Here is a 113,444-nt window from a genome sequence, read left to right on the forward strand (position 1 = left end):
CGGCGACGGTCATCACGTAGTCGATGAGCAGGGCGGAGGCGGCGGTGAGCGCGGCGGTCTGTCCGAGGTTCTCGGCGGAGACGACATAGGCCCCGCCGCCGCCCGGGTAGGCGTAGCAGGTCTGCCGGTAGGACGCCACGACGACCAGCAGCAGGACGACGATGCCGACCGCCGCGTACCAGGTCAGATGGAGCACGGCGAGGCCGCCGAGGGCGAGGATCAGCAGGATCTCCTCGGTCGCGTAGGCGACGGAGGAGAGCGGGTCGCTGCAGAAGATCGGCAGTGCGAGCTTCTTCGGCAGCAGGGTGTCACCGAGCCGTCCGCTGTCCAACGGACGTCCTACGAGCAGGCGTTTCGCCGCACTTCCAGCTCTCATAAGTGCTGAAGTTAGGACGAATGGTATGTAATGCGCGGAAGACGCGCCCTGCGGGAGCCCCCTACGAGGAAGGACGTCACGCGTGAGCGGAGTACGAAGCGGAGCACGGATGGCCGGCGAACCCATGCAGATCGGCGAGGTCGCCGCACGGACGGAACTGTCCCTGCGCACGATCCGCCAGTACGAGGACAACGGCCTGGTGGTGCCGTCCGCGGCCTCCCCCGGCGGATTCCCGCTCTACACGGACGCGGACGTGTCCCGGCTCATGGTGGTCCGCCGGATGAAGCCGCTCGGCTTCACCCTCGACGAGACCCGGGAGCTGCTCACGGCCGTGGACCGGCTGACCGAGGACCGCCCGGGCACGGAGACGGAGCTCGCCCCGGAGGACCGCGCCGCGCTCGTGACCCGCGTCCGCCGCTACGAGCAGGCGGCCGCGGAGCGGGTCACCGAACTGCGGACCCAGCTCGCCCGCGCGGAGGAGTTCGCCACCTCCCTCCGCACCCGGCTGTCCGCCACCCCGGCCTGATCCGGGCGGGGCCAGGGCCGTCGGCAAGGGTCGGACGACACCGGCAGCACGACAACGGTCGGACCGCACCCGATCGGACGGCACCGGCCGCAGGGCACCTGTCTGACGGCACCTGTCCGACGGCACCGGTCAGGCGGCCAGCGACTCCGCCAGGTCGCGGAAGAAGCGCGCGTAGGCGGCGGGACTGGGCGGGGTCTCGGGGTTCCACGGGGCGAGGCGGGTGCCGGGCGGGGTCTCGTACGGCGGGACGGCGTGGAACCGGTTGTCGAAGAGGATCAGATCGGGGCGGAGCTCGGCGGCGCGGCCCCAGTCGGCGGTGAGCCAGTTGGCGCCGGGCCCCGGGCCGGGGTCCAGCAGCCGGACGCCGAGCGCCGCGAGCCGCGCCAGCTCGGGCCAGGCCTGCGGACGGGCCAGATGGACCTGGTCGGGACCGGCCCCGGAGAGCGCGAGGACGGCGAGCCCGGTCCGGGCGGCGACACTCCGCAGGACGGCCTCGGCCTCCAGGAGCTCGGCCGGGCCGTCCGACTCCGCGGGGCGCCGCGGCCCGGCCGCGGCCGCTGTCGCCGTGGCTGCTGTGGCTACTGTGGCCGCTGTGGCCACTGTGGCCGTCGCGTCCAGGAGTGAGGCGCTCAGCGCGCCGAAGCGGTCGAGGATCGCCGGGAGCGTGAGCTCGTTGCCGACGGAGAGCGCGACGAGCGGCACCCCGAGCCGTTCGGCGACCGCCTCGTCCAGCGCGTACGGGCTCTTCCCGTCGTACGTGACGTCGACGATCACGTCCGGCCGCAGCTCCCGCAGGAGCCCCTCGTCCAGGGCCCGGCCGGAGCCGAGGTACGGCACCCCGGCCGCCTCGACGCCGCCCGCCTTGGCCGGGTCGAGCACCGCGCCGTCGTGCCCGGAGCCGTAGACGGCGACCGGTGTCACCCCCAGGTCCAGCAGCGCCGCCCCGGCCCGCACGTACGCGACGACGCGCTCCGGCACACGGACCGCCCCCAGTTCCGTACCCCTGTCGTCCGTGAATCCCCATGCCTGTGCTCCGGACATGCGGCTGCTCCCTCCCCGGCCGAATCTGCCTCTTCCGCCACCTTGGAGCGGTTCCCCGGCCCGCACAAGAGGGCCTGCGGCGGCTCCCGGCCGGCCGTCGCCGCGCGGCCGGGACTTTGGTCCCGGACCCCCTGCCGAAAGTCCCCCACGTTGGTGTTAACTGAACGGGTCGGGAGGAAGCAGTAGGAATCACCAGCGCCTCCGTTCATGCGCGCCACCTGCCGGGGCGCGGCGCGTACGGACGGCCCTCACGTCCTGGAGTGAGCCATGTCCTTGCCCGGCCAGTTCTCCGATCCCCGTGTGATCACGCTCTTCGGCCTGCTCGCCGTCTCGACGGTGGTGTGGCTGACGCTGGGCATGCGCGCCCGCGCCCGTGACCGCCGTGACCGGGCGGCCACCCCGCTGGAGCGCGTCTGGCATCCGCAGGAGTCGGTGCAGCTGACTCCCGCGGAGGAGCACGCCTTCGGCCAGGTCGTCTCCCGCCTCTCCCTGGGCGGCCCGGGCCGGCTGCGCTGATCCGGCAGCGGCCTCAGACCGTCCAGGCGCGCGGGTCGCGGCCCGTCGTCGCGAGGAGCCGCTCGAACCCCGTCGCGTCCTCGGGCAGGTCGACGGCGTCCCCGAAGACGTTCATCTTCCGGGCCGTCGGCGCCATCCGCTCCACCTCCTCCGCGAGCCCGGCCACCACGGCCGGGTCCGGTTCGAAGCCTCGTCCGGTGGCGCGGGCCAGGTCCCAGACGTGCACGGTCAGATCGAGCAGGACCATCGAGCCGACCGTCCGCGCGGGCATCCCCATGGCACCGGAGGTCCCCTCCTCCGCACCCGGCGCCGACCAGGCGGTGACCAGCTTCCCGGTCTCCGCCACGAACCGCTCGCGCCAGCCGTCCTCCGCGAGCCGGTCCGGGGTATCGGAGAAGTCGGCCGGCTCCTTCGCCGCGAGGGCCTGGAAGTTCACGACGACGGCGAAGAGGTGGTTGAGCAGGGCGCGGACGTCGTACTCGGCGCAGGGCGTGGGCGCGTCGAGCGAGTCGTCGGTGATGGAGCCGACCAGGGGCGCGGCATGGGCGGCGGCGGTGCGGAGCAGATCGCCGATACGGGGCGGGATCTCGTTCGTCATGTGTCGACGCTAGGGGAACCTGCCCGCCGCGGTATTGAAGAAACGCGCCGCCCCTCCCCCGCACCCCTGACCTCTCCCCGAGGGACGATCTCCGGGAGATCCCGGAGCCACCCCTGACAGCACACCCCTAGCATGCGGGTCATGTCCGACCCCGCCTCCGCCTCCGCCCCGCGCCGGGACACCCGGGGCATCGTCGACCCCGCCGAGCTGCTCACCCGCGTCCGCTTCCGCCGCCACACCCCGGCCCCGGAGCTGCGGCCCTACCTGGAGCACTACTGGCTGATCGACTGGGAGCTGACGGAGCCGTACGCGACCCATGTCGTCCCGCACCCCTCGGTGAACGTCGTCTTCCAGCGGTACGGCCCGCTCGGAGGACCGCCGGAAGCGGCCGAGTCGTCGGCCGAGGTCTCCGGGATCGGTCTCGGGCTGTTCACCCGGAAGCTGACCGGCGCGGGCCGGGTCTGCGGGGTGCAGTTCCGACCCGGCGGCTTCCGGCCGTTCGCGCCCGCGTGGCCGGTGTCGAACTGGACGGGCCGCCGGGTCCCCCTCGACGAGGTGTTCACGGGCGCCGACCCGCTGTCCGCGGTCCTCTCCCCGGACGGCGACCACGCGCGCGTGGCGGCGCTCGACGCCTTCCTCCTGGCCCACGGTCCCGCGCCCGATCCGGCCGCCGAGCAGGCCATGGAGCTCGTGGACCTGATCCGCTCGGACCGGGAACTGCGCAGGGTGTCCCGGCTGGCCGCCGCGTCCGGTCTGTCGGCGCGCTCGCTCCAGCGCCTCTTCGCCACCCACGTCGGCGTCGGGCCGAAGTGGGTCGTCCTGCGCTACCGCATCCACGAGGCCCTGGAGCGCGCCGAGTCCGCGGAAGCGGCGGGCGCCCCCGACTGGTCCGGTCTCGCGGCCGAGCTCGGCTACAGCGACCAGGCCCATCTCGTACGGGACTTCACGGCGACGATCGGGGTGCCGCCTTCGGCGTACGCCCGCGGCGTGTCAGTGCCCTGACCTACCGTTCGGAGCATGGACGACGACACCTCTCCCGTACGCCTTGAGCCCTGGTCCGAAGAGGACGCGGGGCTGCTGCGCGCGCTGAACGCACCGGAGTTGATGGAGCACCTCGGCGGCCCGGAGACGGAGGAGCAGCTCGCCGGCCGCCACCGGCGGTACGTGAAGCTGAGCGCCGACAGCACGGGTGCGGGGCGGATGTTCCGGATCCGGCTGCTGCCGGAGGAGGCGGTGGTGGGCAGCATCGGCTTCTGGGCGCAGACGTGGGACGGCGAGGCCGTGTACGAGACGGGGTGGACCGTCCTGCCCGGCTTCCAGGGCAGGGGCGTCGCGACGGCCGCCACGCGCGCGGTGGCGGCGGAGGCCCGGGCCGCGGGCCTCTGCCGGCACCTGCACGCCTTCCCGTCGGCGGACAACGCCGCGTCGAACGCGGTGTGCCGGAAGGCGGGTTTCGAGCTGCTCGGGGAGCGGCACTTCGAGTACCCGCCGGGGCACCCGATCCGCTGCAACGACTGGCGGCTCGACCTGCGGTCCGGCCCGCTGCCCGACACGCTGCCCGACCCGCGCTAGGAGGCGTCCTCGCCCGCGGTGAGCGGCCGGGTGAAGTGGAAGGCGACGATGTCGAAGCGCTCGCGCAGGTAGAAGCGGTGGGCTCCGGTGCGGTGGGTGCCTGAGTCGAGGTTGAGTTCGTGGCAGCCGGCCGCGCGGGCGTGGCCGTCCAGGTGGGCGACGAGCGCGTGGCCGACGCCGGTGGAGCGGTCGGCGGCGGCGGTCACGAGGTCGTCGACGTAGAGCTTGCGCAGGGAGCTGGTGTTGATGACGATCCGCCAGCCGGCCGCGCCGACGCAGCTGCCGGCGTCCGTGTAGGCGGCGCTGAACCGCAGCCCCTGGGCGTGCCCGGCCTCGTACACCTCGCGGAAGAGTTCCGGCGTGAGGTGGGGACGGAGTTCGGAGAGGACCGGCAGGAGGTCGCTCTCCAGCCGGGGGTCGCCCGGCTCGAGGTCGATGATCTTCATGCCCGGACGGTACCCCAGGGTTCTTCAGGGTTGACGGACGAGGCACCTCCACGGATATTTATCTGCGTAACGCAGACTCTTCTCTGTGCAGTTAACAGCCCTCGCGATCCCTCTCCCCGGAAGGACACCCTCATGACCGTTCTCGTCACCGGCAGCCGTGGCCGCGTCGCCTCCACCCTGATCGGCCTGCTCGACGCCGCGGGCGTCAAGGTCACAGCCGGCTCCAAGAACCCCGCGGACCTCTCCCCACCCCCCGGGGTCGACACCGTGCGCTGCGATCTCACCGACCCGACCACCTTCGACACCGCCCTGACCGGCGTCGACTCCGTCTTCCTCTACGCCGAGGCCGCACATGTCGGCGCCTTCGCCGACCGGGCCCGGGCCGCCGGCGTCGAGCACATCGCGCTCCTCTCCTCCAGCTCCGTCCTCGCCCCGGACGCCGCCGGGAACGCGATCGCCGCCGCGCACCTCGCCGCCGAGCGCGCCCTGTCCGCCGCCGCGGACACCGGAGCCTTCGAGGCCACGCACCTCCGGCCGGGCGCCTTCGCCACCAACGCCCTGCAGTGGTCGTGGGCACTCCGGGAAGGACACGCGCCGGCCCTCCCGTATCCGCACGCGTACGGGGACCCGATCCATGAGCGCGACATCGCCGAGGCCGCCCTCGCGGTGCTCACCGAGCCCCGGCTGCGCGGCTCCTCCTACCTCCTGACGGGCCCCGAGTCACTGGACTTCACCGAGCAGCTCGCGATCCTGGCCGAGGTGACGGGCCGCCCCGCGCCCCACACCGTGCCCACCCCCGAGGAATGGAAGGAGTCCGTCAGCGGCTTCATACCGGAGACGTTCGCGGACGCCCTCCTCTCCTACTGGGCCTCGCACGACGGCCGGCCGACGCCACTGACCCGCACCGTCGAGGAGCTGACGGGCCACCCCGCCCGCACCTTCGCCGACTGGGCCACCGACCACGCCGCCGCCTTCCGCCCCTGACCGGCACCGGCTCCACCTCCCCAGGGCGAATTCCCTGGCCCCCCACCCGGCCCCGGTGCCATCCTGTCCCCGTGAACGGACCGGAGATCCAGATCAGATTCGCCCCCGCCCTGCGGCTCTTCGTCTCGACGGAGCGGCGCTCGGGACACACCCCCGTGGCCACCGACGGCGCCTCCTCGCTCGGGCACGTCGTGGAGTCGCTCGGCGTACCGCTCACCGAGGCGGGGCGGCTTCTCGTCGACGGCCGGCCCGTGGACACCTCGCACGTCCCGGTCGCGGGCGAGACGATCGAGGTGGAGGACGTCGCCCGCCCGCAGCCGGTGCCCGGCGCGCCGCTCCGGTTCCTGCTCGACGTGCACCTCGGCACACTGGCCCGCCGGCTGCGTCTGCTCGGCGTGGACGCGGCGTACGAGAGCGAGGACATCGGCGACCCCGCGCTGGCCGCGCTCTCCGCGCGGGAGCGGCGGGTCATGCTCACGCGCGACCGCGGCCTGCTGCGCCGCCGGGAGCTGTGGGCGGGCGCCTATGTGTACAGCGACCGGCCGGAGGACCAGCTCCGCGACGTACTGGAGCGGTTCGCGCCGCCGCTGGCGCCCTGGACCCGCTGCACGGCGTGCAACGGACAGCTGTCCGACGCCGACAAGGACGCGGTCCGCGAGCGGCTGGAGCAGGGCACGGAGAAGTCCTACGACGTCTTCGCGGAGTGCGTGGAGTGCGGCCGGGTCTACTGGCGCGGCGCCCACCACGCCCGCCTGGAGGCGATCGTCTCCGACGCGGTCCGCGAGTTCGGCGGCGCGACGACCCGCTGACGTCTGCCTCCCGGACCGGACCCGTCAGCCGGCCCGGCCAGCCGGACACGGTTAGCCGGACACGGTTAGCCGGACGCGGTCAGCCGAGCTCGCCGCCGCGCAGCCGCTCGACCTGTACGGCACTGACCTCGACGGTGCGCCGCATATGGGCGATGAGCAGGGCGACCTCGGCGTCGCTGTAGACGTCGAACATCGTGCCCCAGGTCCCGTTGAGCTTCCGCCACAGGGTGGCGAGCTCGGCCATCCGCTCGGGCACGAGCGCCACCAGGACCCGGCGCCGGTCCTCGGTGTCCCGCTCGCGCGTCACGTACCCGGCCTTCTCCAGCCGGTCGACGAGCCGGGTCGCGGAGCCCGTGGTGAGCCCCGTCAGCTCGGCCACCCGCCCGGTGGTCACCGGCGCCTCCTCCAGACTGAGCAGGTTCAGGCACTGCACATCGGTCGGGTGGAGCCGCAGATGGTCGGCGACGGCCTGGTTGAACAGGGCGTAGGAGGCCATGTAGCGGCGGGCCTCCCCGTACAGCTCGGTCATCAGCGCCTCGCGCCGGGCGGAACTCTTCTGCGGCATGCAGAAATTGTACGAACCAGGCACCGGGGCCCCGGCTTCGCTGCCCCGCCTCAGGGCGCCTCGGCGGTCAGGTAGCGCTGCACGGTCGGCCCCAGCCAGGCCACGACCTCCTCGCGGGACATCTCGACGGCAGGCGGCAGACGCAGCACATAGCGGACCAGCGCCATGCCGAGGATCTGGGACGCGACGAGCGCGGCCCGGCGCGGAGCGTCCTCCGGGTCGGGGCAGACACCACGGGTGACGGGGCCGAGCTGCTCGGCGAAGATCGCCTGCATCCGTTCGGTCCCGGCGGCGTTGGTGACCCCCACCCGCAACAGTCCGGTCAGGACGTCGTCCCGCTCCCAGCGGTCGAGGAAGTGGCCGACCAGGACGGCCCCGATGTGCCGCGCGGGCAGGGCACCGAGTGAGGGAAGACCCAGCTCGATCTCGGAAGCGGCGGCGAACAGCCCCTCCTTGTTGCCGTAGTAGCGCATGACCATCGACGGGTCGATCCCGGCGTCGCGGGCGATGGCCCGGATGGTGGCGCGCTCGTATCCGTCGGAGGCGAAGCGCTCGCGCGCGGCCTCCAGGATGGCGGCCCGAGTGGCGTCGGAGCGGCGGGCGGTCGTCATACCAACAACTGTAGGCCAACAAGCGTTGACACGCCATCGAGACCCGCCCTACAGTTGCCAACAAGCGTTGACCAACACTCGTTGGCAAACGGTCGTGGGCACCCTGGAGGCAGCCATGAGCACCACGGACACGGACGTACTCGTCATCGGCGCGGGCCCCACCGGCCTCCTGCTCGCGGGCGACCTCGCCACCGCCGGCATCGACGTCACCCTCGTCGAGCGCCGCCCGCACACCCTCGGCAACATGACCCGCGCCTTCGGCGTGCACGCCCGCACCCTGGAGCAGCTCGACGCCCGCGGCCTCGCGGACGAACTCCTCACCAAGGGCACGCTCCTCACCCGCATGCGCCTCTTCGGCCACCTCGAACTGGACCTGACCCGCCTGCCCAGCCGCTTCAACCACCTGCTCATCACCCCGCAGTACGAGGTCGAGGAAGCCCTGGAGCGCCGCGCCGCGGCCGCGGGCGTCACCTTCCGGTACGGGACACGACTCGACGGACTGCACCAGAGCCCCGAAGCGGTCACCGCCGAGTTCACCGACCCCGACGGCACACCCCACACCCTCCGCGCCCGCCACCTCGTCGGCACGGACGGCGTCCGCAGCACCGTGCGCTCCGCCCTCGGCCTGCCCTTCCCCGGCGGCTCCGTCATCCGCTCCCTCGTCCTCGCCGACGTCCGCCTGGCCGAGGAGCCTCCGGAGCCGCTCACCGTCAGCGGCTCCGGAGACGCCTTCGCCTTCCTCGCCCCCTTCGGCGACGGCTGGTACCGCGTCATGGGCTGGAACCGCACCCGCCAGGTCCCCGACAGCGAGCCCGTCGACCTCGACGAGGTCCGCCAGATCGCCCGCACCGCCCTCGGCAGCGACTACGGCATGCACGACGCCCGGTGGATCTCCCGCTTCCACAGCGACGAGCGCCAGGCCCCGGCCTACCGCGTCGGCCGGGTCTTCCTCGCCGGCGACGCCGCCCACGTCCACTCCCCCGCCGGCGGACAAGGCATGAACACCGGCCTCCAGGACGCCGCCAACCTCTCCTGGAAGCTCACCGCCGTCCTGCGCGGCGAAGCACCCGACCCCGAGGCACTCCTCGACAGCTACCAGTCCGAACGACACCCGGTCGGCACCGCCGTGCTCCGCAGCAGCGGCGCGATCGTGCGCCTCGCGATGGCCCGCACCCCACTCGCCCGCGCCGCCCGCGCCACCGCGGCGCGCTTCCTGAACACGGTCGGCCCCGCCTCCGCCCGAGCCATGGGCATGATCAGCGGCCTCGGCATCGCGTACGCGCCGACAGCGGGCACCCGCCGCCCCGCGGGCCGGCGCGCACCCGACCTGCACCTGCGCGAAGGCAGACTCCACGAACTGCTCCGCGAGGGCGAATTCGTCCTGATCGCCCCGGAGGGCGCGACCCCCGCCCTGCCGGCGACGGCCCCGTTCGCACCCGAGCGCCTGATACGGGCCACCTGGCCGGACCGGACCCGACGCGACGCGGTCCTCGTCCGCCCCGACGGCTACGTCTTCTGGACAGACCGCTGATCAACGGCCGCCCGGCATCAGAAGACGTACGGATCGCCGGTGGCCGGCACGAGCACACGATGCCGATCGTTCCTCGGGTTCCCGTCGGCCGCGCCGTCCCGCCAGGCCGTGGTGATCTCCACCGTCAGCTCGTCCGGAAACCCGGCGGTCCGCAGATCGAGCGCCAGCTCACCGACGGCCCCCGCGGCCCGGAGCTCACCCGTCCGACAGGACACCACCCGGTCGCTGCTCCACAGACAGGCCGACGGCAACTCATGCCCCCCCGCCATCGGCTCGGAGAAGGCGAGCCGAACCGTCGCCTGCGAGAGATCGGAGGGACCGTGGTTCTCACTGACCAGCCAGACACCGACCCGCCCGTCCCACAGGGAGACATGACCGTGATGGGCCAGATCCACCTCGACCACGACCTCGGGCCCCGCGGCACCGGCGCTCGCGCCCACGCCCAGCACCACCGAGGCCGCGAGCACGACCCCGAGCACAGACTTCACCATTCCACGCATACGCACAAAATACCCACAGACCATCACATATCCTGACAATCAGTCAGCCAGCGTGTCCCATGGCACCCTGCCCCCATGCTCATCGCCCGCTCCGCCGCCCTCTTCCTCCTCGCCGCCCTCTTCGAGATCGGCGGCGCCTGGCTCGTCTGGCAGGGAGTAAGAGAACACCGCGGCTGGATCTGGATCGGCGCCGGCGTCCTCGCCCTCGGCGTCTACGGCTTCGTCGCCACCCTCCAGCCCGACGCCGAATTCGGCCGCATCCTCGCCGCCTACGGCGGAGTGTTCGTCGCCGGATCGCTCGTCTGGGGCATGGCGGCCGACGGCTACCGACCCGACCGCTGGGACGTGATCGGCGCACTCGTCTGCCTCGCCGGCATGGCCGTGATCATGTACGCCCCCCGCGGCCGCTGACCCACAGCCCCACCTATCCTGACCGGGCGATCCACGGAATCGACCACCTGCGCGAGGAGCACGCCATGACCGCATCCGGTACCCCCATCGCCGTCATCACCGGAGCGAGCAGCGGAATCGGCGCCGCCACCGCCAAGCAGCTGGCCGCCGCCGGCTACCGCGTCGTACTCACCGCCCGCCGCAAGGACCGCATCGAAGCCCTCGCCGCCGAGATCAACGCGGCCGGCCACCAGGCCACCGCCTACGCCCTCGACGTCACCGACCGCGCCGCCGTCGACGACTTCGCCACCGCCTTCCGCACCCTCGCGGTCCTCGTCAACAACGCCGGCGGAGCCCTCGGCGCCGACTCCGTCGCCACCGGCGACCCCGACGACTGGCGCCAGATGTACGAGGTCAACGTCATCGGCACCCTCCACATGACCCAGGCCCTGCTCCCCGCCCTCACCGCGAGCGGCGACGGCACGGTCGTCGTCCTCTCCTCCACCGCGGGCCACTCCACCTACGAGGGCGGCGCCGGCTACGTCGCCGCCAAGAACGGCGCCCGCGTCCTCGCCGAAACCCTCCGCCTGGAGATCGTCGGCACCCCGGTCCGCGTCATCGAGATCGCCCCCGGCATGGTGAAGACGGACGAGTTCGCCACCACCCGCTTCCGCGGCGACACCGACAAGGCGGCCAAGGTCTACGCGGGCGTCGCCGAACCCCTCACCGCGGACGACGTGGCCGACACCATCACCTGGGCCTGCACCCGCCCCCCGCACGTCAACATCGACCTCCTGGTCGTCCGCCCCCGCGCCCAGGCCTCCAACACCAAGGTCCACCGCGAGCTCTGACACGTCCGGGTGAACCCACCCGATCACCCGCACGCCGACCGAAGACCCGACCTACCGTCGAAGACAACTCCATACAGAACGGCCCTCGACCAGGACGGCAATCCCAGCCGAGGGCCTCACCAGAAGGAAGACACACTTCCCATGGCTGAACAGGACCCTAGCGTGCCCGCGCTCTTCGACATGAGCGCCCTCACGCCCACCACGCCGTCCTTCATGGACCTCGAAGACCCCCGCTACGCCTACATGTTCGGCTTCCTCCAGGCGGACGGACACCTGGCCCGTGGCCCGGGCCAGAAAGGCAAGCTGACCGCCGAGATCAACGCGCGGGACATCCACATCCTCCACGAGTTCCAGCGCTTGACCCCGTACTACAGCTCCGTCACGGAGCGGGTCCGCACCACCAACTTCTCCGAGCGGCACCACTCGGCCACGTGGACCCTCTGCGCACTCGAGGCCAGGGCCATCGTCAACGAGCTCGGAATCCCCTACGGCAAGAAGTCGCGGAACATCCGGCCACCCCGCGTCGAGTTCTCCCGACAGGACTACCTCCGCGGCTTCATCGATGCCGACGGATCGCTCGGCTGGACCGCCGAGGGCATCCCGTTCCTCTCCTTCACGTCAGCCAGCACGGCCATGGCCGCGTACTTGTGCCACTACACGAAGAAGATCACAGGCGCCGAGCGCATCGCCCGTCGCAACACCCGTGACCAGGTCTACGTCATCACCTACTACAAGGAGCAGGCGCAGAGGCTCGCCGAGCACCTCTACTACCCCGACTGCATCGCCCTGGACCACAAGAAGGCCAACGCAGCCGCGATCCAGACCTGGGTACGTCCAGCAGACATGAAGTTCGCACCACCCCGTCGACGCTGGACCGAGACAGACGACCGCGAACTGCTGCGGCTCAACGACCCCGCCGCCGCAGCCATCACGCTCGACCGAACCGAGCAGAGCTGCTCCATGCGCCTATGGCGGCTCCGCACCGGCCAGACACCGATGCCAACCCGGTAGCCCAGGAACCACGGAAGGGGGTGCCGCCACCCGGCACCCCCTTCCGGCTTCACCCTCAGCCCTTCACGCAGACGACCTGCTTCAGCTTGGCGACGACCTCCACCAGGTCCCGCTGCTGATCAATCACCTGCTCGATCGGCTTGTATGCGCCCGGGATCTCATCCACGATGCCGGAGTCCTTGCGGCACTCCACACCCCGGGTCTGCTCCTCCAGATCACGCACCGTGAAATGCCGCTTCGCCGCGCTCCGGCTCATCTTCCGCCCCGCGCCGTGCGAGGCGGAGTTGAAGGCCTTCGCGTTGCCGAGACCCTTCACGATGTACGAGCTGGTGCCCATGGATCCCGGGATGATCCCGAGCTCCCCAGATCCGGCCCGGATCGCACCCTTCCGCGTGACCAGCAGGTCCATACCCTCGTACCGCTCCTCCGCCACATAGTTGTGGTGGCAGGAGATCACCGGCTCGAAGGTCACCTTCGCCTTGCGGAACTCCCGACGGAGTACCTCCTGGAAGAGGGCCATCATGACGGCCCGGTTGTACTTGGCGTACTCCTGGGCCCAATGCAGGTCGTTCCGATAGGCAGCCATCTGCGGGGTGTCAGCGACGAACACCGCGAGGTCCCTGTCCACCAAGCCCTGGTTGTGCGCCAACTTCTGCGCCTCGCCGATGTGATACTCGGCAAGCTCCTTGCCGATATTGCGCGACCCGGAGTGGAGGACGAGCCACACCTCGCCTCGCATATCTATGCACACTTCTGCATAGTGATTCCCTCCGCCGAGCGTTCCCATCTGCTGCTCCGCCCGCCCCCGGCGGAACTTCACCGGATCGGCGACCGTGTCGAACCCCGACCAGAAGTCGTCCCACCCCGCCGTCGGGAACTGGTACAGCCGCTTCGGGTCCACCGCCTCGCGGTGCAGTCCGCGCCCGACCGGGATCGCCTGCTCGATCTTCGACCGCAGACGTGACAGATCGCCCGGCAGGTCGTTCGCCGTCAGCGAGGTCTTGACGGCGGACATCCCGCAACCGATGTCCACGCCGACCGCCGCCGGACAGACCGCCCCGTGCATCGCGATCACCGAACCGACCGTCGCACCCTTGCCGAAGTGCACGTCCGGCATCACGGCCAGGCCCTTGATCCAGGGCAGCGTCGCCGTGTTCCGCAGTTGCTGCATGGCGCCGTCGTCCACCGTGGAAGGATCGGTCCACATCCGGATGGGTACATTCGCCCCCGGTACCTCTACGTACGACATACTCCCTCAATTCCCCCGATAAGTCTGATAACGCAAAAACCGGAGCCAAAGCCCGTACAGGTGACAGCGGACCGGCATCAACAGCTGCGTGTGCGATAGACATTGTGTCCACCGGCCGGGTTCGCGCGGCAAACAGTTTTCGGGAAAGACTTCGGGAGAAGGGAGCCTGGGACCGTGCAGCGAAAGAGGTACGCCCCCGGCCGCACCGGGTCCACGGCACGCACCGCCGCAGTCCTCACCAGCGTCCTGGGACTGAGCCTCGGGCTCGGGCTCACCGGATGCTCGGCGGGCACACCGGCAGGCGACGTCGCCGTCGACGCCAAGGCCGGCCCCGTCACCCCCGTCGCACCCCCCGGCCGCTATCGCACCCTCTTCGAACCCTGCGGCGCCGTCCCGCACGCCACGCTCAAGGACCTGCTCCCGGGCGCCGCCGCGCTGCCCGACGCCGAGCGCGGCAAGGCGTACCGCGGTATCGCGGCCGTCACGTACGACACGGACCGGCGCGTCGGCTGCAGCTGGAAGGCCGACTCCCCCGACACCTCCCACCGGCTCGCCCTCGACATCGAGCGGGTGGTGTCGTACGACCCCGCCGTCAGTGACGACGACCGGGCGCAGGAGGTGTACGTCCGCAAGCAGCTCGCGGCGGGCATCCCGGTACCGCCGACGGCCCCGCCCACGACCACCGCACCCACCCCCACCGCGACCGCGACCGCGACGGGCACGGCGTCGGGCCCCGGTGCGGACACCCCCGATCCCACGAGCACCACCGCGGCGGCCAAGACCTCGCCGCCCGCGACGGCCCCGTCGACGGCCCACCCCACCGGTACGGGCCCCACCCCGACGGGTCCGACCCCGACGGGCCCCACCTCCGCCGGCCCGAGCCCCACCGGTCTCGAACCCCGCGTCCTGGACGGCCTCGGCGACATCGCGTACCTCGCCGACGTCCTGAGCACGGTCGGCGCGAAGGGTCACCAGCGTGCCGTCAGCGTGGTGTTCCGCACATCCAACGTGATCGTGACCGTCTCGTACCGGGAGCAGACCACCGGTTCGGCGGAGGCCCCGGACAGCAAGGAACTGCAGGAAAAGGCCCGGAACCTGGCCCGGCTGCTCGCCGAACGCCTGGAGGAGTAGCCGTTCGCCTCCGCTCCGTGAGTGGACGGCGACCACGTAACGTGTCGGCGTACCCGTGGCCGGACCGTACGACAAGCGACTGAAGGAACCATGCAGCGATCAGCCTCGCGACTCCCCCGCATACTCGCCTGCGCAGCCGTCCCGGTGATGCTCGTCGTCGCCGGCTGCTCCTCGGACTCCGGCGGCAGCGGCGACTCCGGCGCGAAGGGGACGCAGGACAAGACCTCCGCGTCGGCCTCCGCCACCCCTGCGCCGAAGCCGACGCCGACGGTGGAGCCGGCGAAGTTCGCGAAGCTGCCCGAGGTGTGCAAGGCGATCTCCGCCAAGACGACGGCGTCGCTCGTGCCGAAGGCGAAGAACAAGAAGGGCACGCCGGCCGCCTCCAGTGACCTGGCGAGCCGCGGTGGCTGCTCGTGGAACGGTCTCGACGACAAGGGCGTCAAGGGCTCGCAGTACCGCTGGCTCGACGTGTCGTTCTACCGGTACGACTCGGACGTCTCGCTCGGCAGCGGCCAGGAGCGCGCGCAGGAGAACCTCACGAAGGAGCTCGCGAAGATCCAGGCGACGCCGGGCGCGAAGAAGCTCCGCACCACCACGGCGACGGGCATCGGCGAGGAGGCGAAGTCCGTCGCGTACCAGGTGCGCAAGACGGACGAGGACTTCGTCTACGCCTCCGTCGTCGCGCGGACGGGCAACGTGCTGGTCCTGCTCTCGTACAACGGGGCCGGTTACGCGGGCGCCGCGGCCCCGACCGAGAAGACCGTCATGGACGGCGCGGTGAAGGCGGCCAAGGAGGCTGTCGCGGCCGTCGCGGCCGCCAACAAGTAGTCACAAACCTGCGCAGACGGACACATCCGCGCGGAGCCCGTCCCTCCCCCGAGGGCCGGGCTTCGTGCACGTGTGCCACTCTGTGCGCGCGAGATGTCGTTTGACGGGAGGGGATCGCGGGTGGCCGCGATGGAGCTGACACGCACACACCGAATACTCATCGGCCTCGTCATCGCCGGTGCGCTGATCATCGCGGGGATCGGTTTCGCGGGTTCGTACTCCGCCGTGCGCGAACTCGCCGTGCTCAAGGGCTTCGGTACCTTCTCCTACTTCTTCCCCATCGGCATCGACGCGGGCATCTGCGTCCTGCTCGCCCTCGACCTGCTGTTGACCTGGCTGCGGATCCCGTTCCCGCTGCTGCGTCAGACCGCCTGGGTCCTGACGGCGGCGACGATCGCGTTCAACGGCGCCGCGGCCTGGCCGGACCCGCTGGGTGTCGGTATGCACGCGGTGATCCCGGTCCTGTTCGTCGTGGCCGTGGAAGCCGCCCGCCACGCGGTGGGCCGGATCGCGGACATCACCGCCGACAAGCACATGGAGGGCGTCCGGCTGACCCGCTGGCTGCTCTCCCCGGTGCCGACGTTCCGGCTGTGGCGCCGGATGAAGCTCTGGGAGCTCCGCTCGTACGAGCAGGTCATCAAGTTGGAGCAGGAGCGTCTGATCTACCAGGCCCGGCTCCAGGCCCGGTACGGCCGCAGCTGGCGGCGCAAGGCCCCGGTGGAGGCGCTGATGCCGCTGCGGCTGGCCCGGTACGGGGTGCCTCTGGCGGAGACGGCGGCGGCGGGTCTCGCGGCGGCCGGCATCGAGCCGGCGGTCCTCCCGCCGCAGCAGCACCAGCAGCTCCTCCATCCCCAGCAGCCCCAGCAGCCCCAGCAGCCCCAGCTTCAGCAGGTGGCCCAGGCACCTCAGCACCCGCAGCTCCCCCACCCGGATCAGCCCCAGCTGCCCCCGCAGTCTCAGCAGCCCCAGGGGCAGCCGGGCACGCCGGGCGCGCAGGGCCAGCCGAGCCAGCCGGGCCAGCCGGGCGAGGCGGAGGCCCCGAACCACGACAGCCCCTGGTTCCAGGCGCCGCAGCTCCCGTCCGAGGCCCACGAGACGGCGTACGACCCGCAGTACGTCGACGGTCTGGCGCCCACCCCGGTCGCCGTGCCGCTCGGCCCGGAGGACGCCCCGATCCCGGATCCGCGGCACGAGCAGGGCGCCGAGGCGTTCGAGCCGTACCCGGAGTACGTGGAGGAGCCGGAGCGGCCGGAGCCGGCGGTCGACGAATTCCGCGAGGTCGTCTTCAAGCTGACCTGGGCGTACGCCGTGGAGAACGAGCGCTTCCCGGAGGACCCGGAGCTCGAGGCCATGGTGGCCGCGCACTACGGCGTCCAGGAGCTCCGCAACCCCGCGCTGCTGCAGCAGGTGATCCCCGGGATCCAGCAGCAGATCCAGCAGGAGATGTCCGAGTACAACGGCGCCTGACGCGCACGGGACCACGCGAAACCGGACCGTGCGACACCGGACCGTGCGACGCAAGGCCACGCGAAACGGAACTACGTGAAAGGGCCGCCTCCCGAATTCCGGGCGGCGGCCCTTTCACGTGGTCACACGGTCACACGGTCACGTCACGGACTCACGCGCCGAGCAGCTTGCGGACCCGGTCCGCCCCCACCGCGAGGAGCAGCGTGGGCAGTCGCGGCCCGGTCTCGCGGCTCACGAGGAGCTTGTAGAGCAGGGCGAAGAAGGCGCGCTGGGCGAGCTTCAGCTCGGGCGTCGGCTTGGCCTCCGGGTCGAGTCCGGCCATGACCTTGGGGACGCCGTAGACGAGCGTGGTGAGCCCGTCGAGCGACCAGTGGCTGTCCAGGCCCTCCAGGAGGAGCCGCAGCGACTCGCGGCCCTCGTCGTCCAGGGAGCCGAGGAGCTCGGCGTCGGGCTCCTCGCGGACGATGGTGCGCTGGTCGGCCGGGACCTGGTTGGTGATCCAGTTCTCGGCGCGGTCGAGTCGCGGCCGGACCTCGTCGAGGGAGGTGACCGGGTTCTCCGGGTCGAGCTCGGTCAGGATCCGCAGGGTCTGCTCGTCGTGGCCGGCGGTGATGTCCATGACGGAGGCCAGCGTCCGGTAGGGCAGCGGGCGGGGCGTCCGGGCCAGCTCGCCGGCGGCGGTGCGTGCCGCGCGGGAGTGGGCCGCGGCGTCGGCGGGCAGCACGGAGCCGTCGGCGACCTTGGCCTCCAGCTTGTCCCACTCGTCGTAGAGCCGCTGGATCTCCTGGTCGAAGGCGATCTTGAAGGACTGGTTCGGCTTGCGGCGCGCGTACAGCCAGCGCAGCAGCGGGGCCTCCATGATCTTCAGCGCGTCGGCCGCGGTCGGCACGCCGCCGCGCGAGGAGGACATCTTGGCCATGCCGCTGATGCCGACGAAGGCGTACATGGGGCCGATGGGCTGTACGCCGTCGAAGACCTCGCGGACGATCTGGCCGCCCACGACGAAGGACGAGCCGGGCGAGGAGTGGTCGACGCCGGAGGGCTCGAAGATGACGCCCTCGTACGCCCAGCGCATCGGCCAGTCGACCTTCCACACCAGCTTGCCGCGGTTGAACTCGCTGAGCTTCACGGTCTCGGCGAAGCCGCAGTTCGTGCAGGTGTAGGCCAGCTCGGTCGTCTCGTCGTCGTACGACGTGACGGTCGTGAGGTCCTTCTCGCACTGCCCGCAGTAGGGCTTGTACGGGAAGTAGCCGGACTCGCCGCCGGAGCCGTCGTCCTCGGCCGCGGCGCCGGAGCCCTCCTCGGCCTCCAGCTCGGCCTCGTCGACGGGCTTCTGGGACTGCTTCTTCGCGGCCTTCTTCGTCCGGTACTGGTCGAGGATGGCGTCGATGTCGCCGCGGTGCTTCATCGCGTGCAGGATCTGCTCGCGGTAGGTGCCGGTGGTGTACTGCTCGGTCTGGCTGATCGGGTCGTACTCGACGCCCAGCTCGGCCAGCGACTCGACCATGGCGGCCTTGAAGTGCTCGGCCCAGTTGGGGTGGGGCGAGCCGGCCGGGGCCGGGACGGAGGTCAGCGGCTTGCCGATGTGCTCGGCCCAGGACGCGTCGATGCCCTCGATGCCGTTCGGCACCTTGCGGTAGCGGTCGTAGTCGTCCCAGGAGATGAGGTGCCTGACCTCGTACCCGCGGCGGCGGATCTCGTCGGCGACCAGGTGCGGGGTCATGACCTCGCGGAGGTTGCCCAGGTGGATCGGGCCGGACGGGGAGAGGCCGGAAGCGACGACGACCGGTTTGCCAGGCGCACGTCGCTCCGACTCGGCGATGACCTCGTCCGCGAAACGGGAGACCCAGTCGGTCTCGGTGCTGCTCTGCGCCACGGTCGGTACGTCCTTCTTCCTGAGGGGTGCTGCCTGACAGCCCTACGCGGACCATTCTCCCAGACGGAACAGTGCTCTCCGAGGTTGTCCACAGGCGGGGAAATCACGTTGCGCTCCCATGGGACACTTGACAAGCGAATTAGACCTGACGAACTCAACAGGAACGGAAGCTCATGGCCTCGGTCCCTTCCCTCGCTTCGACCGTGCAGCAGCGCCTCACGGACGGCCTCTCGGCAGCCCTGCCGGACGCCGCGTCCGCCGACCCGCTGCTGCGACGAAGCGACCGGGCCGACTTCCAGGCGAACGGCATCCTGGCCCTGGCCAAGCAGCTCAAGGGCAACCCGCGTGAGCTGGCGACGAAGGTCGTCGACGCCATTCCGGCGAACGACGTCCTGAAGGAGATCGAGGTCTCGGGCCCCGGTTTCCTGAACATCACCGTGACCGACGCGGCGATCATCGAGACCCTCGCGGCCCGTGCCGCCGACGCGCGCCTCGGCGTGCCGTTCAACGAGTCGGCCGGTACGACGGTGATCGACTACGCCCAGCCGAACGTGGCGAAGGAGATGCACGTCGGCCACCTCCGCTCCGCCGTGATCGGCGCCGCGATGGTCGAGATCCTGGAGTTCACGGGCGAGACGGTGGTCCGTCGCCACCACATCGGCGACTGGGGCACCCAGTTCGGCATGCTCATCCAGTACCTGATCGAGCACCCGCACGAGCTGGACCACAAGGCCGAGGGCGGCGCCGAGGTCTCCGGTGAGGAGGCCATGTCGAACCTGAACCGGCTCTACAAGGCCTCTCGGGTGCTCTTCGACTCCGACGAGGAGTTCAAGACGCGGGCGCGTGCCCGTGTGGTGGACCTCCAGGCCGGCGACGAGGAGACGCTCGCGCTCTGGCAGCGGTTCGTCGACGAGTCGAAGATCTACTTCTACTCGGTCTTCGACAAGCTCGACATGGACATCCGGGACGCCGACGTCGTCGGCGAGTCGGGCTACAACGACATGCTGGTGGAGACCTGCCGCATCCTCGAGGAGTCGGGCGTCGCCGTCCGCTCCGAGGGTGCGCTGTGCGTCTTCTTCGACGACGTGAAGGGTCCGGACGGCAACCCGACCCCGCTGATCGTCCAGAAGTCCGACGGTGGCTTCGGCTACGCGGCGACGGACCTCTCGGCGATCCGTGACCGGGTGGGGAGCCTGAAGGCGTCGACCCTGCTGTACGTGGTCGACGCCCGCCAGTCGCTGCACTTCAAGATGGTCTTCGAGACGGCCCGCCGGGCGGGCTGGCTGAACGGCGACGTGAAGGCCGTCCAGCTGGCGTTCGGCACGGTCCTCGGCAAGGACGGCAAGCCGTTCAAGACCCGTGAGGGCGAGACGGTCCGGCTGGTGGACCTGCTGGACGAGGCGGTGGACCGGGCGACGGCGGTCGTCCGTGAGAAGGCCGAGAAGGTGGGTCTTTCCGAGACGGAGATCGTCGAGAACGGCCAGTACGTCGGCATCGGCGCGGTGAAGTACGCCGACCTGTCCACGTCCGCGGCTCGGGACTACAAGTTCGACCTGGACCAGATGGTGTCGCTGAACGGCGACACGTCGGTGTACCTCCAGTACGCGTACGCGCGTATCAAGTCGATCTTCGGTAAGGCGGGCGACCGTACCCCCGTCGCCCACCCGGAGCTGGAGCTGGCTCCGGCGGAGCGCGCGCTCGGCCTCCACCTGGACCGGTTCGCCGAGACGGTGGCCGAGGCGGCTACCGAGTACGCCCCGCACAAGCTCACCGCGTACCTGTACCAGCTCGCCTCGCTGTACACGACGTTCTACGACCAGTGCCCGGTCATCAAGCCGGAGCCGCCGAAGGAGATCGCGGAGAACCGCCTCTTCCTCTGCGACCTGACCGCCCGCACGCTCCACCAGGGCATGGCTCTCCTGGGCATCCGCACGCCCGAGCGCCTCTGACGCCCTCACCGCACAGGCAGGACGAAGGCCCCGGCACGGAGTTCCGTGCCGGGGCCTTCTGTCAACGAATGGTGCGGGATGTCCTGCCCGAGAGCTCGTCGATCTCCGTGTGGGCCTTCTGGAGCAGTTGCGAGGCGAGATCCATGAGCGCGCGGGCGCCCGCGATCTCCTCGCCCACCCGCAGCTGGTCAGGATCGGAGGGGTGCCGGTTGGCCGTGCCGTGGGCCCGGAACTCGGTGCCGTCGGTGAGCCGGACCATGGCCGCCGCCCGTGTCCGGTCGCCCTCCTCCTGGAACTCCATCTCCACGTGCCATCCGACAAGCGTGTGCATCATGAGGACCACCTCCAGCGAGGTACCTGTCGGGTACCTCTCCAGAGTGCGCCGGACTGCCGCCGCCCACCAGCCCGGGCCCGGAATCAGTCCCCGCGGCCGAACTTCTGCGCGACCTCGGTGGCCCAGTAGGTCAGGATCATCTGCGCGCCGGCCCGGCGGATGCCGGTGAGGGTCTCGAAGATCGCCCGGTCGCGGTCGATCCAGCCCTTCTCGGCGGCCGCCTCGACCATCGCGTACTCGCCGCTGATCTGGTAGGCGGCGACGGGGACGTCCACCGATTCGGCGACCTTGGCGAGCACGTCGAGGTACGGCCCGGCGGGCTTCACCATCACCATGTCCGCGCCTTCCTCCAGGTCGAGGGCGAGCTCCCGCATCGACTCCCGCAGGTTCGCCGGATCCTGCTGGTAGGTCTTGCGGTCGCCCTTGAGGGAGGAGCCGACGGCCTCGCGGAAGGGGCCGTAGAAGGCGGAGGAGTACTTCGCGGTGTACGCGAGGATCGACACGTCCTCCTTGCCGATGGTGTCCAGGGCGTCCCGGACGACCCCGACCTGGCCGTCCATCATCCCGGAGGGGCCGACGACGTGGACGCCGGCGTCGGCCTGGACCTGCGCCATCTCGGCGTAGCGTTCCAGCGTGGCGTCGTTGTCGACGCGGCCGTCCGCGTCGAGGACTCCGCAGTGCCCGTGGTCGGTGTACTCGTCGAGGCACAGGTCCGACATGATCACCAGCTCGTCGCCGACCTCGGCGCGCACGTCGCGGATGGCGACCTGGAGGATGCCGTCCGGGTCCGTGCCGGCGGTGCCGGCGGCGTCCTTCTTCGCGTCCTCGGGCACGCCGAAGAGCATGATCCCGGAGACGCCGGCCTCCAGCGCCTCCACGGCGGCCTTCCGCAGGGTGTCACGCGTGTGCTGCACGACCCCGGGCATCGCGCTGATCGGCGCGGGTTCGGTGATCCCCTCGCGCACGAACGCGGGAAGGATCAGATCGGCCGGATGCAGCCGCGTCTCGGCAACCATCCGCCGCATGGCGGGCGTCGTCCGCAGCCGCCGCGGCCGCGCCCCGGGAAAGGATCCGTACGAGTTCATCCTCCGAGGCTACGCCCGCGGAATCGATGCACTTACCGACCGCTTGTGGGCATAGGTACTGCCGCCGCCCAGGTGTGGGCATCCGTTCCGCAGGGTTGGGGGTCCCCCCTCCGGGGGAGGGTGGGCACACCCCACCAGCACGGCGCCCTTCTCCCGCACCCGCACCCGACGGGCCCGCAACGCACTGGGGTGCGGACCCCGCGAAGGGACCCGCACCCCAAAAAACCCGACTACGTCGTACGCCGACTAAGCCGACCATGCCGACTACGTCGTACGACGCCGCCGCGCGCCCGGCCGCCGCTCACTCGGCCGCGTCACCGGATCGCCGGCCTCAAGCGCCGCTTCCCGGCGTCGCAGCCCGAAGTCCGCCAGCGCCTCCGCCAGCTTGTGCACCGACGGCTCGGGCGACAGCACGTCGACCCGCAGCCCGTGCTCCTCGGCCGTCTTGGCCGTGGCCGGCCCGATGCAGGCGATCACGGTCACGTTGTGCGGCTTGCCCGCGATACCGACCAGGTTCCGCACGGTCGACGACGACGTGAAGAGCACCGCGTCGAAGCCGCCGCCCTTGATCGCCTCCCGCGTGTCCGCCGGCGGCGGCGACGCCCGTACGGTCCGGTAGGCGGTCACGTCGTCGACCTCCCACCCGAGCTCGATGAGCCCGGCGACCAGCGTCTCCGTCGCGATGTCGGCCCGCGGCAGGAAGACGCGGTCGATCGGGTCGAAGACCGGGTCGTAGGGCGGCCAGTCCTCGAGAAGACCCGCCGCCGACTGCTCACCGCTCGGCACCAGGTCCGGCTTCACGCCGAAGTCGACGAGCGCGGCGGCCGTCTGCTCGCCCACGGCCGCGACCTTGATCCCGGCGAAGGCGCGCGCGTCGAGCCCGTACTCCTCGAACTTCTCCCGTACCGCCTTCACCGCGTTGACCGACGTGAAGGCGATCCACTCGTAGCGGCCGGTGACCAGGCCCTTGACCGCTCGCTCCATCTGCTGCGGGGTGCGCGGCGGCTCGACGGCGATCGTCGGGACCTCGTGCGGCACGGCCCCGTAGCTGCGCAGCTGGTCGGAGAGCGAGGCGGCCTGCTCCTTGGTACGCGGCACGAGTACCCGCCACCCGAAGAGGGGCTTGGACTCGAACCACGACAGCTGGTCCCGCTGGGCCGCGGCGCTGCGCTCGCCGACCACGGCTATCACCGGTCGGTGGCCCTCGGGCGAGGGGAGGATCTTGCCCTGCTTGAAGACCTGGGCGATGGTGCCGAGGGTCGCGGTCCAGGTCCGCTGGCGGGTGGTCGTACCGGCGATCGTCACGGTGAGCGGGGTGTCCGGCTTACGGCCCGCCGACACCAGTTCACCGGCGGCCGCCGCCACCGAGTCGAGGGAGGTGGAGACGACGACGGTGCCGTCGGAGGCTCCGACCTCGGCCCAGCACCGCTCGTCGGCGGTCCTGGCGTCCACGAACCGGACGTCCGTGCCCTGCGCGTCGCGCAGCGGGACGCCGGCGTACGCGGGCACGCCGACGGCGGTGGCGACACCGGGGACGACCTCGAAGGGGATGCCCTCGGCGGCGCACGCGAGCATCTCGGCTCCGGCGTTGCCGTCGAGACCGGGGTCGCCGGTCACCGCACGGACGACCCGCCTGCCGCCCCTCGCGGCCTCCATGACAAGATTGGCGGCATCCCTCAACACGGGGACTCCGGCGGCTGTTGACGCCTCGTCAACAACCGTCAGCTCAGGCGTGCTCACCCCCGCGCGCGCATGGTCGCGTACGACCTCGAGCACCTCCGGCTCGGCGATCAGGACGTCCGCGCCCGCGAGGGCCTCGACGGCCCTGAGGGTCAGCAGTCCGGGGTCTCCCGGTCCTGCGCCGAGGAACGTGACGTGTCCGTGGCCGGTGAAGGCCGAGGAAACTGGGCTGGTGGTCGGGCGGGTGGGGTTCAAAGTGCTCGCTCCCCCATAAGACCAGCCGCACCCTTGGCGAGCATCTCGTCCGCGAGTTCGCGTCCGAGCGCCATCGCCTCGTCGTGCGAGGTGGGTACGGGACCGGTGGTGGACAGCTGCACCAGCGTCGAGCCGTCGGTGGTGCCGACGACGCCGCGCAGGCGCATTTCGGTGACAACCTGCCCGTGACCGGGGTCGTCGGCCAGCAGGTCGGCCAGCGCACCCACAGGTGCGGAGCAGCCGGCCTCCAGGGCGGCGAGCAGGGATCGCTCGGCGGTCACGGCGGCCCGCGTGAGCGGGTCGTCGAGAGCGGCGAGCGTGGCGACGAGCTCGGCGTCGGACGCCGGGCACTCGATCGCCAGGGCCCCCTGGCCGGGGGCGGGCAGGACCGAGTCGACCGACAGGTGGTCGAGCGACAGGGAGCCGGTCAGCTCCGCGGTCCCGCCGATGCGGTTGAGACCGGCAGCGGCGAGAACCACCGCGTCCAGCTCTCCGCTGTGTACGTAGCCGACCCGGGTGTCGATGTTCCCCCGGATCGGGACACAGGTGATCTCCAGGCCGTGGCTGCGCGCGTACGCGTGGAGCTGGGCCATGCGCCGCGGCGAACCGGTGCCGACCCGGGCGCCCCGGGGCAGCCGGTCCAGGGTGACGCCCTGCGGTGCGATCAGTACGTCGCGCGGGTCTTCGCGCTTCGGGATCGCGGCCAGCACCAGTTCGGGGTGCTGGGCGGTCGGCAGGTCCTTCAGGGAGTGGACGGCGAAGTCCACCTCACCGGCGAGCAGCGCGTCGCGCAGGGCGGCGACGAAGACGCCGGTGCCGCCGATCTGTGCGAGGTGCTCCCGGGAGGTGTCCCCGTACGTCGTGATCTCCACGAGCTCGACGGGCCGGCCGGTCAGCTGCCGGACGGCGTCGGCCACGTGCCCGGACTGGGCCATGGCGAGCTTGCTGCGCCTGGTCCCGAGCCTCAGTGCCCTCTCGGTCATACTCGCCCTCGGTTCTTGACGTCGGCGTCATTCAGGTCGGCCCGGCTGACGGATGCCACCGTCTCCGGGTCGAGGTCGAAGAGTGTCCGCAGCGCGTCCGCGTACCCGGCACCGCCGGGCTCGCTGGCCAGCTGCTTGACCCGCACGGTCGGCGCGTGCAGGAGCTTGTCGACCACGCGGCGCACGGTCTGCGTGATCTCGGCGCGCTGCTTGTCGTCGAGGCCGGGCAGCCGGCCCTCGAGCCGGGCGACCTCGCTGGCCACGACATCGGCGGCCATCGTGCGCAGGGCGACGACGGTCGGGGTGATGTGCGCGGCGCGCTGGGCGGCGCCGAAGGCGGCCACCTCGTCGGAGACGATGCCCCGGACCTGGTCGACGTCGGCGGCCATGGGGGCGTCTGCGGAGGCCTCGGCGAGCGATTCGATGTCGACGAGCCGGACTCCGGGGATCCGGTGCGCGGCGGCGTCGATGTCGCGGGGCATGGCGAGGTCGAGCAGGGCGAGCGGGGCGCGGCGGCTCTGTACGGCGGTCTCGACGGCTTCGCCGGTGAGGACGAGTCCGGTGGCGCCGGTGCAGGAGACGACGACGTCGGCACGTGTCAGTTCGTCGCCGACGGCAACCATCTCGACCGCGCGTGCGGTCACCCCGGTGCCGCCGGGCTCGCTCAGGATCTGGGCGAGCCGCTCGGCGCGGTTCAGGGTGCGGTTGGCGATCACGATCTCGGAGACGCCGGAGCGTGCGAGCGTGGCCGCGGCGAGCGAGGACATCGAGCCGGCCCCGATGACGAGGGCGCGCTTGCCCTTGGCCCAGGTGTCGACGTCCGCGTCGCCCGTGCCCTCGGCGAGCTGCTCGAGCCCGAAGGTGACGAGCGACTGTCCGGCCCGGTCGATCCCGGTCTCGCTGTGGGCGCGCTTGCCGACCCTCAGGGCCTGCTGGAACAGGTCGTTGAGGAGACGTCCGGCGGTGTGCAGTTCCTGGCCGAGCGCGAGGGCGTCCTTGATCTGGCCGAGGATCTGGCCCTCGCCGACGACCATGGAGTCGAGCCCGCAGGCCACCGAGAAGAGGTGGTGGACGGCCCGGTCCTCGTAGTGCACGTAGAGATAGGGAGTGAGCTCGTCCAGGCCGACGCCGCTGTGCTGCGCGAGCAGCGTGGACAGCTCGGCGACCCCGGCGTGGAACTTGTCCACGTCGGCGTAGAGCTCGATGCGGTTGCAGGTGGCCAGGACGGTGCCCTCGGCGGCCGGTTCGGCGGCGAGGGTGTCCTGCAGCAGCTTGGCCTGGGTGTCCCCGGACAGCGAGGCCCGCTCCAGGATGGAGACCGGGGCGCTGCGGTGGCTCAGCCCGACGACGAGAAGGCTCATGCCGGCATCACGGCGGGGACGTCCCCGTCGGGTCCCTTACGGGTGCTGCCCGCGGTGCGGGCGGCGGGCGGCGCGGCGGGCGCACCGGCCTCCGGGCCCGTCTCGTTGCCGCTCTCCGCGCCCGCCTCCTCGCCGGCCTTCCGCTGCTCGTGGAAGGCGAGGATCTGGAGCTCGATGGAGAGGTCGACCTTGCGCACGTCCACGCCGTCGGGCACGGAGAGCACGGTCGGGGCGAAGTTCAGGATGGAGGTGACTCCGGCGGCCACGAGCCGGTCGCAGACCTGCTGGGCGACGCCGGCCGGGGTCGCGATGACGCCGATGGAGACGCCGTCCTCGTCGATGATCTTCTCGAGGTCGTCGCTGTGCTGGACGGGGATCCCCGCGACCGGCTTGCCGGTCATGGCGGGGTCGGCGTCGATCAGCGCGGCGACGCGGAAGCCGCGGGAGGCGAAGCCGCCGTAGCCGGCGAGCGCGGCACCGAGGTTACCGATGCCGACGATGACGACCGGCCAGTCCTGGGTGAGCCCCAGCTCACGGGAGATCTGGTAGACGAGGTACTCGACGTCGTAACCGACACCACGGGTGCCGTACGAGCCGAGGTAGCTGAAGTCCTTGCGCAGCTTCGCGGAGTTGACGCCCGCGGCGGCCGCGAGCTCCTCGGAGGAGACCGTGGGTACGGAGCGCTCGGACAGCGCGGTGAGTGCGCGCAGATACAGCGGAAGCCGGGCGACGGTGGCCTCGGGAATTCCTCGGCTACGGGTCGCCGGTCGGTGAGTTCGGCCAGTTGCCACGGTGCTCCTGCGGGATGAGCGGGGCTGCAGGCGGCCGTATGTCCCAAGACCGCCCCGTCGAATGCAGGCTATGTCTTTGTGAACGCGTGCACAAAGATGGTGTCCGTTTTGTCCGGCCAAAGTGACCGGGGTCACGCGGCTGGTTCCCGTTGTCACGGAACCGCGGAGCAGGTCAGAGCGTTGAGATCCCGAAGGGGGCAAAACCGCACACACTCCTCACGATGTCGCCCCCGAAACCCAACAAAACGTCCATGATGGTAACCGCCTTTCGGTCACGCACCCAGTTCGCGCCGGAGCCGCTCCGCGTCCACGCGCCAGAACGTGTGCTGTTCGCCATCGATCAGCACCACGGGAATCTGCTCCCAGTACGCCCGGTGAAGCTCCTCGTCGCGAGTGATGTCCTTCTCCTCCCAGAGTGCTCCTGTTTCGGCGCACACGGCCTCGATCACCACCCGGGCGTCGTCGCAGAGGTGACATCCCGGCTTGCCGATCAGCGTCACGGTGCGCGATCCGGCGTCCTTCTTCTTCGTCCGTCCGAACATGACGTCCATTCTGTCCAATTAACAGGGGAGCCCCGCAGTGTTCACGCCCCGGCATCGTCACAAGTCGGGAAGTACCGAACAGACTGGCTATGCTCACGGCATGGCCGCTCTGGGATGGCTCACCCCCCGTAGGCGCTCCGCCACCGCGCGCAGCGTCCTCGCCGGCGAGGCCGCTGCCGAGGCAGCACGGAAGTCCTCGCTCGAGCTGGAACGGGAGCGGGAGGAGGCGGCGGCCGAGACGGAGGCCGCGGAGCCCACCGCCCCGGCCGAGCCCGAGTTCCCGGTCGTCGGCGACGTACGGGCGGCCGCCTTCTTCGACCTCGACAACACCGTGATGCAGGGCGCCGCGATCTTCCACTTCGGCCGCGGCCTGTACAAGAGGAAGTTCTTCCAGCGCCGCGAACTCGCCCGCTTCGCCTGGCAGCAGGCCTGGTTCCGGCTCGCCGGCGTCGAGGACCCCGAGCACATGCAGGACGCCCGCGACAGCGCCCTGTCCATCGTCAAGGGCCACCGCGTCTCCGAACTGATGTCGATCGGCGAGGAGATCTACGACGAGTACATGGCGGACCGGATCTGGCCCGGCACACGCGGCCTCGCCCAGGCCCACCTGGACGCGGGCCAGAAGGTCTGGCTCGTCACCGCCGCCCCGGTCGAGACGGCCACGATCATCGCCCGCCGCCTCGGCCTGACCGGAGCGCTCGGCACGGTCGCCGAGTCCGTCGACGGCGTCTACACGGGCAAGTTGGTCGGCGAGCCCCTGCACGGCCCGGCCAAGGCCGAGGCGGTACGGGCGCTCGCCGCCGCCGAGGGCCTGGACCTGAGCCGCTGCGCCGCCTACAGCGACTCGCACAACGACATCCCGATGCTCTCGCTGGTCGGGCACCCGTACGCGATCAACCCGGACACCAAGCTCCGCAAGCACGCGAGGGCCAGGGAGTGGCGCCTGCGCGACTACCGGACCGGCCGCAAGGCCGCCAAGGTCGGCATCCCCGCCGCCGCGGGCATCGGCGCGCTGGCCGGCGGCACGGCCGCCGCGGTCGCCCTGCACCGCCGCCGCCACTGACGCGACCGCCACCCGGCGAGCGGCCGCTCTGCCGATACGTTTCGGCTGCGATCATCTGCGACAACCCCGGACCAGCCGCCCTCACCCGTCCGTGGTCGAACACCACCGCACAGGTCGACTCGCAGGCATTCCGAGCTCCTTACCCAGCAGCGGCCCCGATCACTCCCCCGTTCTGTACTTGAGCACAACGCATCGCCCGCGCAGTCACACTCGGAAGCAATCCGATCAACAACCGGTCACGAACCACTACTTGTTTCGACTGCAAGCAGTAACGGAAACGACGTAATCGGTGATTTGAGCAACTGGGTGTAGCGCTGCCTGTACGAAGCGTTATTCTCCTCAGACGCACAAAGGACCCCTCCCGTCGTCACGACGAGTGAACGGTCCCGTACTGCACGTGATGGAAGCTCTGCCTCTGGGAGTCCCGTGTACCCACACGTCGGGGTTGACACCTCGGGCCTGGCTACGCTGCGCGCAACGGTCCTCGACCTCTTGCGCGGCTTCGTCCCCACCGCGTACGCCGGCCCTGTCCCCGCCTTCGCCTTCGCCTCACCGGCACCCGCCGGCCCTTGCTATGCCCTGGCCGACGGCAGCGCCGCCGTGGGCAGACGGGGAACCCGCGGCGGCGCCGGAACCTCGACCGCCGCCCGCCGTCCCACCGCCGACAGCGACAGCGCTCGCATGATGGACCTGGTCGAGCGCGCCCAGGCCGGCGAGGCCGAGGCCTTCGGCCGCCTGTACGACCAGTACAGCGACACCGTCTACCGCTACATCTACTACCGCGTCGGCGGGAAGGCGACAGCGGAGGACCTCACAAGCGAGACGTTCCTGCGCGCCCTGCGCCGGATCTCCACCTTCACCTGGCAGGGCCGCGACTTCGGCGCCTGGCTCGTCACCATCGCCCGCAACCTGGTCGCCGACCACTTCAAGTCCAGCCGCTTCCGCCTCGAGGTCACCACCGGCGAGATGCTCGACGCCAACGAGGTCGAGCGCAGCCCCGAGGACTCCGTCCTCGAGTCCCTCTCCAACGCGGCCCTCCTCGACGCGGTCCGCCGCCTCAACCCCCAGCAGCAGGAGTGCGTGACCCTGCGCTTCCTCCAGGGCCTCTCGGTCGCCGAGACCGCCCGCGTCATGGGGAAGAACGAGGGCGCCATCAAGACCCTCCAGTACCGGGCCGTCCGCACCCTGGCCCGCCTTCTCCCGGACGACGCACGCTGAGCGGTACGCGCCCCCCACATGCGCCCCTGCACGCCCGCGCACGCCCCACCCCCCACCATCTCTCCCCTCATGCCCCCACGACCCCCGCACAGCTCACAGTCGGTGATCCCTCGGTGACGCACTGGTCCGATCATCTTTCGCGCGTAACCCAAGTGCCGCGCCGCTCGTTGTGCGGAATGCAGGCTCCCTGTGGTCACGCCATGCCCGCAGCCACTCACTCGTTCGTGTGGATGTGTTCAAGGCGTGCAACCTTCCGGACACCCCGGGGAGTCGACCGTCATGACGAGAGGAGGTGCCGCCAGTGATCGCGAACGTATCGGCGCACCGGCGGGCGAACGCCTTCGCCCAGGCCCTGGAGGACCGGGCGGCCGAGGGCGAGGCGGCCGAACAGCCCGAAGGCCCGGCCGAACCGGCCGAGCAGGGACGGCTGTTGGCCTTGGCGAACGGTCTCGGCGAGCTGCCGAAGCCGCAGCTGGATCCCGAGGTCAAGGTGGTGCAGCGAGCGCAGCTCGTCGCCGCCATGGAAGCGATGCTCATGGAGGGGAGCGCGGCCGCGGGCCCTACGGTGCCCGAACAACGGACATCGGGCGGCCGGGGAACGCATCGGGCCTCCCCGCTCCGCAAGCTCCGCCCCCGATCCCGCTGGTCCAAGGGCCTCGCCGCCGGCGGCCTCACGGTCGGTGTGGCCGCGGGAGCCTTCGGCGGAGTGGCCGCTGCCAGCTCCGACGCGCTCCCGGGTGACTCGCTCTACGGGCTCAAGCGGGGCATGGAGGACATCAAGCTCGGCATGGCGGACGACGACGCGGACCGCGGCGGCATCTACCTCGACCAGGCGTCCACCCGGCTCAGCGAGGCCCGCAGGCTCATGGAGCGCGGCCGCTCCGGCGACCTCGACCACGAGTCACTCACCGAGATCCGTCGCGTCCTGGGCGGAATGAAGCACGACGCCGTCGAAGGTCACCGCCTGCTCCGTCAGGCGTACGAGCGAGACGGCGAGATCGGCCCGATGGCCCGGCTCAACTCCTTCGCCCAGGCCCACCGAGGCACCTGGGACGGCCTCCGCGACCGGCTCCCCGTCCAGCTGGCGGACGTCGGCAGCGAAGTGACCGGGGTCTTCGACGCCATGAACGAAGAGGTCGAGCCCCTCCAGTCGGTGCTTCCCCGCACCCCGGAGAAGGGCGCGATCAGCTCCACGAGCCCCACCACCGGGCCCGGCTCCCCGAAGGACACCCAGGACCCGGGCACCCGAAGTCCGTCGTCCACCCACGAGGCTCCCCCCACGGGCAGCCACTCCGCACCGCCCCGCCCGTCCGGTCCGCCCCCGAGCACCGGCACGAGCACCGAGAGCGGCGGCACCACCTCACCGGAGGACGACGGTCTCCTCGGCGGCAACACGGGCGGGCTGCTCCAGCCCTCCCCGACCGGCCCGCCGACGGCGCCTTCGACCACGACCCCGACACCCCCCGAGGTGCCGGACGTGACCCTTCCGCCACTCCTGCCGGGCCTGCTACCAGGCCTCGGCATCGACAGCGAGGACGCTCGCTAGCAAGAGAAGAGGGGCGCCCCACGGACGGGGGCGCCCCTCTTCTCCGTGCACCGGGTCAGAAGAACACCGACCGCCGCTGCACCAGCAGCTTGTACAGCGTGTGCTGTATCTGCTCCCTCACCTGATCCGTCAGGTTGAACATCAGCATCGGGTCCTCCGCCGCCTCCGGCGCGTACCCGTCCGTCGGAATCGGCTCCCCGAACTGGATGGTCCACTTCGTCGGCAGCGGCACCGCCCCGAGCGGCCCCAGCCACGGGAAGGTCGGAGTGATCGGGACGTACGGGAAACCGAGCACCCGCGCCAGCGTCTTGGCGTTCCCGATCATCGGATAGATCTCCTCCGCCCCCACGATCGAGCAGGGCACGATCGGCACCCCCGCACGCAGGGCCGTCGAGACGAACCCACCCCGCCCGAACCGCTGGAGCTTGTACCGCTCCGAGAACGGCTTCCCGATCCCCTTGAAGCCCTCCGGCATCACGCCCACGATCTCGCCGGACCGCAGCAGCCGCTCCGCGTCCTCCGCACAGGCCAGGGTGTGCCCCGCCTTGCGGGCCAGCTCGTTGATCACCGGCAGGACGAAGACCAGGTCGGCGGCGAGCAGCCGCAGATGTCGCCCCGCCGGGTGCTGGTCGTGGACGGCGACCTGCATCATCAGCCCGTCCAGCGGCAGGGTCCCCGAGTGGTTGGCGACGATCAGGGCGCCGCCCTTGTCGGGGATGTTCTCGATGCCCTTCACCTCGACCCGGAAGTACTTCTCGTACAGCGGCCGCAGCAGCGACATGAGGACCTGGTCGGTGAGCTCCTCGTCGTAGCCGAACTCGTCGACCTCGTACTCGCCGGTGATCCGCCTCCGCAGGAACGCGAGACCTCCCGCGAGCCGCCGCTCCCAGCCCCCGGCACCGGGACCGGGACCGGCACCGCTCTCCCCACCCTGCGCGGCCTTCCCGGACGCCCCGGACGCCCCCGCCCCGGCCGCTGCCCGGGCTTCGACCCCCGGCAGGTCCTCCACGGCCCCCTCCGGCGCCTGAGGGCTCTGCTGCGGCCCCGGCAGGGCCCGTACGGCCGCCGCCTCCCCGTCGGCCCGGCTGGGCCGACGACGGGCCCGCGAGCGGTCGTCGTCGAACGGAATGACCTTGGCGTCCGCCATCGCTGTCCGGTCTCCTCAGGCGCCGTGGTGATGTGAGTGAGCGGTGGTCGGGGCGAGACGGCCGGCGAGCCGGTCCACCGCCCCGGCGAGCATCTCGGGCGGCAACAGCCCCGGCCCCCGACTGCCCGCGAAATCGGCGAAGGTCTCCGCCGTCGTGTAACGCGGCGAGAACCCGAGGACCTCGCGCATCTGCACCGTCGAGACGACCCGGCCGTGGGTGAGCAGCCGGATCTGCTCCGGCGCGAAGTCGGTGATCCCGACCGTACGCAGCGCCGTCCCCACCCAGGTGACCGCGGGCAGCAGCACCGGGACGGTCGGCCGCCCGAGCCGCCGCGCGCACTGGGAGAGCAGCAGCACCCCGTCCCCGGCCACGTTGAACGTGCCGCTGTTCAGGGTGGCCCGGCGGGGCTCGTGCGCCGCCAGGCGCAGCACGTCGATCACATCGTCCTCGTGGACGAACTGGAGCCTCGGGTCGTAACCGAGCACGGTCGGCATCACCGGCAGCGACAGGTACTCGGCCAGCGGCGAGTCGATGCGGGGCCCGAGGATGTTCGCGAACCGCAGCACGCACACGGCCACGTCGGGCCGGCGCCGCGCGAAGCCCCGCACGTACCCCTCGACCTCGACGGCGTCCTTGGCGAAACCCCCGCTCGGCAGCGACTTCGCTGGGGTGGTCTCGGTGAAGACGGCCGGGTCGCGCGGCGCGGAGCCGTAGACGCTCGTACTCGACTTGATCACGAGCCGCTTGATCCGCGGCGACTTCTGGCAGGCCCCGAGCAGCTGCATGGTGCCGATGACGTTGGTCTCCTTGACCGACGTACGGCCGCCGGCGCCGAGCGCGATCCCCGTGACGTCCATATGGACGACCGTGTCGATCTCGTGCTCGGCGAGGACCTTCGCGATGGCCGGCCGGCGGATGTCCGCCCGTACGAACTCGGCGGCGCCGAGCTGGTGCGCCGGGTCGACCGCGTCCACCGCGACCACCCGCTCCACTTCCGGGTCCCGCTGGATCCGCCGTACGAAACGGCCCCCGAGATGCCGGGCGGCACCGGTGACGAGCACGACCCTGCCCAAGATCAGCGCCTTCCGTCCGTCTTCCGTTGGTCGCCACCGTAGCGCCTCAGGATTCCGGCGCAATAAAAACGTGGCCCTCCACCGCGAACGGTGAAGGGCCACGCCTCACGCACGAAACGCTGCGGTGCAGCGATCGCTTACTTCTTGTTGCGACGCTGAACGCGCGTGCGCTTAAGCAGCTTGCGGTGCTTCTTCTTCGCCATCCGCTTGCGCCGCTTCTTGATAACAGAGCCCACGACTACCCTCGCTCACTTCTCGGAACATCCCCGCCTCCCGGCGGGAATCGGTGCGGGGCGTCTGGGCCCACACGACCTACGTCGGCCTAGCCTACCGCCCCGAGCACCGCGCTTGTAATCCGAGGGCCGTACGCGACTTTCCCGGCTTTACGGCCGCGCGCTCGCTACGCGGTCGCCACCCCCACGAAGGACTCCCTCAGGTACTCGTGAACCGCCTGTTCCGGCACCCGGAAGGACCTGCCCACCCGGATAGCCGGCAGATGACCACTGTGCACCAAGCGGTACACGGTCATCTTCGACACGCGCATCACCGAGGCGACTTCCGCCACGGTCAGAAACTTGACCTCGTTGAGAGGTCGATCGCCAGCAGCCATGACCCACCTGTACCTTCCGCCGCGACGCCCACCGGCTTCCCCTCCGGTGACTCTTCGTCGCCGAGCGCTCACTCTCCAGACTAGGGGCGGGTGGTACGAGTGGGGAAGAGGAGCTGCCATCGGCCGTTTACCGTGACAGACACGCTCGATTGAGTACATAGCGCGTGAGCGGCCGGTAGTAGTCGGAGCGCACGCCGTCATCAAGCGGAACGGCCACCGACACCTGCCCCTCGGCCTCACCGACGAACAGCGCCGGATCATCCGTATCGGCAAGACCGATGGCCTCGATACCCAGCTGACCTGCACCGCAGACCCATCCGTGGTCCCCGACCACGAGCTCCGGCAGCGGCCCGCCGCAATCGACCGCGCTTTCGAGCGCGGCCCTAACCGGCAGCGCGGAGTGCGAGTGCGCCCCCGGCTCGCGACCACCCCCCGACAGCCCCGGCTCACGCACCAACGCGACCCCCCGTACGTAGTCGAGAAGGTACGTACGTACGCCGAACCGGGTCGTTATGTCGACACATCGCCCCTGCGCCGGGGTGAGAACAAGACATCCCGCCGCCGACAAAGCGTCTGCGAGCGCGACGTAGAAACCGAGCAGACGGTGGGGATGACCCGTCCCGAACAGCACAGGAACCCGCCGCGCCGCCGCGGCACCCAACCGCGCGGCGAAGGCATCCAGCCCCCTCAACGTACGGTCAGGATCGATCACGTCGGGCCCCGACCGGTGCACCGGATCCCCCGACACCCCGCACTTGTCGGCCATCAGCCGCAACAGATCGGCCTCACCCCACCCCCAGGCGGGATCCAGCCCCAGCAGCACGCGCGGATCACGCGCCGCGAAGAGCCGATAGCTCCGCAGGCTCTCCTCCCGCGACGTCGCCACCGTCCCCGCCAACCCCGCCGCCAACAGATGCGCCCGCAGCGCCCCGGTACTCAACACCCTCCCGATGCTGCCGGAACACGCCGCCGCCGGTGCCGAAACCCCGCGGACACCGCACAGTCGGCGTAACAACGGAAAGAACGTCCCGGCGGAGTTCCGGAGAAAGGAGGGAACGGGCTAGGGAAGCAGCCCCCGCAGCGGAAAAGCCGCCTTCCGGGTCGCCAGCACCGCCTGGTCCAGCCGGTCCGCCGGGTCGTACCCCTCGGCCCACTCCCGGAACCCCACCGGCCACCGCCCGTCCGTCATCCGCACCGGCCCCGGCTGCCGGGTACGCGCGTACACCTCGTCCCGCCACGACGACGGGATCACCGACTCCGGGTCCACCGGCGCATGGGCCGCGATCCCCACCAGATGCGTCCACGACCGCGGTACGACGTCCACCACCGCGTACCCGCCGCCACCGAGCGCGACCCACCTCCCGCCCTCGACGTGCTCGTGCGCCAGGTCATGACAGGCCGACTGCACCGCCCGCTGCGCGTCCAGCGACACCGCCAGATGCGCGAGCGGGTCCTCGAAGTGCGTGTCCGCCCCGTGCTGCGTCACCAGCACCTGCGGCCGGAAGTCCGCGATCAGCTCCGGCACCACCGCGTGGAAGGCCCGCAGCCACCCCGCGTCCCCCGTACCGGCCGGCAGCGCCACGTTCACGGCCCCACCCTCGCCGACCCCCGCCGCACCGGTCTCCTCAGGCCACCCGGTCTGCGGGAACAGCGTCCGCGGATGCTCGTGCAGCGAGATCGTCAGGACGCGCGGATCCTCCCAGAACGCCGCCTGCACCCCGTCACCGTGGTGCACGTCCACATCCACGTACGCGACCCGCTCCGCACCCAGCTCCAACAGGCGGGCGATCGCCAGGGACGCGTCGTTGTAGATACAGAACCCCGACGCCGAACCCGGCATCGCGTGGTGCAGCCCGCCCGCGAAGTTCACCGCGTGCGCGGCCTCCCCGCGCCACACCGCTTCCGCCGCCCCGACCGACTGCCCGGCGATCAGCGCCGACACCTCGTGCATCCCCGCGAACGCCGGGTCGTCGACCGTACCGAGCCCGTACGCCTGGTCGGCGTGGCGCGGGTCCGCCGAGGCCGCCCGTACCGCGGCCACATAGTCCTCACGGTGCACGAGCCTCAGCGTCGAGTCCCCGGCCGGCCTCGCCGCGACCACGTCCACCGCCCGGTCGAGCCCGTACGCCCGCACCAGCGCCATGGTCAGCGCGAGCCGTACCGGATCCATCGGGTGCTCGGACCCGAAGTCGTACTGCGTGACAGCTTCATCCCACATCAACAGTGCGCGGCCGCTCATGCCCGCCACCGTATCGGGCCCCTCCCGGACCGAACGACGTGGCGTACACCACCGTCACCAGCACGAGCACCATCGGCACCAGCATCGCCCCCCGATAGCTCCACGCGTCCCCCAGCGCCCCCACCAGCGGCGACCCGATGAGGAACCCCACGTAGTTGAAGACGTTGAGCCGCGCGACCGCTGCGTCACTGGCACCGGGGAACAACCTGCCGGCCGCGGCGAAGGTCTGCGGCACGATCACGCTCAGCCCGAGCCCCAGCACCGTGAACCCGGCGATCCCCACCCACGCCCCCGGCGCCACCGCCACCACCGCGAACCCCAGCGCCGCGAGCACCGCCCCGTACCGGACGACCGTCACGGCCCCCAGCTTCCGCACCCCGAAGTCCCCCACGGCCCGCCCCAGGAGCGTCGTCACCATGTACGCGTTGTACGGCACGGTGGCCACCTCCTCCGAACTGCCGAGGACGTCCTGGAGGTACTTGGCACTCCAGTTGGAGACGGTGGAGTCCCCTATGTACGCGAAGGTCATGACGAGACAGAGCGGCAGCAGCAGTGTGAAGGCGACACCGCTCCCCTTGCTCTCCCCCTCCGCCTCCACCGCCCGGTCCCCGCCGGCCACGTACCACCGGCTCCCCACCAGCGCGACGGGCAACAGCAGCGCCACGACCGGCAGATACGACACGAACAGCGACAGATGCCAGTGCGCCCCCACCCACGCCAACGAGGCACCCGCGATCCCACCGAGGCTGTACGAGGCGTGGAAGCCGAGCATGATGCTCCGCCCGTACGCCCGCTGGAGGCTCACCCCCAGCATGTTCATGGACGCGTCCAGGGCCCCCACCGCGAGCCCGAAGAGCCCGAGGGCGACCGCCACCTCCCACAGCTCCGTACCGGCCCCCACCGCCAGCAGACCGAGCAGGACGGCGGGCTGCGCCCACCGCAGCACCACCGCCGGCCCCACCCGGGCGACGATCTTCTCGGTCGCCACGCTCGCCACTCCGGCCAGGATCGGCACGGCGGCGAGGAAGGCGGGCAGCAGCGCGTCCGAGATCCCGTAGCGATCCTGGATCGCCGGTATTCGCGTCACGAGCAGGGCGAAGGTGACCCCCTGCACGAAGAAGCTGACCGCCAGGGATCCCCGCCCACGCCGCAACCGCGCATCCGTCATGGCGGCTCAGCGTAGGGCCGGGACCTACCGATGGGTAGATGGATCACAGACCCAATGTCGCCGGGAGCTCGTCCATCCTGCCGAAGAACCCCGTGGCCCCGGCGAGCTTCGCCTCCGGAGACATCGCGGTGAAGCCGTACACGTCCATCCCGGCCGCCACCGCGGCCTGGACCCCGAGCCGGCTGTCCTCGACGACCACGCACCGCTCGGGCGCCACCCCCATCCGCGAGGCCGCGTACAGGAAGAGGTCCGGCTCCGGCTTGCCCCGGCCCACGTCCTCGGCACTGAAGATGTTCTCGTCCCGGAACCAGGCGTCGAGCCCGGTCTTCCGATGCCCCACACGAATACGCTCATGGCTCCCCGAGGAGGCCACACAGTACGGAACCCCGGCCTCGGCAAGCCCCTTGAGCACCTCCGCGGCACCGCTCACGGCCTCCAGCTCCCGCTGGAACGCGGCGAAGACCCGCGCGTGGAACCTCTCGTCGAAGTCCACGGGGAGCCGCTCCCCGGTCCGCTCCTCGACCAGCTCGTGAATGCGATGCATGGCCGACCCCATGTAGTCGCGGACCGACTCCTCGTACGAGGTGGGATGTCCGAGTTCGGTGAGATAGCCGGCCAGGAGCGTATTGGAAATCGGCTCGCTGTCCACGAGCACACCGTCGTTGTCGAAAATGACCAAGTCGTATCGCATGGACCAAGCCTAGAACGCAAAAATGCCTCAACCCCCGGACAGAGTCCAGGGGTTGAGGCTAAAGATTGTTCGGCGGCGTCCTACTCTCCCACAGGGTCCCCCCTGCAGTACCATCGGCGCTGAAAGGCTTAGCTTCCGGGTTCGGAATGTAACCGGGCGTTTCCCTAACGCTATGACCACCGAAACACTATGAAGATATGAACCGCCGCACCACCCGAAGGGGGGCGTGTTCGTTACTTCAGAACTAACACAGTGGACGCGAGCAACTGAGGACAAGCCCTCGGCCTATTAGTACCGGTCAGCTCCACCCATTACTGGGCTTCCACATCCGGCCTATCAACCCAGTCGTCTACTGGGAGCCTTACCCTCTCAAGGAGGTGGGAATACTCATCTCGAAGCAGGCTTCCCGCTTAGATGCTTTCAGCGGTTATCCCTCCCGAACGTAGCCAACCAGCCATGCCCTTGGCAGGACAACTGGCACACCAGAGGTTCGTCCGTCCCGGTCCTCTCGTACTAGGGACAGCCCTTCTCAATATTCCTGCGCGCGCAGCGGATAGGGACCGAACTGTCTCACGACGTTCTAAACCCAGCTCGCGTACCGCTTTAATGGGCGAACAGCCCAACCCTTGGGACCGACTCCAGCCCCAGGATGCGACGAGCCGACATCGAGGTGCCAAACCATCCCGTCGATATGGACTCTTGGGGAAGATCAGCCTGTTATCCCCGGGGTACCTTTTATCCGTTGAGCGACGGCGCTTCCACAAGCCACCGCCGGATCACTAGTCCCGACTTTCGTCCCTGCTCGACCCGTCGGTCTCACAGTCAAGCTCCCTTGTGCACTTACACTCAACACCTGATTGCCAACCAGGCTGAGGGAACCTTTGGGCGCCTCCGTTACCCTTTGGGAGGCAACCGCCCCAGTTAAACTACCCATCAGACACTGTCCCTGATCCGGATCACGGACCGAGGTTAGACATCCAGCACGACCAGAGTGGTATTTCAACGGCGACTCCACCATGACTGGCGTCACGGCTTCAAAGTCTCCCACCTATCCTACACAAGCCGAACCGAACACCAATATCAAACTGTAGTAAAGGTCCCGGGGTCTTTCCGTCCTGCTGCGCGAAACGAGCATCTTTACTCGTAGTGCAATTTCACCGGGCCTATGGTTGAGACAGTCGAGAAGTCGTTACGCCATTCGTGCAGGTCGGAACTTACCCGACAAGGAATTTCGCTACCTTAGGATGGTTATAGTTACCACCGCCGTTTACTGGCGCTTAAGTTCTCAGCTTCGCCACACCGAAATGTGACTAACCGGTCCCCTTAACGTTCCAGCACCGGGCAGGCGTCAGTCCGTATACATCGCCTTACGGCTTCGCACGGACCTGTGTTTTTAGTAAACAGTCGCTTCTCGCTGGTCTCTGCGGCCACCCCCAGCTCACGGAGTAAATCCGATCACCAGTGATGGCCCCCCTTCTCCCGAAGTTACGGGGGCATTTTGCCGAGTTCCTTAACCATAGTTCACCCGAACGCCTCGGTATTCTCTACCTGACCACCTGAGTCGGTTTAGGGTACGGGCCGCCATGAAACTCGCTAGAGGCTTTTCTCGACAGCATAGGATCATCCACTTCACCACAATCGGCTCGGCATCAGGTCTCAGGCTTAATGCGTGACGGATTTGCCTATCACACGCCCTACACCCTTACCCCGGGACTACCACCGCCCGGGCTGGACTACCTTCCTGCGTCACCCCATCGCTTACCTACTACCACCTTGGATCGACGGCTCCACCACTTTCCTTTCCCCGAAGGGTCCGGAACGGCTTCACGGCCTTAGCATTAATGGGCTCGATATTGGGCGTTTCAAAGCGGGTACCGGAATATCAACCGGTTGTCCATCGACTACGCCTGTCGGCCTCGCCTTAGGTCCCGACTTACCCTGGGCAGATCAGCTTGACCCAGGAACCCTTAGTCAATCGGCGCACACGTTTCTCACGTGTGTATCGCTACTCATGCCTGCATTCTCACTCGTGAACCGTCCACAACTCGCTTCCGCGGCTGCTTCACCCGGCACACGACGCTCCCCTACCCATCACAACACCCGTTGGGGCTATACGCTGCAATGACACGACTTCGGCGGTACGCTTGAGCCCCGCTACATTGTCGGCGCGGAATCACTTGACCAGTGAGCTATTACGCACTCTTTCAAGGGTGGCTGCTTCTAAGCCAACCTCCTGGTTGTCTCTGCGACTCCACATCCTTTCCCACTTAGCGTACGCTTAGGGGCCTTAGTCGATGCTCTGGGCTGTTTCCCTCTCGACCATGGAGCTTATCCCCCACAGTCTCACTGCCGTGCTCTCACTTACCGGCATTCGGAGTTTGGCTAAGGTCAGTAACCCGGTAGGGCCCATCGCCTATCCAGTGCTCTACCTCCGGCAAGAAACACACGACGCTGCACCTAAATGCATTTCGGGGAGAACCAGCTATCACGGAGTTTGATTGGCCTTTCACCCCTAACCACAGGTCATCCCCCAGGTTTTCAACCCTGGTGGGTTCGGTCCTCCACGAAGTCTTACCTCCGCTTCAACCTGCCCATGGCTAGATCACTCCGCTTCGGGTCTTGAGCGTGCTACTGAATCGCCCTATTCGGACTCGCTTTCGCTACGGCTTCCCCACACGGGTTAACCTCGCAACACACCGCAAACTCGCAGGCTCATTCTTCAAAAGGCACGCAGTCACGAGATACAGCAAGCTGTATCCGACGCTCCCACGGCTTGTAGGCACACGGTTTCAGGTACTATTTCACTCCGCTCCCGCGGTACTTTTCACCATTCCCTCACGGTACTATCCGCTATCGGTCACCAGGGAATATTTAGGCTTAGCGGGTGGTCCCGCCAGATTCACACGGGATTTCTCGGGCCCCGTGCTACTTGGGTGTCTCTCAAACGAGCCGCATGAATTTCAGCTACGGGGGTCTTACCCTCTACGCCGGACCTTTCGCATGTCCTTCGCCTATCCATACGGTTTCTGACTCGTCTCACAGCCGGCAGACTGTGAAAGAGAGATCCCACAACCCCGCATGCGCAACCCCTGCCGGGTATCACACGCATACGGTTTGGCCTCATCCGGTTTCGCTCGCCACTACTCCCGGAATCACGGTTGTTTTCTCTTCCTGAGGGTACTGAGATGTTTCACTTCCCCTCGTTCCCTCCACATGCCCTATGTGTTCAGGCATGGGTGACAGCCCATGACGACTGCCGGGTTTCCCCATTCGGAAACCCCCGGATCAAAGCCTGGTTGACGGCTCCCCGGGGACTATCGTGGCCTCCCACGTCCTTCATCGGTTCCTGGTGCCAAGGCATCCACCGTGCGCCCTTAAAAACTTGGCCACAGATGCTCGCGTCCACTGTGTAGTTCTCAAACAACGACCAGCCACCCATCACCCCACCGGACAAGCCGATGAGTTCACTGGGGCCGGCATCACGAAGGCAACGACCATACGGCCGCACCCTCAGATACCCAACAACGTGCCAAGCGTGAGCCACCCACCGGACTCTTCTTTCCACGCCGAAGCAGTACTCGAAGAACCATCAGGTTCACTCACGCCAACTAATCAACGTTCCACCCATGAGCTGACCGTGCAGAACATTTGCCTGCAATCGGTACTGTGCTCCTTAGAAAGGAGGTGATCCAGCCGCACCTTCCGGTACGGCTACCTTGTTACGACTTCGTCCCAATCGCCAGTCCCACCTTCGACAGCTCCCTCCCACAAGGGGTTGGGCCACCGGCTTCGGGTGTTACCGACTTTCGTGACGTGACGGGCGGTGTGTACAAGGCCCGGGAACGTATTCACCGCAGCAATGCTGATCTGCGATTACTAGCAACTCCGACTTCATGGGGTCGAGTTGCAGACCCCAATCCGAACTGAGACCGGCTTTTTGAGATTCGCTCCGCCTCACGGCATCGCAGCTCTTTGTACCGGCCATTGTAGCACGTGTGCAGCCCAAGACATAAGGGGCATGATGACTTGACGTCGTCCCCACCTTCCTCCGAGTTGACCCCGGCGGTCTCCTGTGAGTCCCCATCACCCCGAAGGGCATGCTGGCAACACAGGACAAGGGTTGCGCTCGTTGCGGGACTTAACCCAACATCTCACGACACGAGCTGACGACAGCCATGCACCACCTGTATACCGACCACAAGGGGGGCACTATCTCTAATGCTTTCCGGTATATGTCAAGCCTTGGTAAGGTTCTTCGCGTTGCGTCGAATTAAGCCACATGCTCCGCTGCTTGTGCGGGCCCCCGTCAATTCCTTTGAGTTTTAGCCTTGCGGCCGTACTCCCCAGGCGGGGAACTTAATGCGTTAGCTGCGGCACCGACGACGTGGAATGTCGCCAACACCTAGTTCCCAACGTTTACGGCGTGGACTACCAGGGTATCTAATCCTGTTCGCTCCCCACGCTTTCGCTCCTCAGCGTCAGTAATGGCCCAGAGATCCGCCTTCGCCACCGGTGTTCCTCCTGATATCTGCGCATTTCACCGCTACACCAGGAATTCCGATCTCCCCTACCACACTCTAGCCTGCCCGTATCGGATGCAGACCCGGGGTTAAGCCCCGGGCTTTCACACCCGACGTGACAAGCCGCCTACGAGCTCTTTACGCCCAATAATTCCGGACAACGCTTGCGCCCTACGTATTACCGCGGCTGCTGGCACGTAGTTAGCCGGCGCTTCTTCTGCAGGTACCGTCACTTTCGCTTCTTCCCTGCTGAAAGAGGTTTACAACCCGAAGGCCGTCATCCCTCACGCGGCGTCGCTGCATCAGGCTTTCGCCCATTGTGCAATATTCCCCACTGCTGCCTCCCGTAGGAGTCTGGGCCGTGTCTCAGTCCCAGTGTGGCCGGTCGCCCTCTCAGGCCGGCTACCCGTCGTCGCCTTGGTAGGCCATTACCCCACCAACAAGCTGATAGGCCGCGGGCTCATCCTTCACCGCCGGAGCTTTTAACCAGCCTCCATGCAGAGGCCGGTGTTATCCGGTATTAGACCCCGTTTCCAGGGCTTGTCCCAGAGTGAAGGGCAGATTGCCCACGTGTTACTCACCCGTTCGCCACTAATCCACCCCGAAGGGCTTCATCGTTCGACTTGCATGTGTTAAGCACGCCGCCAGCGTTCGTCCTGAGCCAGGATCAAACTCTCCGTGAATGTTTACCCGTAATCGGGTCGACACCACGAGAGCGGAACGATCGAGTCGGAATAAGACCGATCGTTCACAGCGTCCTCGCTGTGTGCCACCCGGCTAGGGGTGGACTTTTTCAAAGGAACCTCGACCATCCGAAGATGGACGGGGTATCAACTAATCTGGCGTTGATTTTTGGCACGCTGTTGAGTTCTCAAGGAACGGACGCTTCCTTTGTACTCACCCTCTCGGGCTTTCCTCCGGGCTTCCCTTCGTTCTTGCGTTTCCGACTCTATCAGATCTTTCCGATCCGATTTCCTCGGTGCTTTCCGGTCCCATTCGCTTTCGCTCCGGGCCCTTCCGGCGGTTCCGACTCTATCAGATGTTTTCCGTCTGATTTTCCTCGGTGCTTTCAGGTTCCTTCGCTTTCGCTCCGGTCCCTTGCTGCGTCTACGACTCTATCAGATGTTTCGGGCTCCGATTCCCACCTCCGCCGCGCCGGCGGGCACCTCCTCCTGGCGGTACTCCCGGTCGGCGAGACCCAGCTCGTCGGGCCGGCCCGATCCGTCCAGCCGGCTCATTGGCCCGTAAACGCAGAAAAGCCCCGCACCATAAGGTGCGGGGCTTTCCCACAATGATTGTTCGGCGGCGTCCTACTCTCCCACAGGGTCCCCCCTGCAGTACCATCGGCGCTGAAAGGCTTAGCTTCCGGGTTCGGAATGTAACCGGGCGTTTCCCTAACGCTATGACCACCGAAACACTATGAAGATATGAACCGCCGCACCACCCGAAGGGGGCGTGTTCGTTACTTCAGAACTAACACAGTGGACGCGAGCAACTGAGGACAAGCCCTCGGCCTATTAGTACCGGTCAGCTCCACCCATTACTGGGCTTCCACATCCGGCCTATCAACCCAGTCGTCTACTGGGAGCCTTACCCTCTCAAGGAGGTGGGAATACTCATCTCGAAGCAGGCTTCCCGCTTAGATGCTTTCAGCGGTTATCCCTCCCGAACGTAGCCAACCAGCCATGCCCTTGGCAGGACAACTGGCACACCAGAGGTTCGTCCGTCCCGGTCCTCTCGTACTAGGGACAGCCCTTCTCAATATTCCTGCGCGCGCAGCGGATAGGGACCGAACTGTCTCACGACGTTCTAAACCCAGCTCGCGTACCGCTTTAATGGGCGAACAGCCCAACCCTTGGGACCGACTCCAGCCCCAGGATGCGACGAGCCGACATCGAGGTGCCAAACCATCCCGTCGATATGGACTCTTGGGGAAGATCAGCCTGTTATCCCCGGGGTACCTTTTATCCGTTGAGCGACGGCGCTTCCACAAGCCACCGCCGGATCACTAGTCCCGACTTTCGTCCCTGCTCGACCCGTCGGTCTCACAGTCAAGCTCCCTTGTGCACTTACACTCAACACCTGATTGCCAACCAGGCTGAGGGAACCTTTGGGCGCCTCCGTTACCCTTTGGGAGGCAACCGCCCCAGTTAAACTACCCATCAGACACTGTCCCTGATCCGGATCACGGACCGAGGTTAGACATCCAGCACGACCAGAGTGGTATTTCAACGGCGACTCCACCATGACTGGCGTCACGGCTTCAAAGTCTCCCACCTATCCTACACAAGCCGAACCGAACACCAATATCAAACTGTAGTAAAGGTCCCGGGGTCTTTCCGTCCTGCTGCGCGAAACGAGCATCTTTACTCGTAGTGCAATTTCACCGGGCCTATGGTTGAGACAGTCGAGAAGTCGTTACGCCATTCGTGCAGGTCGGAACTTACCCGACAAGGAATTTCGCTACCTTAGGATGGTTATAGTTACCACCGCCGTTTACTGGCGCTTAAGTTCTCAGCTTCGCCACACCGAAATGTGACTAACCGGTCCCCTTAACGTTCCAGCACCGGGCAGGCGTCAGTCCGTATACATCGCCTTACGGCTTCGCACGGACCTGTGTTTTTAGTAAACAGTCGCTTCTCGCTGGTCTCTGCGGCCACCCCCAGCTCACGGAGTAAATCCGATCACCAGTGATGGCCCCCTTCTCCCGAAGTTACGGGGGCATTTTGCCGAGTTCCTTAACCATAGTTCACCCGAACGCCTCGGTATTCTCTACCTGACCACCTGAGTCGGTTTAGGGTACGGGCCGCCATGAAACTCGCTAGAGGCTTTTCTCGACAGCATAGGATCATCCACTTCACCACAATCGGCTCGGCATCAGGTCTCAGGCTTAATGCGTGACGGATTTGCCTATCACACGCCCTACACCCTTACCCCGGGACTACCACCGCCCGGGCTGGACTACCTTCCTGCGTCACCCCATCGCTTACCTACTACCACCTTGGATCGACGGCTCCACCACTTTCCTTTCCCCGAAGGGTCCGGAACGGCTTCACGGCCTTAGCATTAATGGGCTCGATATTGGGCGTTTCAAAGCGGGTACCGGAATATCAACCGGTTGTCCATCGACTACGCCTGTCGGCCTCGCCTTAGGTCCCGACTTACCCTGGGCAGATCAGCTTGACCCAGGAACCCTTAGTCAATCGGCGCACACGTTTCTCACGTGTGTATCGCTACTCATGCCTGCATTCTCACTCGTGAACCGTCCACAACTCGCTTCCGCGGCTGCTTCACCCGGCACACGACGCTCCCCTACCCATCACAACACCCGTTGGGGCTATACGCTGCAATGACACGACTTCGGCGGTACGCTTGAGCCCCGCTACATTGTCGGCGCGGAATCACTTGACCAGTGAGCTATTACGCACTCTTTCAAGGGTGGCTGCTTCTAAGCCAACCTCCTGGTTGTCTCTGCGACTCCACATCCTTTCCCACTTAGCGTACGCTTAGGGGCCTTAGTCGATGCTCTGGGCTGTTTCCCTCTCGACCATGGAGCTTATCCCCCACAGTCTCACTGCCGTGCTCTCACTTACCGGCATTCGGAGTTTGGCTAAGGTCAGTAACCCGGTAGGGCCCATCGCCTATCCAGTGCTCTACCTCCGGCAAGAAACACACGACGCTGCACCTAAATGCATTTCGGGGAGAACCAGCTATCACGGAGTTTGATTGGCCTTTCACCCCTAACCACAGGTCATCCCCCAGGTTTTCAACCCTGGTGGGTTCGGTCCTCCACGAAGTCTTACCTCCGCTTCAACCTGCCCATGGCTAGATCACTCCGCTTCGGGTCTTGAGCGTGCTACTGAATCGCCCTATTCGGACTCGCTTTCGCTACGGCTTCCCCACACGGGTTAACCTCGCAACACACCGCAAACTCGCAGGCTCATTCTTCAAAAGGCACGCAGTCACGAGATACAGCAAGCTGTATCCGACGCTCCCACGGCTTGTAGGCACACGGTTTCAGGTACTATTTCACTCCGCTCCCGCGGTACTTTTCACCATTCCCTCACGGTACTATCCGCTATCGGTCACCAGGGAATATTTAGGCTTAGCGGGTGGTCCCGCCAGATTCACACGGGATTTCTCGGGCCCCGTGCTACTTGGGTGTCTCTCAAACGAGCCGCATGAATTTCAGCTACGGGGGTCTTACCCTCTACGCCGGACCTTTCGCATGTCCTTCGCCTATCCATACGGTTTCTGACTCGTCTCACAGCCGGCAGACTGTGAAAGAGAGATCCCACAACCCCGCATGCGCAACCCCTGCCGGGTATCACACGCATACGGTTTGGCCTCATCCGGTTTCGCTCGCCACTACTCCCGGAATCACGGTTGTTTTCTCTTCCTGAGGGTACTGAGATGTTTCACTTCCCCTCGTTCCCTCCACATGCCCTATGTGTTCAGGCATGGGTGACAGCCCATGACGACTGCCGGGTTTCCCCATTCGGAAACCCCCGGATCAAAGCCTGGTTGACGGCTCCCCGGGGACTATCGTGGCCTCCCACGTCCTTCATCGGTTCCTGGTGCCAAGGCATCCACCGTGCGCCCTTAAAAACTTGGCCACAGATGCTCGCGTCCACTGTGTAGTTCTCAAACAACGACCAGCCACCCATCACCCCACCGGACAAGCCGATGAGTTCACTGGGGCCGGCATCACGAAGGCAACGACCATACGGCCGCACCCTCAGATACCCAACAACGTGCCAAGCGTGAGCCACCCACCGGACTCTTCTTTCCACGCCGAAGCAGTACTCGAAGAACCATCAGGTTCACTCACGCCAACTAATCAACGTTCCACCCATGAGCTGACCGTGCAGAACATTTGCCTGCAATCGGTACTGTGCTCCTTAGAAAGGAGGTGATCCAGCCGCACCTTCCGGTACGGCTACCTTGTTACGACTTCGTCCCAATCGCCAGTCCCACCTTCGACAGCTCCCTCCCACAAGGGGTTGGGCCACCGGCTTCGGGTGTTACCGACTTTCGTGACGTGACGGGCGGTGTGTACAAGGCCCGGGAACGTATTCACCGCAGCAATGCTGATCTGCGATTACTAGCAACTCCGACTTCATGGGGTCGAGTTGCAGACCCCAATCCGAACTGAGACCGGCTTTTTGAGATTCGCTCCGCCTCACGGCATCGCAGCTCTTTGTACCGGCCATTGTAGCACGTGTGCAGCCCAAGACATAAGGGGCATGATGACTTGACGTCGTCCCCACCTTCCTCCGAGTTGACCCCGGCGGTCTCCTGTGAGTCCCCATCACCCCGAAGGGCATGCTGGCAACACAGGACAAGGGTTGCGCTCGTTGCGGGACTTAACCCAACATCTCACGACACGAGCTGACGACAGCCATGCACCACCTGTATACCGACCACAAGGGGGGCACTATCTCTAATGCTTTCCGGTATATGTCAAGCCTTGGTAAGGTTCTTCGCGTTGCGTCGAATTAAGCCACATGCTCCGCTGCTTGTGCGGGCCCCCGTCAATTCCTTTGAGTTTTAGCCTTGCGGCCGTACTCCCCAGGCGGGGAACTTAATGCGTTAGCTGCGGCACCGACGACGTGGAATGTCGCCAACACCTAGTTCCCAACGTTTACGGCGTGGACTACCAGGGTATCTAATCCTGTTCGCTCCCCACGCTTTCGCTCCTCAGCGTCAGTAATGGCCCAGAGATCCGCCTTCGCCACCGGTGTTCCTCCTGATATCTGCGCATTTCACCGCTACACCAGGAATTCCGATCTCCCCTACCACACTCTAGCCTGCCCGTATCGGATGCAGACCCGGGGTTAAGCCCCGGGCTTTCACACCCGACGTGACAAGCCGCCTACGAGCTCTTTACGCCCAATAATTCCGGACAACGCTTGCGCCCTACGTATTACCGCGGCTGCTGGCACGTAGTTAGCCGGCGCTTCTTCTGCAGGTACCGTCACTTTCGCTTCTTCCCTGCTGAAAGAGGTTTACAACCCGAAGGCCGTCATCCCTCACGCGGCGTCGCTGCATCAGGCTTTCGCCCATTGTGCAATATTCCCCACTGCTGCCTCCCGTAGGAGTCTGGGCCGTGTCTCAGTCCCAGTGTGGCCGGTCGCCCTCTCAGGCCGGCTACCCGTCGTCGCCTTGGTAGGCCATTACCCCACCAACAAGCTGATAGGCCGCGGGCTCATCCTTCACCGCCGGAGCTTTTAACCAGCCTCCATGCAGAGGCCGGTGTTATCCGGTATTAGACCCCGTTTCCAGGGCTTGTCCCAGAGTGAAGGGCAGATTGCCCACGTGTTACTCACCCGTTCGCCACTAATCCACCCCGAAGGGCTTCATCGTTCGACTTGCATGTGTTAAGCACGCCGCCAGCGTTCGTCCTGAGCCAGGATCAAACTCTCCGTGAATGTTTACCCGTAATCGGGTCGACACCACGAGAGCGGAACGATCGAGTCGGAATAAGACCGATCGTTCACAGCGTCCTCGCTGTGTGCCACCCGGCTAGGGGTGGACTTTTTCAAAGGAACCTCGACCATCCGAAGATGGACGGGGTATCAACTAATCTGGCGTTGATTTTTGGCACGCTGTTGAGTTCTCAAGGAACGGACGCTTCCTTTGTACTCACCCTCTCGGGCTTTCCTCCGGGCTTCCCTTCGTTCTTGCGTTTCCGACTCTATCAGATCCTTTCGGCGTCTGATTCCCAGTCAGCGGGATTTGTCTTTCCGGCTGTTGGGCCGTTCCGACGAGTGAGACTTTAGCGAATTCCTGCCTCCGACGCTAATCGGGCGGCTGCGCTCAGTTCTTCGAACGCGGATTCCTCATTTCGCAAAAACACACGGAGAGCCGGACGGCGCGGCAAAGCGTCGTCAGCTTCTGTGGGTCTTGCGGAATGGCTGTCCGGGGCCGACCGGGGTCGGTGCTCACGTCGGACAACTCGGAGAACACTACGGATCGGGTAATCCCGTGTCAACCCCGCTCCTCGGGGGTAGCCTCGCCGTATGAGTACGCGTGCGCACACCACCCAGTGGTGGGCCGCCTGACCGGCGGCCCGCACTCGCGCATGCATCACGCGGCCGCCGTCCCGGCGGCCGTTCGCGTATCCCCCCTCGGGGAGCCCGGCCCGTCGGCGCCGGCGGCCTGGAGCTGAGGGAGAAGGAACGCGATGACGAGGATCTTCAGCGGGATCAAGCCCACCGGGCATCTGACGCTGGGCAACTACCTCGGGGCCGTACGGCGGTGGGTCGAGGTCGATCAGCATCGGGCCGAGGCGCTGTTCAGCGTCGTGGACCTGCACGCGCTGACCGTGGAGCACGATCCGGGACGGGTGCGGCGGCTCAGCCGGCAGGCGGCGACGCTGCTGCTGGCCGCGGGCCTGGATCCGGAGCTGTGCACGCTGTTCGTGCAGAGCCATGTGGACGAGCACGCCAGGCTCTCGTACCTGCTGGAGTGCACGGCCACGGACGGCGAGCTGCGGCGGATGATCCAGTACAAGGAGAAGAGCGTGTCGGCGCGGGCGGCCGGGGAGGGCGTGCGGCTGTCCCTGCTGACGTATCCGGTGCTGATGGCGGCGGACATCCTGGCGTACGGGACCGACGAGGTGCCGGTGGGTGAGGACCAGACGCAGCACGTGGAGCTGACCCGGGATCTGGCGGTGCGGTTCAACCAGCGGTACGGACACACCTTCACCGTGCCGAGGGCGACGCGGCCGAGGGTGGCCGCGCGGGTCATGGACCTCCAGGACCCCACGTCGAAGATGGGGAAGTCGCACGCGAACGGGGCCGGGATCGTCTATCTGCTGGACGACGCGGAGACCGTGCGGCGGAAGATCATGCGGGCGGTGACCGACAGCGGGCAGGGCGTCGAGTACGACCGGGACGTCAAGCCGGGGATCGCGAATCTGCTCGATCTGATGGCGGCCGCGACGGATGGGAACCCGGAGGAGCTGGCCGGTGTATATCCATCGTACGGAGCGTTGAAGAAGGACACGGCTGATGCGGTCGTCGAGCTGCTGAGGCCCCTGCGGGAGCGGCATGCCGAGCTCGCGGCGGACCAGGGTCATGTGGACCGGGTGCTCAGGGACGGGGCCGAGCGGGCCCGGGGGATGGCGCGGCCGTTGGTGGACCGGGCCTATCGCGCGATCGGGCTGTTGCCCGCGGGGTGACGGAAGGCGTTGCGGTAGTCGCGCGGGCTGGTGGCGAGGTGCGAGGCGAAGTGCTGGCGCATCGTGACCTCGCTGCCGAAGCCCGCGCGGCGGGCCACCTCGGGGAGGGGGTGGTCGGTGAGTTCGAGGAGTTTCTGGGCGGCGGCCACGCGCTGGGTGATGAGCCAGTGCAGAGGGGTGGTTCCGGTGGTGGCCTGGAAGTGGCGGGCGAAGGAGCGGGGTGACATGCCGGCGCGGGCCGCGAGGCTCGCGACGGTGTGGGGCTCGTCGAGGTGGGCGAGCGCGTGGGCGCGGACGGCGGCGAGGGCGTCGGCGTCGCGGTCGGCGCGGGGGGTGGGGTGCTCGATGAACTGGGCCTGGGTGCCCGTACGGAAGGGGGCGGTGACCATGGAGCGGGCGATGGAGGCGGCGGCCTCGGCGCCGTGGGCGGTGCGGACGAGGTGGAGGCAGAGGTCGATACCGGCGGCGGTGCCGGCCGAGGTCCAGATACCGGTGTCCTCGACGAAGAGCGCGTCGGGTTCGACCCGGACCCCGGGGTGGCGGGCGGCGAGGGTCTGAGCCAGGTACCAGTGGGTGACGGCCCGGCGGCCGTCGAGGAGGCCGGCGCGGGCGAGGACGAAGGCGCCGGCGCAGAGGGAGGCGACGGGGGTGCCCGCGGTGTGGGCGCGGCGGAGGGCTTCGAGGACGGGGGCGGGGACGTCCGTGTCCGGGTCCTCGATGCCGGGGACGAGGACCAGGTCGGTCGTGTTGAGCTCGTCGAGCCAGGCGAGGGGGCGGTCCGGGGTGAGGGTGAGGCCGCCGCGGAGGGGGACGGGGGTGTGCGGGTCGGTGGCGACCCGGCGGAGTTCGAAGGGTGGGACTCCGCGCAGGGTGCGGTCGCTGCCCCAGACCTCGGTGATGACGGAGACGTCGAAGGCGCGGACGCCCGGGAAGGAGAGGAGGGCGATGTGCTGGGGGCGGGGTGCGGGGGTCGGCTCCACGCGTGGCAGTAAACCATCGATCGGTGGCATTCACCGCTCTGGGAGTGATGGCCGGGCGGCGGCAGGATCGTCGGTATGGAGATCGCGGAGAACGCAGCGCTGGTGGTCATCGACGTGCAGAAGGGCTTCGAGGAGGAGTTCTGGGGGAAGCGGAACAACCCGGCCGCGGAGGAGAACATCGCGGCGCTGATCGACCTGTGGCAGGAGACGGGGCGTCCGGTCGCCTTCGTGCGGCACGACTCCCTGGAGGGCTCGCGTTCGCCGCTGCGGAGGGGGTACGTGGGGAACGACTTCAAGGACTTCGTCGAGGAGCGGCGTGGCAGGGGCGTCGGACCTGAGCTGCTGGTGACGAAGTCCGTGAACTCGGCCTTCTACGGGGAGCCGTCGCTGGAGGGGTGGCTGACCGGTCTGGGCGTCGCGCAGATCGTGATCGTCGGGATCCAGACGAACATGTGCAACGAGACGACGGCCCGGATGGGCGGGAACCTGGGGTACGACGTGGTGTTCCCGCTGGACGCGATGCACACCTTCGACCTGGAGGGGCCGTTCGGCTGGTCGCGGAGCGCCGACGAGCTCGCGCAGGCCACGGCCGTCTCCCTGCACGGGGGACGGTTCGCGAAGGTCGTGGAGACGCGGGAGGTGGTGGAGGGGGCTTCCGCGGGGGTCCGGTGACCCCGGCGGGGGGAGCGTCAGCCGTTGCCGGAGGCGAGCTCGCGGCTGCGGTCGCGGGCGGCTTCGAGGGCGGCGATGAGGGCGGCCCGTACGCCGTGGTTCTCCAGCTCGCGGATGGCGCTGATGGTGGTGCCGGCCGGGGAGGTGACGGCCTCGCGGAGCTTGACGGGGTGCTCGCCGCTGTCGCGGAGCATCACGGCGGCGCCGATCGCGGCCTGGACGATGAGGTCGTGGGCCTGGGCGCGGGGCAGGCCGAGGAGGATGCCGGCGTCGGTCATGGCCTCGACGAGGAAGTAGAAGTAGGCCGGGCCGGAGCCGGAGAGGGCGGTGGCCGCGTCCTGCTGGGACTCGGGGACGCGGAGGGTCTTGCCGACGCCGCCGAAGATCTCCTCGGTGTGGACGAGGTGCGCGGGGGTGGCGTGGCTGCCGCCGGAGATGACGGACATGCCTTCGTCGACGAGGACGGGGGTGTTGGGCATGACGCGCACGACGGGGGTGCCCGCGGTGAGGCGCTCCTCGATGAAGGAGGTGGGGATGCCGGCGGCGGCGCTGATGACGAGGCGGTCGGCGGCGACGTGGGGGGCGAGCTCGTCGAGGAGACGGCCCATGTCCTGGGGCTTGACGGCCAGGATGAGGGTGTCGGCGCGCTTGGCGGCCTCGGCGTTGGTGACGGCTTCGACGCCGTAGCGGGCGTGGAGTTCCTCGGCGCGCTCGGTGCGGCGGGCGGTGACCAGGAGGTTCGCGGGGCGCCAGCCGGCGCGGATCATGCCGCTGAGGAGCGCTTCACCGATCTTGCCGGTGCCGAGGACTGCGACGGTCTGGGTCATGGGGCTTTCACCTCGCCGGAAGGGGCTTGCGCCTGTTCGGGCGGATGAATGCTTTGTTCATCCGCTTGAACATCCTCGCACCGGGTGATCGGGCTGTGCGTGGCTGTCCGAGGGGCGGTCATGCCGTGCGGCGGCGGAGGGTGGCCGCGCCGAGGGCGAGGACGAGGACGGCGCAGCCGGCGACGACGAGGGCGTCGCGGACGAAGTCGCCGGTGACGTCGGGGTGGCGGAGGACCTGGTTCATGCCGTCGACGGCGTACGACATGGGCAGGACGTCGGAGATCGCTTCGAGGGCGGGGGCCATCCGGTCGCGCGGGGTGAAGAGCCCGCAGAGCAGGAGCTGGGGGAAGATCACGGCCGGCATGAACTGGACGGCCTGGAACTCCGAGGCGGCGAAGGCGGAGACGAAGAGGCCGAGAGCGGTGCCGAGGAGGGCGTCGAGGAGCGCGACCAGGAGGAGGAGCCAGGGGGAGCCGACGACGTCGAGGCCGAGGAACCGGACGGCGAGGCCGGTGGCCAGGACGGACTGGACGACGGCGAGGAGGCCGAAGGCGAGGGCGTAGCCGGCGATGAGGTCGGCCTTGCCGAGGGGCATGGCGAGCAGGCGTTCCAGGGTGCCGGAGGTGCGTTCCCTGAGGGTGGCGATGGAGGTCACCAGGAACATCGTGATGAGCGGGAAGATGCCGAGCAGCGAGGCCCCGATGTTGTCGAAGGTGCCCGGGCTCCCGTCGAACACGTACCGGAGCAGGAAGAGCATGACGCAGGGCACGAGAAGCATCAGCGCGATCGAGCGGGGGTCGTGGCGCAGCTGACGCAGGACACGGGCGGCGGTGGCGAGGGTGCGGGCGCTGCTCATGACCGGGGCTCCTCGTGGGCGGTCCGGGAGGCCTCGGGGTGGGTGGCCTCGGGGTGGGTGGCCTCGGGGTGGGTGGCCTCGCGGTGTGCGGCTCGGGCGGCGGCGGCGTCGACCAGGCGGAGGAAGGCCTCTTCGACGGTGGCGGTGTCGTTGCGGCGGCGGAGGGCTTCGGGGGTGTCCTCGGCGAGGATCTCGCCCTCGCGCATGAGGAGGAGGCGGTGGCACCGCTCGGCCTCGTCCATGACGTGGGAGGAGACGAGGAGCGTCGTCCCGCGGTCGGCGGCGATCTGGTGGAAGAGGTTCCAGAGGTCGCGGCGGAGGACGGGGTCGAGGCCGACGGTGGGTTCGTCGAGGACGAGGAGTTCGGGGGTGCCGAGGAGGGCGACGGCGAGGGAGACCCTGCTGCGCTGGCCGCCGGAGAGCCGGCCGGCGAGGGAGTCGGCGTGCGAGGCGAGGTCGACGTCGGTGATGGCCCGGTCGACGGCGGTGCGGCGGTCGTGGCGCAGGGCGCGGCCGGGGAGCAGGACGGCGGCGAAGTAGTCGAGGTTCTGGCGGACGGTGAGGTCGTCGTAGACGGAGGGCGCCTGGGTGACGTAGCCGATGCGGGAGCGGAGGGCGGGGTCTCCCGCGGGGCGTCCGAGGACCTGGAGGGTGCCGCCGACCTTGGCCTGGGTGCCGACGATCGCGCGCATGAGGGTGGTCTTGCCGCAGCCGGAGGGGCCGAGGAGGCCGGTGATACGGCCGGGCGGGACGGTGAAGTCGAGGCCGCGCAGGACGGTGCGGTCGCCGCGGACGGTGGTGAGGGCCTGTGCGGTGATGGCTGCCGCGTCGGCCGTCGTGCCGGCCGGTTCCGCGGCGTCCGTCACGCCCGCCGGAGAATTCATCATGCGATGAATACTGCGCCTGGGGGTGCCGGCCGTCAAGGATCCGCGCAGGGCGGAGCCGGGCGGGCGGTGTGCGGGCGGGGGTTACTTGCGCTTGGGCTTCTTGCGGGCGGCCGGGTTGCCCGTGCGGGCGCCGCGTCGCTTCTCGTACTGGGCGCGGGACGTCTCGTACTCCGCGCGGCGCAGCTTCTCGCCGGGGGCCTCGGTGAAGCAGCGGAGGAAGTAGGCGATGAGCGAGCCGATGAAGCCGATCGCCTTGAGGCTGCGCAGGGACTCCTCGCGGGCCGGGTCGGCGGGCCGGCGGAGGAAGCCCTCCCAGGTCTTGCGGAAGGCGATGGCACTGCAGACCGCGAACATGACGACCACCAGCATGTTCACGAAGCCGCTGATGTCCGCGATCTCCAGGCCCTCATAGGCGAAGCGCAGCACGAAGCACGCCGCGAAGGCCACGACGAGCGAGCCCGCAGCCACACCGACGCGGCGCAGCGCGTAGTGGCCGCTGTGGTCGACCCAGGTCGTACCGAAGAAACGGATCTCCTCGGGCTGCGGGCCGCCCGCCGCGCCGGGGGTCTGTTCCGTGCCGGGGGTCTGCTCGTCGTCGCTCACGAGGTCGATTATCCCCGGAGCGACGACACGGAGCCTCAGGCGCAGCGCGGTGCGACGTAGCTGTCGCTGCCCGTGTTCACGTACGCGTCGGAGACGTACTCGCCCGGCGCTATGTTGTCCCAGAGGTTGGTGGTGCCGTACGGGCCGCTGATCCATTCGCCGGGCTTCTGGCAGTGGATCGGCACCGTGGCGCCGACCGCCAGCGACCGGACGATCGGGTACTTGGTGCTCGGGCCCGAGCGCACGTTGACCCGGTAGCCAGGGGCGACCGGGTAGCGCTTCACCTCGCTCAGCGTCGCCACGTCCAGTGCCATGTCCACGGCCGCGTCCACCGCCACGCCGGTCGTCGTGTCGATCTTCATGTCGGGCGTCGTGCCGGTCGCCGCGTCGGTCGTCGCGGCACCCGCGGTGACCTGCTCGTCGTGCGTCCCCATCGTGTTCTCCCCCTTGGCGCAAAAGCGCTCCGCCGAGTTTCACTCTCTGCGACGCGCAGGCTAGCAAGCCCCTCCGACATCGTGGGCACCATGGACTAGGCTCCGTCGGGTCGCGCACGCGCGCGATGTGACGGGGAATCACACGGGGGTGGGCGATGCCACCGTTGCGCAGTACCGGGGCCGACCGGGATGCGGAGGGGCCCGAGTACGCGGGCGCCTACCGCCTCCAGGCGTGCCTGGGGTCCGGCGGCATGGGGGTCGTCCACCTCGCCGCCTCGCCTTCCGGCCTGCGGCTGGCGGTCAAGGTCGTACACGCTCGGTATGCGGCGGACCCCGAGTTCAGGGCCCGTTTCCGCCAGGAGGTCGCGGCCGCGCGCCGGGTGAGCGGGGCCTTCACGGCACCGGTCGTCGACGCCGACCCCGATGCCCCGCGTCCCTGGATGGCCACCCTGTACGTGCCCGGGCCGACCCTCGCCGACCAGGTGAAGCGGAACGGCCCCCTGTCCCCCGCCGAACTGCGCCGGCTCACGGCCGGGCTCGCGGAGGCGCTCCGCGACATCCACCGCGCCGGAGTCGTCCACCGGGACCTCAAGCCCAGCAACGTCCTGCTCACCGACACCGGCCCCAAGGTCATCGACTTCGGCATCTCCCGGCCCGTCGACAGCGACCTGCACACCGAGACGGGCAAGCTCATCGGCTCGCCGCCCTTCATGGCGCCCGAGCAGTTCCAGCGGCCGCGCGAGGTCGGGCCGGCGGCGGACGTCTTCGCGCTGGGGTCGGTCCTCGTCCACGCGGCGACCGGACACGGCCCCTTCGACTCCGACAGCCCGTACATCGTGGCCTACCAGGTCGTCCACGACGAGCCGGATCTGACGGGCGTGCCGGAGGAGCTGGCGCCGCTCGTCGCGCGCTGCCTCGCCAAGGAGCCCGCCGAGCGGCCGACCCCCGGCGAGATCATGTCGGCGCTGCTGCCGCCCTCGTACGAGGCGGCGGCGTTCATACCGGCGCAGCGGCGGCGCCCCACCCTGCCGGAGGGCGAGCCCCCCGCCAACCCCGCCTGGGACGCGGACACGCGGGTGCGGACGACCACCGTGGCTCCCGCGCGCCGTCGGCGTCCGCGGATCCGCCCGCGTCTGACGGCCGCCCTCGTCGCCGTGCTCGCGCTCACCGGAGCCGGGTTGTACGGGGCGTTGAACACGTCGGCGGGTGGCGGGCCCGAGGCCCCCGCCCGCCCGGACGAGGTGGCCACGGCCTTCGCCGGCTGGCAGACCCCGCTGCAGGAGAAGGGCCCCACGGCCGCCCCCGCCTGCACGCACGGCGGCGGCGCGCTGTACTGCGTGGCCCGGGGCATCGGCATCGCCCGGCTCGACCCGGTCACGGGGCGGATCCTCTGGTCGCGGACCACACCCATCGAGTCGGAGACCCCGGCCGCTCCCGTCCTCCTGGCCGACGGCCTGGTCGGCGCCGCCGCCCCGACGGGCCCGCTGCGGGCGTACGCGGCCACGGGCGGCGTCCCCGGCTGGAGCGCCGACGCGGAGCTGCCCGAGCTGTACCGGGCGGCCGGCACCGCCGTCGTCCTCTCCGACGGGCGGGGCGGGCTCCGGGCCCTCGACAGCCGCAGCGGGAAAGAGCTCTGGCGGCACGGCCTGACCGGTTTCGGGGTCCCCCGGATCGGAGCGTACGACGCGCCTTCCGGGCTGCTGTCCGTCTCCGAGACCTCGGCCGACGGGACCAGTACGCGGATCGGCACGGTCCGCCCCCGAACCGGCGAGGTGGTCTGGCAGCGGAGCCTGGACGGCAATCTCGAACCGCTGGGCCGTACGGGCGACGGCACGCTCGTCCTCGCCGACCACTACCAGGACCCGCTGATCGACGGAGTGGTGCTGCTGGCCGCCGACGGCTCGGCGGAGTCCGTACGCCGGCTGTCCCTGCCCCACCGGATCGACGTCCGGGGCGTCGCCGTGCGCGGGGCCGTCGTCCACGTGCTCGACGCGAACGGGCACCTCACCGCCTTCGACACCGCGGCGCCGAAGGGGCGGGTGCTGTGGGAGCTGGAGACGGCCGCCGGAAACGTCTCCGTACCGGTCCTCGGTCCCGGTGACCGGCTCTACTTCTCCGTCCAGGACGGGCGGCTGCTCGCCGTCGACACCGCGCGCGGGGCGCTGATCGGCCAGACGCGGCCACGGCTGCGGAACGGGCGGCTCGGTTACGCGTCCCTGGTGCCGGAGCCGCTGGTCGCCGGCGACCGGGTGTTCGGGACGGCCCCCGACGGGTCCGTCTTCGCGGTCGACGCGCGCGAGCCCGAGTCCTGGTGAGCGGCTGAGCACGGCGGCGTGAGCGGCTGAGCAGGACCGCGGCGTGGGGAGACGGGCGACGGCGGGGAGTGGGCTTCGTGCCCGCTCCCCGCCGTCGTCGTACTCCTGGTACTCCTGCCGGGCTCAGCCCAGCTTCGTCACGTCCCGGACCGCGCCCTTGTCCGCGCTCGTCGCCATCGCCGCGTACGCCCGCAGCGCCGCCGACACCTTGCGCTCACGGTTCTTCGGCTCGTACACGCCGTTCAGCGCCTCGCGGCGGGCCGCGAGGGTGGCTTCGTCGACGAGGAGCTCGATCGAGCGGCTCGGGATGTCGATACGGATCCGGTCGCCGTCCTCGACGAGGGCGATCGTGCCGCCCGAGGCCGCCTCCGGCGAGGCGTGGCCGATGGAGAGGCCCGACGTACCGCCCGAGAAACGGCCGTCCGTCACCAGCGCGCAGGTCTTGCCCAGGCCCCGGCCCTTGAGGAAGGAGGTCGGGTAGAGCATCTCCTGCATGCCGGGGCCGCCGCGCGGGCCCTCGTAGCGGATGACGACCACGTCGCCGTCGGTGACCTGCTTGTTGAGGATCTTCTCGACGGCCTCGTCCTGCGACTCGCAGACGACGGCCGGACCCTCGAAGGTCCAGATCGACTCGTCCACGCCGGCCGTCTTCACGACGCAGCCGTCGACGGCCAGGTTGCCGCGCAGGACCGCGAGGCCGCCGTCCTTCGAGTACGCGTGGGCCGCGTCGCGGATGCAGCCGCCGGCCGCGTCCACGTCGAGCGCCTCCCAGCGCTCGGACTGCGAGAAGGCGGTCGCCGAGCGGACGCAGCCGGGGGCCGCGTGGAACAGCTCGACGGCCTCGTCCGTGGCGGAGCCGCCGCGGACGTCCCAGGTGTCCAGCCACTCCTTGATGGAGGCGGAGTGGACGGAGTTGACGTCCTCGTTGAGCAGGCCCGCGCGGTAGAGCTCGCCGAGGATCGCCGGGATACCGCCCGCCCGGTGCACGTCCTCCATGTAGTACGTGCGGTCCTTGGCGACGTTCGGGGCGACCTTGGCCAGGCAGGGCACCCGGCGGGAGACCTCGTCCATGTCGCTGAGGCCGTAGTCGAGCTCGGCCTCCTGGGCGGCGGCGAGCAGGTGCAGGATCGTGTTGGTCGAGCCGCCCATGGCGATGTCGAGCGCCATCGCGTTCTCGAAGGCCGCGCGGGTCGCGATCGAGCGCGGCAGGACGGAGGCGTCGTCCTCGTCGTAGTACCGGCGGGTGATGTCGACGACCGTGCGCGCCGCGTTCTCGTACAGCGCCTTGCGGCCGGTGTGGGTGGCGAGGAGCGAGCCGTTGCCGGGGAGGGAGAGGCCGATCGCCTCGGTCAGGCAGTTCATCGAGTTGGCGGTGAACATGCCGGAACACGAGCCGCAGGTCGGACAGGCGTTCTCCTCGATCCGGGCGATGTCCTCGTCCGAGATCTTGGGGTTCACGGCGTCGGAGATCGCGTCGACCAGGTCGAGCGTGCGGACCGTGCCGTCGACGAGCGTGGCGCGGCCGGACTCCATCGGGCCGCCGGAGACGAAGACCGTCGGGATGTTGAGGCGCAGGGCGGCCATCAGCATGCCCGGGGTGATCTTGTCGCAGTTCGAGATGCAGATCAGGGCGTCGGCGCAGTGCGCCTCGACCATGTACTCCACGCTGTCCGCGATCAGGTCGCGGGACGGGAGGCTGTAGAGCATGCCTCCGTGACCCATCGCGATGCCGTCGTCGACGGCGATCGTGTTGAACTCGCGCGGGATGGCTCCGGCTGCCGTGATGGCCTCGGAGACGATCCGGCCGACCGGCTGGAGGTGGGTGTGGCCGGGGACGAACTCCGTGAAGGAGTTGGCGACCGCGATGATCGGCTTACGGCCGATGTCCGCGCCCGGTACACCGGAGGCGCGCATAAGCGCGCGTGCGCCCGCCATGTTGCGGCCGTGGGTGACTGTGCGGGACCTCAGCTCGGGCATCGTCGCTCGCTCCTCGTGATGGGTGTGCTTGCCTTCGAGCGTACGCCGACGCTCCAAGATCTGGACAGGCCGTCCGCATGGCGGACGACCTGTTCAGCTTTCGGTCAGGTGACTCTCTCAGCTCTCGGTCAGGTACCGCTGGAGCGTCGGGGCCACCTGGGCCACGATGTCCTCGGGGTCGGCCGAGGCCAGCGGCTCGACCTGGATCACGTACCGCAGGATCACGATCCCGATCATGTGGGAGGCGGCCAGCTCCGCCCGGAAGCTCGGGTCCGGTACGTCGAGTTCGGCCGCGATCCGCTCCAGGAGCCGGCGGAGCACGAAGGTCCGCAGCACCTTGGCCGCCGCCTCGTGGGTCAGCGCGGAGCGGACGATCGCGAGGAGCGGGGCGCGGCTGACCGGGTTCTCCCAGACGCCGATGAAGAAGCGCGCGAGCCGTTCGCCGATGGCCTCGCGAGGGCCTCCGAGGATGGCCGGGACGACGAGCGCCGGCTCGAAGGAGACCTCGATCGCGGCGGCGAAGACCTCGTCCTTCGTGCCGAAGTAGTGGTGCACGAGCGCCGGGTCCACCCCGGCGGCCTTGGCGATGCCGCGGACCGATGCCTTGTCGTACCCGCGCTCCGCGAACTGCGTGCGGGCCGCCTCCAGGATCCGTTCGCGGGCGCCCGGTCCGTTCTCCTCCTCGGTACGGGACGGGCGGCCTCGCCGGCGCGGAGCCGGTTCGGTCATGGGCGCGGCACCCGGGAGGAACGGCCGGCGGCGGAGGCGAGGTGGAGCCGGGTGAAGGCCAGGGCCTCCGCGAGATCGGCCTCGCGTTCGGCGGCTGACATCGCGCGGCGGGTGTTGACCTCGATGACGACGTGGCCGTCGAAGCCGGTGAGCGCGAGCCGCTCCAGGAGTTCGGCGCAGGGCTGCGTGCCGCGGCCCGGGACCAGGTGCTCGTCCTTGGCGGAGCCCTTGCCGTCGGCGAGGTGGACGTGGCCGAGGCGGTCGCCCATGCGGTCGATCATCGCGAGGGCGTCGGTGCGGGCGGTCGCGGTGTGCGAGAGGTCGACGGTGAAGTGCCGGTAGTCGTCCTTCGTGACGTCCCACTCGGGGGCGTACGCGAGTACCTCCCGGTCCTTGTACCGCCACGGGTACATGTTCTCGACGGCGAACCGGACGTCGGTCTCGTCCGCCATCCGCCAGATGCCGGTGACGAAGTCCTTCGCGTACTGCCGCTGCCAGCGGAACGGCGGGTGCACGACCACCGTCGACGCGCCGAGCCTCTCGGCCGCCGCCCGCGCGCGCTGGAGCTTGACCCACGGGTCGGTGGACCAGACGCGCTGGGTGATGAGGAGGCAGGGGGCGTGGACGGCCAGGATCGGGACCTGGTGGTAGTCGGAGAGGCGGCGCAGCGCCTCGACGTCCTGGCTGACCGGGTCGGTCCACACCATGACCTCGACGCCGTCGTACCCGAGGCGCGCGGCGATCTCGAAGGCCGTCGCCGTCGACTCCGGGTAGACCGAGGCCGTCGACAGGGCGACCTTCGCATCCGGGATGCGCACCACTGGTTCTGCCACCCCGACAGGGTACGGGGCGGGCCGGGGGCGCGTGAGGTGGTTCCGGTCACCCCCTCCCACCCTCATGCGCACATGGGGTGGGCGCTTGGGGGTGGGCGGGGGCGCGTGAGGGGTGGTGGGGGCTCGTGGGGGATGGGTGGGGCGCGCGGGGGCGGCACGCGCGCGTGGGGGTGGCCGAAGGAGTCGGGGCGGTTGCACGCGCGGGTGGTGGTGGCCCGGGGCGGGGCGGTTGCACGCGCGCGTGGCGGCGGTCCGGGGCCGGGAGGTTCCACGCCCGTGTGTGGCGGTGGTCCGGGCGGGACGGTTCCACGCGCGTGTGCCGGCGGTCCGGGGCGGGACGGTTGCACGCGCGCGTGGGCGGTGGTCGGGGGTGGGACAGCCCCCTCTACTCCTCCGGCAGGTGGTCCAGGCGGCGCAGGATCACGCCCTCGCGCAGGGCCCAGGGGCAGATCTCCAGCTCCTCCACCCCGAGCAGGTCCATCGCGCCCTCCGCGACGAGCGCTCCCGCGAGGAGCTGCGGGGCCCGGCCCTCCGAGACGCCGGGCAGGGCCGCGCGCTCGGGGACGGTCATCGCGGCGAGGCGCGGGACCCACTCCTCCAGGGACGCGCGGGACAGGACGCGCTGGACGTAGAGGCCGTCCCCCGAGCCTGGCGCGCCGGCGATCCTGGCGAGCTGCTTGAAGGTCTTGGAGGTGGCCACGACGTGGTCGGGGCGGCCGAAGCGGCTGAACTCGCCGACCGTACGGGCGATCTGGGCGCGCACGTGTCGGCGCAGCGCCTTGACGTCGGCGGTGTCGGCCGGGTCTCCGGGCAGCCAGCCCGAGGTCAGCCGGCCCGCGCCGAGCGGCAGGGAGACGGCGGTGTCCGGGTCCTCGTCGATGCCGTACGCGACCTCCAGGGAGCCGCCGCCGATGTCGAGGAGGAGGAGCTTCCCCGCGGACCAGCCGAACCAGCGGCGGGCGGCGAGGAAGGTGAGCCGGGCTTCCTCCTCACCGGTGAGGACCTGGAGGTCGACGCCGGTCTCGTCCTTGACCCTGGCGAGGACGGCGTCGGCGTTGGTGGCCTCGCGCACCGCCGAGGTGGCGAAGGGCAGCACTTCCTCGCAGCCCTTGTCCTCGGCGGCCAGGAGGGCGTCCCGGACGGTCGCGATGAGCCGCTCGACGCCGTCGGGCGCGATCGCGCCCCGCTCGTCGAGGAGCTCGGCGAGCCGCAGCTCCGCCTTGTGGGAGTGGGCGGGCAGCGGGCGGGCACCGGGGTGGGCGTCCACCACCAGCAGGTGCACCGTGTTCGAACCGACGTCGAGGACTCCGAGTCTCATGGGCGGAACGCTACTGCTCCGGCCCGCATACGCTTGGCGTTGTGCCAAAGACGAAAAAGGCGAAGCCGGACAAAGACAGCGGCGGCGAGACGGGCGTGAAGGCCGACAAGGCCCGTAAGGCCGGTGCGGCCGTGAAGAGCGCCAAGAAGCGGGGCAAGGACATGGAGCCGGACGAGAAGGGCCTGGACTTCGCACGGGCATGGGTCGAGTTCCCCGATCCCGCCGACGACGAGCAGGTGTTCCGCTGCGACCTGACCTGGCTGACCTCGCGCTGGTCGTGCATCTTCGGCAGCGGGTGCCAGGGCATCCAGGCGGGCCGGGCCGACGACGGCTGCTGCACGCTCGGCGCGCACTTCTCCGACGAGGACGACGAGAAGCGGGTCGCCTCGCACGTGGCCCGGCTCACGCCGGAGCTGTGGCAGTTCCACGACGTCGGTACGGATTCGGGCTGGGTGCAGCTCGACGAGGACGGCGACCGGCAGACCCGCCGCTGGGAGGGTTCCTGCATCTTCCAGAACCGTCCCGGTTTCGCGGGCGGCGCGGGCTGCTCGCTGCACATCCTGGCCCTGAAGGAGGGCAAGGAGCCGCTGGAGACCAAGCCGGACGTGTGCTGGCAGCTGCCGGTGCGGCGGACGTACGACTGGATCGACCGGCCCGACGACACCCGGGTCCTCCAGGTGTCGATCGGTGAGTACGACCGCCGGGGCTGGGGTCCCGGCGGCCACGACCTGCACTGGTGGTGCACCTCCGCCACCTCGGCGCACGGGGCCGGGGAGCCCGTCTACGTCACGTACCGGCCCGAGCTGACCGAGATGATGGGCGAGAAGGCGTACGAGGTCCTGGTGGGGCTGTGCGAGGCCCGGCTGGCCTCGCAGCTGCCGCTGGTGGCCCCGCACCCGGCCGACCCGGTCTAGCCGGTCCAGCCAGCCAGTCCGGTCCAGCCGGGCCGGGCCGGCGCCGGTCCAGCCGGAGCGGTCAGCCCGTACCGGTCCACGACCGGTCCACGGGTTCCGTTCGTCGTCAGGATGAGGACGGCGGGGGTGGTTCCTCGTTCGTCGGCGGGGGCGTGCCCGGATCCGTCGTGCCCGGATCCGTCGTCGACGGGGGCGGTTCCTCCGTGGTCGGCGGGGGCGTGGTCGGCTCGGTGGTCGGCGGCGGGGTCCCCGGATCGGTCGTCGGATCGGTCGTCGGCGGCGGTTCCTCGGTCGTCGGCGGAGGCGTGGTCGGCTCCGTGGTCGGCGGGGACGTCGGCGGACTCGTCGGCGGGTCGGTCGGTGGCGCCGTCGGCGGTGTGGTCGGGGCGGTCGTCGTCGGGGGCGGGGTGATCGGTCCGACGACCCGCGGCGGGGTGGTCTGCCCTTGACCGTGGATCCTCACCACCGCGCCCGAGGGGTTCACGCCGACGCGGGCGCTCCACGCTCCCGCGGGCTCGCGTCCGTGGTCGACGCGGACGACGATCGTGACCGTCTCGCCGGGGCGGAGCGTGCCGGAGGCCCGGCTCACGTACAGCCAGGGCGCGTCCGTCCACAGCGACCAGTCGACCGGGGAGCCGCCGGCGGCGGTGAGCGTGAGCAGCGTCAGGTCGCCCTGGCCGCGCGCGCCGACCGTGAGCCAGCCCGCAGCGGGCTCGCCGGGACGGGTGGGACCCGCGGGACCGGTGGGGCCGCCGGGGCTGAGGACCTCGACCGAGACGTCGGGGGCGCGGCTGCCCCGGGTGAAGCGGGGTTCGGGGGTGGTGCGGGCGTTGCCCGCGTTCTCGTAGCGGTCGTACGGGCGGCCGTCCGCGTCCGTCGGTTCGTCGGCCTCGCTCGCGCTGACCCGGGTCCCGTCCCGGGCGCCCTCGTCCGCGACCGGTGCGCCGCGGTACGAGGTCCACAGGGCGAGGACCGGGGCGGCCACGACGGCCGCGACGACGGTGGTCGTCACCGCGCGGGCCCGCATCCGGTCGCGGCGGGCCGTGTGGTCCTTCGGGTCCATGGGGAAGCCGGTCGGGGTGAACCTCGGGGCACCGGCACGCGCGCGTGGGACGTGCAGCATCGCCATGTACGCGGCGGCCCGGGGCGCCTCGACGAGCGGCAGCCGGGCCGGGGGGAGGGACGCGGCCCCGGGCCAGGCGGCGGTGGCGCCCACCCGCTCGGCGGCCCGGCGGCAGCGGGGGCAGTCGTCGACGTGCCGTACGAGCTCGGCGCGCAGGGCGGCCGAGAGGAGCACCCGGTGGTCGCCGGTGAGCCGGGCGACGGTGGGACAGCTGCCGGTCTCGACGACGGCGAGGGCGGCGCGTGTCCGCTCGACCTCGCAGGCGGCGGTGGCGAGGAGCTCGCGGGCGGCGAGCGTGTCGAGGGAGAGCACGGCGGCGACCTGGCGGTGGCTCAGGCCGTGCCGGACGGCGAGCTCCAGGGCCTCGCGCTGCTCGGGGGTGGTGCCGGCGGCCTCGGGCCAGGCGAGCCGGGCGAGTTCGGCACGGCGCCGCTCGGCGGTCTCCTCGGAGACCGGGGGCGGCTCGGGCGCGGTGACGGCGGGGCGTCCGGTGTGGGCGCCCTGACGCTTGCGGCGCTGCTCGCCGAGGCTGCGCAGGCAGGCCCAGCGGGCGAGGGCGTACAGCCAGGCCGTACGGCCGTCCTCGTCGGAGGGACAGCGGCCGTGGTGGCGCTCGGCGACGGCGAGGACGTCGCCGAGGACGGCGGTGGCCGTGTCGTGCTCGCAGAGGACGGAGAGGCAGTACGTGTAGAGGCCGTCGAGGGCGGCCTCGTACCGGGCGGGGGGCCGCTGGCCGAGCGTGCGCGGTCCCTGGTCCGCGGCGCCGCTGTGCGCCCGGTGTGCGCCGGTGGTGCGTGGGGATTCCAGCCTGCTGCTCGTCACTGGGCGACCGTAGGCAGGGAGGGGACGCTCCTCGTGCCGGTTGAGCACTTCTCATTCTTACGGGTGAAGGTATCGCTCGAAGGGGGACAGGAATCTGACGTTCCGCCACTCGATCGTGGCGGGGCCGGGGTCTGTGCCCGGCTGTGAGCGAGGGGGCGGGTGCGGGTCGGGTGCGGGTCGGGCGGGGGTCGGGTGGGGGGGAAGGCTCGGCCCCGCGCCGCGCTGTCGGTGGGGGCCGCTACGGTGTGGGAATGGCTGCCCGTACGAAAACCGCCAAGGACCGGCCGTCCTACCGCTGCACCGAGTGCGGCTGGCAGACGGCCAAGTGGCTCGGCCGCTGCCCCGAGTGCCAGGCCTGGGGGACGGTCGAGGAGTACGGCGCGCCCGCCGTCCGGACGACCGCGGCCGGCCGCGTCTCCACCGCCGCCGTCCCCATCGGCCAGGTCGACGGCCGGCAGGCGACCGCCCGCTCGACCGGCGTCGACGAGCTGGACCGGGTCCTCGGCGGGGGCCTGGTGCCCGGCGCCGTCGTGCTGCTCGCGGGCGAGCCGGGCGTCGGCAAGTCCACGCTCCTGCTCGACGTGGCGGCGAAGGCGGCGAGCGACGAGCACCGCACGCTGTACGTGACGGGCGAGGAGTCCGCGAGCCAGGTCCGGCTGCGCGCCGACCGGATCAACGCCCTCAGCGACCATCTGTACCTGGCGGCCGAGACCGACCTCTCGGCCGTCCTCGGCCACCTCGACGCCGTGAAGCCCTCGCTGCTGATCATGGACTCGGTGCAGACCGTCGCCTCTCCCGAGATCGACGGCGCGCCGGGCGGCATGGCCCAGGTCCGCGAGGTCGCCGGCGCCCTGATCCGGGCCTCCAAGGAGCGGGGCATGTCCACGCTCCTCGTCGGCCACGTCACCAAGGACGGCGCCATCGCCGGGCCCCGGCTCCTGGAGCACCTGGTCGACGTCGTCCTGAGCTTCGAGGGCGACCGGCACGCGCGGCTGCGCCTGGTCCGGGGCGTGAAGAACCGGTACGGGGCGACCGACGAGGTCGGCTGCTTCGAGCTGCACGACGAGGGCATCACCGGTCTCGCCGACCCGTCCGGGCTCTTCCTGACCCGGCGCGACGTGGCCGTGCCGGGCACCTGCCTGACGGTGACCCTGGAGGGCCGCAGGCCGCTCGTCGCCGAGGTCCAGTCGCTGACCGTGGACTCCCAGATCCCCTCTCCGCGCCGGACCGTCTCCGGTCTGGAGACCTCCCGGGTCTCGATGATGCTGGCGGTCCTGGAGCAGCGGGGCCGGATCAGCGCGCTGGGCAAGCGCGACATCTACAGCGCGACCGTGGGCGGGGTGAAGCTCTCCGAGCCCGCCGCCGACCTGGCGATCGCCCTCGCCCTCGCCTCCGCGGCGAGCGACACCCCGCTGCCGAAGAACCTGGTCGCGATCGGCGAGGTCGGGCTCGCCGGCGAGGTCCGGCGGGTGACGGGCGTCCAGCGCCGGCTCTCCGAGGCGCACCGGCTGGGCTTCACGCACGCGCTGGTCCCGCCGGACCCGGGCAAGGTGCCGGCCGGCATGAAGGTGACGGAGGTCGCGGACATGGGGGACGCGCTGCGGGTGCTGCCTCGGAGCCGCCGCGCGGCGCGCCCGGAGGGCGCGGAGGGGTAGCGGAAGGACGCGCGACCACGGCCCCGGGATGGTCCCGACACGGCCGCGGACGTGGTCGGGGGACCCCCGGAGGGGTGGTGGGGCGGACCCGGAGGGATGGTCGGGGGACCACCCGGAGGGGTGGACGAGGGGACCCGGAAGGGTGGACGAGTGGGCACGACGGGGGCCCTTCGGTCCCTTCCGCCGCACCCTTGATCGGCGCGCGGCGGAGGGTGGCGGGGCGGTGTCGCTAGACTTTGCCCTGGTCTCGCCCATCCGTACGAGCCGGAGGAGTGCAGTGGCAGCCAAGGACGGGGCAGCAGCTCCTGGAAAATCCGGCGCGGGCTCCGGCAATGAAGCGCTGATGCGTGCCGCCCTGAGCGCGGTCGCACCGGGCACCGCCCTGCGCGACGGCCTGGAGCGGATCCTCCGGGGAAGCACCGGCGGTCTCATCGTGCTCGGCCTGGACAAGACGGTCGACTCGATGTGCACCGGCGGTTTCGTGCTGGACGTCGAGTTCGCCGCGACCCGCCTGCGCGAGCTGTGCAAGCTCGACGGCGCGCTCGTCCTCGACAAGGACATCACCAAGATCCACCGAGCCGGTGTGCAGCTGGTCCCGGACGCCTCCATCCCCACCGACGAGACCGGCACCCGCCACCGCACCGCGGACCGGGTCTCCAAGCAGTGCAACTTCCCGGTCGTCTCCGTCTCCCAGTCGATGCGGCTGATCGCGCTGTACGTGAACGGCGAGCGCCGGGTCCTGGAGGAGTCGGCCGCGATCCTCTCCCGCGCGAACCAGGCGCTCGCGACGCTGGAGCGGTACAAGCTCCGGCTCGACGAGGTGGCCGGCACGCTCTCCGCGCTGGAGATCGAGGACCTGGTCACGGTCCGGGACGTCACCGCCGTCGCCCAGCGCCTGGAGATGGTGCGCCGGATCGCCACCGAGATCGCCGAGTACGTGGTCGAGCTCGGCACCGACGGACGGCTCCTGTCGCTCCAGCTCGACGAGCTCATCGCGGGCGTGGAGCCGGAGCGCGAGCTGGTGGTCCGGGACTACGTGCCCGAGCCCACGGCCAAGCGCTCGCGGACGGTCGCCGAGGCGCTCACCGAGCTGGACGCGCTCACCCACACCGAGCTGCTCGAACTTCCCGTGGTGGCCAGGGCACTCGGCTACAGCGGTTCGCCCGAGACCCTCGACTCGGCCGTCTCGCCGCGCGGCTACCGGCTCCTCGCCAAGGTGCCGCGACTGCCGGGCGCGATCATCGAGCGGCTCGTGGAGCACTTCGGCGGGCTGCAGAAGCTCCTCGCGGCGAGCGTGGACGACCTGCAGACCGTCGACGGGGTCGGCGAGGCCCGCGCCCGCAGCGTCCGCGAGGGCCTGTCGCGGCTGGCGGAGTCCTCGATCCTGGAGCGGTACGTCTGATCATCCCCATGCCCCCCAGCCCCCTGCCCCGGAAGGCGGGGGGGCCTGGGGGCTGGGGCTGGGGGCGGGACTCAGCGCTCGGCGCTCGGCCGGGACGCTCAGTCCTCGGCCTGGACGTTCAGTCATCGGCCAGGACGCTCAGTCATCGGCCAGGACGCTCAGTCATCGGCCGGGACGCTCAGTCCTCGGTGAGGAGACTCAGTCCTCGGCCGGGACGGTCACGCCTCGGCCTGGACGTTCAGTCCTTCAGTCCTTGGCCAGCGTGAAGGAGGCCGGGAGCACCTTCACGCCCGGCATCGTCGCCTCCACCAGATACGTGCCGGGGCCGGCCTGGCCCGCCGGGGCGGTGGCGCACTGCGGCGCGCTGCGCCCGCGGTCCCACTCCACGGTGTGGGTGACCGTGGACCGCGCGGGGACGCGCAGCAGGAGCGGGTTGCCGGGGCGCGGGCAGTCGTCCGAGGCCCAGACCTCGTCGTCCTGCTTGTCACTGATCGTCAGAACCGCGCTGCGCGGGCCGAAGTCGGCCTTGCAGTCGGCGTTCGAGGTGTTCTTGGCGACCAGGTGGAAGCGGGGCTTCTCGCCCGCCTCGTAGGAGACCTTGGTGCTGCGCAGCGTCAATTGCAGCGCTCCGGCAGGGCAGTTCGGCAGCGGAGAATTGGCCGGAACCTGCTGTCCCGCGCCGGTGCCCGCGCCGCCGTCGCCGCCCGCGCCGTCGGTGTCGCCGTTCTTCCCGGCGCCACCGGCACCGGAGTCCGTACCCGCGTCCGTACCGGAGTCGACGCCCGTGCCGGAGCCCGGTCCCGTACCGGAGCCTGCGGAGCCGCCGCCGTCGCCCGATGTCTCGCCGGACTCGCCCGACTCGTCGCGGCCGCCGGGCTGTTGGCTGATCGCCGGGCCGGTGCCGGAGGGGCCGGGAGTGATCGAGGGGGGTGTGGGCGACGAGCCGTTGGCCGCGTCGTTCGCCTTCTTCCCACCGCCGTCACCCGAGGCGAGGGCCCATACGGCGAGCAGGGCGAGAACCGCCGTCAGGCACAGCGCGACCGCCCTCCGTCGCCAGTAGATGGTGGAGGGAAGCGGCCCGACCGGATTGCGCAAAGATCCCACGCCCCGAACCTTACGAGAGATCCGGCCCAACTCCCGCCCCACCCGCCGCCCAAGGCATCAAGTTTTGCCGATGATCACATCCATCCCGGAGGGGAACCATTCCGGAACCGTCCCGGAAACACGGGGGAATCACCACGATCCGACGGGCCCCCCACTTTCGTCGGGGGTCGCTCTGGCCGTTGGCCCGGGGCGAGGGGCCCCGAATTCCGGTTAGCGTCGTCCACCATGGACTCCATCCTCGACCTCTCCGATCGGCTCTACCTCGATGTCGCCGACTTCGCCCACTCCACCCCGCACTGGTTCCAGTGGCTCGCCGAGGTGTGGACCGAAGCCGGGCTGCTGCTCTTCGGCGTGCTGTTCCTGGCCGGCTGGTGGCGCTCCCGTGACGGATCGAGCCGGATGATGGCGCTCGCGCTGCTCGCCCCGCTCGCCACCGCCTTCGGTTACGTCGTGAGCGAGTCGCTGAAGTCGCTGGTCGACGAGGAACGCCCATGCCGAGCTGTCGTCGGGGCGCCCACCGCCCTCGTGGAATGCCCGCCGTACGGCGACTGGTCCTTCCCCAGCAACCACTCCGCCATCGCGGGCGCCGCCGCGATCGCGCTCGCCCTGTCCTGGCGCGGCCTCGTCTGGCTGACCGTGCCGATGGCGCTGCTCATGGCGTTCTCCCGGGTCTTCGTCGGCGTGCACTACCCGCACGACGTGACCGTCGGTCTGCTGCTCGGCGCGCTGGTCGCCTTCCTCGTCATGCGGGCGGCGGAGCGGCCGGTGCGGTCCCTGGTGGAGACGGCGAGGTCGAGCCGGAACTCGGCCGTCGTGTGGTGCGCGGGGCGCGGGCCGCGGGCGCACGCCGCCGGGCACGCCTCCCCGTCCACCGAACAGCCCGAGCGCGCGCGCCACGGCGCGTACTGATCCCGCCGCGGACGTGCCAGGATCGGGGGTGCCATGACTTCCATCGACACTCCCCCCGGCCCCGTGACCCCCGACCCCTCCGTGGCCCCCTTGGCTCCCCTGGCCTCCGCGGCCCCGGTGGTCCCTGTGGCCCCGGTGGCCCCCGTGGACCCCTCGCTCCCGCCAGAGCTGCACGGGCCCGTCCTCGCCTGGTTCGACCGGCACGCCCGTGACCTGCCCTGGCGCCGGCCCGAGGCCGGGGCCTGGGGGGTAATGGTCAGCGAGTTCATGCTCCAGCAGACCCCCGTCGTCCGGGTCCTGCCCGTGTACGAGCAGTGGCTCGCGCGCTGGCCGCGCCCCGCCGACCTGGCCGCCGACGCCCCCGGCGAGGCGGTCCGCGCCTGGGGTCGCCTCGGCTATCCGCGCCGGGCCCTGCGCCTGCACGCGGCGGCCGTCGCCATAACGGAACGCCACGGCGGCGACGTACCCCGCGACCACGGCGCGCTGCTCGCGCTGCCCGGCATCGGCGAGTACACGGCGGCCGCGGTCGCCTCCTTCGCGTTCGGGCAGCGGCACGCGGTCCTGGACACCAACGTGCGCCGGGTCTTCGCGCGGGCGGCGACCGGCGTCCAGTACCCGCCGAACGCCACGACGGCCGCCGAACGCCGGCTGGCCCGGGCGCTGCTCCCGGAGGACGAGGCGAGGGCCTCCCGCTGGGCCGCGGCCTCGATGGAGCTGGGCGCTCTGGTGTGCACCGCGCGGAACGAGGACTGCGGGCGCTGCCCGATCGCCTCGCACTGCGCCTGGCAGCTGGCGGGCAAGCCGGCGCACGACGGCCCGCCGCGGCGCGGCCAGACGTACGCGGGCACGGACCGGCAGGTACGGGGTCGGCTCCTCGCCGTGCTGCGCGAGTCGACGGACCCGGTCGGGCAGGCCGCCCTGGACGCGGTCTGGGACGAGCCGATGCAGCGGACCAGGGCCCTGGACGGCCTGGTCGCGGACGGTCTCGTCGAGCCGCTGGAAGGCGGGCTCTACCGCCTGCCGCTCTCCTGAGGGAGCACCTTCCGGAGCGGGGCGCCCTCGTGAGGGAGCACCTTCCGGAGCGGGCGCCCTCGTGAGGGGGCGTCCCCCAGCCGAACTGGCCGCCCGCTCTCCAGGGGCGGCCGCCGCGAAACCACCTCCGTCCCCGCTGTTACACAACCGATGGGTAGCCGTGCGTCCACCGACGGCTGCCCCGCACAGCCCCGTGACAAGTCCTCCGTAGCGTCATCGACGACACGAGGAAATAGCTGGTCACGGGGATGGAGGCGGTTCGGATGAGGCACGGAGAGGTGCTCGACTTCGAGGAGTACGTACGCACACGGCAGGACGCGCTGCTGCGTAGTGCCCGTCGTCTCGTCCCCGACCCCGTCGACGCCCAGGACCTCCTCCAGACCGCGCTGGCCCGGACGTACGGCCGCTGGGACGGCATCGCCGACAAGTCCCTCGCCGACGCCTATCTGCGCCGGGTCATGATCAACACCCGCACCGAGTGGTGGCGCTCCCGCAAGCTCGAAGAGGTGCCCACCGAGCAGCTGCCCGACGCGAGCGTCGACGACCCGACCGAGCAGCACGCCGACCGCGCCCTCCTCATGGACGTCCTGAAGGTCCTGGCGCCCAAGCAGCGCAGCGTCGTCGTCCTCCGTCACTGGGAACAGATGAGCACGGAGGAGACGGCGGCGGCGCTCGGGATGTCGACGGGTACGGTGAAGTCGACGCTCCACCGCGCGCTGGCCCGGCTCCGCCAGGAGCTGGAGAGCCGCGACCTCGACGCCCGCGCCCTGGGGCGGACGGGAGAGCGGACCGACGTACGAGGTGACGAAGGGGGGCGGGGGCGGTGCGCGGCCTAGACCCCGAAGCCGACGACGACAGACGACCCGACGGCAGACGACCCGACGGCGATCGGGACGGCGCCGATCGGGACGGCGACGGTCCGGACGACGGCGGTCGACACGATGACCGGTACGGCGGGAGCGGCGGCGACGACCGGTACAGCACCGGACGGCGCCGCCCGCGCCGTACCGCCAGGGCGGCGAGCATCACGGCGGTGGCCGGGCTCGTCGCCGTCGGGCTGTCCATGGCCGCCTGCTCCACCGGCGGCACGGGCTCCCGCGACGAGGGCGCGGCGCGCGTCGACGAGACGGCCGCGGCGGCGCCCACCCCCTCCCCCTCGGCGACAGGCGGTCCGCAGTCCGCCGAGCGGGTGGACCCGATCGCGCTGCTCAAGGCCGACCCGAAGATCGGCGAGCGGCTCAAGGACGATCTGAAGCCGTGCGTCGCGGACGCCTATCCCGTGGACACCTCCTACGGCAGTCTCACGGGATCCGCCGCCCCCGATGTCGTCGTCAACGTGATGACCTGCGGCGATGCCGTCGGTATCGGCACCTACGTCTACCGGAAGCAGAGCGACCGGTACGAGAACGTCTTCATGGCGGAGGACGCGGCGGTCTACGGCACGATCGACCGCGGCGACCTGATCGTCACCAAGCAGGTGTACGCGAAGGGCGACCCGGTGGCGTATCCCTCGGGCGAGGACGTGATCACGTACCGCTGGTCGGGGAACAAGTTCACCCAGCACGACTGGGTGCACAACGACTACAGCCGGGCCGTCGGTGACGGCGAGGCCGCCGTGGAGCCGGCGCCGAGCGAACCCGCCCCGAGCTGAGCCGCCGGACCACCACACCACCACCGGCACATCACCACCGGCGCGAAACAGCACCACCGCACGGCACACACCACCGCGCGACCGCGCGACACGCGCCACCGCACCACTCAGCAGCACAGAACCCGAAGGGCACGCACGATGGCCGAAACCCATGTCCTGTTCGTCGAGGACGACGACGTCATCCGTGAGGCCACCCAGCTCGCCCTGGAACGGGACGGCTTCCGGGTCACGGCCATGCCCGACGGGCTCTCCGGTCTGGACGCCTTCCGGGCTCAGCGGCCCGACATCGCCCTGCTCGACGTGATGCTGCCGGGCATGGACGGGGTCAGCCTCTGCCGCCGCATCCGCGACGAGTCGACGGTGCCCGTCATCATGCTGTCGGCGCGCGCCGACTCGATCGACGTCGTCCTCGGCCTGGAGGCCGGGGCCGACGACTACGTCACGAAGCCCTTCGACGGCTCCGTGCTCATGGCCCGCATCCGGGCCGTCCTGCGGCGCTTCGGGCACGCGGGCGGCCCCGGCGGCGAGCGCGGGGACGGCCCGGCGGACGGTGGCGGGCTGCTCGCCTTCGGTGACCTGGAGGTCGACACCGAGGGCATGGAGGTCCGCAGGGACGGGGAGCCGGTGGCGCTGACCCCGACCGAGATGCGGCTGCTGCTCGAGTTCTCGTCCGCGCCGGGCACCGTGCTCTCCCGGGACAAGCTCCTGGAGCGGGTCTGGGACTACGGCTGGGGCGGCGACACCCGGGTCGTGGACGTCCATGTGCAGCGGCTGCGCGCCAAGATCGGCCAGGACCGGATCGAGACGGTCCGCGGCTTCGGCTACAAGCTCAAGGGCTAGGGACCGGAGACAGGAAGCAGGGAACAGAGAACAGGGAACAGGAAGATCGGGCCCGTGAAGCCGCTCGCCCTCCGTACCGGGGTCCGCTGGAAGATCGCCGTCGCCATCGCGGCGGTCGGCGCGCTCATCGCGGTGACGCTGAGCGTCGTCGTGCACAACGCGGCCCGCATCTCGATGCTCGACAACGCGCGCGAGGTGCAGATGGAGCGGCTGCTCTTCGCTCAGCGGATGTACGAGACGTCGAAGCCGAAGGAGCCCCGCTTCGGCACGAAGATCAACGACCCCGCGCTGCCGCCCCAGCTCGACCAGCTGATGCGGGACCGGCGGCGCGGTACGTACGTGCAGGAGCACCGGGACGGCGGCCCGCCCGACGTGTGGGCGGCGGTGCCGCTCGCCAACGGCGACGTGCTGTCGCTGCACATCCCCTTCGCCGACCGCAGCGCGGCGATCATGGGCGATCTGGACCGGGCCCTCGTCATCGGATCGGTCTCGGTGGTCTTCGGCGGCTGCGCGCTCGGCGTGCTCATCGGCGCCCAGCTCTCACGGCGGCTGCGCAAGGCCGCAGCGGCGGCCGGGCGGGTCGCCCAGGGCAACACGGACGTACGGGTACGGGACGCGATCGGCGGGGTCGTCCGGGACGAGACCGACGAGCTGGCCCGGGCGGTCGACGCCCTGACCGACGCCCTGAACGAGCGGATCGAGGCCGAGCGCCGGGTCACCGCGGACATCGCGCACGAGCTGCGCACCCCCGTGACGGGGCTGCTCACGGCGGCCGAGCTGCTGCCGCCGGGGCGCCCGACCGAGCTCGTACGGGACCGGGCGCAGGCGATGCGGACGCTGGTCGAGGACGTCCTGGAGGTGGCGCGGCTGGACAGCGCCTCGGAGCGGGCCGAGCTCCAGGAGATCGCGCTCGGCGAGTTCGTGGAGCGGCGGGTCCGGGCGCTCGATCCCGAGGTGGTCGTCCGGGTCGTCCACGAGTCCTGGGTGAACACCGACCCGCGGCGGCTCGAACGCATCCTGGGCAATCTGCTGGCGAACGCCGCCAAGCACGGCAGGCCGCCGGTGGAGGTCACGGTCGAGGGCCGGGTGGTACGGGTCCGCGACCACGGTCCGGGCTTCCCCGAGGCGCTCCTCAAGGAGGGCCCGAGCCGCTTCCGTACGGGGACGAGCGACCGCGCGGGCCAGGGGCACGGCCTGGGGCTGACGATCGCGGCGGGCCAGGCGCGGGTGCTCGGCGCCCGGCTGACCTTCCGGAACGTGGCCTCGGCGACGTCCCCGGGGGGCGTGGGCGGTGCGATCGCGGTGCTGTGGCTGCCGGACCACGCGCCGACGAACACGGGCAGCTTCCCGATGCTGGGGCTGCCGGACTGACCGCGGCGTCCGGACCGACACGACGGAGTGCCGACTGCCCCGGCGGGCTGCCGGACCGACCCGCGGCGTCCGGAGCGGTCACCTAGTACGGCGGTGGGGCCGGCCCCTTTCGGGACCGGCCCCACCGTCGTACACGAGCGCCGGACCATCCCGGCGTAAGAGCGTCAGACCGTCTCGGCGACCTAGCGTCAGACCGTCTCGGCGACCTTCGGGGCGTCGTCGTCCGCCGTCGGCCGTGCCGCCGGTCCCGCGCCGCGCAGCGCCACCTCCTTGACGAAGAAGGCGAGGGCGAAGACGAGGACGGAGACCGCCGCGGCGACCAGGAAGGCCGAGTGGGTACCGACGGCGACCGCGTCCTGGTAGGCCTCGCGCAGCGTCGCCGGCAGCTTGGCCAGGCTCGCCGCGTCGAGCTGGGCGGTCCGCTCGGTGAGCCCGGAGCCGCCGCGCGCCGCCATCTCGTCCTGGACCCGGCTCGTGAAGAGCGCGCCCATGATCGCGACGCCGAAGGAGGAGCCGAGCGTCCGGAAGAGGGTGGTGGAGGAGGAGGCGACGCCCATGTCCTTCATCTCGACGCTGTTCTGCGCGACGAGCATGGTGATCTGCATGAGGAAGCCCATGCCGGCACCGAGGACGGCCATGTAGACGCCGGACGTCAGCCGCGAGGTGCCGGTGTCCATCTGGGCGAGGAGGAAGAGCCCGATCGTCATGAGGGCGCCGCCGACGATCGGGAAGATCTTGTACTTGCCGGTGCTGGTGGTGAACCGGCCGACGAGCAGCGAGACGACCATCATCGCCAGCAGCATCGGCAGGAGCAGGAGACCGGAGTTGGTCGCCGAGGCGCCCTGGACGGACTGCTGGAAGATCGGCAGGTAGAGGACCGCGCCGAACATCACGAAGCCGGTGACGAAGCCGATCAGGGACATCAGGGTGAAGTTGCGGCTGCGGAAGATGTGCAGCGGCACGATCGGGTCGTCGGCCCTGGTCTCCACCCACAGGAAGGCGGCGAGGGAGGCGACTCCGAGGACCGCGAGGCCGACGATCGTGGCCGAGCCCCAGGCGTACTCCGTACCGCCCCAGGTGGTGACGAGGACGATCGCGGTGATGCCGACGGTCAGCAGTCCGGCGCCGAGGAAGTCGATCCGGGTGCCCGTGGCGCGCTGCTTCTTCGGCAGGTGCAGGACGGCGGTGACCATGGCGAGGGCGACGGCGCCGAGCGGCAGGTTGATGTAGAAGGACCAGCGCCAGCCCCAGTGGTCGGTGATGGTGCCCCCGACGAGCGGTCCGCCGATCATGGCGAGGGCCATGACGCCGGCCATCATGCCCTGGTACTTGCCGCGCTCGCGGGGCGGGATCAGATCGCCGATGAGCGCCATGACGCCCACCATGAGGCCGCCGGCGCCGAGGCCCTGGACGGTACGGAAGCCGATGAGCTGGCCCATGTCCTGGGCCATGCCGCTGAGCGCCGAGCCGATCAGGAAGATCACGATCGAGGTGAGGAAGACGCCCTTGCGGCCGAACATGTCGCCGAGCTTGCCCCAGATGGGGGTGGAGGCGGCGGTGGCCAGGGTGTAGGCGGTGACGACCCAGGAGAGGTGCTCCAGGCCGCCGAGCTCGCCGACGATCGTCGGCATCGCGGTGCCGATGATCATGTTGTCCAGCATCGCGAGCAGCATCGCGATCATCAGGGCGAGGAGGACGACACGGACGCTGCGCGCCGGCGGTGCCTTCTCCTCGACTGCCTGCCCTGTCCCGTTGGTCGCCACGACCGTCCCCTTACTTGCCGCCCGGCTAGTTACTAGGATGGGGACAGTAGACCCGTAACTTGCCGGTCGTCAAGTAAGTAAGCGTAGGAGAGCAGCCATGGCCCGAGGCAACACCCGCCAGCGCATCCAGGACGTTGCCCTCGACTTCTTCGCCGAGCAGGGCTACGAGAAGACCTCGCTGCGCGAGATCGCGGAACGCCTCGACGTCACCAAGGCCGCGCTCTACTACCACTTCAAGACCAAGGAAGACATCCTCATCGGGATCTTCGAGGACCTGACCCGGCCGATGGACGAGCTGATCGCCTGGGCCCAGGGGCAGCCCCGCACCCTGGAGACCAAGGAGGAGATCCTCCGCCGCTACCAGGTGGCGCTGCGCGCCGCGGCCCCGCTCTACCGCTTCATGCAGGAGAACCAGGCGACGGTCCGCGACCTCAGCATCGGGCTCACCTTCAAGGAGCGCATGGTCACGATCACCGAGCTGGTGCAGGAGCCGGACCTTCCCATGGCGGACAAGGTCCGCAGCGTCAGCGCGATCTTCACGCTGCACGCGGGCACGTTCTTCATGCAGAACGTCGAGGGCGACCCCGAGGAGAAGCACGAAGCCGTCCTCGAGGTCGCCCTCGATCTGATCAATCAGGCCCATCGGGCCCGGTGACAGGCCCGTCAGGCCTGCCTACAGGCCCATCGGGCCCGGTGGGAGGTCAGATGCCGACCCCGTGGGACCGCAGGAAGGCGGCCGGGTTCACGGCGGTGCCGTAGTTCGGGGTCGTACGGATCTCGAAGTGCAGGTGCGGGCCGGAGGAGTTGCCGGTGTTGCCCGAGAGGGCGATCTGCTGGCCGGCGCCGACCTTCTGGCCGACGTTCACCTTGATCTTCGACAGGTGGGCGTACTGCGAGTACGTGCCGTTGGCGTGCTTGACGACGATCGCGTTGCCGTACGCGGGGCCGTCGCCGCCGCCGTTCGGGCCGGCCTTGACGACGGTGCCCGCACCCGCGGCCTTGACCGGGGTGCCGACCGGGACGGCGAAGTCCTGGCCGGAGTGCTTGTGGGACCACATGGCGCCGCCCTGGTTGTAGCTGGCGGTCAGGGTGTACGAGGTGACCGGCTTGACCCAGGACGGGGCCTTCTTGGCGGCCTTCACCGGGGCGGCCTTCTTGACGGCCTTCACGGGGGCGGCCTTCTTGGCGGCGGCCTTCGCGACGGCGGCCTTCACCTGGGCGGCGGCGTGGGCCTGGGTCTCGGCCTGGGCCGCGATGGCGGCGGACGCGGTCGCGGCGACCGGGGCGACGGCGGTGCCCTCGGCGGCGAAGGCGGACCCTGCTCCGGCCACCAGCGACGCTCCGAGACCCGCGGCGGCGAGAGCGACGGCGGTGATACGGGCGGCGGGGTTCATGACGCGCTTCGACATACGGGGGAAAACCTCCGGGAAGTACGGGACCCGACGCGAACGGTGCGTTGCGCCGGGCTTGCTCATCCTTGGTAACCCGGCTCCCCGGCTAGGCCAAAACACCCCATCTACGACATTGCGTCGTAGCGATCTCCGGGGGAGATCCGCTCTTGACGGCCTTGGCTTCAACTCTTGAAACCGGACATACCGGCACAAGAGAAGCGGTTTAACCGCATGTCGCGGGGGCCGGAACTGCCCGAAAGGCCGCGCACCGCCCGGTTCGGGACCCTCTGGGGCCAAAGTCCCGGCGGTTGGCACCGGTACGTCCCGATTCATCACCAATGGCAACCACTATTCCGGTTAGTACCGCCCGAAACGCCTGTGCGCCTTGTCACCAGGCGCCGCTCGCGAATGGGACCTGGGTCACGCAACCGACCCGCCGGAAAGGCCCTCCCGCACCACGTCGACCCGTTCGGGGACCTTCGGGGGGACAGACCTGGAACCGGCACTCATCGGCACCCGCCCCGCCTCGGCGGCGATCGGCCCACTCCTGAGGAAACCGCTGGTCAGCGACGGTCCAGGGGCCCGTCAGCGGCAGTCCAGGGGCCGGACTCACGGGGAACGCGCCCAAGGTGCGGCTCTGCGGCCCCGTCTCCTTCCGGGGCGAGAGGCGCACGCCCGCGGAGAAGGACGTCCGCGGGCTCGCCGCGACAGCTCGTCGAGCCCCCTCCGCAGGCTCGCCGCGACGCCCGTCGAGCGCTCCCTCCGCGGGGCTCGCCGCGACAGCTCGCCGAGCGCTCCCTCCGTGGGCTGCCGGCCGCCGCGGACGCGACCGAGGACCGCCGGACCCGGCTACGGCTCGTGGTCCTGGCTGCGGCCGGGAAACTCGTGGTTCTGGCGGCGACGGCCATGGAAAAGGGGCGGCCCCGGAACCGTCAGGTTCCGGGGCCGCCCCTTCGTACCGCTGTGCGTTACGCGTCCTTCGAGAGGTTCGGGCCGGTGCCGCCCGTCGCCTCGACCGGCGGGGCGTCCGGCAGGGCCGACTTCTCCTCGCCGCGGAACGTGAACGTACGCTCCTCGCCCTCGCCCTCCGTGTCCACGACCACGATGTGACCGGGGCGCAGCTCGCCGAAGAGGATCTTCTCCGACAGGGTGTCCTCGATCTCGCGCTGGATCGTCCGGCGCAGCGGCCGGGCGCCCATCACGGGGTCGTAGCCCTTCTTGGCGAGCAGCTCCTTCGCGGACTGGGAGAGCTCGATGCCCATGTCCCGGTCCTTCAGGCGCTCGTCGACGCGGCCGATCATCAGGTCGACGATCTGGAGGATGTCGTCCTGCGTCAGCTGCGGGAAGACGATGATGTCGTCCACACGGTTGAGGAACTCGGGGCGGAAGTGCTGCTTCAGCTCGTCGCTGACCTTCGCCTTCATCCGCTCGTAGTTGGACTTCGTGTCGCCCTGGGCCGCGAAGCCCAGGTTGAAGCCCTTCGAGATGTCCCTGGTCCCGAGGTTGGTGGTCATGATGATGACCGTGTTCTTGAAGTCCACGACCCGGCCCTGGGAGTCGGTCAGACGACCGTCCTCCAGGATCTGGAGAAGGGAATTGAAGATATCGGGGTGGGCCTTCTCGACCTCGTCGAAGAGGACGACGGAGAACGGCTTGCGGCGCACCTTCTCGGTGAGCTGGCCGCCCTCTTCGTAGCCGACGTATCCGGGCGGCGAACCGAAGAGACGGGAAACCGTGTGCTTCTCGCTGAACTCCGACATGTCGAGGGAGATCATCGCGTCCTCGTCGCCGAAGAGGAATTCGGCGAGGGCCTTCGAAAGCTCGGTCTTACCGACGCCGGACGGACCGGCGAAGATGAACGAGCCACCGGGGCGCTTCGGGTCCTTCAGACCGGCTCGCGTACGACGGATCGCGCGCGAGAGGCCGATGACGGCGTCCTTCTGGCCGATGACGCGCTTGTGGAGCTCGTCCTCCATGCGCAGCAGGCGGCTGGACTCCTCCTCGGTCAGCTTGAAGACCGGGATGCCGGTGGCGGTCGCGAGGACCTCGGCGATCAGCTCGCCGTCGACCTCGGCGACGACGTCCATGTCGCCGGCCTTCCACTCCTTCTCGCGCTTGGCCTTCGCGGCGAGGAGCTGCTTCTCCTTGTCACGGAGCGAGGCGGCCTTCTCGAAGTCCTGCGAGTCGATCGCGGACTCCTTGTCCCGGCGGACACCGGCGATCTTCTCGTCGAACTCGCGGAGGTCCGGCGGCGCGGTCATCCGGCGGATGCGCATCCGGGAGCCGGCCTCGTCGATCAGGTCGATCGCCTTGTCCGGGAGGAAGCGGTCCGAGATGTACCGGTCGGCCAGGGTCGCGGCCTGGACGAGGGCCTCGTCGGTGATGGAGACCCGGTGGTGGGCCTCGTACCGGTCGCGCAGACCCTTGAGGATCTCGATGGTGTGCGGCAGCGACGGCTCGGCGACCTGGATGGGCTGGAAGCGGCGCTCGAGGGCCGCGTCCTTCTCCAGGTACTTCCGGTACTCGTCGAGCGTGGTGGCACCGATGGTCTGGAGCTCACCGCGGGCCAGCATCGGCTTGAGGATGCTGGCGGCGTCGATCGCGCCCTCGGCGGCACCCGCACCCACGAGGGTGTGGAGCTCGTCGATGAACAGGATGATGTCGCCGCGGGTGCGGATCTCCTTGAGGACCTTCTTCAGGCGCTCCTCGAAGTCACCGCGGTAGCGGGAGCCGGCGACCAGCGCACCGAGGTCCAGGGTGTAGAGGTGCTTGTCCTTGAGGGTCTCGGGCACCTCGCCCTTGACGATGGCCTGGGCCAGGCCCTCGACGACGGCGGTCTTGCCGACGCCGGGCTCGCCGATGAGGACCGGGTTGTTCTTGGTGCGGCGGGACAGCACCTGCATGACCCGCTCGATCTCCTTCTCGCGCCCGATGACCGGGTCGAGCTTGGATTCGCGGGCCGCCTGGGTGAGGTTCCGGCCGAACTGGTCGAGGACCAGGGACGTCGAGGGGGTGCCCTCGGCAGGACCGCCGGCCGTGGCGGCTTCCTTGCCCTGGTAGCCGGAGAGCAGCTGGATGACCTGCTGCCGCACCCGGTTGAGGTCGGCGCCCAGCTTCACGAGGACCTGGGCGGCGACGCCCTCGCCCTCGCGGATCAGGCCGAGCAGGATGTGCTCGGTGCCGATGTAGTTGTGGCCGAGCTGGAGGGCCTCACGGAGCGAGAGCTCCAGGACCTTCTTGGCGCGAGGAGTGAAGGGGATGTGCCCGGACGGGGCCTGCTGCCCCTGACCGATGATCTCCTCCACCTGCTGGCGGACCGCCTCGAGCGAAATCCCGAGGCTCTCCAGGGCCTTAGCGGCGACACCCTCACCCTCGTGGATAAGGCCCAGAAGGATGTGCTCGGTGCCGATGTAGTTGTGGTTGAGCATCCGGGCTTCTTCCTGAGCCAGGACGACAACCCGCCGCGCGCGGTCGGTGAACCTCTCGAACATCGTTAATCGCTCCTCAGAGCGGTCAGTCAGTTAGGGGTCGATCCCCTCCCTGTCCTTCCGCAGCTTAGTCCCGCAAGCGGGGACCGCTCATTCCAACTGCCGACATCCGTCCGGATCACCCCTCTTCCGCGGGGAGACCTGCCGCCGAACAACCGACAAATGCTCCAACCCGATGGTGCGAGACGATGTTCCCGCAGGCCAAGTAGTTACCCGCGCCTTGAGTACGCCGATGGCGAACGTGAGACGCCGAAGCCCGCGAGTCGCCCCTCTCCACTAGGAATGTCTTACCCGTAAGCACTGACACTCCATGCGGCGCACCCCGGTTCCCTCCGCTACCAGCGAACAACCTTGCGCTGCCGAATGCGCCCGTACGCCCCATCACGGACACCTTGCGCATCCGGAGCGGGACGTTACGTCACCGCGGAGGGGCTCGCGGGCGTAACCAAGAAGCCTTCGCGGGAGTTGCCCGGACATGGCCCTCACCGTCCCGTCCCCCCGCTCGCCGCTCGACGGCGGTCTGGCGCGGTGGTACGAGCACGAGCTCGGCTGGGCGGCGGTGGCGGGTCCCCCGGTGCAGCTGGTCACGGGGCTGCGCTTCGATGTCCTCGAGCTGCCCGCGACGGCGGGCCGTGGCGTCCTGCGCCGGATGGGCGCTGCGACGGGGCCCGTGGCCCTGATGGGGCGCCGGATGCGGCTGCTGGTGGCCGCGGGGAGCGCGGAGGAGCTCCCTGGGCTGCTCGACTGGCTCGAGTGGGGCGGGATCTCACTGGATCTCGTGGCGCTGGGCACCGACGGCCGGATGACCGCGCCCCTCCCCCCGGGGCGGGGCGCCTCCGGCACGCCGGGTGCCGCTGTGTGGCTGCGGGCGCCCGTGCCGGGGCGCGAGGTCGAGTCCTCGCTTCCGGCCCTGCCGTCCGCGCCGTGGGGCCGTGCGGATGCCCCTTGCCTGGTGCGTCTCGTGGCCGCCGCCGCGGCGGAGTGCCACCGGGCGCGGCTGCTCAGCGCCCGGGCCTGCGGCCCGGCGCCTCAGCAGCTTTCGCCTCAGCGGTTCGCGTCCTCGTAGGCGGCCTTCACCTTCGCCGGAACACGACCGCGGTCGTTGACCTCGTGACCGTTCTCCTTGGCCCATGCGCGGATCTTCGCGGTATCGGGGCTGCCACCGACGGAGACCCGGCTCTTGCCGCGCGTGGTGGCGCTGCGGCCACCCGTGCGACGACCGCTCTTGGTGTACGGCTCGAGCAGGCCACGGAGCTTTTCCGCGTTGCCGGCGGTGAGGTCGATCTCGTAGGTCTTGCCGTCCAACGCGAACGTCACGGTCTCGTCCGCCTCGACACCGTCGAGGTCGTCGACAAGAAGGACCTGAACCTTCTGTGCCACCGGATTTCCTTTCATCGAAAATGCAGTACGCGGAAAGGAAACCGCTTTTCCCGGAAAAACACAAACCCCTGGGAGAGGTTCAGATCCCCGGCAACGCGGGAAACGTGCGCGTTTCGGACATAGGGATCCGCTTCGGCTTCCCTCCGGGGTTCCGGGTCACAGGTGCAGAAGCATCCGGCTGTTGCCCAAGGTGTTCGGCTTCACTCGTTCGAGACCGAGGAACTCGGCGACTCCCTCGTCATAGGAACGGAGGAGCTCGCTGTAGACATCTCCGTCGACCGGGGTCTCGCCGATCTCGACGAAGCCGTGCTTCGCGAAGAAGTCGACTTCGAAGGTCAGGCAGAATACCCGCCGCACCCCGAGCCATCGGGCGGTGTGCAACAACTTGTCGAGCACCTGATGTCCGACGCCGGCTCCCTTGAACTCGGCATCGACGGCGAGAGTGCGGACTTCCGCGAGGTCTTCCCACATGACGTGCAGGGCGCCGCAACCGACGACCGTGGCGTCCTCGTCGCGTTCCGCGACCCAGAACTCCTGGATGGACTCGTAAAGGGTCACGGTCGCCTTGTCGAGAAGGATCCCGCGCTGGACGAAGGGATCCACAAGGCGGCGCACCGCGGCGACATCTCCGGTGCGGGCCCTGCGTACGGTGACGGCTTTCGCGGAAGCCGGGGAAGTTGCGGAGGAAGCAGACGGCGACATGGGGGGACGCTATCGCCCCTGGGCCCCGGTCCCGTCGGCGGCCTTGTCCGCCTCGATCTTGTCGGCCTCGGCCTTGTCCGCCTCGATCTTCCCGTCCACGGGCTTCTCCGCGGCCGGTTCTTCGGGCGGGGCCGGGATCGGGTTGTCGCGCTGGACGATACGGATGGCGTCGTTCAGCGCCTCGCGCTGGTCCTGCGACATCATGCCGAAGAAGGCGACGAGGGCGGCCGCGGGGTTGTCGCTCTGGGCCCAGGCCTCGTTCATCAGCGCGGCCGAGTAAGCGGCCCGGGTGGAGACCGCCGTATATCGATAGGCGCGGCCGTCGACTTCCCTGCGCACCCAGCCCTTCTGATGGAGATTGTCCATGACGGTCATGACGGTGGTGTAGGCGATGGACCGTTCCTGCTGGAGGTCTTCCAGAACTTCCCGGACGGTCACCGGACGGTTCCATTGCCAGACGCGCGTCATGACGGCGTCCTCAAGCTCTCCCAATGGACGGGGCACAGTGCCACCATAGTTCGCAAAGGGTTGGCAAGCGTCTATTTACATGGAGAAACGCAACAAAAAGGACGCGCGACCTGTAAAGGTCGCACGTCCCGGTGGTGCGGGGTTCCTCGGCGCGGTGCCTCAGGAAGTGGCGGCGCCGTCCGCCTGGCGGGTGGCCTCGGCGCGGGCGAGGGCGGCGTCCACGACCGCGTCCTCCTTGGCCTTGTTCGGGCCGCCCTGGCTCTTGACGATCGTGACGACGAGGCCGATGAAGAACGCGGCCATCACGACGGGGGGCAGGAGCGCGGATACGTAGTCCATGACGTCCAGAGTAGCTATCCGGCGACCCGTTCCTCGGGCGGGGGCGGGGGTACGGGCCGTCGGCGCGGCGGGAACACCTCGGAGGGCTTCGGTACGGGGCGATCGCCCGGGGGCGGCCCGGACGGCGGGTTCGGTTTCGGCTCCCCGGCCGCCGAGCGCCCGCCGGGGAGGGCGAGCAGCCGGACCCGGGGGGCGATCGCCGCACCGGCGGGGGCCACGGTCGACGCCGTCGCCTGGGAGACCCGGGCGAGGCGGGCGCGTACGGAGCGCTCGGCGAGGAGCCGGCAGCGCGCGAGCAGCTCGGCGGCCGCGGGGTCGCCGCGCAGCGCGCGCAGGGCAGCGAGGTCGTCGACCCCGGGGTCGTAGCCGCCGACCAGGGCCCCCTTGAGGAGCGCCAGATAGCCGGGGAGCGAGCCGGGGAGGGCCTCGCGGTAGCGGGCCAGGTCGTCGAGGAGGAAGGCGCGCAGCCGGCCGGCCTCGCGTACCGCCTCGTCCACGGAGTCGGCCAGGCACAGGTAGTCCTGGACGTCCTCGTCCTGGAGGGGGGCAGGGTGGAGGGCGATGGCAAGGGCGCGGCGGAGCACACGCAGCTCGTCCGCGCTGAACGCCATGCCGCCGCGAGATCCGTATGGCGTGGGCATGGGCCGACGATACGCGCTAATCGGACAATTTTCTCTTAGCGATCATTCCGGCGCGCCGGGACGATCACCGTCCCGGCGGGACGATCAGCGCCGGAATGACCGCCGGGAGGGCGGAGGCTCACATCCGGGAGACGTTCCGCTCGTACACCAGCCGCAGGCCGATCAGGGTCAGCCAGGGCTCGTGCTCGTCGATCTCCGCCGACTCGCCGAGAACCATCGGGGCCAGACCGCCCGTCGCGATCACCGTCACGTCGGAAGGATCGCCGTTCGGGCCGACGAGCTCGCGCTTCATCCGGGCCACCACGCCGTCGACCTGGCCCGCGTAGCCGTAGATGATGCCCGACTGCATCGCCTCGACCGTGTTCTTGCCGATCACGTTGCGCGGGCGGGCCAGCTCGATCTTGCGGAGCATGGCCCCCTTCACGCCCAGCGCCTCGACCGAGATCTCGATGCCCGGCGCGATCGCCCCGCCCGCGTACTCACCGCGCACGGTGACCGCGTCGTACGTCGTCGCCGTACCGAAGTCGACGACGATCGCCGGACCGCCGTACAGCTCGACCGCCGCGGCCGCGTTGATGATGCGGTCCGCGCCGACCTCCTTCGGGTTGTCGGTGATGACCGGGACGCCCGTCTTGACGCCCGGCTCCACCAGGACCGCCGGCACGTCCCCGTAGTACCGGCGGGTCACCTCGCGCAGCTCGTGCAGCACCGAGGGGACCGTCGCGCAGATGGCGATCCCCTCGATGCCGTCGCTCAGCTCGACGCCGAGCAGCGGGTGCATGCCCATGAGGCCCTGGAGCAGGACCGCCATCTCGTCGGCCGTCCTGCGCGGGTCCGTGGAGATCCGCCAGTGCTCGACGATCTCCTCGCCGTCGAAGAGGCCGAGGACCGTGTGCGTGTTGCCGACGTCGATGGTGAGCAGCATCAGGCCCGCACCTCGCGCAGGTCCAGGCCGATGTCGAGGATCGGGGAGGAGTGGGTGAGCCCGCCGACCGCCAGGTAGTCGACGCCGGTCGCCGCGTACGCCGCCGCGTTCTCCAGGGTCAGCCGGCCCGAGGACTCCAGGACGGCACGGCCCGCGACGAGCGCGACGGCCTCCTCGGTCTCCACCGGGGTGAAGTTGTCGAGCAGGATCAGGTCGGCGCCCGCGTCCAGGACCTCGCGGACCTGGTGCATCGTGTCGACCTCGACCTCGATCGGCAGCTCCGGGAACAGCTCCCGTACGGCCTTGAAGGCCTGGGCCACGCCGCCGGCCGCCACCACGTGGTTGTCCTTCACCAGGGCCGCGTCGGAGAGCGACATCCGGTGGTTGACGCCGCCGCCGCAGCGGACCGCGTACTTCTCCAGGGCGCGCAGCCCCGGGGTCGTCTTGCGGGTGTCGCGGACCTTGGCCTTCGTGCCCTCCAGGGCGTCCGCCCACGCGCGCGTGGCGGTGGCGATGCCGGAGAGGCGGCAGAGGATGTTGAGCGCGCTGCGCTCGCCGGTGAGCAGGTCGCGGGTGCGGGCGGTGACGCTGAGGAGGGTGTCCCCGGCCTCGACGCGCTCGCCGTCCTCGACGTGCCGCTCGACCTCGAACTCGTCCGCGCACACGATGGACAGCACGGCCTCGGCGACCCGCAGACCCGCCACGACACCGGCCTCGCGGGCCGTGAAGTCGGCGGTGGCGACGGCGTCCTCGGGAACGGTCGCCACGGTCGTCACGTCCACGCCGCCGTCGAGGTCCTCGGCGATGGCGAGGTGCGCGATGTCCTCGACCTGGACGGGGTCGAGACCGGCGTCCGCGAGGAGCTCCGCGAGGGCGGGGTCGAGCCCGCACTCGAACTCCTCCTCGCCGCCGCAGCCGCAGCCGTCGCCACAGCCGCCGGCCGCTTCCGCCGGGGCGGCGCTGATCTGGATCAGAGGGACGTCCACGGGCTCGGGACGGGCTTCCTCGGGCGTGGTCACTTACGGCTCCCTGGGGGCGTCGAGGGTGGGGGGAAGGTCATGCGTGCCGGTCGTCCGGACGTCGAGGGTCCGCTCGGCGGTCAGGCGGACGACGAGATGCCGGCGCCAGTCCGTGTCGTCGCGGTCCGGGTGGTCCTCGCGCCAGTGGCAGCCGCGGGTCTCCTCGCGGCGGCGCGCGGCGGCGACCAGGACCCGGGCGACGCACAGCAGGTTCGTGGTCTCCCAGGACTCCACACCGGGCTCGGCCGCCTTGGTGTCGTCCGTGCCGCCCGCCAGCGCGTCGCTGTGCAGGGAGTCGAGGGCCTCCGCGGCCTCCCGCAGGCTGTTCGCGGAGCGGAGCACCCCCGCACCGGCCGTCATGACCCGCTGGATACGGATCCGCGCGCCGGCCACCGGCAGCGGCAGGGTCACCGGGGCCGGGTGCGGCACCGGGGCGCCCGGCATCCGCGGGGCGGCGGCCGTGATCTCCTCGGCGATCCGCTCGGCGAAGACCAGGCCCTCCAGGAGCGAGTTCGAGGCGAGCCGGTTGGCGCCGTGGACGCCCGTACAGGCGACCTCGCCGCACGCGTACAGGCCCGGGACCGTGGTCCGGCCGCGCAGGTCCGTGCGGACACCGCCGGAGGCGTAGTGCGCGGCGGGGGCGACCGGGATCGGCTCCGTCACCGGATCGATGCCGTGGGCGCGACAGGCGGCCAGGATCGTCGGGAAGCGCTCCGCCCACATCTCGGCGCCGAAGTGACGGGCGTCGAGGTACATGTGCTCGGTGCCCTGCTCCTGCATCCGGCGCATGATCGCCTTGGCGACGATGTCGCGGGGCGCGAGCTCGGCCAGCTCGTGCTGCCCGAGCATGAAGCGGACCCCGTCGGCGTCGACCAGGTACGCGCCCTCACCCCGGACCGCCTCGGAGACCAGCGGCTGCTGGCCCTCGGAGTCGGCGCCGAGGAAGAGCACCGTCGGGTGGAACTGGACGAACTCCAGGTCGGAGACCTCGGCCCCGGCGCGCAGCGCGAGCGCGACGCCGTCGCCGGTGGAGACCGCCGGGTTGGTGGTGGCGGAGAAGACCTGGCCCATGCCGCCGGTGGCGAGGACCACGGCGGGGGCGTGGACGGCTCCGACGCCGTCGTGCTGGCCCTCGCCCATGACGTGGAGGGTCACGCCCGCCGTACGGCCCTCGGCGTCCGTCAGGAGGTCCAGGACGAGCGCGTGCTCGATGAAGCGCACGCCCCCGTCCCGTATCGCCTCGACGAGGGCGCGGGAGATCTCGGCGCCGGTCGCGTCGCCGCCGGCGTGCGCGATCCGGCGGCGGTGGTGGCCGCCCTCACGGGTCAGCGCGATCTCGCCCTCGGCGGTCTTGTCGAAGTCGGCGCCGGTCGCGATGAGCCGACGGACGGCCGCGGGACCCTCCGTGACGAGCAGCCGTACGGCCTCCTCGTCGCAGAGCCCGGCACCGGCGACGAGGGTGTCGTCGAGGTGCTGCTCGGGGGTGTCGCCCTCGCCGAGCGCGGCGGCGATGCCGCCCTGCGCCCAGCGGGTGGAGCCGTCGTCGAGCCGGGCCTTGGTGACGACGACCGTACGGAGCCCCGCGGCCGTGCAGCGCAGGGCGGCGGTGAGGCCCGCGACACCGGAGCCGACCACGACGACGTCGGCGTCGATGGCCCAGCCCGGCGCGGGCGCGTGCAGCCGTATTCCGGTCACTTGGTGGCTCCGAAGGTCAGGGGGATGTTGTCGATGAGCCGCGTGTTCCCCACCCGCGCGGCGACGGCGAGGACCGCCTCCCCGTCGTGGCCGTCGGCGACCTCGGTGAAGTCGGCCGGGTCGACGAGGGCCAGGTAGTCGAGGGTGAGCGGCGGCTCGGCCTTCGCCGCGTCGTCGAGGACGGAGCGGGCCGCGGCCCGGACGGCCTCGGCGCCGCCGCCCTCGGCCGCCTGCGCGACCGCGTGGGCGTCGGCGGCGGCCCGGGCCTCGCCGAGCCGGGAGAGCGCCTCGGCGCGGTTCTCGGCCCGGCCCTGGGCGCCCGGCAGGGACGCGGCACGCGCGCGCAGCGCCTCCTGGGCGGCGAGCCGGTCGCGGGCGGCGAACAGCGCGCCGGACAGCGCGAGCGCGGTACGGCGCTCCGCGGCCGACAGGTAGCGGTTGCGGCTGGAGAGGGCGAGGCCGTCGGTCTCGCGGACGGTCTCCACGCCGACGATCTCGACGGGGAAGTTCAGGTCGCGGGCCATGCGGCGGATCAGGGCCAGCTGCTGGGCGTCCTTCTGCCCGAAGAAGGCCAGGTCGGGCGCGGTGAGGTGGAGGAGCTTGGCGACGACGGTCAGCATCCCGTCGAAGTGACCGGGCCGCGATGCGCCTTCGAGACGCCCGCCCATGGGGCCGGCGGTGATCCGGACCTGGGGCTCGCCGCCCGGGTAGACCTCGTCGACGGAGGGCGCGAAGACGACGCTCGCGCCCGCGTCGAAGGCGAGCTCCAGGTCGGCTTCGAGCGTGCGGGGGTAGCGGTCGAGGTCCTCGCCGGCGCCGAACTGGAGCGGGTTGACGAAGACCGTGACGACGACGAAGCCCTCGGCGCCGACGCGCTCGCGGGCGGTACGGATCAGGGTGGCGTGGCCCTCGTGGAGGGCGCCCATGGTCATGACGACGGCGTTGCGGCCGGGCAGGCCGTGGTGGGCGGCGGCGGCCCGGAGGTCCTCGACCGTGGGCATCAGCTCGGCCGGCCGGTGGCGCACGGGCAGGCCGTCCCCGGCGCGCTCGGCGCTGCCGGCACTGTCGGCGCTGCCAGCACTGTCGGCGCTCCCGGCGCTCCCGGCGCTCTTGCGGGCGAAGAGGGTCATCGGTCGTCTCCTTGCGGCCCGTCGGCCGGGTCTGCCGGGTCTGCCGGGTGGGCGGCTTCGCCCGTCGTCTCGGCGAGCACCCCCAGCAGGTCCTCCGCCAGCTCGGGCTTGAGCAGGCCGTGCGCGAGCGCCCGGTCGGCGGTCGTGCGGGCCATCGCCAGGTAGCCGGCGACGGTGCCGGGCGCGTGCTTGCGCAACTCGGCGACGTGGGCGGCGACCGTACCGGCGTCACCGCGCGCGACGGGGCCGGTCAGGGCCGCGTCCCCGGACCGCAGGGCGTTGTCCAGGGCGGCGCCGAGGAGCGGGCCCAGCATGCGGTCGGGCGCGGCGACCCCGGCCTTGCTGAGCAGCTCCATCGACTGGGCCACCAGGGTGACCAGGTGGTTCGCGCCGAGCGCCAGGGCCGCGTGGTAGAGCGGGCGGGCGTCCTCGGCGATCCACTCGGGCTCGCCGCCCATCTCGATCACCAGGGCCTCGGCGGCGAGCCGCAGCTCCTCGGGCGCGGTCACCCCGAAGGAACAGCCCGCGAGCCGCTGGACGTCGACGGGGGTGCCGGTGAAGGTCATGGCGGGGTGCAGGGCGAGCGGCAGCGCGCCGGCCCGGCGGGCGGGGTCGAGGACCCGTACCCCGTACCGCCCGGAGGTGTGCACGATCAGCTGTCCCGGCCGTACGGCTCCGGTGTCGGCGAGGCCCTCGACCAGGCCCGGCAGGGCGTCGTCCGGGACGGTCAGGAGGACCAGGTCGGCGAGGGCGAGGACGCGGGCGGGCTCCACCACCGGGACGTCGGGCAGGAGCTCGGCGGCGCGGCGCCGGGAGGCGTCGGAGACCGCGGAGACGGCGACGGGGCGGTGGCCCGCGAGCCGGAGGGCGGCGGCGAGGGCGGGGCCCACGCGGCCGGCGCCGACGACTCCGACGGTGAGCCGGGCGGGTCGGTCCTCGGCTCGGGGCTCCGATGCCCGGGGCTCTGGCGCTGCTGGTGCGTTCACGGTGGGGACGGCCTTCCGTTCCAGTCCTCGGCGGGTACCGGACGATTTCTGGTCATGCTACGCCAGCGGATTCGTGGTGCTCCGTGGCTGCCCACAGGGTGTGGGTGGCGGTGTGATGATCGGTCCATGGAACCGACCGAACCGGTGGACACGAGGGAACCGATGGACGAGGAAGCGGCCCGGCTGTACCGGGCGAAAGTCTGGGGCGGCGCCGAGCGCAAGCTGTGGGACACCTCCGTCGACGGAACGGTCGGGCAGCGGATCCGCGAGCTCGCCGACTGGGCGGAGCTCGCCGGCCACGGGGACGCGCCCCTCGACACGTACGGCAACGGGTTGGTGGAGGAGCTCGAACGGCGCGTGGCCGAGGAGCTCGGTCTGCCCGCCGCCGTCTTCTTCCCGACCGGCACGATGGCCCAGCAGGTCGCGCTGCGCTGCTGGGCAGGGCGCACCGGCAGCCCCGTCGTCGCCCTCCACCCGCTCGCCCACCCCGAGGTCCACGAGGGCGGGGCGTTCGAGGCCGTCTCCGGGCTCCGTACGGTCCACCCGACCGACGCGCCGCGGCTGCCCACGGCCCAGGAGGTCCGCGACCACCCGGAGTCCTTCGGGACGCTGATGCTGGAGCTTCCGCTGCGCGACGCGGGCTTCGTGCTGCCCTCCTGGGACGAGCTCACCGAGGTGGTCGAGGCCGCCCGGGAGCGGGACGCGGTGGTCCACTTCGACGGCGCGCGGCTGTGGGAGTGCACGACGCCCTTCGGCCGCGGGCTCGCGGAGATCGCCGGGCTCGCGGACAGCGTGTACGTCTCGTTCTACAAGTCCCTCGGTGGCCTGTCCGGGGCCGCGCTCGCCGGTCCCGAGGACGTCATGGAGGAGGCGCGGGTCTGGCGGCACCGGTACGGGGGACTGCTCTTCCAGCAGTACCCGGCGGCGCTCTCCGCGCTCCGCGGCCTGGAGGTCGAGCTGCCACGGCTGCCCTCGTACGTGCGCCACGCGCGCGTGGTGGCCGAGGCCGTGCGGGAGGAGCTCGCGGAGGCGGGCGTGGGCTGGTTCCGGGTCCACCCCGAGACCCCGCACACCCATCAGTTCCAGGTCTGGCTCCCGTACGCCCCCGAGACCCTCACGGCCGCGGCCCTCGCCCAGACCGAGGCCACCGGAACCGCCCTCTTCCGCCGCTGGTTCGGCCCCGGCGCGGGCGGCCCGCCGGGGGTGGCCGTGACGGAGCTGACCGTGACCGGATCGGGACTGGAGTGGACGGCGGCGGATGTGCGGGCGGCGGTACGGGACTTCCTGGGGCGCGTCGAAGGGTGACCTGGGTGAAGGGAGCGGGGGCTGGTGTAACCGGGCCGGAGTGACGTGGGCCGGAGTGACCGCTCCGGGGTGACCCCGGCCGGGGCCGTCAGCAGGGCGGCCGGTGGCGGCGGTGGCGCCGGTGGCGGCGGTGCAGGGCCGCGCGGAGCCGGAGGCTCAGGTCGCCCCCGGCCCTGCGGCCCGCCACCACCCGGTCGAAGCGGCGGCGGTCGCGGACGGCCCGCAGCAGGGCGACCTCGTACGTGCCGGGCGCCGGCGGCGGAGGTTCCCCGAGCCGGGCGGCGCGGTAGGTGTCGAAGAGGTACTGGTGCAGCGCGTTCATGCGCTCACCGTGCGCCGCGCCGCTGCGGTCGGGCCCGTCGATTGACGGCCCCCGTCAAACGGGACGACGGCTCCCCCGCCCCACCCCGCACCATGGACGGGTGAGCGTGACCATCGACATCACCGGACTGCCGCACGAGCGGATCACCTTCTGCCCCTCGCCCCTGGCCGAACTGGGCGCCGCCCTGCACGCCCTGGCCGAGCCCGCGCACCACCCCCGGCTCCACGCCTGGACCACCACGACCGCGGCGGCGCTGAAGCCGGAGCTCGCGGACCGGCTCCACGAGGCCGACTTCATGTGGAACTCCACCCGCTCGGACATCCTGCTGCCGCCGCGGCCCCGGGAGACCCTCGCGGAGGAGCTGGACGACCTCGACCGCATGGACGACGAGAAGTACGTGGGCTCCGCCCTGGAGATCTCCTGCAACAGCAAGTACACGCACGGAGCGCCCTCACCGCTCGTCGACGAGCGGATGCGCCGCCGCGCCCTCGACCTGGCAGCGGCGCGCGGGCCCCGGCAGACCGCCTTCGTGGAGCGGATGCTGGCCGACCCTCCCGGCACGCGCGCGTGGATCCGGCGGCTGCTGGAGGACTGCGACGAGGCCTTCTTCGCGGACACCTGGAACCGGGTCCACGTCCAGCTCGCCGCCGACGCCCGCCACAAGACCGAGCTGCTGCGCCGCAAGGGGCTGGCCGAGGCGGTCGCCGACGCCTCCGCCGCGATGACCCTGGAGGAGGACGAGCAGGGCTCCCGGATCGTCGTGGACAAGCTGATCCAGGGCCGGACGAGCGCCGAGGGCTCCGGACTGACGTTCGTGCCGACGGCCTTCGGCTGGCCGCACCTCTTCGCCCTGCACGCGCCCGGCTGGCAGCCGGTGGTCCAGTACCCCGTGCCCACGCGCGACCTCGGCGGCGCGGCCTCCGTCCAGGCGGTCAGGCTGCGCCTGGAGGCCCTCGACCACCCCATGCGGATGCGGCTCTGCCGCAGTCTGGCCCGGGGCACGAACACGACGAGCGAACTGGCCGACGCGTACAACATCACCGCCCCCGAGGTCTCCCGCCACCTCGCGGTCATGAAGAAGGCCGGCCTGGTCACGACCCAGCGCCGCGGCCGGTACGTCCTGCACCAGCTCGACGTGACCGTCGTCGCCCGGCTCGGCAGCGACTTCCTGGAGAGCGTCCTGCGCTGAGAGGATCCGGCTAGGACGCGGCGCCGCCGCCCGCGCGGACCAGGCCCGACTCGTACGCGAGGACCACGACCTGGACCCGGTCGCGCAGGCCCAGCTTGGTCAGGATCCGGCCCACGTGGGTCTTCACCGTCGCTTCCGAAAGGACGAGCCGGGCGGCGATCTCGCCGTTCGACAGGCCCTGCGCGACCAGCATCATCACCTCGCGCTCCCGGTCCGTGAGCCGCGCCAGCGCGGTGTCGACGGCCCGGGTCTCCTTGCCCGTCGACGGCAGCATCGGCGAGAAGCGGTCGAGCAGGCGGCGGGTCGTCGAGGGCGCCACCACCGCGTCGCCGCTGTGCACCGAACGGATCGCGCCGAGCAGCTCCGCCGGCGGCACGTCCTTCAGCATGAAGCCGCTCGCGCCCGCCTTCAGCCCCGAGAAGGCGTACTCGTCGAGGTCGAACGTGGTCAGGATCAGCACCTTCGGGGCGTCCGGCTGGGAGCAGATCCGCCGGGTCGTCTCCACCCCGTCCAGCTTCGGCATGCGCACGTCCATCAGGACGACGTCGACCGCCGTGGACCGCAGGACCTCCAGCGCCTCCACGCCGTCACCGGCCTCCGCCACGACCTCCATGTCCGGCTGGGCGGCGAGCACCATGCGGAAACCGGTGCGGAGCAGCACCTGGTCGTCGACGAGCATCACGCGGATGGACATGAGGTCAGTTCCTTAAGGGGCGTCGGGACGGGGCGTCGGGGCGGGGCGTCGGGGCGGGCATCGGGGCGGGTATCGGGCAGGGCGTCGGGCAGGGCGTCGGGAACGGTCGTCGGAGGCCGTCAGTGAGCGGGCTTGAGGGGGAGCAGGGCGCTGATGCGGAAACCGCCGCCGGGGCGCGGCCCCGCGTCCAGCGTGCCGCCGACCATGCCGACCCGCTCCCGCATACCGATCAGACCATGGCCCCGCCCGTCGGCGCCGCCGTCCTCGTACATCTCCTGCGGAGCGCCTCGGCCGTCGTCCTCGACGAGCAGCCCGAGTCCGTCGTCGAAGTAGACCAGCCGGACACTGGCGCCGACGTCCGGCCCGCCGTGCTTGCGCGTGTTGGTCAGGGCCTCCTGCACGATCCGGTACGCGGTGAGCTCGACGCCGCTGGGCAGCGGGCGCGGGCTCCCCTCGATCGCGAAGTCGACGGTGAGACCGGCGCCGCGGACCTGCTCGACGAGGTCCTCGATCTGCCCCACGTCGGGCTGCGGCACGTACTCGCCGGCCTCCTGGTGCTCCCCGGTCCGCAGGATGCCGAGAAGGCGGCGCATCTCGGCGAGCGCCTGCCGGCCGGTGGTGGAGATGGTCTCCAGGGCCTGCTTGGCGGTCTCCGGGGAGGAGTCCATGACATAGGCGGCGCCGTCGGCCTGGACCACCATCACCGACACGTTGTGCGCGACGACGTCGTGCAGCTCGCGGGCGATCCGGGCCCGCTCGGCGGCGACGGCGACCTTGGCCTGGGCCTCGCGCTCCCGCTCCAGGCGGGAGGCCCGCTCCTCCAGCTGCGCGAAGTAGGCGCGGCGGGTGCGGAGCGAGTCGCCGAGGACCCAGGCGAGCGCGAACGGCACGGTCATGATGACCGTGAAGAAGACCTGGGCCGCTCCGGAGTCGGTCTCCTCCATGGGCCATCTGAGCTGCGAGAGCGTGGAGGCGCCGAGCCCGCCGATGAGGGCGAGGCGGGAGGCCCAGCGGGGCCCGTCGTGCGCCGCGACCGTGAAGATGATCACGAGCATGGCGAAGTCGGCCATGAACGGCTTCAGGTCGAAGGCGAGCTGGGCGACGCCGAGGGCGACCGCGAGCAGCAGCATCTTCTCGGGGGCGCGTCGGCGCAGGGCCACGACCAGGGAGAAGAGCACGGCGACCGCCCCGAACGCGACGGGCTGCCCCACCACGGGGTAGGTCGTCCCCACCCACAGCAGGGAGAACCCGAGGAGGACGACGGCCCAGAAGGTGTCGACGCCCGTCGGGTGTCTGCGGAGGAAGTCGTAGAGGCGCTGCACGTCACCCAGAGTAGGGAAGGCGGAAGGTTCAGGGATCAACCGTGGGGTCGATCCTTGGCGCGGGGCCCGTACTCCCCGAGGTGGAGACTGGGGCGCGTGATGGATGAGACGTGTCAGTGGCAGGGGTGGCGCGAGGCCACGGAACGGGCGCTGTACGGCCCGGAAGGCTTCTATCTGCGCCCCGAGGGTCCTGCGGGTCACTTCCGTACCTCGGTGCACGCCTCCCCGCTCTTCGCGGGGGCCGTGGCCCGGCTGCTCGGTGAGGTGGCGGCGGAGCTGGGAACGGCCGAGGTCGATCTCGTGGACGTGGGCGCGGGGCGGGGTGAGCTGCTCACGGCGGTGCTCGCGGCGGCCGCCGGTACGGAGCTCCGGGTCCGGGCGTACGCGGTCGAGCGCGCCGCCCGTCCGGCGGGGCTCGACCCGCGGATCGTCTGGACGGACCGGCTGCCGGTGGGGGTGCGCGGGCTCCTCTTCGCGAACGAGTGGCTCGACAACGTGCCGGTGGACGTGGCCGAGGCGGACGCGGAGGGCACGGCGAGGTACGTGGAGGTCCGCGCGGACGGCACGGAACGGCTCGGCGGCCCGGTGTCCGGACCGGACGCCGACTGGCTGGCCCGCTGGTGGCCGCTGCGGGAGCCCGGCGCCCGGGCCGAGATCGGGCGGACCCGGGACGAGGCCTGGGCGGCGGCGGTGGCCTCGCTCGCGGCGGGCCGCGCGGTGGCCGTGGACTACGCGCACGTACGGGAGTCCCGGCCGCCCTTCGGCACCCTGACCGGCTTCCGGGCCGGCCGCGAGGTGCCCCCGGTCCCGGACGGCACCTGCGACCTGACGGCCCACGTGGCGCTCGACGCGTGCGCGGCGGCGGTCGCCTCCCAGGACGCGGGTGGTGGCGCGGCCGGGTCGCCGGTGGCCGAGCTGGTCCCGCAGCGGGAGGCCCTGCACGCCCTCGGGGTGTCCGGTGGACGGCCCCCGCTCTCGCTCGCCTCGTCCGACCCGGCCGCGTACGTCCGCGCCCTCGCCACCGCCGGGGAGGCCGCCGAGCTCACCGCCCGCGGCGGTCTCGGCGACTTCCTCTGGCTGACCGTGCGGGTCCCGGCGACGACGGCCTGACCCACCCACCGACCTGCCCGGAACCGGACCAAACCGGAACCGGTCGGGCGATCGCGGTGTGGACCTTCCGGCCCCCGGCCGATCCGCGTGCACGCCTTGACGGGCAGGGCAGCGGGGCGTCCGGGCGGCGGGGGATACTGTCCCGCATGACGGAGACGACGGTCGGAATCGGCGGCGCGGCGGAGAGCACCGACATGGTGCTGAACATCGGACCGCAGCATCCCTCGACCCATGGCGTGCTCCGGCTCAGGCTCGTGCTCGACGGCGAGGTGGTCCGGCAGGCCGAGCCGGTGATCGGCTACATGCACCGCGGCGCCGAGAAGCTCTTCGAGGCGCGGGACTACCGGCAGATCATCATGCTGGCCAACCGCCACGACTGGCTCTCCGCCTTCTCCAACGAGCTCGGTGTCGTCATGGCCGTCGAGCGGATGCTCGGCATGGAGGTCCCCGAGCGGGCCGTGTGGACCCGTACGCTCCTCGCCGAGCTGAACCGGGTCCTCAACCACCTCATGTTCCTCGGCTCGTACCCCCTCGAACTGGGCGGGATCACCCCGGTCTTCCACGCGTTCCGGGAGCGCGAGGAGCTCCAGGCGGTGATGGAGGAGGTCTCCGGCGGCCGGATGCACTACATGTTCAACCGGGTCGGCGGCCTCAAGGAGGACCTGCCCGCCGGCTGGCTGGGGCGGGCGCGGCAGGCCGTCGCGGACGTCCGGTCGCGGATGGACGTGTACGACCGGCTGGTCCTCGGCAACGAGATCTTCCGGGGCCGTACGCGCGGGGTCGGCGTCCTGTCGCAGGCCGCGGTCCACGCGTACGGGGTGTCCGGGCCCATCGCCCGCGCCTCGGGCGTCGACTTCGACCTGCGCCGCGACGAGCCGTACCTCGCCTACGGGGAGCTCCAGGACACCCTGCGGGTCGCCGTGCGCCAGGAGGGCGACTGCCTGGCCCGCTTCGAGTGCCTGCTCGACCAGACGCACAACTCCCTGGACCTGGCGGACGCCTGTCTCGACCGGATGGCCGAGCTGCCGCAGGGGCCGATCAACCAGCGGCTGCCGAAGGTGCTGAAGGCCCCGGAGGGGCACACCTACGCCTGGACCGAGAACCCGCTGGGCGTCAACGGCTACTACCTGGTGTCGAAGGGCGAGAAGACCCCGTACCGGCTGAAGCTGCGCTCGGCCTCGTTCAACAACATCCAGGCGCTGGTCGAGCTGCTGCCGGGGACGCTCGTCGCCGACATGGTGGCGATCCTCGGCTCGCTGTTCTTCGTCGTCGGCGACATCGACAAGTAGGCGGCCCCGCCGGCCCCCGGCGCGGGGGTCAGGCGTGTCTCATCACGACGTAGTCGCGCTGCTCCTTGGCGGGGCGCCGGCGGTCCACGACCGTCCAGCCCCAGCGCGCGTACCGGTCCGTCAGTTCCGGTACGTCCAGGGTCATGAGCAGGGCCGGTCCCGGCGACCCGACCACGAGCAGCCCGTCGTGGAGGGCCCGGCCGATGCCCCGGCCCTGACTGCCGGGGGCGACGACCAGCTCGGCAAGCTCGAAGAAGGGCTCGTCGCCGGACAGGGCGGTGTCGGTCCATCCGGCCGCGAAGCCGAGCAGGGCGGCGTCGGCATCGCCGGTGCCGTCGTCGGTGCCCTCCTCGGCGTACGCGGCCGCCGCGCAGAAGTCGTCCTTCCGCGCGGCGCTGTCGAGCAGCCGGTCCACGGTCCGTACGGCGCCGAGCGGCGGCTCGTGCCAGGGAGGTCCGCCGAAGGCCTGGGCGCACAGGGCGATCAGCTCGTCGCGGCGCCGTACCACCTCCGCGGCCGGAAGCAGGGCGAGCCGGTACGTCACGAGCTGACCGCGCCCCGCAGTTCGGCGACGTCGATCTGCTCGGTCTCGTCGTGCGCGGTCAGGTCGATGACCTGGCCGATCGCCCGGGGCGGCACGGGCGCGGCGAGCGGGGCGAGCGGGACGAGGAAGGGGGTCTCGGCGGCCAGGGCCTCTTCCAGGACCTCCTCGCCCACGACGTCGGCGAGGTCGGTGTTCTGCACGGCCTCGATGGCCGCCGCCGCCTTCTGCGTACCGAAGAAGTCGAAGCCGCCCTCGGGGCGCGGGACGGGCCTGCGGGCCGCGTACGGGACGATCGCCGCGGCCGCCGGAACGGCGGGAACGGCGGGACCTGCCGACGCCGCCGCGATCCCCGTGGGCGGGACGGGCACGGCGGCGGGAGTTCCGCCCGGGGCGCCGGCGGCGGAGGTCGGTGCGGCGGGCAGTGCCGCCGGGACGGTGGCGGGCGGGAGGGCGGGGGCGGCCGTACGGGTGTGCTGCTCGGTCCCGACGTCCGCCGCGTGCTTCCCCCGCGGCTCCTCCGTCTCCCGGGCCCGCTCGGCGAGGTCGCGCCGGCGGGCCGCCTCGACGGTGCGCCGGGCCTGCTGGGCCGCGGCGTTGCGCGGGAGGTCCCGGAGGGCCTGCGCGGCGCGCCGGTACGCCTCCGGGGTGGGCGTGGAGCCGGCGGCGGGCAGCGCCTTCGTGCCGGTCGCGCCGGCCCCGGTGGTCGTCTCCAGGGCGAGGACGCGGCGGCCCTCCAGGGCGCTGGCCCGCTCGGTCTCCGCGGTGGCGTACCGGCGGAGCAGATCGGCGTGCTCGCCGCGCAGCCCGGCGAGTTCGACGCGCTTGGCGCGGAGCTTGGCGTCGAGCCGGGTCCGCAGGGCGCGGGACTCCTCCAGGTCGGACTCCAGCTCGGCGACCCGCTCCTCGGCCTTCCACGTGTCGGCGGTGCGGGCCCGGTTGAGCTCGGCGACGCGGGCGCCGGCGCTCCGGTCCCAACTGCGCATGAGGACGGCGCCGGTGACGGCCGCCGTCGCGGCGGCGGCACTCAGCAGCCGCACGACCAGCAGATCGCCGGGCAGCCAGGCGGCCGCGGCGCACACGACCGCGGCGCCGGCGACCGCGGAGGGCGGCAGCAGCTTGTGCAGAGGCGGGGAATGGCGGTGGCGTCCACGTGGCATGGCCTGAAATTTACCGTGCGTAGGCGTCATGTGGGGTGTCGGCCCGGCAATCTCTTGGCCACTTCTCGCCACAAGAAGTGGCCATGAACCGTTCCGGTTCCGTTTCGGGCCGACTCCCCTCACCCGCGACCTACTTGTTGAGCAGCCCCTTCGCCGTCAGATACTCCTTCGCGACGTCCTCCGGCTTGGCCCGCTCGGCGTCGACCTTGCGGTTGAGTTCGGCGAGATCCGCTGTGGTCAGCACCTTGGTGATCTTGTCGAGTGCGCTCGCTATCTCGGGGGCGCCGGCGTCCTTGGCGTTGACCACCGGAAGCACGTTGTCGGCGTTCTGCAGCTTCTTGTCGTCGGCGAGGAAGACGAGCCCGAAGCTGTCGATCGTGGCGTCCGTGGTGGTCGTCAGGACCAGCTGGTCCACCCCGTCCTTGACGGCCTGCTTGGCCTGCGGGGTCCCGACCCCCTTGGGGTCGATGCCGGCCACGTCGATCCCGTACGCCTTCTTCAGACCGGGCGCGCAGAAGGGCCGTACGGCGCATTCGTCACCGGCCGCGATCTTCACCTTGATCTTGGCCCGGCCGAGATCGGAAAGCGTCGTCAGCTTGTTCTTCTCGGCGAATTCCCTGGTCACCGCGAAGGCGTTCTGATCGACCGCCTCGCCGACCGCGAGCACCTTCAGTCCGCGCGGTTCGGCGAGCTTCCGCAGCGCCTCGACCGTCGCGGTCGCGTCACCGGAGGCGACCGGCTTGTCCTCGGGCGCCTTCGGGCCGTTCACCTTCGCGTTGAGGAATTCCGCGATCGTCGCCGCGTATTCCGGTACGACGTCGATCTCGCCCTTCTCCAGGGAGGGCTCGTACAGCTCGCGGTTCTTCACGGTGGTGATGGAGACGGAGTATCCGGCGGCCCGCAGCGACTGGGCGTAGAGCTCGGCCAGCACCTTCGACTCGGTGAAGGCCGCGGCGCCCACCACCAGCGAGCCCTTCTCCGTGCCGCCGGACGCGCCGGAGTCCCCGGAGCTCTTCTTCTTGCCCCCCTCCAGGCTGTCACCGCCGCACGCGGCGAGGGAGACGGCAAGCGCCGCCGTGCCCAGTACCGCACCCGCGATACGCGAGACCCTGTTCACACGATCACCCATCCCAGTCATCAGCTTCGTCAGGTCGTTCGGTCGATCGATCCGCGCGCACGCGAGGGCCCCGCGAGGAGCCGGTCGGCGGCCGCGAGCACGGCCTCCACCAGAAGGGCGAGCAGGGCTACGAGCACGGCGCCCGCCACCACTTGAGCGGTGTCGTAGAGGGCGAAGCCGGCCGTGATGATCCGGCCCAGGCCGCCCTGGCCGACCATCGCCGCGACCGTCGCCGTGGCGACCACCTGCACCGCCGCCGAGCGGACCCCCGTCATCACCACCGGCCGGGCCAGGGGCAGCTCGACCCGGCGGAAGAGCTGGCCGCCGGTCATTCCCATGCCCCGCGCGGCCCGTACCGCGGCCCGGTCCACCTCCCGCATCCCCACGTACGCGTTGGTGAGGAGCGGCGGTATCGCGAACAGCACCAGGGCCACCACGGTCGGCACGTATCCGGCGTTCCGCAGGGGCGAGACCATGAACAGGGCGAGGACGGCGAAGACGGGGACCGCCCGCCCCACGTTGGACACGTTGACCGCGAGCGCCCCGCCCCGGCCGAGGTGGCCGAGCCAGAGCCCGAGCGGCAGCGCGATCGCCGAGGCGATCAGCAGGGCCGCCCCGCTCACGTACACGTGCTCCGCGAGCCGCTGCCCGACGCCCTCCTCGCCGGTCCAGTGCGCGCCGGTGGTGAGCCAGGCCCAGGCGCCCGTCACGATGCCCATCTCACGCACCCCCCGGCGCGGTCCGTATGCGTGCCCACGGCGTGAGCAGCCGCTGGAGGCCCAGGAGCAGCAGGTCGGCGACGACGGCGAGCAGCACGCACAGCACGGAGGCGGCGAGCACCTGCGCCTTGAAGAAGGTCGGCAGCGCGTCCTCGATGAGATTGCCGAGCCCGCCGCGGCCGACGACCGAGCCGACCGTCGTCAGCGCGATCGTGGAGACCGTCGCCATCCGTATGCCGGCCATCAGGACCGGCAGCGCCAGGGGGAGTTCGACCTCCCACAGCAGCCGCCACGAGCCGTACCCCATGCCCCGGGCGGCCTCGCGGGTCTCGGCCGGCACGGCGTCGAGCCCCGCCAGGGTGTTCCGCACGAGGATCGTCAGCGCGTACAGCACGAGCCCGGTCACCACGAGCGCCGCGGAGAGCCCGAAGACGGGCAGGAGCAGCGAGAACATCGCGAGCGACGGCACCGTGTAGAGCAGGGTCGTCAGTCCGAGGACCGGTCCCGCGAACCGGGGCCTGGCCCGCACGAGCAGCGCCAGGGGCACGGCGACGACGAGCGCGACGAGCACGGACACCACCGTGATTCCCACATGCTGGAGCGTCGCGTCCGTCAGCTCCTCGCTGCGCGTGCGCAGGTACTCCCCGCATATCCAGTCGTTGGTGACCAGACAGTTCGGCGTGCTCATCCGTCCCTCCCCCCGGGCCGTCCACCCGCCCCGAACGTATGCATGACGACCCTAACCCCCGCCACCGACATCCCCCGGATCCGCCACAATGCGGCAACACGCCCTTCACACAGCCCCGGTGGCCAGGGGCCAGAATGGGGAACCATGATCCGGTTCGAGCACGTGACCAAGCGGTACGCGGACGGCACCACGGCCGTCGACGACCTCTCCTTCGAGGTCGCCGACGGCGAACTCGTCACCCTGGTGGGGCCGTCCGGCTGCGGCAAGACGACCACGATGATGATGGTGAACCGCCTCGTCGAACCGACCTCCGGCCGCGTCCTCGTCGACGGCCGGGACATCGCCGACGTCGACCCGGTCGCCCTGCGCCGCAAGATCGGCTACGTCATCCAGCAGGTCGGGCTCTTCCCCCACCGCACCGTCCTCGACAACACCGCGACCGTCCCCGCCCTCCTCGGCTGGAAGAAGGCCGCGGCCCGCGCCCGCGCCGCCGAACTCCTCGACCTCGTCGGCCTCGACCCCGCCACCTACGGCTCCCGCTACCCCGCCCAGCTCTCCGGCGGACAGCGCCAGCGCGTCGGCGTCGCCCGCGCCCTCGCCGCCGACCCGCCCGTCCTCCTCATGGACGAGCCCTTCGGCGCCGTCGACCCCGTCGTCCGCGAGCGCCTCCAGAACGAGTTCCTCGCCCTCCAGGCCACCGTCCGCAAGACGGTCCTCCTCGTCACCCACGACATCGAGGAGGCCGTCCGCATGGGCGATCGCATGGCCGTCTACGGGCAGGGCCGCATCGAGCAGTTCGACACTCCCGCCACCGTGCTCGGCTCCCCCGCCACCCCGTACGTGGCGGACTTCGTCGGCAGTGACCGCGGGCTCAAGCGGCTCGCCGTCACGCCCGTCACCGAGGCCGATCTCGACCCGCTGCCGAAGAGCGCCGGAACGGGCCAGGACGGGGCCCCCGCCCCCGTACCCCTCGGCACCTCCCTCAAGGACGCGCTCGCCGTCCTCCTCCAGCACGACACCGGCCGCCTCACCGTGACCGGCGCCGACGGCCGCTCGGTCGGCGTCCTCACCCCGGAGGGGGTCCACCGGGCACTGCGCCGCGCCTCCACCCCGTGATCCGGCGAACTCCACCGGCACACGGGGCGAACTCCACCGGCTCACGGAACGAAGTCCGCCGGCTCACGGATCGAACTCCGTCAGATCACCCCGGCAGTCCGTCAGGTCGTCGGACAGTCCATCAAGTCGTCGGGCAGTCCGTCAGGTCGCGCTGAGCTTCCCGCCCATCCAGGCCATCCCCGCCGGGATCTCCCGGTTCCACGTGTTGAAGTTGTGGCCGCCGCTCTCCAGCGTGATCGACGAGACCCGCGCCGGACTCCGCACCTTCTTGATGAAGTCGAGCGTCCCCCGCAGGTTGTCCTCACCCCGCTTCGACGTCGTCACGAGGAACGACGACTTCCCCTGCGGCAGGTGGTCCAGGCTCCACAACAGGTCCGCCCGCTTGCGCAGCCGGTCGTCCCCGTGGAAGAGGTCCCCCGTCGTGACGTCCTCCGCCGCCCGGTAGTACGCGGAGAACCCCGCCCCCGCCGCGAACCGGTCCGGGTGGTGCAGCGCGATCTTCAGCGCGCAGTACGCCCCGGTCGAGTTCCCCATGAACCCCCAGTTCCGGGGCTCCGTCCCCACCCGGTACGACTCCGAGACCGCCTTCGGCAGATCCTCGGCGAAGAAGGTCTCCGTCTGCGGGCCCCCCGGCACGTCCACGCACTCGGTGTCCCGCGGCGGCGCCACCGTCGGGCGGAGCATCACCAGGATCATCGGCTGCATCCGGCCCTCCTTCGCCTGGAGGTACGCCGTCTTCGGGTACTTCAGCCCCTTGATCAGGTTCTCCGCCGTCCCCGGATACCCCGTGAGCACCACCGAGGCCGGGAACGTCCGCTTCGCGTACCGCTCCTGGAAGTACTCCGGCGGCAGGTAGACGTAGGCCGGCGAGGTGATCCCCGACCGCTCCCCCGCCATGACCACCTTCTGTATCTGGCCGCCGACCTCCGGACGCCCGCCGCCCGGCACGTCGAGCGCCTGCACCCCCACCACCCGCAGGTCCTTCGCCCCGGCCGCGTGGTCGACGACCACGCCCATGTCCTGCTCCTGCCCGAACAGATCCGCCCAGGAGCCGTAGAAGAGGAACGACCGGTTCGCCGCGAGACCCACCGCCGCGAACAGCGCCACCTGGGTGGCGAGCAGCAGCCCCACCCGCCCCACGACCACGCGCCACCCGCGCCGGGCCAGCCGCGGCCACAGCCGGACCGTGGCGAGGAACAGCACCACGGCCAGCGCCACGGCCAGCACGAGGACTTTGTCGCTGGTGAGCCCCATGAGACGACCGAGCCTTCTTTCCAAGAATTTCCTGTGAACCGATGAACCCGGCCCCGCGCCACTCCGTCCTAGAGAACGCACCAACCGGAACGGCCCGCCGAACGCGCCGCAGGGCCCGACCGGGAGTCAGAAACCCCTCGCAGGACCACGGGAAGCACGGGAAGCCATGTCTGTCACGGTAGATGGGGACAAATCGGGATTGGTTCCGGTTCGGGTACGCCGGATTCTCCACGGCCCCCGCCCCGAGAAGGTCCCCACCCTCGTCGGCACGGCCTGCACCCTCATCGGCCTCATCGACATCGCCGCGGGAGTCTTCCCCCGCTTCCGCGCCAGCCGCATGCACGCCGTCGCCGAAGTCCTCCCCGGCACCCTCGGCCCCCTCTCCGCCGCCCTCTCCCTCAGCGCCGGCGTCCTCCTCCTGCTCCTCGCCCACGGCCTCAAGCGACACAAGCGCCGCGCCTGGCGCGCCGCCGTCGTCCTCCTCCCCCTCGGCGCCGCGGCCCAGTTCGTCTGGCGCCACTCCGTCATCGGCGCCCTCCTCTCCCTCGTCCTCCTCACCCTCCTGCTGCGCCACCGCGGCGAGTTCGCCGCCCTCCCCGACCCGCGCAGCCGCTGGCGAGCACTCGCCAACTTCGTCGTCATGGGCGCCGGATCCATCGCCCTCGGCCTCGTCATCGTCAGCGCCCACCCCCGCCGCGTCGTCGGCGACCCCAGCCTCGCCGACCGCCTCGAACACGTCCTCTACGGACTCCTCGGCATCGAAGGCCCCGTCGCCTACACCCGCGGCGTCGACTGGACCGTCGGCTACTCCCTCGGCGCACTCGGCATGCTCACCGCACTGACCACCATCTACCTGGCCTTCCGCCCCGAGCACCCCGCCGCCCGCCTCACCGACCACGACGAGACCCGGCTGCGCACCCTCCTCGACCAGCACGGCGGCCGCGACTCCCTCGGCCACTTCGCCCTCCGCGACGACAAGGGCGTCGTCTTCTCCCCCAGCGGCAAGGCCGCCGTCTGCTACCGCGTCGTCTCCGGCGTCATGCTCGCCAGCGGCGACCCCATCGGCGACGTCGAAGCCTGGCCCGGCGCCATCGAACGCTTCATGGACGAGGCCAAGGCCCACTCCTGGACCCCCGCCGTCATGGGCTGCTCCGAGACCGGCGGCCAGGTCTGGACCCGCGAAACCGGCCTCGACGCCCTCGAACTCGGCGACGAGGCGATCGTCGACGTCGCCGACTTCTCCCTCTCCGGCCGCGCCATGCGCAACGTCCGCCAGATGGTCAAGCGCATCGAACGCAACGGCTACACCACCCGCGTCCGCCGCGTCCGCGACCTCGGCGACGAAGAACTCGAACGCGTCCGCCGCGCCGCCGCCGACTGGCGCGGCACCGACACCGAACGCGGCTTCTCCATGGCCCTCGGCCGCATCGGCGCCCCCGGCGACGGAGACGCCGTCATAGCGACCGCCCACAAGGACGACCCCGACGACCCGGCCCACCACGCCTCCCCCTACGGAGACCTGAAGGCGATCATCCACTTCGTCCCCTGGGGCCCCGACGGCATGTCCCTCGAACTCATGCGCCGCGACCGCTCCGCCGACCCCGGCATGAACGAACTCCTCATCGTCGCCGCCCTCCAGGCCTCCCCCGGCCTCGGCATCGACCGCGTCTCCCTCAACTTCGCCATGTTCCGCTCCGCCCTCGCCCGCGGCGAGAAGATCGGCGCCGGCCCCGTCCTCCGCGTCTGGCGCGGACTCCTCGTCTTCCTCTCCCGCTGGTTCCAGATCGAGTCGCTCTACAAGTTCAACGCCAAATTCCAGCCACGCTGGGAACCCCGCTTCGTCGTCTACCGCAACAGCCGCGACCTGCCCCGCATCGGCTTCGCCGCCCTGCGCGCCGAAGGATTCGTGAGCCTCTCCCTGCCCCGCCCCTTCACCCGCAGCCGCCCCGCCCCGGCCCCCCGACCCTGCGCCCACCTCATCCACGCCCCGGCCGAGCGCGAGGTCCGCGCGGCCTGATCTCACCCCTGGGCCCTACGCTGGACACATGAGGACGACGATCGACCGGGGCACAGCCCAGGGCCTGCCGGAGTGGGACCGCTGCGCGGTCATGGGCGTGGTCAACGTGACCCCCGACTCCTTCTCCGACGGCGGCCGCTGGTTCGACACCACGGCCGCCGTCAAACACGGCCTCGACCTCGTCGCCCAGGGCGCCGACCTCGTCGACGTCGGCGGCGAGTCCACCCGCCCCGGCGCCAGCCGCGTCGACGAGGAGGAAGAGCTCCGCCGCGTCGTCCCCGTCGTCCGCGGCCTCGCCGCCGAAGGCATCACCGTCTCCGTCGACACCATGCGCGCCGCCGTCGCCGCCCGCGCCGTCGAAGCCGGCGCCGTCCTCGTCAACGACGTCAGCGGCGGCCTCGCCGACCCCGCGATGGTCCCCACCGTCGCCGCCGCCGAGGTCCCCTTCGTCGTCATGCACTGGCGCGGCTTCAGCCAGGACATGAACAGCCTCGCCGTGTACGACGACGTCGTCGCCGAGGTCGTCGCCGAACTCCGCACCCGCCTGGAGGCCGTCGTCGACGGCGGCATCGCCCCCGAGCGCATCGTCGTCGACCCCGGCCTCGGATTCGCCAAGCTCGCCCCCCACGACCTGGCCCTCGTCGCCCACCTCCCCGAGCTCCGCGCCCTCGGCCGCCCCCTCCTCGTCGCCGCCTCCCGCAAGCGCTTCCTCGGCCACGTCCTCACCCGCGACGGCGCCACCCCGCCCCCCGCCCGCGAACGCGACGCCGCCACCGCCGCCGTCTCCGCCATCGCCGCCCACGAAGGCGCCTGGGCCGTCCGCGTCCACGAGGTCAGGGCCACCGCCGACGCCGTACGCGTCGCCAGGGCCGTCGAGGGAGCCGCGTGAGCCACACCCCCGGCACCGGCCGCAGCGCCGACGAAGCCGCCGTAGAAGCCGCCAACACCGCCTTCTACGAGGCGATGGAGACCGGCGACTTCGAAGCCGTCTCCACCCTCTGGCTCGACGACGGCGCCACCCCCATCACCTGCGTCCACCCCGGCTGGCCCGTCCTCACCGGCCGCGGCGAGGTGCTCCGCTCGTACGCCCTGATCATGGCGAACACCGAGTACATCCAGTTCTTCCTCACCGACCTCAGAATCTCCCTGGCCGGCGGCACCGCCGTCGTCACCTGCACCGAGAACATCCTCAGCGGCGGCCCCGCCGAGGACGGCGCCGAGCTCGGCCCCCTCGTCGGACAGCTCGTCGTCGCCACCAACGTGTTCCGCGACACACCGGACGGCTGGAGGATCTGGTCCCACCACGCCTCCCCCGTCCTCATGGAGACCGAGGGAACCGACTCCGAACGGCCCGGCACGGACGGCACCGAATCCCAGGCCTGACCCGCCCCCGGCCCCCCGAGGGCAAGCTCTGTCGGTCCCCGCAGGTAGATTCGAAGTGGACACCCGGCCGTCCGCACCCGGCTGCGTGGCCACCCGAACTACGACAGCAGGAGTGATTCGCGTGGATCGTGTCGCGCTGCGCGGCCTCAAGGCCCGGGGCCACCACGGCGTCTTCCCCAAGGAGCGCGAGGAGGGCCAGACCTTCATCGTGGACCTGGTCCTCGGCCTGGACACCCGCCCGGCGGCCGCCGACGACGACCTGGCGAAGACCGTGCACTACGGCATCGTCGCCGAAGAGGTCGTCGACGTCGTCCAGGGCGAGCCCGTCGACCTCATCGAAACCCTCGCCGAGCGCATTGCCCAGCAGTGCCTCAGCCACGCCGGGGTACAGGAGGTGGAAGTCGTCGTCCACAAGCCGGACGCGCCCATCACCGTGCCCTTCGACGACGTCACCATCACGATCACCCGGAGCCGACGATGAAATCGACGCACAGTGATCCCACCGTCCAGCCCGTACCGGCCTCCGTCGTCGCCGCCGTCGACGCGGCCGACGTGACGCTCTCCAACCCCCGCTGGGCCGTCCTCTCCCTCGGCGCCAACCTCGGCAACCGCCTGGAGACCCTCCAGGGGGCCGTCGACGCCCTCGAGGACACCCCCGGCCTCCGGGTCAAGGCCGTCTCCCCCGTGTACGAGACGGAGCCCTGGGGTGTCGAGCCCGGCAGCCAGCCCTCGTACCTCAACGCCGTGACGCTCGTGAAGACGACGCTGCCGCCCTCCTCCCTCCTGGAGCGGGCCCAGGCCGTCGAGGAGGCCTTCCACCGCGTCCGCGAGGAGCGCTGGGGCGCCCGCACCATCGACGTCGACATCATCACGTACGCGGACGTCGTCTCCGACGACCCCGTCCTCACCCTCCCGCACCCCCGCGCCCACCAGCGCGCCTTCGTCCTCGCCCCCTGGCACGACGTCGACCCCACCGCACAGCTCCCCGGCCACGGCCCGGTCGCCGAGCTCCTCGCCGCCCTCGACCGCACGGGCGTCACTCCCCGTGTCGACCTGGAACTCCGTCTGCCCGAGTAGTCGTTACGCTCGTGGCAGACCGCCCAGCGACCACATGAAGGACACCCGGTGAAACAACTGCGGCTGAAGGTACTCACCGGACTGTTCCTCGCGGCCGGCATCCTCTCCTGGGGTGCCACCCGCCTCTGGGACTCGGTCGGCACCCTCCCCAGCGTGCCGATCGCCGCGCCCATCGTCCTCGCCGTGATCGCGGTCGTCCTCACCGCGACCGCCCTCTCGATCCGCTCCCGCCTCAAGGCCCAGCGCGAGCGCCGCCCCGGCGCCAAGGGCGTCGAGCCCCTGATGGCGGCCCGCGCGGTGGTCTTCGGCCAGGCGAGCGCGCTGGTCGCCGCCATCGTCGCCGGCATGTACGGCGGCACGGGCGTCTTCCTCCTCGGCTTCCTCGACGTCCCGGCCCGCCGCGACCAGGCCCTCTACGCGGCCCTGGCGGTAGCGGCGGGCATCGGCGTCATCGCCGCCGCCCTCTTCCTGGAGCACGTCTGCAAACTCCCGGAGGACGACGACGAGAACCGGTCGCCCGCCGCCTGAGGCCTACCTGGGCTCCCGCACGAGGTGCCCGTTGACCAGGAAGGTCGGATACGGGGCCAGCCGGTAGCTGTAGAAGGTGAAGGGCTTGGTTCCGAGGGCGGGGCGGGGGCGGACCTCGTGGACCTGGATCCAGGAGGATTCGTTGAGGTGCAACGGGTGCAGTTCGGGCCGAAAGGTGTCCCTGCTGGGCCAGCGATCAGCGATGTAGAGGCGCGACGCCCGGCCCCGTACGCCCTCGGGGGTGAAACGCGCTCCGATGATTGGTGCCCACTCCTGCAGAAATGGCACGTTGGCACTCGCCACCACCCGGCCCTCGAAGTTCCCCCATGTCACCTGGCAGCCGTCCCCGTCCACGTAACCGTCCATGAAGCCCGCGAACGTCTCCACATCCCGCAGGACCACGCGGGGGAAGCGCTGACGCATGTGGTGTGCATCGCCACCCACATACTGCCGCACTAGGTCGGACAGGTACGACGAGACCACGCGGACCCGGAAACCCGCCACCTCTCGTTCGAGGTATCCGGACGGGCGGCTGACCGCCTCCAGCCGCGCGGGAAGCCCCGTGCAGGCAGTCAGAGCAGCCGCGTACCGGGAAGCAAAGCCCTCGTCGTTGACGATTAAGGACACATAGTTCTTGTGGACGGTCCCGTCCGCACAGGTGGCGCCCACAAAGTAGCCGAACTCGTACCCCGACCTGATCGTCAGACGCTCCCGGCACAACCTCCGCGCATGCGTCCAGGCGACCGTCTTCCCTGCCGCGTCGGCTGCATGCGTCCAGCCGCCCGGAGTGGCCAGCAGCAGGTCGGGGCTCGCCACGAAGGTGGAGTGCTCCGTGACCACGTCGACGGCGCCACGCGCTTTCACCGCCGCCACGTCCACAACTGTGGTCTGCACCGTCCGGTCACCGTCCAGCGTCCACATCGCGCTGTCCGGAACCACGTTCTTCGCCTGAACGCAGCCGTCCACCAGGTTCACCAGCATCTTGCTGGTCAGCCCGTACCCCATACCGATCCCCCTTGATCAGCGATCAACTCCACTGATCAAGGACGGTATGGAGCAAGGCGGACAGCCGACTACTAACGGGCCAATATCAGGGACATGGCCTCGGCACGTGTAGTAGCGTCACGCAGTTGGCCACGTACCGCCGAGGTCGTCGTCTTCGCACCCGGCTTACGGACGCCACGCAGAGCCATGCACATGTGCTCCGCCTCGATGACGACGATCGCACCCCGGGCCTCGAGGATACGCATCAGCGAGTCGGCGATCTGCGTCGTCAGGCGCTCCTGCACCTGCGGGCGGCGCGCGAAGACATCGACGAGACGAGCCAGCTTGGACAGTCCCGTAATTTTGCCCGATTCAGCCGGAATGTAACCAATGTGAGCTACACCATGAAATGGGAGCAAATGGTGCTCACATTGCGATGTCAGTTCGATATCCTTCACGAGGACCATCTCGTCGTGGCCGAGGTCGAACGTTGTCGTCAGGACATCCTCGGGCTTCTGCCACAGCCCCGCGAAAAGCTCCCTGTACGCCCGCGCCACCCGCGCCGGCGTCTCCCGCAGTCCCTCGCGGTCCGGGTCCTCGCCGACCGCGATGAGGAGCTCTCGTACGGCGTTCTCGGCGCGCTTCTCGTCGAACTCGCCGATCGTGCCCTCGCCGTCCAGCGTCACCGGGTCGGTCATCTCTGTGCCTCGTTCCATCTGAACCGATACGCGAAATGCCGCGCCCTCACAGGCTAAAACCTGTGAGGGCGCGGCATCCATTCCGGGGTGCCCGGGCGGTCAGTCCTCGGGGGTGTCCACCGGGGCGATCTCGATGCCCTTGGTGGTGTCCACGGGGGCCGACGAGCCGTTCGCCGTGCCGTTCGCGCTGTTCGTCAGGGCGAGCTCCTTGGGGGAGAGCACCGGCGGGCGCGTGGAGGGCGTGCGGCGGGAGGAGCCGGTCCAGGCCGGGCGGGCCGGGCGCTTGACGATGGGGGCGAAGATCTCGGCGATCTCCTCCTTGCCCAGCGTCTCCTTCTCCAGCAGCGCGAGGACCAGGTTGTCGAGAAGGTCACGGTTCTCGACGAGGATCTCCCAGGCCTCGTTGTGCGCGGTCTCGATGAGCTTCTTGA

At 70.5% G+C, this 113,444-nt stretch carries 103 protein-coding genes and 6 rRNA genes (2 of these 109 only partly in view); 42 read left to right on the forward strand and 67 right to left on the reverse strand.

The genetic code is table 11. The features are described 5' to 3' along the window. Positions 1-376 carry the 5' end (the start) of an APC family permease gene (locus OG361_RS17390; protein WP_405854577.1) on the reverse strand. 1,631 nt of this gene lie to the left of the window's left edge, so only the first 376 of its 2,007 coding nucleotides appear in the window; it begins with the start codon at positions 374-376; its stop codon lies off the left edge, out of view. A gap of 109 nt (positions 377-485) precedes the next feature. Here OG361_RS17390 and OG361_RS17395 point away from each other — a divergent pair, with 109 nt between their 5' ends. After that, a complete protein-coding gene (locus OG361_RS17395) occupies positions 486-902 on the forward strand; it encodes a MerR family transcriptional regulator (RefSeq protein WP_405862303.1) in 417 nt (138 codons plus the stop codon). A 129-nt stretch (positions 903-1,031) separates the two neighbouring features. Here the strand turns inward: OG361_RS17395 and OG361_RS17400 are convergent, their stop codons facing one another. After that, the gene (locus OG361_RS17400; protein WP_405854579.1) at positions 1,032-1,943 is read right to left on the reverse strand and encodes an ABC transporter substrate-binding protein; all 912 of its coding nucleotides are present in this window, start codon (positions 1,941-1,943) and stop codon (positions 1,032-1,034) included. A gap of 267 nt (positions 1,944-2,210) precedes the next feature. On the opposite strand from OG361_RS17400, the gene OG361_RS17405 reads away from it, so the two are divergent. After that, positions 2,211-2,459, forward strand: coding sequence for a hypothetical protein (locus OG361_RS17405; RefSeq protein WP_384567193.1), 249 nt, complete (start codon positions 2,211-2,213; stop codon positions 2,457-2,459). A gap of 13 nt (positions 2,460-2,472) precedes the next feature. Here OG361_RS17405 and OG361_RS17410 read toward each other — a convergent pair whose 3' ends face one another. Beyond that, on the reverse strand, positions 2,473-3,057 hold the full coding sequence (locus OG361_RS17410; RefSeq protein WP_405854582.1) for a TIGR03086 family metal-binding protein: 585 nt from the start codon (positions 3,055-3,057) through the stop codon (positions 2,473-2,475). A 141-nt stretch (positions 3,058-3,198) separates the two neighbouring features. On the opposite strand from OG361_RS17410, the gene OG361_RS17415 reads away from it, so the two are divergent. Continuing rightward, positions 3,199-4,059: a DUF6597 domain-containing transcriptional factor gene (locus OG361_RS17415; RefSeq protein ID WP_405854584.1), complete on the forward strand. Its 861-nt coding sequence runs from the start codon at positions 3,199-3,201 to the stop codon at positions 4,057-4,059. A gap of 15 nt (positions 4,060-4,074) precedes the next feature. Next, entirely contained in the window at positions 4,075-4,629 is a 555-nt protein-coding gene (locus OG361_RS17420) for a GNAT family N-acetyltransferase (RefSeq protein ID WP_405854586.1), read from the forward strand. On the opposite strand, the gene OG361_RS17425 is transcribed toward OG361_RS17420, so the two are convergent. Then, on the reverse strand, positions 4,626-5,075 hold the full coding sequence (locus OG361_RS17425; RefSeq protein WP_405854588.1) for a GNAT family N-acetyltransferase: 450 nt from the start codon (positions 5,073-5,075) through the stop codon (positions 4,626-4,628). The two genes, OG361_RS17420 and OG361_RS17425, sit on opposite strands and share 4 nt — an antisense overlap. 132 nt (positions 5,076-5,207) lie before the next feature. On the opposite strand from OG361_RS17425, the gene OG361_RS17430 reads away from it, so the two are divergent. Next, a complete protein-coding gene (locus OG361_RS17430; protein WP_405854590.1) occupies positions 5,208-6,059 on the forward strand; it encodes an NAD(P)H-binding protein in 852 nt (283 codons plus the stop codon). A gap of 71 nt (positions 6,060-6,130) precedes the next feature. Next, positions 6,131-6,868, forward strand: coding sequence for a Mut7-C RNAse domain-containing protein (locus OG361_RS17435; protein WP_405854592.1), 738 nt, complete (start codon positions 6,131-6,133; stop codon positions 6,866-6,868). Between the two features lie 79 nt (positions 6,869-6,947). On the opposite strand, the gene OG361_RS17440 is transcribed toward OG361_RS17435, so the two are convergent. After that, positions 6,948-7,433 carry a MarR family winged helix-turn-helix transcriptional regulator gene (locus OG361_RS17440; protein WP_384567214.1) on the reverse strand — a complete coding sequence of 162 codons (486 nt, stop codon included), beginning with the start codon at positions 7,431-7,433 and terminating at the stop codon, positions 6,948-6,950. A 50-nt stretch (positions 7,434-7,483) separates the two neighbouring features. Next, complete coding sequence (locus tag OG361_RS17445; RefSeq protein ID WP_405854594.1) at positions 7,484-8,044, reverse strand: TetR family transcriptional regulator; 561 nt, start codon at positions 8,042-8,044, stop codon at positions 7,484-7,486. 115 nt (positions 8,045-8,159) lie between these two features. On the opposite strand from OG361_RS17445, the gene OG361_RS17450 reads away from it, so the two are divergent. After that, the gene (locus tag OG361_RS17450; protein ID WP_405854596.1) at positions 8,160-9,575 is read left to right on the forward strand and encodes an FAD-dependent oxidoreductase; all 1,416 of its coding nucleotides are present in this window, start codon (positions 8,160-8,162) and stop codon (positions 9,573-9,575) included. A gap of 17 nt (positions 9,576-9,592) precedes the next feature. Here the strand turns inward: OG361_RS17450 and OG361_RS17455 are convergent, their stop codons facing one another. After that, positions 9,593-10,075 (reverse strand): hypothetical protein, encoded by a 483-nt coding sequence (locus OG361_RS17455; protein WP_405854598.1) that lies wholly within the window; start codon positions 10,073-10,075, stop codon positions 9,593-9,595. A 75-nt stretch (positions 10,076-10,150) separates the two neighbouring features. Between OG361_RS17455 and OG361_RS17460 the strand changes: the two genes are divergently transcribed. The 3 genes from OG361_RS17460 (at position 10,151) to OG361_RS17470 (ending at position 12,327) form a co-directional block, all read left to right on the forward strand. Continuing rightward, positions 10,151-10,486, forward strand: a complete 336-nt coding sequence (locus OG361_RS17460; RefSeq protein WP_405854600.1) for a YnfA family protein — start codon at positions 10,151-10,153, stop codon at positions 10,484-10,486. A 65-nt stretch (positions 10,487-10,551) separates the two neighbouring features. Further along, positions 10,552-11,316: an SDR family NAD(P)-dependent oxidoreductase gene (locus tag OG361_RS17465; protein WP_405854602.1), complete on the forward strand. Its 765-nt coding sequence runs from the start codon at positions 10,552-10,554 to the stop codon at positions 11,314-11,316. 141 nt (positions 11,317-11,457) lie between these two features. Next, positions 11,458-12,327: an LAGLIDADG family homing endonuclease gene (locus OG361_RS17470; RefSeq protein ID WP_405854604.1), complete on the forward strand. Its 870-nt coding sequence runs from the start codon at positions 11,458-11,460 to the stop codon at positions 12,325-12,327. Positions 12,328-12,382: 55 nt separating this feature from the next. Here OG361_RS17470 and OG361_RS17475 read toward each other — a convergent pair whose 3' ends face one another. Further along, positions 12,383-13,576, reverse strand: a complete 1,194-nt coding sequence (locus OG361_RS17475; protein WP_405854606.1) for an RtcB family protein — start codon at positions 13,574-13,576, stop codon at positions 12,383-12,385. Positions 13,577-13,750: 174 nt separating this feature from the next. Between OG361_RS17475 and OG361_RS17480 the strand changes: the two genes are divergently transcribed. From OG361_RS17480 to OG361_RS17490, 3 genes are all read left to right on the forward strand, one after another. Then, entirely contained in the window at positions 13,751-14,707 is a 957-nt protein-coding gene (locus tag OG361_RS17480) for a DUF3558 domain-containing protein (protein ID WP_405854608.1), read from the forward strand. A 90-nt stretch (positions 14,708-14,797) separates the two neighbouring features. After that, the gene (locus OG361_RS17485; RefSeq protein ID WP_405854610.1) at positions 14,798-15,535 is read left to right on the forward strand and encodes a DUF3558 family protein; all 738 of its coding nucleotides are present in this window, start codon (positions 14,798-14,800) and stop codon (positions 15,533-15,535) included. A 120-nt stretch (positions 15,536-15,655) separates the two neighbouring features. Then, on the forward strand, positions 15,656-17,002 hold the full coding sequence (locus tag OG361_RS17490; RefSeq protein WP_405854612.1) for a DUF2637 domain-containing protein: 1,347 nt from the start codon (positions 15,656-15,658) through the stop codon (positions 17,000-17,002). A 151-nt stretch (positions 17,003-17,153) separates the two neighbouring features. Here the strand turns inward: OG361_RS17490 and lysS are convergent, their stop codons facing one another. Continuing rightward, entirely contained in the window at positions 17,154-18,878 is a 1,725-nt protein-coding gene (gene lysS / locus OG361_RS17495; RefSeq protein ID WP_405854614.1) for a lysine--tRNA ligase, read from the reverse strand. Positions 18,879-19,051: 173 nt separating this feature from the next. Here lysS and argS point away from each other — a divergent pair, with 173 nt between their 5' ends. Further along, positions 19,052-20,827, forward strand: coding sequence for an arginine--tRNA ligase (gene argS / locus OG361_RS17500; RefSeq protein ID WP_405854616.1), 1,776 nt, complete (start codon positions 19,052-19,054; stop codon positions 20,825-20,827). Positions 20,828-20,888: 61 nt separating this feature from the next. On the opposite strand, the gene OG361_RS17505 is transcribed toward argS, so the two are convergent. The 7 genes from OG361_RS17505 to OG361_RS17535 all read right to left on the reverse strand — a co-directional run bounded on the left by OG361_RS17505 (position 20,889) and on the right by OG361_RS17535 (position 27,867). After that, positions 20,889-21,158, reverse strand: coding sequence for a DUF1876 domain-containing protein (locus OG361_RS17505; protein ID WP_405862305.1), 270 nt, complete (start codon positions 21,156-21,158; stop codon positions 20,889-20,891). An 86-nt stretch (positions 21,159-21,244) separates the two neighbouring features. Then, on the reverse strand, positions 21,245-22,246 hold the full coding sequence (gene hemB, locus OG361_RS17510) for a porphobilinogen synthase (protein WP_405854618.1): 1,002 nt from the start codon (positions 22,244-22,246) through the stop codon (positions 21,245-21,247). Positions 22,247-22,510: 264 nt separating this feature from the next. Further along, positions 22,511-24,181: a uroporphyrinogen-III synthase gene (locus OG361_RS17515; RefSeq protein ID WP_384567253.1), complete on the reverse strand. Its 1,671-nt coding sequence runs from the start codon at positions 24,179-24,181 to the stop codon at positions 22,511-22,513. Continuing rightward, positions 24,178-25,164: a hydroxymethylbilane synthase gene (gene hemC, locus OG361_RS17520; protein ID WP_405854620.1), complete on the reverse strand. Its 987-nt coding sequence runs from the start codon at positions 25,162-25,164 to the stop codon at positions 24,178-24,180. Before hemC ends, OG361_RS17515 begins: the two co-directional genes overlap by 4 nt. Then, positions 25,161-26,525, reverse strand: coding sequence for a glutamyl-tRNA reductase (locus tag OG361_RS17525; RefSeq protein WP_405854622.1), 1,365 nt, complete (start codon positions 26,523-26,525; stop codon positions 25,161-25,163). Before OG361_RS17525 ends, hemC begins: the two co-directional genes overlap by 4 nt. Continuing rightward, on the reverse strand, positions 26,522-27,316 hold the full coding sequence (locus OG361_RS17530) for a redox-sensing transcriptional repressor Rex (RefSeq protein ID WP_405854624.1): 795 nt from the start codon (positions 27,314-27,316) through the stop codon (positions 26,522-26,524). The genes OG361_RS17525 and OG361_RS17530 overlap by 4 nt, the downstream gene beginning before the upstream one ends. A 272-nt stretch (positions 27,317-27,588) precedes the next feature. Further along, positions 27,589-27,867: a glutaredoxin family protein gene (locus OG361_RS17535; RefSeq protein ID WP_405854626.1), complete on the reverse strand. Its 279-nt coding sequence runs from the start codon at positions 27,865-27,867 to the stop codon at positions 27,589-27,591. A 91-nt stretch (positions 27,868-27,958) separates the two neighbouring features. Between OG361_RS17535 and OG361_RS17540 the strand changes: the two genes are divergently transcribed. The 3 genes from OG361_RS17540 (at position 27,959) to OG361_RS17550 (ending at position 31,685) form a co-directional block, all read left to right on the forward strand. Continuing rightward, entirely contained in the window at positions 27,959-28,921 is a 963-nt protein-coding gene (locus tag OG361_RS17540) for an HAD family hydrolase (protein ID WP_405854628.1), read from the forward strand. Positions 28,922-29,347: 426 nt separating this feature from the next. Then, positions 29,348-30,139 (forward strand): ECF subfamily RNA polymerase sigma factor, BldN family, encoded by a 792-nt coding sequence (locus OG361_RS17545; RefSeq protein WP_405854630.1) that lies wholly within the window; start codon positions 29,348-29,350, stop codon positions 30,137-30,139. 301 nt (positions 30,140-30,440) lie between these two features. Next, positions 30,441-31,685, forward strand: a complete 1,245-nt coding sequence (locus OG361_RS17550; RefSeq protein ID WP_405854632.1) for a DUF5667 domain-containing protein — start codon at positions 30,441-30,443, stop codon at positions 31,683-31,685. Between the two features lie 55 nt (positions 31,686-31,740). Here OG361_RS17550 and OG361_RS17555 read toward each other — a convergent pair whose 3' ends face one another. The 14 genes from OG361_RS17555 to OG361_RS17620 all read right to left on the reverse strand — a co-directional run bounded on the left by OG361_RS17555 (position 31,741) and on the right by OG361_RS17620 (position 49,565). Further along, positions 31,741-32,832 carry a lysophospholipid acyltransferase family protein gene (locus OG361_RS17555; protein ID WP_405854634.1) on the reverse strand — a complete coding sequence of 364 codons (1,092 nt, stop codon included), beginning with the start codon at positions 32,830-32,832 and terminating at the stop codon, positions 31,741-31,743. Between the two features lie 15 nt (positions 32,833-32,847). Further along, positions 32,848-33,906 carry an NAD-dependent epimerase/dehydratase family protein gene (locus tag OG361_RS17560; protein ID WP_405854636.1) on the reverse strand — a complete coding sequence of 353 codons (1,059 nt, stop codon included), beginning with the start codon at positions 33,904-33,906 and terminating at the stop codon, positions 32,848-32,850. A gap of 137 nt (positions 33,907-34,043) precedes the next feature. Further along, positions 34,044-34,142: a 30S ribosomal protein bS22 gene (locus OG361_RS17565; RefSeq protein ID WP_003948845.1), complete on the reverse strand. Its 99-nt coding sequence runs from the start codon at positions 34,140-34,142 to the stop codon at positions 34,044-34,046. Between the two features lie 164 nt (positions 34,143-34,306). Beyond that, on the reverse strand, positions 34,307-34,516 hold the full coding sequence (locus OG361_RS17570; RefSeq protein ID WP_046910004.1) for a helix-turn-helix domain-containing protein: 210 nt from the start codon (positions 34,514-34,516) through the stop codon (positions 34,307-34,309). Positions 34,517-34,643: 127 nt separating this feature from the next. Then, a complete protein-coding gene (locus tag OG361_RS17575) occupies positions 34,644-35,459 on the reverse strand; it encodes a phosphatase (protein WP_405854639.1) in 816 nt (271 codons plus the stop codon). A 117-nt stretch (positions 35,460-35,576) separates the two neighbouring features. Then, positions 35,577-36,755, reverse strand: coding sequence for an acetoin utilization protein AcuC (locus OG361_RS17580; RefSeq protein ID WP_405854641.1), 1,179 nt, complete (start codon positions 36,753-36,755; stop codon positions 35,577-35,579). Beyond that, complete coding sequence (locus tag OG361_RS17585) at positions 36,724-37,923, reverse strand: MFS transporter (protein ID WP_405854643.1); 1,200 nt, start codon at positions 37,921-37,923, stop codon at positions 36,724-36,726. Before OG361_RS17585 ends, OG361_RS17580 begins: the two co-directional genes overlap by 32 nt. Before the next feature lie 43 nt (positions 37,924-37,966). Next, positions 37,967-38,614, reverse strand: a complete 648-nt coding sequence (locus OG361_RS17590; protein ID WP_405854645.1) for an HAD family hydrolase — start codon at positions 38,612-38,614, stop codon at positions 37,967-37,969. A gap of 67 nt (positions 38,615-38,681) precedes the next feature. Then, positions 38,682-38,798: ribosomal RNA gene (rrf, locus tag OG361_RS17595) — 5S ribosomal RNA — on the reverse strand. An 84-nt stretch (positions 38,799-38,882) separates the two neighbouring features. After that, positions 38,883-42,002, reverse strand: a 23S ribosomal RNA gene (locus tag OG361_RS17600). 289 nt (positions 42,003-42,291) lie between these two features. Further along, a 16S ribosomal RNA gene (locus OG361_RS17605) occupies positions 42,292-43,817 on the reverse strand. A gap of 614 nt (positions 43,818-44,431) precedes the next feature. After that, a 5S ribosomal RNA gene (rrf, locus tag OG361_RS17610) occupies positions 44,432-44,548 on the reverse strand. 83 nt (positions 44,549-44,631) lie between these two features. Then, positions 44,632-47,750: ribosomal RNA gene (locus tag OG361_RS17615) — 23S ribosomal RNA — on the reverse strand. Between the two features lie 289 nt (positions 47,751-48,039). Further along, positions 48,040-49,565: ribosomal RNA gene (locus tag OG361_RS17620) — 16S ribosomal RNA — on the reverse strand. Together the 16S, 23S and 5S rRNA genes form the textbook arrangement of a ribosomal RNA operon. Positions 49,566-50,320: 755 nt before the next feature. On the opposite strand from OG361_RS17620, the gene trpS reads away from it, so the two are divergent. Then, entirely contained in the window at positions 50,321-51,319 is a 999-nt protein-coding gene (trpS, locus tag OG361_RS17625) for a tryptophan--tRNA ligase (protein WP_405854647.1), read from the forward strand. Here trpS and OG361_RS17630 read toward each other — a convergent pair. Beyond that, positions 51,286-52,329 carry a GlxA family transcriptional regulator gene (locus tag OG361_RS17630; protein ID WP_405854649.1) on the reverse strand — a complete coding sequence of 348 codons (1,044 nt, stop codon included), beginning with the start codon at positions 52,327-52,329 and terminating at the stop codon, positions 51,286-51,288. The genes trpS and OG361_RS17630 overlap by 34 nt on opposite strands. A 45-nt stretch (positions 52,330-52,374) precedes the next feature. Between OG361_RS17630 and OG361_RS17635 the strand changes: the two genes are divergently transcribed. After that, positions 52,375-52,971, forward strand: coding sequence for a cysteine hydrolase family protein (locus OG361_RS17635; RefSeq protein ID WP_405854651.1), 597 nt, complete (start codon positions 52,375-52,377; stop codon positions 52,969-52,971). A gap of 17 nt (positions 52,972-52,988) precedes the next feature. Here OG361_RS17635 and proC read toward each other — a convergent pair whose 3' ends face one another. From proC to OG361_RS17660, 5 genes are all read right to left on the reverse strand, one after another. Next, positions 52,989-53,798, reverse strand: a complete 810-nt coding sequence (gene proC, locus OG361_RS17640; protein ID WP_267044277.1) for a pyrroline-5-carboxylate reductase — start codon at positions 53,796-53,798, stop codon at positions 52,989-52,991. Between the two features lie 118 nt (positions 53,799-53,916). Further along, positions 53,917-54,654 carry an ABC transporter permease gene (locus tag OG361_RS17645; RefSeq protein WP_405854653.1) on the reverse strand — a complete coding sequence of 246 codons (738 nt, stop codon included), beginning with the start codon at positions 54,652-54,654 and terminating at the stop codon, positions 53,917-53,919. Continuing rightward, the gene (locus OG361_RS17650) at positions 54,651-55,541 is read right to left on the reverse strand and encodes an ABC transporter ATP-binding protein (protein ID WP_405854655.1); all 891 of its coding nucleotides are present in this window, start codon (positions 55,539-55,541) and stop codon (positions 54,651-54,653) included. The genes OG361_RS17645 and OG361_RS17650 overlap by 4 nt, the downstream gene beginning before the upstream one ends. 81 nt (positions 55,542-55,622) lie before the next feature. Continuing rightward, on the reverse strand, positions 55,623-56,144 hold the full coding sequence (locus OG361_RS17655) for a hypothetical protein (RefSeq protein WP_405854657.1): 522 nt from the start codon (positions 56,142-56,144) through the stop codon (positions 55,623-55,625). A gap of 35 nt (positions 56,145-56,179) precedes the next feature. Further along, positions 56,180-56,458 carry an SH3 domain-containing protein gene (locus tag OG361_RS17660; protein ID WP_384576743.1) on the reverse strand — a complete coding sequence of 93 codons (279 nt, stop codon included), beginning with the start codon at positions 56,456-56,458 and terminating at the stop codon, positions 56,180-56,182. 275 nt (positions 56,459-56,733) lie between these two features. Here OG361_RS17660 and OG361_RS17665 point away from each other — a divergent pair, with 275 nt between their 5' ends. Further along, complete coding sequence (locus tag OG361_RS17665; RefSeq protein ID WP_405854659.1) at positions 56,734-58,893, forward strand: protein kinase domain-containing protein; 2,160 nt, start codon at positions 56,734-56,736, stop codon at positions 58,891-58,893. 123 nt (positions 58,894-59,016) lie between these two features. Here OG361_RS17665 and ilvD read toward each other — a convergent pair whose 3' ends face one another. The 4 genes from ilvD to OG361_RS17685 all read right to left on the reverse strand — a co-directional run bounded on the left by ilvD (position 59,017) and on the right by OG361_RS17685 (position 63,750). Continuing rightward, positions 59,017-60,870, reverse strand: coding sequence for a dihydroxy-acid dehydratase (gene ilvD, locus OG361_RS17670; RefSeq protein ID WP_405854661.1), 1,854 nt, complete (start codon positions 60,868-60,870; stop codon positions 59,017-59,019). Between the two features lie 117 nt (positions 60,871-60,987). Continuing rightward, complete coding sequence (locus OG361_RS17675) at positions 60,988-61,599, reverse strand: TetR family transcriptional regulator (RefSeq protein ID WP_384576717.1); 612 nt, start codon at positions 61,597-61,599, stop codon at positions 60,988-60,990. Next, the gene (locus OG361_RS17680; protein WP_405854664.1) at positions 61,596-62,432 is read right to left on the reverse strand and encodes a sugar phosphate isomerase/epimerase family protein; all 837 of its coding nucleotides are present in this window, start codon (positions 62,430-62,432) and stop codon (positions 61,596-61,598) included. The genes OG361_RS17675 and OG361_RS17680 overlap by 4 nt, the downstream gene beginning before the upstream one ends. A 385-nt stretch (positions 62,433-62,817) precedes the next feature. Next, on the reverse strand, positions 62,818-63,750 hold the full coding sequence (locus OG361_RS17685) for a Ppx/GppA family phosphatase (protein ID WP_405854666.1): 933 nt from the start codon (positions 63,748-63,750) through the stop codon (positions 62,818-62,820). Positions 63,751-63,791: 41 nt separating this feature from the next. On the opposite strand from OG361_RS17685, the gene OG361_RS17690 reads away from it, so the two are divergent. Further along, positions 63,792-64,664 (forward strand): hypothetical protein, encoded by an 873-nt coding sequence (locus OG361_RS17690; protein ID WP_405854668.1) that lies wholly within the window; start codon positions 63,792-63,794, stop codon positions 64,662-64,664. Between the two features lie 106 nt (positions 64,665-64,770). Here the strand turns inward: OG361_RS17690 and OG361_RS17695 are convergent, their stop codons facing one another. Beyond that, positions 64,771-66,609, reverse strand: coding sequence for a BACON domain-containing protein (locus OG361_RS17695; RefSeq protein ID WP_405854670.1), 1,839 nt, complete (start codon positions 66,607-66,609; stop codon positions 64,771-64,773). A gap of 251 nt (positions 66,610-66,860) precedes the next feature. Between OG361_RS17695 and radA the strand changes: the two genes are divergently transcribed. Both radA and disA read left to right on the forward strand, forming a co-directional pair. Continuing rightward, positions 66,861-68,264 carry a DNA repair protein RadA gene (gene radA / locus OG361_RS17700; RefSeq protein WP_405854671.1) on the forward strand — a complete coding sequence of 468 codons (1,404 nt, stop codon included), beginning with the start codon at positions 66,861-66,863 and terminating at the stop codon, positions 68,262-68,264. 277 nt (positions 68,265-68,541) lie between these two features. Continuing rightward, positions 68,542-69,666 carry a DNA integrity scanning diadenylate cyclase DisA gene (gene disA / locus OG361_RS17705; RefSeq protein WP_384576699.1) on the forward strand — a complete coding sequence of 375 codons (1,125 nt, stop codon included), beginning with the start codon at positions 68,542-68,544 and terminating at the stop codon, positions 69,664-69,666. Positions 69,667-69,912: 246 nt separating this feature from the next. Here the strand turns inward: disA and OG361_RS17710 are convergent, their stop codons facing one another. Next, positions 69,913-70,770 (reverse strand): hypothetical protein, encoded by an 858-nt coding sequence (locus OG361_RS17710; protein WP_405854674.1) that lies wholly within the window; start codon positions 70,768-70,770, stop codon positions 69,913-69,915. A gap of 225 nt (positions 70,771-70,995) precedes the next feature. On the opposite strand from OG361_RS17710, the gene OG361_RS17715 reads away from it, so the two are divergent. From OG361_RS17715 to cseC, 6 genes are all read left to right on the forward strand, one after another. After that, a complete protein-coding gene (locus tag OG361_RS17715) occupies positions 70,996-71,679 on the forward strand; it encodes a phosphatase PAP2 family protein (protein ID WP_405854676.1) in 684 nt (227 codons plus the stop codon). 33 nt (positions 71,680-71,712) lie between these two features. Beyond that, positions 71,713-72,711, forward strand: coding sequence for an A/G-specific adenine glycosylase (locus tag OG361_RS17720; protein ID WP_405854678.1), 999 nt, complete (start codon positions 71,713-71,715; stop codon positions 72,709-72,711). A gap of 263 nt (positions 72,712-72,974) precedes the next feature. Further along, positions 72,975-73,547, forward strand: coding sequence for a SigE family RNA polymerase sigma factor (locus tag OG361_RS17725; RefSeq protein WP_384576688.1), 573 nt, complete (start codon positions 72,975-72,977; stop codon positions 73,545-73,547). Beyond that, positions 73,535-74,362: a hypothetical protein gene (locus tag OG361_RS17730; protein WP_405854680.1), complete on the forward strand. Its 828-nt coding sequence runs from the start codon at positions 73,535-73,537 to the stop codon at positions 74,360-74,362. The genes OG361_RS17725 and OG361_RS17730 overlap by 13 nt, the downstream gene beginning before the upstream one ends. Before the next feature lie 138 nt (positions 74,363-74,500). Then, positions 74,501-75,202, forward strand: coding sequence for a two-component system response regulator CseB (cseB, locus tag OG361_RS17735; RefSeq protein WP_405854682.1), 702 nt, complete (start codon positions 74,501-74,503; stop codon positions 75,200-75,202). Positions 75,203-75,256: 54 nt separating this feature from the next. Continuing rightward, a complete protein-coding gene (cseC, locus tag OG361_RS17740; protein ID WP_405854684.1) occupies positions 75,257-76,573 on the forward strand; it encodes a two-component system sensor histidine kinase CseC in 1,317 nt (438 codons plus the stop codon). Positions 76,574-76,761: 188 nt separating this feature from the next. Here the strand turns inward: cseC and OG361_RS17745 are convergent, their stop codons facing one another. Next, positions 76,762-78,336 carry an MDR family MFS transporter gene (locus tag OG361_RS17745; protein WP_405854686.1) on the reverse strand — a complete coding sequence of 525 codons (1,575 nt, stop codon included), beginning with the start codon at positions 78,334-78,336 and terminating at the stop codon, positions 76,762-76,764. A 97-nt stretch (positions 78,337-78,433) separates the two neighbouring features. On the opposite strand from OG361_RS17745, the gene OG361_RS17750 reads away from it, so the two are divergent. After that, positions 78,434-78,991: a TetR/AcrR family transcriptional regulator gene (locus tag OG361_RS17750; RefSeq protein WP_405854688.1), complete on the forward strand. Its 558-nt coding sequence runs from the start codon at positions 78,434-78,436 to the stop codon at positions 78,989-78,991. A gap of 46 nt (positions 78,992-79,037) precedes the next feature. Here the strand turns inward: OG361_RS17750 and OG361_RS17755 are convergent, their stop codons facing one another. After that, on the reverse strand, positions 79,038-79,745 hold the full coding sequence (locus tag OG361_RS17755) for a M23 family metallopeptidase (RefSeq protein ID WP_405854690.1): 708 nt from the start codon (positions 79,743-79,745) through the stop codon (positions 79,038-79,040). Positions 79,746-80,695: 950 nt separating this feature from the next. Continuing rightward, the gene (locus OG361_RS17760; protein ID WP_384576035.1) at positions 80,696-83,218 is read right to left on the reverse strand and encodes an ATP-dependent Clp protease ATP-binding subunit; all 2,523 of its coding nucleotides are present in this window, start codon (positions 83,216-83,218) and stop codon (positions 80,696-80,698) included. A 472-nt stretch (positions 83,219-83,690) separates the two neighbouring features. Here OG361_RS17760 and OG361_RS17765 point away from each other — a divergent pair, with 472 nt between their 5' ends. Next, positions 83,691-84,281: an SCO3374 family protein gene (locus OG361_RS17765; RefSeq protein ID WP_405854693.1), complete on the forward strand. Its 591-nt coding sequence runs from the start codon at positions 83,691-83,693 to the stop codon at positions 84,279-84,281. Here OG361_RS17765 and OG361_RS17770 read toward each other — a convergent pair. The 10 genes from OG361_RS17770 to OG361_RS17815 form a co-directional block, all read right to left on the reverse strand. Further along, positions 84,260-84,595 carry an Lsr2 family protein gene (locus tag OG361_RS17770; RefSeq protein ID WP_384576041.1) on the reverse strand — a complete coding sequence of 112 codons (336 nt, stop codon included), beginning with the start codon at positions 84,593-84,595 and terminating at the stop codon, positions 84,260-84,262. The genes OG361_RS17765 and OG361_RS17770 overlap by 22 nt on opposite strands. Positions 84,596-84,751: 156 nt before the next feature. Beyond that, on the reverse strand, positions 84,752-85,297 hold the full coding sequence (locus tag OG361_RS17775) for an amino-acid N-acetyltransferase (protein ID WP_405854695.1): 546 nt from the start codon (positions 85,295-85,297) through the stop codon (positions 84,752-84,754). 9 nt (positions 85,298-85,306) lie between these two features. Then, positions 85,307-85,801: a BlaI/MecI/CopY family transcriptional regulator gene (locus OG361_RS17780; RefSeq protein ID WP_405854697.1), complete on the reverse strand. Its 495-nt coding sequence runs from the start codon at positions 85,799-85,801 to the stop codon at positions 85,307-85,309. 123 nt (positions 85,802-85,924) lie between these two features. Beyond that, positions 85,925-86,104 carry a hypothetical protein gene (locus OG361_RS17785; RefSeq protein ID WP_384576049.1) on the reverse strand — a complete coding sequence of 60 codons (180 nt, stop codon included), beginning with the start codon at positions 86,102-86,104 and terminating at the stop codon, positions 85,925-85,927. A gap of 14 nt (positions 86,105-86,118) precedes the next feature. Further along, the gene (locus OG361_RS17790) at positions 86,119-86,715 is read right to left on the reverse strand and encodes a hypothetical protein (protein WP_405862307.1); all 597 of its coding nucleotides are present in this window, start codon (positions 86,713-86,715) and stop codon (positions 86,119-86,121) included. Positions 86,716-86,863: 148 nt separating this feature from the next. Beyond that, positions 86,864-87,670 carry a type III pantothenate kinase gene (locus tag OG361_RS17795; RefSeq protein ID WP_405854700.1) on the reverse strand — a complete coding sequence of 269 codons (807 nt, stop codon included), beginning with the start codon at positions 87,668-87,670 and terminating at the stop codon, positions 86,864-86,866. Then, entirely contained in the window at positions 87,670-88,689 is a 1,020-nt protein-coding gene (gene nadC / locus OG361_RS17800; RefSeq protein WP_384576055.1) for a carboxylating nicotinate-nucleotide diphosphorylase, read from the reverse strand. Before nadC ends, OG361_RS17795 begins: the two co-directional genes overlap by 1 nt. After that, a complete protein-coding gene (locus tag OG361_RS17805) occupies positions 88,690-90,384 on the reverse strand; it encodes an L-aspartate oxidase (protein WP_405854702.1) in 1,695 nt (564 codons plus the stop codon). Further along, complete coding sequence (gene panC, locus OG361_RS17810; protein ID WP_405862309.1) at positions 90,381-91,385, reverse strand: pantoate--beta-alanine ligase; 1,005 nt, start codon at positions 91,383-91,385, stop codon at positions 90,381-90,383. Before panC ends, OG361_RS17805 begins: the two co-directional genes overlap by 4 nt. 125 nt (positions 91,386-91,510) lie before the next feature. Further along, the gene (locus OG361_RS17815) at positions 91,511-92,500 is read right to left on the reverse strand and encodes a Rossmann-like and DUF2520 domain-containing protein (protein ID WP_405854704.1); all 990 of its coding nucleotides are present in this window, start codon (positions 92,498-92,500) and stop codon (positions 91,511-91,513) included. A gap of 126 nt (positions 92,501-92,626) precedes the next feature. On the opposite strand from OG361_RS17815, the gene OG361_RS17820 reads away from it, so the two are divergent. After that, positions 92,627-93,805: a threonine aldolase family protein gene (locus tag OG361_RS17820; RefSeq protein WP_405854706.1), complete on the forward strand. Its 1,179-nt coding sequence runs from the start codon at positions 92,627-92,629 to the stop codon at positions 93,803-93,805. Between the two features lie 88 nt (positions 93,806-93,893). Here OG361_RS17820 and OG361_RS17825 read toward each other — a convergent pair whose 3' ends face one another. Continuing rightward, positions 93,894-94,127 (reverse strand): hypothetical protein, encoded by a 234-nt coding sequence (locus OG361_RS17825; RefSeq protein ID WP_405854708.1) that lies wholly within the window; start codon positions 94,125-94,127, stop codon positions 93,894-93,896. Between the two features lie 100 nt (positions 94,128-94,227). Here OG361_RS17825 and OG361_RS17830 point away from each other — a divergent pair, with 100 nt between their 5' ends. Further along, complete coding sequence (locus tag OG361_RS17830) at positions 94,228-95,316, forward strand: DUF5937 family protein (RefSeq protein ID WP_405854710.1); 1,089 nt, start codon at positions 94,228-94,230, stop codon at positions 95,314-95,316. A 10-nt stretch (positions 95,317-95,326) separates the two neighbouring features. Here the strand turns inward: OG361_RS17830 and OG361_RS17835 are convergent, their stop codons facing one another. Together OG361_RS17835 and OG361_RS17840 are read right to left on the reverse strand one after the other, a co-directional pair. Further along, positions 95,327-96,010: a response regulator gene (locus OG361_RS17835; protein WP_405854712.1), complete on the reverse strand. Its 684-nt coding sequence runs from the start codon at positions 96,008-96,010 to the stop codon at positions 95,327-95,329. Positions 96,011-96,129: 119 nt separating this feature from the next. Next, complete coding sequence (locus OG361_RS17840) at positions 96,130-97,332, reverse strand: sensor histidine kinase (RefSeq protein ID WP_405854714.1); 1,203 nt, start codon at positions 97,330-97,332, stop codon at positions 96,130-96,132. A 99-nt stretch (positions 97,333-97,431) separates the two neighbouring features. Here OG361_RS17840 and OG361_RS17845 point away from each other — a divergent pair, with 99 nt between their 5' ends. Then, positions 97,432-98,442, forward strand: coding sequence for an SAM-dependent methyltransferase (locus OG361_RS17845; protein WP_405862311.1), 1,011 nt, complete (start codon positions 97,432-97,434; stop codon positions 98,440-98,442). Between the two features lie 146 nt (positions 98,443-98,588). Beyond that, complete coding sequence (locus OG361_RS17850) at positions 98,589-99,731, forward strand: NADH-quinone oxidoreductase subunit D (protein WP_384576079.1); 1,143 nt, start codon at positions 98,589-98,591, stop codon at positions 99,729-99,731. Between the two features lie 28 nt (positions 99,732-99,759). On the opposite strand, the gene OG361_RS17855 is transcribed toward OG361_RS17850, so the two are convergent. The 5 genes from OG361_RS17855 to OG361_RS17875 form a co-directional block, all read right to left on the reverse strand. Then, positions 99,760-100,275, reverse strand: a complete 516-nt coding sequence (locus OG361_RS17855) for a GNAT family N-acetyltransferase (protein WP_405854717.1) — start codon at positions 100,273-100,275, stop codon at positions 99,760-99,762. After that, positions 100,272-101,432, reverse strand: a complete 1,161-nt coding sequence (locus OG361_RS17860; protein WP_405854719.1) for a hypothetical protein — start codon at positions 101,430-101,432, stop codon at positions 100,272-100,274. The genes OG361_RS17855 and OG361_RS17860 overlap by 4 nt, the downstream gene beginning before the upstream one ends. 130 nt (positions 101,433-101,562) lie before the next feature. Further along, positions 101,563-102,561: an ABC transporter substrate-binding protein gene (locus tag OG361_RS17865; RefSeq protein WP_384576087.1), complete on the reverse strand. Its 999-nt coding sequence runs from the start codon at positions 102,559-102,561 to the stop codon at positions 101,563-101,565. 17 nt (positions 102,562-102,578) lie between these two features. Next, positions 102,579-103,268: an ABC transporter permease gene (locus OG361_RS17870; protein WP_405854721.1), complete on the reverse strand. Its 690-nt coding sequence runs from the start codon at positions 103,266-103,268 to the stop codon at positions 102,579-102,581. A gap of 1 nt (position 103,269) precedes the next feature. Further along, a complete protein-coding gene (locus tag OG361_RS17875) occupies positions 103,270-103,956 on the reverse strand; it encodes an ABC transporter permease (protein WP_405854723.1) in 687 nt (228 codons plus the stop codon). Positions 103,957-104,100: 144 nt separating this feature from the next. On the opposite strand from OG361_RS17875, the gene OG361_RS17880 reads away from it, so the two are divergent. Beyond that, positions 104,101-105,072 (forward strand): ABC transporter ATP-binding protein, encoded by a 972-nt coding sequence (locus OG361_RS17880; RefSeq protein WP_405854725.1) that lies wholly within the window; start codon positions 104,101-104,103, stop codon positions 105,070-105,072. A 141-nt stretch (positions 105,073-105,213) separates the two neighbouring features. Here OG361_RS17880 and OG361_RS17885 read toward each other — a convergent pair whose 3' ends face one another. Continuing rightward, positions 105,214-106,326 (reverse strand): alpha/beta hydrolase, encoded by a 1,113-nt coding sequence (locus OG361_RS17885; protein ID WP_405854727.1) that lies wholly within the window; start codon positions 106,324-106,326, stop codon positions 105,214-105,216. A 166-nt stretch (positions 106,327-106,492) separates the two neighbouring features. Here OG361_RS17885 and OG361_RS17890 point away from each other — a divergent pair, with 166 nt between their 5' ends. The 6 genes from OG361_RS17890 (at position 106,493) to OG361_RS17915 (ending at position 111,331) form a co-directional block, all read left to right on the forward strand. After that, positions 106,493-108,343 (forward strand): phosphatidylglycerol lysyltransferase domain-containing protein, encoded by a 1,851-nt coding sequence (locus tag OG361_RS17890; protein ID WP_405854729.1) that lies wholly within the window; start codon positions 106,493-106,495, stop codon positions 108,341-108,343. A gap of 28 nt (positions 108,344-108,371) precedes the next feature. Next, positions 108,372-109,232 (forward strand): dihydropteroate synthase, encoded by an 861-nt coding sequence (folP, locus tag OG361_RS17895; RefSeq protein ID WP_405854731.1) that lies wholly within the window; start codon positions 108,372-108,374, stop codon positions 109,230-109,232. Between the two features lie 74 nt (positions 109,233-109,306). Then, positions 109,307-109,726, forward strand: a complete 420-nt coding sequence (locus OG361_RS17900; protein WP_405862313.1) for a nuclear transport factor 2 family protein — start codon at positions 109,307-109,309, stop codon at positions 109,724-109,726. A 121-nt stretch (positions 109,727-109,847) separates the two neighbouring features. After that, complete coding sequence (gene folB, locus OG361_RS17905; RefSeq protein ID WP_017240053.1) at positions 109,848-110,207, forward strand: dihydroneopterin aldolase; 360 nt, start codon at positions 109,848-109,850, stop codon at positions 110,205-110,207. Beyond that, positions 110,204-110,803, forward strand: coding sequence for a 2-amino-4-hydroxy-6-hydroxymethyldihydropteridine diphosphokinase (folK, locus tag OG361_RS17910; protein ID WP_405854734.1), 600 nt, complete (start codon positions 110,204-110,206; stop codon positions 110,801-110,803). Before folB ends, folK begins: the two co-directional genes overlap by 4 nt. A 48-nt stretch (positions 110,804-110,851) precedes the next feature. Beyond that, complete coding sequence (locus OG361_RS17915) at positions 110,852-111,331, forward strand: DUF3180 domain-containing protein (RefSeq protein WP_405854736.1); 480 nt, start codon at positions 110,852-110,854, stop codon at positions 111,329-111,331. 3 nt (positions 111,332-111,334) lie between these two features. On the opposite strand, the gene OG361_RS17920 is transcribed toward OG361_RS17915, so the two are convergent. From OG361_RS17920 to ftsH, 3 genes are all read right to left on the reverse strand, one after another. Beyond that, entirely contained in the window at positions 111,335-112,336 is a 1,002-nt protein-coding gene (locus OG361_RS17920) for a hypothetical protein (RefSeq protein ID WP_405854738.1), read from the reverse strand. Positions 112,337-112,407: 71 nt separating this feature from the next. Next, positions 112,408-113,013 (reverse strand): GTP cyclohydrolase I FolE, encoded by a 606-nt coding sequence (gene folE / locus OG361_RS17925; protein WP_405854740.1) that lies wholly within the window; start codon positions 113,011-113,013, stop codon positions 112,408-112,410. 99 nt (positions 113,014-113,112) lie between these two features. Next, positions 113,113-113,444, reverse strand: the 3' portion of a protein-coding gene (gene ftsH / locus OG361_RS17930; protein ID WP_405854742.1) for an ATP-dependent zinc metalloprotease FtsH. The gene runs 1,696 nt beyond the window's last position; 332 of the gene's 2,028 nt are visible here — the last part of the coding sequence; its start codon lies off the right edge, out of view — the gene reads right to left on this strand; the stop codon is at positions 113,113-113,115.

Origin of the sequence: Streptomyces sp. NBC_00090 (assembly GCF_045160815.1) — a bacterium.
Taxonomy (GTDB): domain Bacteria; phylum Actinomycetota; class Actinomycetes; order Streptomycetales; family Streptomycetaceae; genus Streptomyces.

Excerpts from the sequence above, each read along its gene's own strand:
- radA (WP_405854671.1), top strand. The coding sequence starts at position 66,861 with ATGGCTGCCCGTACGAAAACCGCCAAGGACCGGCCGTCCTACCGCTGC.
- OG361_RS17585 (WP_405854643.1), bottom strand. The coding sequence starts at position 37,923 with ATGACGGATGCGCGGTTGCGGCGTGGGCGGGGATCCCTGGCGGTCAGC.
- OG361_RS17405 (WP_384567193.1), top strand. The coding sequence starts at position 2,211 with ATGTCCTTGCCCGGCCAGTTCTCCGATCCCCGTGTGATCACGCTCTTC.
- OG361_RS17775 (WP_405854695.1), bottom strand. The coding sequence starts at position 85,297 with ATGTCGCCGTCTGCTTCCTCCGCAACTTCCCCGGCTTCCGCGAAAGCC.
- OG361_RS17760 (WP_384576035.1), bottom strand. The coding sequence starts at position 83,218 with ATGTTCGAGAGGTTCACCGACCGCGCGCGGCGGGTTGTCGTCCTGGCT.
- cseB (WP_405854682.1), top strand. The coding sequence starts at position 74,501 with ATGGCCGAAACCCATGTCCTGTTCGTCGAGGACGACGACGTCATCCGT.
- OG361_RS17415 (WP_405854584.1), top strand. The coding sequence starts at position 3,199 with ATGTCCGACCCCGCCTCCGCCTCCGCCCCGCGCCGGGACACCCGGGGC.
- OG361_RS17400 (WP_405854579.1), bottom strand. The coding sequence starts at position 1,943 with ATGTCCGGAGCACAGGCATGGGGATTCACGGACGACAGGGGTACGGAA.
- OG361_RS17785 (WP_384576049.1), bottom strand. The coding sequence starts at position 86,104 with ATGGACTACGTATCCGCGCTCCTGCCCCCCGTCGTGATGGCCGCGTTC.
- OG361_RS17870 (WP_405854721.1), bottom strand. The coding sequence starts at position 103,268 with ATGGGCATCGTGACGGGCGCCTGGGCCTGGCTCACCACCGGCGCGCAC.
- OG361_RS17860 (WP_405854719.1), bottom strand. The coding sequence starts at position 101,432 with ATGCCACGTGGACGCCACCGCCATTCCCCGCCTCTGCACAAGCTGCTG.
- argS (WP_405854616.1), top strand. The coding sequence starts at position 19,052 with ATGGCCTCGGTCCCTTCCCTCGCTTCGACCGTGCAGCAGCGCCTCACG.
- OG361_RS17395 (WP_405862303.1), top strand. The coding sequence starts at position 486 with ATGGCCGGCGAACCCATGCAGATCGGCGAGGTCGCCGCACGGACGGAA.
- proC (WP_267044277.1), bottom strand. The coding sequence starts at position 53,798 with ATGACCCAGACCGTCGCAGTCCTCGGCACCGGCAAGATCGGTGAAGCG.
- OG361_RS17440 (WP_384567214.1), bottom strand. The coding sequence starts at position 7,433 with ATGCCGCAGAAGAGTTCCGCCCGGCGCGAGGCGCTGATGACCGAGCTG.
- OG361_RS17535 (WP_405854626.1), bottom strand. The coding sequence starts at position 27,867 with ATGGACGTCATGTTCGGACGGACGAAGAAGAAGGACGCCGGATCGCGC.
- OG361_RS17555 (WP_405854634.1), bottom strand. The coding sequence starts at position 32,832 with ATGGCGGACGCCAAGGTCATTCCGTTCGACGACGACCGCTCGCGGGCC.
- OG361_RS17465 (WP_405854602.1), top strand. The coding sequence starts at position 10,552 with ATGACCGCATCCGGTACCCCCATCGCCGTCATCACCGGAGCGAGCAGC.
- OG361_RS17410 (WP_405854582.1), bottom strand. The coding sequence starts at position 3,057 with ATGACGAACGAGATCCCGCCCCGTATCGGCGATCTGCTCCGCACCGCC.
- OG361_RS17765 (WP_405854693.1), top strand. The coding sequence starts at position 83,691 with ATGGCCCTCACCGTCCCGTCCCCCCGCTCGCCGCTCGACGGCGGTCTG.
- OG361_RS17920 (WP_405854738.1), bottom strand. The coding sequence starts at position 112,336 with ATGGGGTACGGGCTGACCAGCAAGATGCTGGTGAACCTGGTGGACGGC.
- OG361_RS17455 (WP_405854598.1), bottom strand. The coding sequence starts at position 10,075 with ATGCGTGGAATGGTGAAGTCTGTGCTCGGGGTCGTGCTCGCGGCCTCG.
- OG361_RS17420 (WP_405854586.1), top strand. The coding sequence starts at position 4,075 with ATGGACGACGACACCTCTCCCGTACGCCTTGAGCCCTGGTCCGAAGAG.
- OG361_RS17850 (WP_384576079.1), top strand. The coding sequence starts at position 98,589 with ATGACGGAGACGACGGTCGGAATCGGCGGCGCGGCGGAGAGCACCGAC.
- OG361_RS17890 (WP_405854729.1), top strand. The coding sequence starts at position 106,493 with ATGTCTGTCACGGTAGATGGGGACAAATCGGGATTGGTTCCGGTTCGG.
- OG361_RS17450 (WP_405854596.1), top strand. The coding sequence starts at position 8,160 with ATGAGCACCACGGACACGGACGTACTCGTCATCGGCGCGGGCCCCACC.
- OG361_RS17845 (WP_405862311.1), top strand. The coding sequence starts at position 97,432 with ATGGATGAGACGTGTCAGTGGCAGGGGTGGCGCGAGGCCACGGAACGG.
- OG361_RS17685 (WP_405854666.1), bottom strand. The coding sequence starts at position 63,750 with ATGAGACTCGGAGTCCTCGACGTCGGTTCGAACACGGTGCACCTGCTG.
- OG361_RS17790 (WP_405862307.1), bottom strand. The coding sequence starts at position 86,715 with ATGGCGTTCAGCGCGGACGAGCTGCGTGTGCTCCGCCGCGCCCTTGCC.
- OG361_RS17795 (WP_405854700.1), bottom strand. The coding sequence starts at position 87,670 with ATGCTGCTCACCATCGACGTCGGCAACACGCACACGGTCCTCGGCCTC.
- OG361_RS17570 (WP_046910004.1), bottom strand. The coding sequence starts at position 34,516 with ATGGCTGCTGGCGATCGACCTCTCAACGAGGTCAAGTTTCTGACCGTG.
- OG361_RS17885 (WP_405854727.1), bottom strand. The coding sequence starts at position 106,326 with ATGGGGCTCACCAGCGACAAAGTCCTCGTGCTGGCCGTGGCGCTGGCC.
- folE (WP_405854740.1), bottom strand. The coding sequence starts at position 113,013 with ATGACCGACCCGGTGACGCTGGACGGCGAGGGCACGATCGGCGAGTTC.
- OG361_RS17720 (WP_405854678.1), top strand. The coding sequence starts at position 71,713 with ATGACTTCCATCGACACTCCCCCCGGCCCCGTGACCCCCGACCCCTCC.
- OG361_RS17875 (WP_405854723.1), bottom strand. The coding sequence starts at position 103,956 with ATGAGCACGCCGAACTGTCTGGTCACCAACGACTGGATATGCGGGGAG.
- OG361_RS17475 (WP_405854606.1), bottom strand. The coding sequence starts at position 13,576 with ATGTCGTACGTAGAGGTACCGGGGGCGAATGTACCCATCCGGATGTGG.
- OG361_RS17580 (WP_405854641.1), bottom strand. The coding sequence starts at position 36,755 with ATGAGCGGCCGCGCACTGTTGATGTGGGATGAAGCTGTCACGCAGTAC.
- OG361_RS17750 (WP_405854688.1), top strand. The coding sequence starts at position 78,434 with ATGGCCCGAGGCAACACCCGCCAGCGCATCCAGGACGTTGCCCTCGAC.
- OG361_RS17675 (WP_384576717.1), bottom strand. The coding sequence starts at position 61,599 with ATGACCGAACCGGCTCCGCGCCGGCGAGGCCGCCCGTCCCGTACCGAG.
- OG361_RS17820 (WP_405854706.1), top strand. The coding sequence starts at position 92,627 with ATGGAACCGACCGAACCGGTGGACACGAGGGAACCGATGGACGAGGAA.
- OG361_RS17470 (WP_405854604.1), top strand. The coding sequence starts at position 11,458 with ATGGCTGAACAGGACCCTAGCGTGCCCGCGCTCTTCGACATGAGCGCC.
- OG361_RS17635 (WP_405854651.1), top strand. The coding sequence starts at position 52,375 with ATGGAGATCGCGGAGAACGCAGCGCTGGTGGTCATCGACGTGCAGAAG.
- OG361_RS17900 (WP_405862313.1), top strand. The coding sequence starts at position 109,307 with ATGGAGACCGGCGACTTCGAAGCCGTCTCCACCCTCTGGCTCGACGAC.
- OG361_RS17460 (WP_405854600.1), top strand. The coding sequence starts at position 10,151 with ATGCTCATCGCCCGCTCCGCCGCCCTCTTCCTCCTCGCCGCCCTCTTC.
- folP (WP_405854731.1), top strand. The coding sequence starts at position 108,372 with ATGAGGACGACGATCGACCGGGGCACAGCCCAGGGCCTGCCGGAGTGG.
- OG361_RS17445 (WP_405854594.1), bottom strand. The coding sequence starts at position 8,044 with ATGACGACCGCCCGCCGCTCCGACGCCACTCGGGCCGCCATCCTGGAG.
- OG361_RS17650 (WP_405854655.1), bottom strand. The coding sequence starts at position 55,541 with ATGATGAATTCTCCGGCGGGCGTGACGGACGCCGCGGAACCGGCCGGC.
- panC (WP_405862309.1), bottom strand. The coding sequence starts at position 91,385 with ATGCCCACGGTCGAGGACCTCCGGGCCGCCGCCGCCCACCACGGCCTG.
- OG361_RS17630 (WP_405854649.1), bottom strand. The coding sequence starts at position 52,329 with ATGCCACCGATCGATGGTTTACTGCCACGCGTGGAGCCGACCCCCGCA.
- OG361_RS17725 (WP_384576688.1), top strand. The coding sequence starts at position 72,975 with ATGAGGCACGGAGAGGTGCTCGACTTCGAGGAGTACGTACGCACACGG.
- OG361_RS17645 (WP_405854653.1), bottom strand. The coding sequence starts at position 54,654 with ATGAGCAGCGCCCGCACCCTCGCCACCGCCGCCCGTGTCCTGCGTCAG.
- hemC (WP_405854620.1), bottom strand. The coding sequence starts at position 25,164 with ATGACCGAGAGGGCACTGAGGCTCGGGACCAGGCGCAGCAAGCTCGCC.
- OG361_RS17590 (WP_405854645.1), bottom strand. The coding sequence starts at position 38,614 with ATGCGATACGACTTGGTCATTTTCGACAACGACGGTGTGCTCGTGGAC.
- OG361_RS17825 (WP_405854708.1), bottom strand. The coding sequence starts at position 94,127 with ATGAACGCGCTGCACCAGTACCTCTTCGACACCTACCGCGCCGCCCGG.
- OG361_RS17715 (WP_405854676.1), top strand. The coding sequence starts at position 70,996 with ATGGACTCCATCCTCGACCTCTCCGATCGGCTCTACCTCGATGTCGCC.
- OG361_RS17430 (WP_405854590.1), top strand. The coding sequence starts at position 5,208 with ATGACCGTTCTCGTCACCGGCAGCCGTGGCCGCGTCGCCTCCACCCTG.
- OG361_RS17525 (WP_405854622.1), bottom strand. The coding sequence starts at position 26,525 with ATGAGCCTTCTCGTCGTCGGGCTGAGCCACCGCAGCGCCCCGGTCTCC.
- OG361_RS17755 (WP_405854690.1), bottom strand. The coding sequence starts at position 79,745 with ATGTCGAAGCGCGTCATGAACCCCGCCGCCCGTATCACCGCCGTCGCT.
- ilvD (WP_405854661.1), bottom strand. The coding sequence starts at position 60,870 with ATGCCCGAGCTGAGGTCCCGCACAGTCACCCACGGCCGCAACATGGCG.
- trpS (WP_405854647.1), top strand. The coding sequence starts at position 50,321 with ATGACGAGGATCTTCAGCGGGATCAAGCCCACCGGGCATCTGACGCTG.
- OG361_RS17880 (WP_405854725.1), top strand. The coding sequence starts at position 104,101 with ATGATCCGGTTCGAGCACGTGACCAAGCGGTACGCGGACGGCACCACG.
- OG361_RS17665 (WP_405854659.1), top strand. The coding sequence starts at position 56,734 with ATGCCACCGTTGCGCAGTACCGGGGCCGACCGGGATGCGGAGGGGCCC.
- OG361_RS17660 (WP_384576743.1), bottom strand. The coding sequence starts at position 56,458 with ATGGCACTGGACGTGGCGACGCTGAGCGAGGTGAAGCGCTACCCGGTC.
- OG361_RS17485 (WP_405854610.1), top strand. The coding sequence starts at position 14,798 with ATGCAGCGATCAGCCTCGCGACTCCCCCGCATACTCGCCTGCGCAGCC.
- OG361_RS17865 (WP_384576087.1), bottom strand. The coding sequence starts at position 102,561 with ATGGGTGATCGTGTGAACAGGGTCTCGCGTATCGCGGGTGCGGTACTG.
- OG361_RS17425 (WP_405854588.1), bottom strand. The coding sequence starts at position 5,075 with ATGAAGATCATCGACCTCGAGCCGGGCGACCCCCGGCTGGAGAGCGAC.
- OG361_RS17505 (WP_405862305.1), bottom strand. The coding sequence starts at position 21,158 with ATGCACACGCTTGTCGGATGGCACGTGGAGATGGAGTTCCAGGAGGAG.
- folK (WP_405854734.1), top strand. The coding sequence starts at position 110,204 with ATGAAATCGACGCACAGTGATCCCACCGTCCAGCCCGTACCGGCCTCC.
- OG361_RS17540 (WP_405854628.1), top strand. The coding sequence starts at position 27,959 with ATGGCCGCTCTGGGATGGCTCACCCCCCGTAGGCGCTCCGCCACCGCG.
- OG361_RS17835 (WP_405854712.1), bottom strand. The coding sequence starts at position 96,010 with ATGTCCATCCGCGTGATGCTCGTCGACGACCAGGTGCTGCTCCGCACC.
- hemB (WP_405854618.1), bottom strand. The coding sequence starts at position 22,246 with ATGAACTCGTACGGATCCTTTCCCGGGGCGCGGCCGCGGCGGCTGCGG.